Origin of the sequence: Arthrobacter sp. MYb227 (genome assembly GCF_002975435.1) — a bacterium.
Classification (GTDB): Bacteria; Actinomycetota; Actinomycetes; order Actinomycetales; family Micrococcaceae; genus Paeniglutamicibacter.
Genome location: NZ_PCPT01000003.1, coordinates 1 through 113814, shown reverse-complemented (window position 1 = coordinate 113814; position 113814 = coordinate 1). Strand labels below are relative to the sequence as shown.

Sequence of the window (113814 nt, the reverse complement as noted above, 5' to 3'; positions counted from 1 at the left end):
AAGCGGTACGTAGGTAGAAGGAGTGCTGGTGTTTCGTGTCGATTCTTCCGCCACCGGAAGTTCTTCATTTGTGGTGCTGGTGAAGGCCTTTCGTACGAGGAAAGCACTGAGCAATCCCCACAGCACGCCTGAGATGATCCCGATGATCAGCACCTGATTATTCATGCTGGTCCCCAGAGCCTGCGGCGCATCGAGCTGTCCTATGATTCCGGAAAGGAACAATCCGGTGGTTGCGACAAGTAGTCCATTGCCAATCCCGGCTAGCCAGGGCTGACCCGAGCCGGCCGATTTTTTCGGAGTGCTCAGTGAACTCAGCGGGACGATCAACCCCAGGAAGATCAATGTGCCCATGCTCAACAAGAGGAACCCGGTGAAGCTCCCTGTGCCATCGGCAATCCCGGAACCATTCCAGTGGGTGGCCAGTGGATCGGGTAGCCGATCCTTGAGCGACGCCATGGAAAAAACCTGTACCAGCAGGGCCACACCTAGCGTGCCAAGGCTCAACGGCCAGAATATCCGGTTAGTTTGCTTCTGATTAGTTCTTGGCATGGGCTGCCGAACGCTCCTTGGGCTTTGGAATTTTGCTTCTTATCCCTAAGCCTAGCCAAGACGGGACCCAAAGATGATTTGACTAGATAAAATGTGGTCCGACCCCGGCCAGACGCAGCAATCCAGAGGCCATTGACCTGGCGGTTAACACGCTCGTCGCGGGGTTGTGTGGATCTGGGATGTTCTGAATATCAAAATCATAGGATCCACCGCTGCCGCGCACCGCGATGGTGTGCCTAGTCAGTTCGGCGCTCGGGTCCGCGACGATTCTCACGCGCACCAGATCAAAGTTTCCTGCCGCCAACCCCAGGGCCGCTGCGACATTAATATTTGAGGGAAATAGCGTGACGGCATCGGCAACGGTTCCCTCAAACACGATGCGCGAGTCCCCCAGCTCCACCACCTCGGTGATTGAATCTCGCGTTGCTTCATCGAGCCCGGGGTGTAGGAGTCCGTAGGGGTGTTTGCTGGTACGCAGGGTAATGGCCTTGATGGTATCCCCCGCAGCACGAATCAGATCCAGCCCACCGATGGCCCCGGTGGATAGGTAGGCGCGCCCCGGCCCGGCATCCATAATGTTGGATCGCACTTGCTCATCGACCAAGGCGCCAAGCGAGGCTACCAGCAGGTCGGTTCCGGAGGTAATGATGCGTGGCCCCAGTTCGGTGACCGCTGCGGGGGAAGCGCATTCGGCAATAATGTCGGCGCCTTCGAGCGCTTGGTTCAGACCTAGTACCGACAGACCAGTTGAGGTTTGGCGTGTTTGCGCCAAAACATGGTCGTCACTAGCTGAATTCCGGCCCACCACGCCCAGGACGTTGATCCTCCCCGGATGAGCCTCAAGCATTTGATGCAGGGACTTTCCAATTGCGCCGTATCCAAGCAGCACCACATTTAATGACATGTTTCCTATCCAATCAGTGTTTTGCACTTGCGGCATCTTGTGGTGCGGGTGAGAGAATGGACACAATGTTCAAGGTTTGTTTCATACTCATGCAGGCATAGCAACATCTCACAGTTTTCTGCCCCACATCGAAAGGTCCCTTAGCGATCATGCCAGGACTAAATCTCACGCGCTCAGAAGCACAGGCTCGTGCCGAAATACTTGCTGTCGATTCCTACACGGTTGAGCTGAATCTGACCGGTTCGGACACGGTCTTTGGATCCAAGACCACCGTACGCTTCAATGCCACCGCCGGCTCCAGCACCTTCATCGATGCGGTGACCTCGGCCGTGCACTCGGTAAACCTCAACGGTGTGGAGCTTGACCCGGCCGAGGTATCAGATGGTGTGCGCATCGAACTGCCAAACCTGGCGGCCGAGAACATCCTGGTCATCGACGCCGATGCCCTCTACATGAACACCGGCGAGGGCCTGCACCGTTTTGTGGACCCGGTAGATCAAGAGGTCTACCTCTACTCACAATTTGAGGTGCCAGATTCCCGACGCATGTTCGCCGTCTTCGAGCAGCCCGATCTAAAGGCTGCCTTCACCTTTTCGGTGACCGCCCCGGCGCACTGGGACATCATCTCCAATTCCCCCACCCCCGAGCCGGTTGCCGCACATGAGGGTGCCAAGACTTGGAGCTTTGCCCCCACCGCACGGATGTCCTCGTACATCACCGCGCTGATCGCCGGCCCATACAAGAGTGTTCGCTCGGAACTAACCAGCAGCGACGGACGGATCATCCCGCTAGGCGTCTTTGCCCGCGCCTCGCTGATGGAACACCTCGATGCCGAAAATATCTTCACCCTCACCCGCCAGGGCTTCGAGTTCTTTGAAGCTCAATTTGGCACCCCGTACCCGTTTGAAAAGTACGACCAGCTCTTTGTTCCCGAATTCAACGCCGGGGCCATGGAAAACGCGGGAGCGGTCACCTTCCTAGAGTCCTATGTCTTCCGCTCGCGGCCCACCGAGGCCATGGTGGAGCGTCGTGCCATCACCATCCTGCACGAACTTGCTCACATGTGGTTCGGTGATCTTGTCACCATGCGTTGGTGGAATGATCTGTGGCTCAACGAGTCCTTCGCCGAGTTCATGTCAACGCTTGCCGCGGCACAGAACACCGAATTCACCTCCTCCTGGACCACATTCAATATCCTTGAGAAGACCTGGGCCTACCGCCAGGACCAGCTGCCCTCCACCCACCCCATCGTCGCGGAAATCAATGACCTTGAAGACGTTCAGGTGAACTTCGATGGCATCACCTACGCCAAGGGTGCCTCGGTGCTGCGTCAACTGGTGGCTTGGGTGGGTCAAAAAGAATTCATGGCCGGGGTGCGCAGCTACTTTGAGAAGCACGCCTGGGGTAACACCGAGCTGCCCGATCTGATGCGTGAACTTGAAACGGCCTCAGGTCGAGATTTGAGCGAATGGACAAGGCTCTGGTTGGAAACCGCCGGAGTCAATACGCTTCGCGCGCAGATCAGCACCGACGATGCCGGGCTCATCACAAGTTTTGAGATCACCCAGTCCGCGATCGATGCCTACCCAACCATCCGCCCGCACCGCCTTGCAGTGGGCTTCTACGATCTCGATGCCACCGGTGCCTTGGTTCGGGTGCATCGTGAAGAACTCGATATTGCTGGCGCTTCTACCTCGGTTCCCGCGCTACTGGGTCTCAAGCGCCCCGCTCTGGTGTTGGTCAATGACGATGACCTTGCCTACGCAAAAATTCGCCTCGATGAGGTTTCCTTGGCCACCGCCACCGAGCATCTCAAAGACTTCGATGGGTCGCTGCCGCGCACCCTGGTCTGGGGTGCTGCTTGGGACGCGGTGCGTGATGCCGAAACTCCGGCGCGCGCCTACGTCGATCTGGTGCTCAACAATATTGGTCATGAAAAAGATTCTTCGGTGATCATGGTGCTGCTGCGCCAGTTGAACACCACGCTAGATTTCTATGTTGATCCTGCAGCTGCCAGCGCCGCTGGAACTTCAGCAGCCAATAGCCTGTGGACCCTGGCCCAAGACGCTATGGCGGGAAGTGATGCACAGCTGCAATTTGTTAAGGCGTTTGCCGCGCGTGCCCACACGACCGAGCAGCTGGAGATTGTTTCAACGCTCTTGGATGGTTCGTTGGTCCTTGCTGGTCTGCAGGTTGATGCGGATCTGCGGTGGGATCTGCTCTCTTCGCTGGCCGCGGGAGGCAGCGCAAGCGTTGCGGATATTGACGACGAATTGGCACACGACAATACAGCCAATGGTTCGCTGGCCGCACACAGCGCCAAGGCAGCAATGCCCACCATCGAGGCCAAGGCCGCGGCGTGGGCGGCAATTCAGGCCGGAGAGCTTTCAAACCTTGAACAGCGCGCGGCAATCGCGGGCTTCAACCGGGTTCACGATGCTGCACTGATCGCCGACTACGTGCCAGCCTACTTTGAGGCTGCGCTTGCCGCGTGGGAAACCAAGAGCTATGAAATTGCCCAGCAAATCATCGTGGGTCTCTACCCTGCGGCACAGATCAGCCAGGAGACTTTGGATACCACCGATACGTTCCTTGCTGGTGTGGGCGAAGAGTCCCGGGCGTTGCGTCGGTTGATTGTCGAGGCACGCGATGGTGTTGTCCGTTCCCTCGCGGCCCAGGCCGCGGATCGCTAAATCTGCATAGTTCACTGACCCATGTAGGGGCGTGTGTATCGGTGTTTCACCGACGCACGCCCCTACGGCTTTCACGATCTTGAGGAATATACAACATGGGAGTCACAGCTTTGTGACTCCCAAAACTTGCCGAGCCGTGGTGGATGCGGCATCGAGCCAGAATTTGAAAGACAATGGTTAGCATGAACTTGGCATTGCATAACTACAGCATTTCCATCAACTGGACCGGTAACCGTGGTGAGGGCACCACAAGCTACCGTGGCTACGGCCGCGACCATGTCATCTCCGCCCAGGGTTTACCCGATCTGCCGGGCACCGCCGACCCAACTTTCCATGGAGATCGCGATCGGTGGAACCCAGAGCAGTTATTGCTTGCTGCGCTCAGCCAGTGCCATATGCTTTCATACCTACATATTGCCGTGAAGCATTCGGTTGTGGTGACCGGTTACACCGATCAGGCCAGCGGAACCCTGCGTTTGAATCGTGATGGCAGTGGAGAATTCTTGGAAGCTACATTGCATCCGCGGGTGAAACTTGCCGATGAATCGCAACGTGCGCTAGCCGATTCGCTTCATGGAGAGGCTAACTCTGTGTGCTTTATTGCTCGTAGTGTGAATTTCCCGGTCCATCATGCCCCCGTTGCACCATAGTTGTGTGGAGTTTTGCTGCCACAAGACCGGAGCGTAGTTCAAGACCATGACTAGCATCGTTGAGGCACTTACAGAAGCTCTCTTGCCGTATGTTGAGCCGGGCCGCGCCGAAGTCCAACAGGCCTACATGAAAACCACGCAGCCGTTCTTGGGGGTCCGCGCCCCACAGGTTCGCAAGGTGACCAAGGAATTGGCCACCGAACTTGAGCTCAATAGCGCACAGGCTCGTCTGGATGCTGCCACCGAGTTGTTCTCCGCTGCCACACACCGCGAGCATTGGTATGCGGCCGGAGAATTGTGCGCCCATCGGCTGGTCAAAGGACGCCTGGAATTTTTGCCACTCTATGAGCGGATGATTCTTGAGGGAGCGTGGTGGGACATTGTTGATGGATGCGCACGTCGTTTTGGTGAACTATTACTGGCCCACCCGGAAATCATGGAACCGCTATTGCGTGCGTGGGCTACCGACGAGTTCATGTGGAAACGTCGTATGTCAATGATTGCGCAGCTACATGCTGGGGCTAAAACTAATACAGAGCTTCTGAACTATGCACTGGAAGCCAACCTTGGTGACCAAGAGTTCTTTATTCGCAAGGCCCTTGGATGGTCGTTGCGCCAGTATGGCAAGACCGACCCACTCTGGGTGCTTGAATGGGTAAACAGATATAGGGAAAATATGAGCAATCTGTCCTACCGTGAAGCAATCAAACGGCTGCTCTAGGAAACCGTCACGGCACATAATCGGGAGATCATCATTTCCCCCAGTGTTCTTACAACCCGAGATATTTGGATTGAGTTTCTGGGCTTGACACCAATTCATCCGAGGTCATGTCGACAGCAATCTGTCCGTTGACCATCACCAAAATCCGGTCACAGAGCTCCGTAGCGAATCTTAGGTTTTGCTCCACCAAGAGCACTGCCTGCCCCTCGGAGACGAGCGTGCGAAAAACGTTGGCCAAATGATCAACAATCGCTGGCGCCAGCCCCTCAGAAGGTTCGTCCATGACAATCAGCCGTGGATTAGTCAATAACGCGCGTCCGATGGCCAGCATCTGTTGTTCGCCACCGGATAGGGCCCCACCACCATTCTTCTTACGTTCCGCCAGACGTGGGAATAGGTCATATATATCCTGTTTTTTCCAGCGCGCATCTCGTTTGGTTTTGATCATGGTGAAGTGCTCATCTACCGTCAGCGATGGGAAGATTCTCCGACCTTGCGGTACGTACCCAATCCCGGCACGGCACACCTGGTGCGGTTCCTTATTGGCAATGTTTCCTCCCTCAAATTCAATGGTTCCAGATTGCGCTGGAACCATTCCGGCGATCGCGTTCACTAGCGTCGTCTTACCCATGCCGTTGCGCCCGACAAGTCCCAAGGGTTCAATACCCATGGCGAGATTTACATCCTGTAATACGTGTACGCGCCCGTATGAAACGTTGAGGTCTTTGACCTCAAATAGTGGGTTAGGCGACATCGTCAAGGGATCCTCCCAAATAGATTTCACGTACGCGTGCCGAAGATCTTACTTCTTGTGGTGAGCCTTCTAAGATTTTTTCCCCGTCGTGCATGACGACCACCCTGTTGGCGGTGGCCAGGGCAATATCCATGTCATGTTCGATCAGCAACAACGTGATTTCTTGTGGGAGCTCGCGAAGTATTTTGACCAAGTGGGCGCGCTCGGCCGGGGAGAATCCCGCAGCTGGCTCATCGAGCATCAAGAGTTTTGGTTGTAGAGCTAGGGCCATGGCGAGCTCAAGTTGTCGTTGCTCACCGTGGGAAAGATTTGCCACCATGGTTGAGCCTTGATCACCCAGCGCAACCCGTTCAAGTAATCGTTCGACTCGACTCCAGCGGTTCTCAACCAAGATGTTTTTGGAACTGGGAAGAGCCAGCCGCAGTGACGCACCGTTGAATTCAACGCCGCCTAGGGCAATAAAGACATTTTCGGCGGCGGTGAGTTGTTCGAAAAGGCTCGATGTTTGGAAGGTGCGGGCAAGTCCTTTCTTCGCTCGTTTGGCAGTGGAGAGAGTTGTAACGTCTTCTCCAAAGAGTTCGATGCGTCCGGTTGTTGCCGGAAATACTCCTGCCAAAAGATTGAAGAATGTGGACTTGCCCGCGCCGTTGGTGCCGATCATGCTGATTCGCTCACCGTCCTGAATCTGTAGATCCATACTTTTCATGGCATGGAGCCCCCCGAAACTTTTGGATAGTCCCGTGACATTCAGAGCTAATGACGATTGACGCATGATCGTTAGTCCTTTCTCGTGCTTAGTTTGGGCAGCCGTCGAAGCGGTCGTACACCGTGGTGCCTTGGGTGACGTTGGAAGATTTGCTCAGGTTCTTCTGGGTGAGCTCACCGCTGCTGTCGTCTACGACCTCGATCAGGAAATTATCGACAATTGCTTGGCGATTCTTATCCATGGAAATCGGTCCGGTGGGGGTATCCCATTTCAGGTTGCTCAGTGAAGCGCGCAGGTCCGCATGCTTCTCACCGAGTTCGCCCTTGGTTTCTTCGATACCCAACAACAGGGATTCAAAGGCGTTGTAGTAGAGAATGCCGAAGATCGATGGGCTTGGGAACGCTTTGGGTTGCTTGGCGTAGGCCTCGGAGAACGTCTTCCATACTGGATTGTCGTAATCTGCGCCAGGGACTGGTCCTCCGGTGATGGTTCCAACTGCGGCGTCGGAAATATTCGCGTCTCCGGAAAGCGCCGTGGTATCAACGGTGATGGAACCGCCGATCAGCGGCTTTTCGACCCCGGCGGTGACTGCCTGTGACAAGAAGCTAGCGGCATCGGCACCACCCAGTCCGACGTAAACCGCATCGGTATCTGCCGGGATCTTGGAGATGATGGTTGCGTAATCCGTGGTTCCCACAGGTACCCACGAGTTACCAGTTACTTCTCCACCGGCCGCACAGAATTCACTGAAGAAACCACCCGCGTTGTCATAGGGGAAGGAGTAATCTTCGGCAATTGAATAAACTTTTTTGTAGCCCTTTTCCTTGAAGGCATGGTCTCCTAGGCCACCCATCCACATCGCCGAATCGCCCATAAAGCGGAAGAAATTTTCGGCGTTCTGCAAGGTCATGCCCACCGGGCTGGCCGCACCATTGACGAAGGTGACGTCGGGTTCGGTGAGTGCATATTGGACAACGGTTTCGCCTTCATCGCCGGAGGCCGGGCCAAAGACGATATCTACTCCTTCATTTTCGACGAGTTTCTTGGCCTTGGTCTGGGCCGAAGCGCTGGTGCCGTCGGTGCCTTCGTAGATTAGTTCCACTTTCTTACCAGCTATGGTGCCACCCTCAACTGTGCCACCGCGAGCTTCCATCGCGACTCCGATGGCTGCCTTGGCTTCATCCATGCCGAAGGCTAGGTTGCCTTCGGAGGTTGAAAGTACGCCGATCTTGATGGTGTCGCTTGAGGCAGCTCCTGCGGAGCTACTGCCGGGGGCTGCTTCCCCACTACCAGCAGGCGCACAACCCGTTGCAACAAGTGCCAGGCTGAAACCCATGGCAAGTGCGGCAATTCGATTCTTTCCCTTATTCAGCTTCATCGCTGACTTCCTTTCGAGAGTTCATCTTGTGTTTCCTGGGCATCCTCCGCAGTCGCTGCCGGTGATGTTTGTGGAGGATCCGCTTCCGCGGCGTCCTGAATCGTCGGACCTTTGAGTCTGGCGAATAATGCGCTGAGCTGTTTTCCGATTCCGGCTAGTCCTGCCGGGGCGAATAGCAGCACGGCGATGAATACCAATCCCGTGAGTGTCATATAGCGCTCGGTGAGATTTTGGGAGAAGTTATCGAGCAGGGTCAGCACCAGTGCTCCGAAGAAGACTCCGGAGAGCGACCCGATACCGCCGACTACCGCCACGATCAAGATGTCCAGAGTCGCCGGGAGCGCGACCACATCCGGATCGACTTGGGCCCGGTCGAAGACCATAATGATGCCGCCTACCGATGCGATGAATGAGCTAAAGGTCATCGCGGCTATACGGTAACGGTTTACGTTGTAGCCCAGTGCGCTCATACGCTCGGGAGAATCTTTGATTCCCTGCAGAGCCAACCCGAAGGACGTAGCTGCGATATAACGGCAGAGAACATAGCAGCCAATTGCGACAATCAGCGCCACATAATAGAAAATATGTAATTCGGTGAAGTGCATGAATCCTACGTCTTCGCGCTTGATCGGCGCTAGTCCGCGGCGGGCGTTTGTCACCTCGATGGATTGCGACGCGAAGGAGTAAACCACTTGACCGATGGCCAAGGTGATCATTAGGAAGTAGATTGCCTTGGTACGAACGGCAACTAACGCAATGAGGAATCCGGCGAGGGTTCCAACCAACAGGCCGATAGGGATCGCCATCATGATGGGCCCATCCATCTTGACGATTACGAATCCGGCCCCATAAGCGGAGATGCCCGCGATGGTCATCTGGGCTAGCGATAGCAGGCCAACGTATCGATTCAGGAACACCAGTGACATGGCAACGACGCCAAGCCAGATGCTCTTGATACCAATATTTGGGATCCAGAATTTTGGTCGATCCACGAGGTAGGGGAAGGCGAAGGCGAAGATGAGGAATGCCAGCCAGAGCACAGCGCCCAGGCGTGGCTTGCGCCGCATACTCGTGGTTTGGTCGGTACTCATACGGTTGCCTTCCCCATGAGGCCCTGCGGGCGAACCGCCAGCACGATCACCATGAGGGCGAAGGTGAAGACCAATGCGTAGGTTGGAAAATAGACAAGCGAAAATTGGGAGACGAGACCAACGAGCCCTGCACCTATTGCTGCACCAGCGATTGATCCCATGCCACCGGCGATCACCACCACGAGCGAGAAGAGCAGGTAGGTACCGTCTTGTCCCGGCATGAGTGGGAAGAGTGAGCCGCCGGCAACACCGGCAAAGCCGGCCAACGCCGAGCCGAACGCGAAGATCGCGGCGAAGACGACCTTGATGTTGATACCGGTGGCCGCGGTCATTTGGCTGTCATCGACGCCGGCTCTGACAACAGCGCCGTAGCGCGTTTTGTTCACGAAGAACCACAGCCCAAAACCGACGCCAATGGCGATGAGAAGTAGCAGGATTCTGATCAGTGGGTAGGTGCCAAGCAATGGTAGCTCCACGCCGATCTGTAGCGCCTTGGGGATTGCTACCTGGGTTGCGGTGCCACCGAACGCGGCGAGCATGAGGTCGGTACCGATCAGCGAGAGACCGAGGGTAATGAGAGCAACGCGCATGTCATCATCTTGGAATTTGCGGATCAGCAGCTGGTGAATAAGTAGCCCGAGCAACCCTACGCCCACCGATGCAGCCAGTGCGCCAAGGATCCAGTTCCCGGTTTCGCGGACCACCACGTATCCGATGTATCCGCCCAGCAGGTAGCTGGTTCCATGAGCCATCGTGATGACTCGCATCAGACCAAAGATCAAAGTTAGTCCGGATGCCACAAGAAAATAGACGGCGCCCAGTGTTAAACCGTTGAACGTGATCAAGAGGAACTGAGTCATTTCACCTGCCTTACATCGCTTCGAATATTGAAATTCATGCTTGGACACATGTTTGTATCCTTATGTGTATACAAGTATTGACACCATATGGTCACCAAACATGGGTGTCAATGGATTTCACCGCACCATCGAAGGGGATGATGTGGTGCAGAGTGAAACTAGGTGAGCAAGCGCACCCTGAGAATATTTAGCCGAGCAGCGCTTCTGCCGCGTCGATCATGTCCAGCATCCGACCACGCATGTGCCCGATATGGACCTTGACCGCCGGTTCAATGGCTGCGTAGTCCTTTTCGATCATGGCCCTGGCCAGCACCTGATGCTCGTTTGAGCATTCCTCCAGACGATGCTGGGCACTTGCCGCACGTAACCAAAAACGCTGGATGCGCCGGCGAGTTTCCTTCACGGTATCCGCCACCAGAACGTTGCCAGCAATCTCATTGATCAGCCGGTGGAATGCCGCGTCGGCCTCCGCCCAAGATGCCCGATCCTCAGAAATGGCTGCCTGAGTCATGGTGTCGACCGAAGCCGTCAACAGCGCCGCGCTTTGTTCGGTGAGCTTCTCACCGGCCTTGCGGCAGATGTAGGTATCGAGAACCTCAAGCAAGTCGCAGGAATCGTTGACCTCGGAGCGCGTGAGCTGGGAGACGGTGAAGCGCGCATTATCGCCGCGCTTCACCAGCCCCTCCTTCTCTAAACGCTGCAGGGCTTCTCGAACCGGTGTTCGAGAGATTCCGATTTGTGCAGCAATTCGGTTCTCGGAAAGCGGCGCACCGGAGCGGAGCCGAAAGCCGGTAATTTCAGCAAGTAGGAATGTGTACGCGTCATCAACGCGTGTTCCAGTCTCAGCCATGGCTAACTTCCTTCTCTCGAGCTTGTTTACTAATGTTACCGACTGCGATGGCTCACCGTTGGCGCCCCCCTTACGCCTTTTACATCACGCGGTCGATGAACTCACGAGTATGCACAGTCACCGGCACCTTTTCCAGTTCCATGACGCCGCGCGCCACGTGCTCGCTGAGCCGACGGAATGCCTCATGGCCCTTTTCCGCGGTGGCCCGCATCGGGTTGCCAATAATACCGTTGTCCACGAACTCATGATGATCCATGGGGAAGCTGAAGTACTGGTAACCCTCAAATTCGGTGTCCGGCATGCCGTCGTCCTTGCTAAAGGCACCGGGCAGGAACTCCGGGGTGTGAGCCCGGGTGTCAACGGCCCGTTCCATACGCACCAGATCTGGATTCCAGGCCAGATCCTGTGATGTTTCAAGTTCCGAGGAGTGCCAGCCGGGGGTTTCCTCCGGAGGATTCTCCATCAATCCGGCTAAAATTCCTTCGTAGCGTTCCATATAGGGCTTGACGAAGGAGATGAGCGCACCGGTTTCGTAGCGTAGCTTGCGCAATACCGGGTCTACTACCTTGATATTTGACCCATGACCATTGATGAAGATGATCCGGTTGAAGCCGTGGTGGATCAGTGAGCGTGCGATGTCATTCATGAGTGCCAGTAGGGTACTGGAACGCACCGTGATGGTACCGCGGCCCTCACCGGGGCCATACATGTGCTGAGGTGAGTATCCGGTCCAGATCGGCGGTGTGTGCAGCACCCCAATCGACTCGGAGATTCGTTCGGAAATTTCCACCGCGGTAATCGTATCTGTGTAGAGCGGTAGGTGCGGTCCGTGTTGTTCGGTGCTAGCGATGGGTACCAGCACCGTGTCCTTGGTCTTGAGGTACTCCCGAATATCCACATAGGACAAGTGCGCGAGGTTCCAGGAAACGAACTTTTCCCGGAACTCCTCATCACCCTCGGTGAGGCGGTTGATCACGCGCTCGGGACGGTCGGCTGCTGGTTTGCTGGTCATGTGCATATCTCCTGGGCTTGTGCGGTGGTCATTACTTGCAGGAATAGTTCGGCAACGTATCTGCCAAGTTCCGGATCGTTGATGTGTAGATCGATGGTTTCCAAGGGAATATCCGGGCGTAGCACGCGGCGCACCGCGGTGAGGAATGCCGCATCGGCTTCCGGATCCCAGAAGGGCCCATCGGGTGTTGAAGGAATTGAGAGCCCCCTGGTGGGGATGAGCACACGAATGGGGCCGGTTGATTCGTTGAGTCGCCGTGCAAAGATCTCGCCTAGTTGGTGCATTTCCTCCAGTGGGGTGCGCACCAGTGTGTACTCTGGATTGTGGTCATATACCGGCCGATTCCCTAGGAGTCGCGGGACGTTTCCTGCGGCAAAGACGGAAAAGTCCATGCAACCGGGTAGCACTATTTGTGGGATTCCATGCAGTCCCACGGTGCGTAGCCGGTGGGGGCCACCATCATGGATGCCACCGGTGAGTGGGTCGGCGATTTCATTGGTGGTGTAGTCGATGACCCCGACAAATTGACCGCTGGCGGCCAGTTCTTCCATGGCCGGACCACCGACTCCATTGGAATGGAAGACGACGGTTTCGTACCCCGCTTCCGACAGCCGGTCTTTCATGGCGCCCACCGCGGTGGTGGTGTTCCCCAGCATGGTGGTGGCGACGTAGCGGGCACCAGGTGCGGGGCGATCTAATGGATGCCCTTTGGCCAGTAATCCGTACATTGCCGCGGCAACGTTGTCGAAAATTGTCTTTGAAATCTCGTTGAGTCCCAGAATGTCGACCACGGAGTGCACTACCATCACATCTTTGGTTCCAACATAGGGTCCGAACTCGTGATGACCCGAGGCGGTTGGTGCGACAACGATCTTGGGGACCCCGAGCGGCAGCTGCTGAATGGCCGCCGCGCCCATGATGGAGCCAACTCCCCCGACGCTGATGCCACCGGATATCCGGCCCTCCGCGAAGAGATCCACAACCAGCTCGCTGACTAGGCGGCGCATGATCGCGACGGCTTTGCCTCGACTGCCAGCATTTTGAAGCTCGTGAAGCGTGATTCCGGACCGTTGACACAGCTGTTCATGGCTGAAGTCTGGAACGATACCGACCGGCTCCCCCAAAACCCCGGAGTCGACTACAAGGGTATCGATCCCTAGCCGCTGCAGCGCATCACGCAGATAGGCGATCTCGACACCCTTGGTATCGAGCGTTGCCACGATGACAACCGTCTTACTCATACACCTTGTCTCTTTCCCCTTGTTGCCGACCCCGAATGCTCCGGGGAGTGCCTTAGTTGCCGATCAGTGGAAGAAGTGTCTCCGCGTTTACCTTCACCAGCCAGTCGTAGTACTCCTCGGTGAGCACCGAGGAACCATGGTCGATGATGAACTTGAGCTGTTCCGGGTCGATATCCAGACCCTCGAAATTAGTTTCTAGTGCGTTGGGGTACTTATTTGCTGGAGTCCTGTCCACCGGAGCGACGAACTCGGCGGTCAGTGCGCCTTCATAACCGATCTCCTGCAGGGTTGAGACAACCTCGCTCCAGTTGTAGGTTCCATATCCGGCCGGCATCCGGTTGTTGTCGGCCACGTGGAAGTCGACAAGTTTGTCGCCCACCAGGCGGATGGCGTCCATCGGGTTTTCTTCCTCGATATTGATGTGGAAGGCGTCAAGTACCACGCCAAGGTTGGGTCCGACCTCCGCGCAGAGCGCTAATGCCTGCTCGGCGCGGGTGATCAGGTAGGACTCGAAGCGGTTTAGTGGTTCGATACCCACCCGCACGCCTTTGGCTTCGGCGACTTCGTAAATTTCGCTGACTCCCTCAACGAGCCATTTCCACTCATTTTCCGGAGTCGAATCCGGGGTAATCTTGCCAACAGTGCCTGGAACAAGCGTGAGAATTTTACCGTCAAGTTCGGCGACCATGTTGATGCAGTCCTTGACGTACTGCACGGATGAAGCACGCATTGCTTCGTTGTCTGATTGCATGTTGCGTTTGTCAACCATCAAGGTGACCGCGCCCCAGCAGTCTAGGCCGTAGTGGCCGAGCAGGCTCTTGACATGTTTGGTGTCATATTGTTCCGGTTCTCCGCTGATCTCGATGCTCTTATAGCCGTACTTGGCTAGGCGAGCAATCGTGGTTTCGATCGGCTCGGATCGCATCCAATTGTGCATCGACAGGTGCATTGCTTTCTCCTTTGAATTTCCTGCATCAGGTGAATCTCGGACTTCAAGCTAAAACAACGTGCGTGTAAAACTTTGCTGGTGTGCGCTACCACTGAGAATTGCTGGGTGGACCAAATCCAAGTTTGCCCGGGTTCATAATTCCGTCTGGATCCCAGGCCTCTTTCAACGACTTCATGAGGTCAAATCCGGTGCCGTGTTGTAGGCGCATGAAACGTCCCAATTTCATGCCAACACCGTGATGATCATTGAGAATGCCTCCGGCTTCGATGCCGGCGCGCACTCCTACATCCCAGAGACGGTCATGCAACGCCATTGCCTCTTCCGGATCCGCCGGCGGATTATCGACGTAGAAGCGGTCGTAAATCATCGCTCCCCAGTCGTACCAGTGCGAGAGGTGTGCGGTGTAACGTGCACCATATTCGGCGAATTCGGTTTCAATCGCGTGTTTCTTAGCGGAGTAAATCCTTGACAGAGCCTCGAATCGTCCAACAGTGTCGAAGGTTCCATAAAGTAATGGTGGCTGCGGCAATTTGCCCTTGGCGTAGGGCTCATATTTGCCTTCCCACCAGATCCGTCCAACGTCTGGGCCTAGGGAGGTGCCGCCGGCAGATTCCACAAGTTTGGTGATGGAACGCATTTCGTAGTCAATGAGTTCCTGGTTTCCATCGCACATCACGACCATGAGGGTGCCGGTGAAGGGTGTGCCGACCCAGTCCTTAAGCTTTTGTGAATCTGCCTCATCGTAGAGTCGGATTACCGAGGGGCGCAGTCGATTTGTCATGATCAGCCGGCCCGCCTCGATCCCGGCGAAGATGTCGGGGAAGCTAAAGGAAAGGAATCCGTAGTTTTCCGGGATGCGGTCTACTCGCATTGCTACCTGGGTGATGACACCGAGTGTGCCCTCGGAACCAACAAAGGTTTGGAGTAGATCTGAGCCTGCCGCGTGGCTGGGAACTGGCATGGTGGTCACCACCTCGCCCGATGGCATGACTACTTCTACCTGTAGGACCTGGTCTTCGGCTTTACCGTACTTGGTACTGACAACGCCGCTTCCACGTGCTGCGACGAAGCCGCCAATAGTTGCACCCAGATGATAGGAACCTGGGTAGTGAGACAAGGTGAGACCCTTGGCGTTCAGTGCGCTTTCCAAGGTTGGCCCGTCGATACCCGCTCCGACCGTCGCTACGAGGCTGGTCTCGTCAATGTCGATAATTTCATCGAGTCGGGTTAAATCCATGGCGATTCCACCGTAGGGGGCAAAGGTTCCACCTTGGGTACCGGTCCCACCGCCGCGTGGCACCACGGGAATCTTGTAGTCGGCAGCCAGTCGCATGATCGCTTGGACTTCGGACGTGTTGGCCGGTCGAACAATGAAGTCTGCCGCCGGGACTCCTAGGTTTTTGTACTGCAGATACTTCGACATCCATGACCAGTCAGACGCCTGCTCCTGTAATTCTCGTGGCTCCAGTGAGACGAATTTGGAACCGATTGCCATTTCCAGTTCGCGCTGGACATGGCCCTGCAGAAACGTTGAGCCGCTGACCCTGTTCCCGACGTCTAGATTTCCCATCGACACTCCTCGATTGGTCTTTCACCAACGCTTTGAGCTTATGTTCAAGCGTGTATCCATATCTGTATACAAGTATGAACACTAACCTGACCACAGCGGGTCGTCAAGGGTTTTTGTGAGATTCGACACAGCGTGTTTGATTTGATCGCACACCATACAGGGTAGCCCAGCGCGCCGACCATCAAGCCAGGCCAAGAAGACAGTCCCATCTCTGGCCGGGGGGGGTCGGCCCCGCTCGGCCAACGTGGCCAAACGGCTCGGTGCCGGTATGCGGCAAAGTTGCCTGCCATATGCAAGAATTTATGATTGCTCTTGATGACTTTCCGGCAGCACGGCGACGCCCTTCGCGAAAGGTTAGGCCGTCTGGTCCGGATTCGGGCATAATCGACGTAGTAATACCGGAAGATCCCGGTCATTGAAAGGACCTTGAGCAAGATCGTGAACGAGAACCAGCCGGAAGCAAGCCAGATGCCTAAGCCAGTATTGTTGCCCAGCAGCTCACGCTTTGGCGAACCAGTGGGAGAACTCAGACCGGTGGGTGCTTCGCTGAGCAGCACGCTTCCCGAAGGCAAGCTCTCCCCCAACGATGATCACAATCCAGCTGATTACGAAGGCACTTTTTATGCGCAGATCGGCGGGCGCGAAACCTTCGCCAAGCTGGCAAACAACTTCTACGAGTCGGTCGCCAAAGACCTAGAGTTCCGTGCCATGTACCCGGAACAGGATCTACGTCCGGCAGCCATGCGCTTGCAGCTTTTCCTGGAACAGTATTGGGGCGGTCCCAAAACCTATTCGGAGCGCCGTGGACACCCGCGCTTGCGCATGCGCCACCATCCATACGTCATCAATTCACATAACCGCGATGTGTGGCTCAAGCACATGCGCGTCGCTGTCGATTCACTTGAATTGGCACCCATGCTGGAAACCACGCTGTGGGATTATTTTGACCGCGCAGCACACTCGCTCATTAACGCTTCGGATACTCCACCAAGCGTGTAAGTACCCAAACAATAGAGCCATGCATTAAGCATTGAAGCCCGAAGCCGACCAGAGAACTGGGCGCTTCGGGCTTCAATCATCTGTGGGAACGTTAGCCCAGGATGCCACCCTGTCGGGCCAAAATGTGTCCACCGGTGCTGCTCAGGCGTAGCCACGGGCCAGAGCCAAAGAGCGTTGAGGTAGCGCCCGGGCGCAAGAAGCCTAGGGTTTGGGCACCAAAGGCGATGCCCAGCGGCATCTGAACGTTCAGCTGCGGTGCAATCCCGCTCATCGGGGTGGACCAAATGCGTGATCGTACGGTTGCAAGTACTGGTTTTCCGGCATTCTCCGGCAGGGCTTGAGCCACCGCGCTCATCCCATCGTTGGCCCGAGAGATCAAGGCGTCATCGTCAATTGTTGCAAGTAACTCCCAGCCGCCGCGGGGCACCGAGCGGCCCGCCCAAGAAGCGCTAACCTCCGCCGGAGGCATGATCAGCTCAAGCGCTGTGCCATCCATGCGCGCCAGACGATCCGTCAGCGCCGAGAGCGGGTAAATTCCGGCAACCTTGGCGGGAGTTTCTAACGCGATGGCACGCATACCCAAGATTGTGGGAACCGGGTCACCAAGATTTTCAGGGTAAAGCACCGGAACATAGAGTGCCAGCGCGCTGCCGGCACCCTGCACCATGATTGCGCCATCATCGATGGATCGGGCACGGGCAAAGAAGGTGCCAAGGTCGGCGAGGGTTTCCTGATCTGTCAAAACAACTGTTTCACTGGGCATGAGTCAATCATTTCATGTAGTGCCCTGCTATTGAATCTCACCGGTGGGTGTGAATGTTCACGTTTGAGTTATTACTGCTCATGACGCGCACTGGGTTTGGACCAGCACCGTTTTGGTTTTAACCAAGCGATCAGAGGACTTTTGCTTGGACCCTCTCCTGCATAAAACACGCCGTGGAAGCGCTTTTGTGGAGCAAACATGGTCAGGTTATTCACCTTTGAGCTGTGTTTAGCCCCAGGGATCACCATTCCCTGGCTCAAGGGCGATAGTGTCTAACCAGATCATTATTTGTACAAGGAGCCGCTCGTGAGCACCAATCACACAACCACCAAGATGCTGCTGGAGTTGTTATCCCTTGAGGGAGGCACCGAAGCACGTACCGACGAGGATATTTTCGTCGGCCACACCCCTCCGCAGGCCCGCGATCGGGTCTTTGGTGGACAGGTGTTGGGTCAGTCGGTCATCGCTGCCTACCGCACCCTTGAGGGCGAACGGCCCATCCACTCGATGCATGGCTACTTCCTGCGGGCCGGAGATGCTTCCTTACCCATTACCTTTGGTGTGCAGCGATTGCGTGATGGGCGTTCATTCTCCGCCCGCCGCGTGCATGCCTACCAAAATGGTGTGCCAATTCTGTCGATGATTGCATCTTTCCAGGAGCCCTCGGAGGGAGTTGACCACCAGGTATCAATGCCCGAAGGTATTCCAGATCCGGAGACGCTGCCGACCACGGCGGATGTCATTGGTGAGATCGACCATCCGGTGGCCCAGGAGTTCGCATTCAATCGTCCTTTTGATATTCGTTATGTCGGTGAGCCGTTGTACTTCCAACCTTCGGAAGACCGTCGCCCGGTCAATGCGGTGTGGATGAAAACCACCGCGCCGATGCCCGATGATGATGCCTTGCATCGTGCCGCGCTCGCCTACGCAAGTGACTACACATTGCTTGAACCGATTCTGCGCGCCCACGGGCTGACCTGGATCACCCGCGGCATGTCGGTGGCAAGCCTGGATCATGCCATGTGGTGGCATCGTCCGTTCCGGGTCGATGAGTGGCTGCTCTATGTCCAAGAATCTCCCAGCGCCTCCGGTGCTCGCGGCCTAGGCACCGGACAGATCTTTAACCGTGCCGGGCAGCTTGTTGCCTCGGTGGCACAAGAAGGCATGCTACGCATTCCCGACCAGGGCTAAGTAGTCCGCAGCCCCAACAAACCCAAAGAGCCCGTGATCAACGAGAAAATCTAGTTGACCACGGGCTCTTTGCTTTACTGCGGGACTAATTCAAGGATTAGTCGCGTGTCAGACGACGGTGGGTGACGCGGTGCGGCTTTGCAGCCTCCGGGCCCAGACGCTCAACCTTGTTGGCCTCGTAGGATTCGAAGTTACCCTCGAACCAGTACCAGTTGGCCGGATCCTCATTGGTGCCCTCGTAGGCAAGGATGTGGGTGGCCACGCGGTCAAGGAACCAACGGTCGTGAGATACGACCACGGCGCAGCCCGGGAATTCCAGAAGTGCGTTTTCCAGTGAGCCAAGGGTTTCGACGTCGAGGTCGTTAGTGGGCTCATCGAGGAGCAACAAGTTGCCGCCCAATTTGAGAGTCAACGCCAGATTCAGGCGGTTGCGCTCACCACCGGAGAGCACACCTGCCTTCTTCTGCTGATCCGGACCCTTGAAGCCGAACGCCGAAACGTAGGCACGCGAAGGAACTTCAACCTGGCCGACGTGCATGTAGTCGTTGCCTTCGGAGACAACCTCCCACAAGGACTTCTCCGGGTCGATGCCGCCACGGTTCTGGTCAACGTAGGCAATCTTGACGGTCTCGCCGACCTTCAGCTCGCCACCATCGATCGGCTCAAGACCAACGATGGTCTTGAACAGCGTCGACTTACCAACACCGTTGGGCCCGATGACGCCAACGATGCCGTTACGCGGCAGGGTGAAGGACAGGTTGTCGATCAGTACGCGATCGCCGTAGCCCTTCCTCAGGTCCTTGGCCTCGATGACCAAGGAGCCCAGACGCGGGCCCGCGGGGATCTGGATTTCTTCGAAGTCCAGCTTGCGGGTGCGCTCGGCCTCCGAGGCCATTTCCTCGTAGCGTGCCAGACGAGCCTTCGACTTGGTTTGACGGCCCTTGGCGTTGGAGCGAACCCATTCGAGTTCTTCGCTCAGGCGCTTGGCAAGCTTTTGGTCCTTCTTACCCTGAACTTCGAGGCGCTCGCGCTTCTTCTCAAGGTAGGTGGAGTAGTTACCTTCGTACGGGATCAAACGTCCGCGGTCGACTTCGGCAATCCACTGGGCCACGTGGTCCAGGAAGTACCTATCGTGAGTTACCGCAAGAACTGCACCGTGGTATGCCTGCAGGTGCTGCTCGAGCCAGAGTACCGACTCGGCGTCAAGGTGGTTAGTAGGCTCATCGAGGAGCAACAGGTCAGGCTTCTGCAGCAGAAGCTTGCACAATGCAACACGACGACGTTCACCACCGGAAAGGTTGGTGACAGAAGAGTCGCCCGGTGGGCACTGCAGCGCGTCCATTGCCTGCTCGAGCTGGGAGTCAATGTCCCAAGCGTCGGCAGCGTCAATGGCTTCCTGCAACTTGCCCATTTCTTCGAGCAAGGTGTCGAAGTCGGCACCGTCCTGTGCCATCTCCTCGGAGATTTCGTTGTAGCGAACGATCTTTGAGTAGATCTCGCCGACGCCTTCCTGGACGTTGCCCAGAACCGTCTTTTCTTCGTTAAGTGGTGGCTCCTGCAAGAGGATTCCCACGCTGTAACCTTCGGAGAGGCGTGCCTCACCGTTGGACGGGGTATCAAGCCCCGCCATAATCTTAAGGATCGTCGATTTACCAGCACCGTTCGGTCCTACCACGCCAATTTTGGCACCCGGGTAGAACGACATGCTGACATCGTCGAGAATGACTTTGTCGCCAACGGCCTTGCGAGCCTTGGTCATCGTGTAAATGAATTCCGCCATGTCCTCAAGGCTAGTGCCTAGGTCCAAGTTCCTCACAATTTCCGGCAGCGAGTTTCGTACCGTTCTTCCATGTTCTTGGGCACAATGCCAACATGCCGGTGCCCGGGAGCCGATTTGTGTCTCCGGGCACCGCGCAACAACCCTGGGTCTAAGCTGCGTTGCTCTCGGTTTCCGTACCGGATTCCTCGCGTTCTTCGGGCCAGCCGGTGACCGGGAAGTCTTCTGTGCCCTTGGTAGTTGCAGCCCGGGAATGGTGATGCTCGTTCTTGCGATGTATTTCCTCACTGTCCGCCCGGCGCATCCGTTCAAAGCTGCTGACCCCAAAGCGCAGGTCATGACCCATGGCAAGTGCCTCGATATCTGCGCTAAAGCCGCGGGTTCCATCGTTACGATCAAATTCGCGCAACTGCACCTTGCCATAGACCACCACATGGTCCCCCATACGGATGCTGTCCAACATATTGGAAGCCATGGCGCGGAAGCAGGAGACGGTGTACCAGTTTGAGTGCACATCGATCCACTGCCCGGAGTCTGGGTCCTGCCGTCGCTCATTACTGACCAGCCGGAATTTAGCGATGGTGGTGCCCGAATTTCCGTTGCTGGTGCGCGGCTCGGTGCCCACAACACCGCGGATCGTCACATGGTCGGTCATGATGCCCTCCAAAGGCTGTGCTGTTGCAGCAAGATTGCCTTGCTGCATCTGCCCAGTGTGAGCGCTGTGTGACTAGCTGGTCGGGTGCTGTGTTGGGGATGTGGATAACTGTTGTGCCCTAAATTTCTTGCTGACAACGATGACTACCACGAAGATCAGCGGGAGGATCCAGCCGGACCAGCCCAGAATTGTTGCGTTGATGGTGTCGATGTTTTTTCCACGCATCAAAAACACCAGCATGAGTCCTGCCGCTGCATTGAACGTGGCGTGGGCCAATGCGGCGGGCCAGACGGAGTCCGAACGCAGGCGTAGCCAACCAAAGATTGCACCAACGCTGATGCACATGCCGGTCATCATGATCATGCCAAGCCAGCCCGGGGCCAGCGGATAGTTGTAGCCCAGCAGGATCAGCGGAGCATGCCATAACCCCCACAGCACCCCGGAGATCAGGATTGCCGGAAGTGGACCATAAGCCATAAGTTTGGGCAGCAACCAGCCGCGCCAGCCTAGTTCTTCGCCCAGCGCCGGGATGAGATTGATCAGCGCGCCAATGAGCACATTGACAAATTGCAAGGCCACCAAGACCCCGATGGGGTAGGGAAGTTCGGTTTCACCGGCGAGCGCCAACTGGTATTCAAGGGCAAATTTGTACCCGGAGAATTCTGTGAAGTCTCCCGGGTAGAGCCCGAGCATCGTTCCAACGAGGAGTGCCTGCATGATCAGTGCGACGGGTATCAGGAGTCCTAGGACCATGAACAGGATGAAGCGTTTGGCTGGTTTCAGTGGCCAGAGACCGAGTCTGGTGAATTTTTGGGGGCCGCGTTCGATCGCTAGCACCATGATCAGTGCTGCAAGGCCCGGGGTGAACATCATGATGGCGGCGAGCAACCTGAAGTTTTCGTCAAATAGCCCATTACCAAGCCACAGCGGTAGGGCTACCGCCCAGGCTAGTGAATAGCTGATGAGCACGAAGTAGAGGATATGTCGAAGGTTGCGACTCATGGGAGGCTGGTTGTCTTTCGGCTTGCCTGGCGCTGGGGGGTCTTCAACCTTGTCATGTTGCCTTGCCCATGTCAGTCATTCTTTATGAGGATGTTTTGGTGAGCTTCACCCTCTACCGGTGTGTGAGCAAGTGCCATAGCATGGGCAAATGTCAGATAACCATGCTTCGGTCCCCTTACGTGAACTCAACAATGGTGCATTTATCCCTTCGATAGGCCTTGGCACCTGGCCGCTTGATGATATTCAGGCCGGTGCGGCGGTGTCTCACGGAATCGAGTGCGGGTACCGGCTCATCGATACCGCGGAGAATTACCAAAACGAGACGGGCATCGGTGAGGGCATTGGCTCGCTACCGCAGCCGGTCCCCCGCGAAGAGCTTTTCATCACCTCAAAGTTCAATGTGCAGTGGCATTCGGTCACCGGTGTGCGTGATGCTTGGGCCAATGCCTGTGCAAGGTTGGGAGTCGAGTATTTGGATATGTTCCTGATTCACTGGCCGAATCCGGCGCAGGGCCGTTACGTGCAGGCGTGGGAAGGATTGGTGAAGCTGCTCAAGGCTGGGCGTGTGCGTGCCATTGGCACTTCGAACTTCACCCCTGCTCAGCTGCAGGAACTAATTGATGCCACGGGTGTGGTGCCGGATGTGAATCAGATTCAGTTCTCCCCGTATTGGATCAATGAGCCAGCACTCGAATTTCATGCGCAGCACGGGATCGTTACTCAGGCATGGGGGCCGTTGGGCCGTGGGAAGCACAATCTCTTGGAAGCCGAGCCGGTACTCGCGGCGGCGAGTGCCCATAAGGTGTCCCCGGCGCAGGCGGTTTTGCGTTGGCATGTTGAACGCAACGTGGTGCCGATCCCTAAGAGTGCTGATCCCACCCGGATGGCGCAGAACCTTGATGTGTTCTCTTTCAATCTTTCGCCCGCGGAAATCACAGCCATCGACACGCTGGCCGGGACCGCTGGTGCGCCGGTCTCCCCCATGGAGTTTGGTCACTAATAGCGTATTAACCGTCAAAGGGGCAGCCGGGAATAAATCCTGGCTGTCCCTTTTCGGACCTTTAACGGATTTTTGTGGTGGAGGTTAAGCACCGATGTAGGCGGCTAGGTGCTCTGCTGTGAGGGTTTTGCGCTGGGCAACGAGTTGCGCGGGAGTTCCCTCAAAGACGATGTTGCCGCCATCGTGACCAGCACCCGGGCCAAGATCAATGATCCAGTCGGCGTGGGCCATCACTGCCTGGTGGTGTTCGATGATGATGACAGATTTGCCCGATTCGACAAGCTTGTCCAGCAGCCCAAGCAATTGCTGCACATCGGCGAGGTGAAGACCTGTGGTTGGCTCGTCGAGCACATAGATTCCGCCGTCTTGCCCCATGTGGCTTGCGAGCTTGAGGCGCTGGCGTTCGCCACCGGAAAGCGTTGTTAATGGTTGGCCGATGGTCAGATAACCCAATCCCACCTCGGCGAGCCTGACCAAGATCTTGTGTGCTGCGGGAATCTTTGACTCACCCGCCGCAAAGAATTTGACGGCTTCGGCGACAGAGAAGCCCAGCACCTCGGAGATGTCCTTACCGTTGAGCTTGTATTCAAGCACCAGAGAATCGAAGCGTTTGCCTTCGCATTCTTCACAGGGGTTGGCCACCCCAGCCATCATGCCAAGATCGGTGTAGATGACACCGGCACCATTGCAGGTGGGGCAGGCGCCTTCGGAGTTGGCACTAAAGAGCGCTGGTTTGACGCCGTTGGCCTTGGCGAAGGCCTTACGGATGGGTTCGAGCATTCCGGTATAGGTTGCCGGGTTTGAACGCCTGGATCCCTTGATAGCGCCCTGATCGATGCTCACCACGTCTTCGCGACCAGAGAGGGAGCCATGGATCAGCGAGCTTTTGCCCGATCCTGCAACGCCGGTGAGCACCGTGAGCACACCCAGAGGAACATCGACATCGACATTCTTCAGATTGTTCATGGTGGCCCCACGGATTTCTAGTGCACCGGTGTGGTGGCGGGTGCTCTGCTTGAGGGTTGCCCGGTCATCGAGGTGCTTACCGGTGAGCGTGTCGCTAGCGCGTAAGCCTTCTACGCTGCCCTCGAACATGATTTGGCCGCCCTGAGAACCTGCGCGCGGACCCAAATCAATGATGTGATCGGCAATCGCAATGGCTTCGGGCTTATGCTCAACGACAAGAACCGTGTTGCCCTTATCGCGCAGGGCAAGCAGTAGTTTGTTCATCCGGGCAATATCGTGTGGGTGTAGCCCGATGGTTGGCTCATCAAACACGTAGGTGACATCGGTCAGCGAGGAACCTAGGTGGCGGATCATCTTGGTGCGTTGAGCCTCACCACCGGACAGTGTGCCCGAGGGACGTTCCAGCGACAGATAACCAAGACCGATCTCCACGAATGAGTCTAGGGTGTCCCCCAATGCCTCAAGCAGTGGGGCAACCGAAGGCTCCTTGAGCCCGCGTACCCACAGCGCTAGGTCGCTGATTTGCATGGCACACGCATCGGCGATGCTCACCCCATCGATCGTTGAGTTCCGTGCGTGCTCGGCAAGACGCGTACCAGAACAGGCAGGGCAGTTAGTGAAGGTCACGGCACGTTCGACGAAGGCGCGCACATGTGGCTGCATGGCATCGACGTCCTTGGTGAGGAACGACTTTTGCATCTTTAAAATGACACCCTCATAGGTGACGTTAATGCCGTCCACCTTGATCTTTGTTGCTTCTCGACGCAACAGATCATCGAGTTCGGTATCGCTGAAGTCGCCGAGCTTCTTGTCCATATTGAAGAAGCCGGATCCGGCAAAGATGCGTCCGTACCAGCCGTCCATTGAGTAACCCGGAATCTTTAGCGCACCCTCGGACAGGGACTTGTCAGCATCGAAAAGAGCAGTCAGGTCAAAGTCGTTGACCTTGCCGCGGCCCTCACATTCGGGGCACATACCACCGGTGACCTGGAAGCTGCGGCGTTCCTTGATCTTCTTGCCGCTCTTCTCAATGGTGACGGCCCCGGCGCCGGAGACCGAGGGAACGTTGAAGGAGTAGGCCTGTGGCGATCCAATATGGGGTTGGGCCAAGCGGGAGAAGACGATGCGTAGCATGGCATTGGCATCGGTAACGGTTCCCACGGTTGAACGTGGGAGCCCCGAGCCGCTCCTGATCCACGAGGATTGCTGTGGTCAGGCCCTCAAGTACATCTACGTCGGGACGCGCGAGGGATGGCATGAAGCCCTGGACGAAGGCGGAGTAGGTTTCATTGATCATGCGCTGGGATTCGGCGGCAATGGTGCCAAAGACCAGTGAGCTCTTTCCCGAGCCGGAGACGCCTGTGAAGACGGTGAGTCGTCGTTTCGGGATCGATACGCTGATGTCTTTGAGGTTATTGACGCGCGCGCCCTTGACCCGGATTAGTTCGTGACTATCGGCTGCATGGGTGTTTCCTTGTGAGGAGTTTTCGCTGGTATTTATGCTCATGATTTCTCCATCGTGATGCTTGTTAGCGCGTTTGTTCATCGCCAAGTCTAGGACTGCCGGGTGGGGATGCGCTTCTTGAATACTGCTCGGGCGCATCCGCTCCCCCCTGGAAGGTTTTGTGCCCGCGAAGGGCTATTCGACGCGTTGGGCGTCGGTAAGTGTGTTGTGAATTCTGCGTGGGTTGGTGGCCCGCGGCGTGATCAGCAGCGTAGCGAAAAGGACCACGGCAACCAGGATGAATGCGTTCAGTACCCCAAAGTGTTCACCCAGGTAGCCAAGGACCGGAGGCCCAATCAGCATTGAAGAGTAGCCGAAGATAGCAACGATGCCCACTCGGCGCGGTCCGTCGGTGGGATGTGCCGCGGCAACCGACATACCCACTGGGAAACCGAGTGAACCACCAAGACCCCAGAGCAATGCACCGACAAAGACTGCCCACGTTGCCGTCGTCAAGATGAATAGCGCAATCCCGGCTAGCCCCAAAATACCCATGAAGACCAAGGCCCGTTGGTGACCGAACTTATCAATGACCGGGCCACCGAAGATGCGACCGGCGGTCATTGCGGTGACGAACGCGCCAAAGACTAGGGCACCCCCAGCCTCGGTGAAGTTGTGATCATCCACCGAGGCAATGGTGAGCCAGTCATTAGCAGATCCTTCGGCGAAAGCGAGCCCGGCGACCATGAGTCCAATGAGCATGAGGTGTCCGTCGCGGAACACGCTTGCCACGCGCCCGAACCATGACTGTGTCGGCTTGGTTTCCTGGTGCACCGATTCTGCTGGTGCTTCAAGTTCGCTGACATTTCGCACAAAATAGAGTCCGAGGACGATCACTAGGGCGCCTACCGCCATGAAGTTGAAGACAACTCCGAAATCTGCGCGTGCTGCAGCCGATCCGGTGATAGCCCCGACAATGGTCCCAAAACTAAAGAAGGCATGCATCAACGGCAGCAATGTCTTACCAATTCTGTGTTCCACCGCCGCACCATCGACGTTCATCATCACGTCTGTGGCGCTAAACACGAATCCGTAGAAGATCAGCACCGCGATGGCCCCCGGGACACTGCCCAGCCAGTCGGTTACCATGCCCAAGGCGCCAAGCCCCATGCCCATGGAGATCAGCCCAATCGTGATCCCCTTGCGAACTCCCAGTTTGGAAAGGATGTTTGGGGCGCAGGCAAGTCCACCAATAGAGCCTACCGCGAGGGACAAAAGGAGTGTTCCAACATCGGCCGTTGAAATATTGAGCTGTTCGCGCACGGCCGGAAGCCGTGCCACCCATGTGGCAAACGCGTATCCACACAGGAAGAAGATCCCAAAAATGGAGTTTCTCCAAGCAATATTGCTTTTACTGGTGGGGAACTTTTGTGCTGCGGATTGCGGCGTGGGCAAGGTGCTCCTTTGTGCCTGTGGGCGTAAACCAAACCTTCAATAGAAACGCTGATGCATCAATCCTTTTGGCCGGTAGCTTCCATCATACGAGAGGCTCCGGCATGGCACCCAGAGCTACCCGGCCGTGTCTAAGTGCAACTTTTCGCGATTGTCAAATATGAGCTCAGCGCCGCATTGAGCTATGATTCTTTTGCCCGCCTCCGTAGCTCAGTGGATAGAGCAACAGCCTTCTAATCTGTCGGTCGCGCGTTCGAATCGCGCCGGGGGCACCACGCAGTCCATTTTTGATGCCGCCACACGCACCAGCGTGTGGCGGCATCATCTTTTTATGGCTCAGGTTTCCCCAGGCTACCGAGCGGTCGCCGAGTCACTACTCCTCCCGCGAAGTATCCCCATTTGTCTGCCGGCCGAGCCACCTCTGTACGTGCCCAATCATCGTGTTGCTAGGTTTAGCTTCGTCAAGACCGAAGACTGTTCGCCATTGACTCGTTCTTGTGTGTGCACGAAGCTATACAGAACTACCTCAGTTCTCAATGGACACGTCCCATCGGAGTATCAATGAAATCGGCTCGTCGTCCAACTGTTGCCTTCGCCACCATGTTCATCTTGGTTGCGCTTCAAGCAGTAGCCGACCCCACGGGACTTCTCGCCCTGGTGGGCTTCTCCGGAGCCGTTCCGGCCCTTGCCACTGGCTTCTGGAGCTTCACCCCCTACATCGTGTTCTTGCCAGTCCTCTTGGGACTGACGTGGTGGATAGCTCGTCGCGCCGGAGACCGCTTTTGGACGTTGAGCGCGGGATTGACCCTTGCGGTACTGATTGCACAGGCCGCGATGGCACTGAGCATGACGGGAAACGTTCTGCAAGCGGGCTGGTCGGCCGGATTTGCCACAGCCAAGGCAATACCCGCGGCCCTGTTTGTCGCAGCCATCACGCGCTGGTTGGGCGGCAAATCCAAACCCACTCTCAATCCGGTAAAGCGCTCTTGGCTAGCTGCACTACTTTTTGCCTCCTTGGCACCAATCCTTTCCGGTCTCTGGTGGACCGGAGCGGTATATGCGCCCGTGATGCCAACACCGCGGCCCGACACCGGAATAGTTTCGGTGCTGGTCTCCATGCTGTTGATGTGGGCACTCGGAACTTGGTGCATCGGCTGGATGCGCGCAAGAGTTCCAGGAGTGCTTGGTGGATGGCTTGGGGTTCTGGTAGCCGGTGGAGCCTTTGGCGTAGTGCAAGCTATCGTGGGGTTCTTTGTCGATCGTGGTCCAGGTGGAGACATCTGGCCGCTGATGGTTTCCTATATAACGGTCGCCGATGGAATGGCCTTTGGTGCCTCTACTGGCTGGATCGTGGGAATATTCGTCCTCCTTGTTGACGCTGCACCGCGCTCACATGCTTCAATTTGGGCTCGGGCTCCGCAAGTTGCTGTGGCAAGTATCGCGGCGCTTGCCATAGGTGCATCATTGTTCGCCCCTGGGCTAAGCGTTGCTGCCCAAGGCAAAAAGAACATTCCTTCGGCAGGGATCCTTCGTGCCACCAATTCGCACATTTCCGACGGCGAAGGCAACCAGGTTCTCCTACGTGGTGCGAATGTGAATCAGCTTGTAGATTTCTACCAACCGAAGGCCGATGTGCCGGCCACTCGCCCACTCACGGAGACGGATTTTGCCGGGATGGCCGCTCAAGGCTTCAACGTCTCACGACTCAACATTTCATGGTCAGCACTCGAACCAACACGTGGCACCCTGAACCCTGAGTATCTGCAGAAAATCACTCAGGCAGTGGATTTGGCCAAAAAGTACGGAATCTACACGGTCTTAGACATGCACCAAGACGGTTGGTGGAATGGTCCCAGCGAACCAGGAACCAGTTGCCGGCCCGGCACCGAGCTCATGTGGGGATATGACGGCGCACCAACATGGGCCACACATACCGATCAGGCTCCGCGCTGCCAATTCACCGGACGCGATATTTCTCCCGCAGGAAATAGGGCCTTCCAAAACTTCTACTTTGACACCGATGGGGTGCAAAGCGCCTTGGCCTCAACATGGGGCAAGCTAGCCTCCCAATTCCGTGATGAACCAATGGTTGCCGGCTTTGATCTACTCAACGAGCCAGGGTTCGGTGAAACCGCTCCGGTGACCACCTCGCACCTCCTGGGAAAGTTTTACGCGAAGGCCATCGATGAAATCCGCGCCGTAGGTGCACAGCAGATCATCTTTATCGAACCAAGCATTTTTTGGTCTGGACTCGGCTTTGATTCCGGTCCAACCCCTGGCTTCACCAAAGATTCAAACATTGTCTACTCCCCGCACTTGTATGCCGAGTCCATCACCATGGACCGGGATCTGGGGATCCCCGCACTTGTGAGTCTTGAACGCCAGTTCATTCTTGCCCAACGAAATGCTGCCGAATACGCGGCTCCGCTGTGGTCTGGTGAATATGGGTATTGGGGAGCTGCAGATTCACAAGGCGGTGAGGATGAAGAGTCGCTTTCACGCCTGAGGCGCTACGCAAACGCTGAAGATGAGCATCGGCTTGGCAGCGCGTACTGGGTGTGGAAGCAAGCCTGTGGCGATCCGCAAAACGGCATTGGGCCATACGGCAACGCCTTGATGATGCAGGACTGCATTGACGGGGCCGATCTACCGCCAAAGGCTGGATTGCTCAAAATCCTTAGCCGTGCATACCCGCAAGCTACCCCGGGAATCATCACCTCGTTGAAGGCCGAGACCGCCTCACTAGAACTTGCCGGACACAGTCCAGCAAATTCCTGCGGGTTACGCGTCTGGTTCCCTGGTGAAAATCAGCCGAACCCACAAGTTACCGGGCTTACCGGCACAAAGCTGACAAAGACCCCAGGGGGATGGATCTTCACAGCGTGTGCACAGGGGAACTACTCGGTATCGAATAAACCTTAGAGATCAAGGAATAGCGCCCTTAGAGCGGTAACCGCAACCCTGATTTCAGATTCTTCATCACGATGGTGCTGGTGAGCTTTTCAACTCCTGGAAGGCCCACCAGCACATCGTCGTATAGAAGCTGGTACGCGGTCAGATCTGCTGCCATAACTCGGAGCAGGAAGTCAGGCTCACCAAAGAGCCGTTGAGCCTCAACGACCGCGGCGACTCCCTGTAGCTCTGCCTCAAAGGCCTTCATATTCTGACGATCCTTGAGGGTGACAAAAACTAAGGCTTCAAACCCGAGCCCAACCTTCGCCGGGTCAACGTCGGCACTGTAACCACGAATCACACCCTGAGTTTCGAGGTCTTTGAGTCTTCGGTGGCAGGGAGCCACCGTCAAGCCCACCTCACCGGCCAGAGCCGTTGCGGTAATCCGACCATCTTCTTGAATCCGGCGCAGCATGGCTCGGTCAATTGCATCAATCACGATTCACATCCTATGCAGAACTATCTTCGAGACGAGAGATTTCGATAGCAAAATTCATCATTGCACAAACATTTTGCGCAAAAGCTGGAGATATAGATATAAACTCGTGTAAACCATGCTGTTTATGCAAAAACACGCAAGCACATTTCGTGACTTTTTGTCTAGGCTTCTAGCTAAGTTCCAATCAGAAGGGGATCAGCATGGATCCGCAGGTATTCTTAGGCTTCCTATTCGTCTCGTTTTCACTCGCCATGACACCGGGTGCTGACTGGGCATATGCGATTGCCGCCGGCCTAGGCCGATACCGAGTAGTCTCCGCCGTGACTGGATTGTGCACCGGATACATCTTCCATACAATTCTTCTGGTTGCCGGCATGGCAGCACTGATTGCTAGCTCACCACAGCTCCTGTCATGGCTGACGTTGGCCGGAGCTGCTTACCTATTGTGGTTGGGAATTTCGACCGCCCGCAGCTGGAAAGGTGCCGGTTTCACCGTGGCAGCGGGTCAAGACGACGAGGTACCTGCAACGGCGGCTTCCAAAACATCTTTGATGGCCGCTTCGGGTGGTACAACCAAGGTGCGTGAGATTACGCTTCAGGCTGCCAGTGAACCCGCCCAACGATTCTTGGGCCCCGATTTTTTCCGTGGGCTTGGCACCAGCGGCACCAACCCTAAAGCCTTACTGCTTTACTTGGCTCTGATCCCCCAGTTTGTTCGCGACGATGCTGCATTCTCGGTCCCAATGCAGACAGCGGTCTTCGGCCTGTCTCATATGACACTTTCGATTTTCATCTACTCGGGGGTAGCAATTGGCGCCAGAGTGCTGTTGCGTTCACGACCCACCGCAGCACGCATTGTCACGCTCTTTAGCGGAGTAATCATGATCGGACTTGGAATCATCCTGGTCCTTGAGCAGGCACCGGCACTCTTGGAATCTGTGCAGAGCTTGTTGGCATTGGCCGGACGGTAACCTCCCCGTTCCGTTCGAACGATTCGGCTAGGGTACTAGTTAGAACCCCCTTTCTCGATCGAACGGATTATCAATGCGCAAGTTTTGGGCGGCCATCATGCTGGGAGTCGTTGCACTCTTCATGGGCATCACCCCGGCTCACGCTGCCGGTGCCACGGAAGTTGTCGTAGAAGACACCGCAGGGGTGTTGGACCAGAACACCCTACTTCCCGCCATCAAGGCGATCAGCTTCAATGAACCCACCAAGGTGGCAATCTACACTCGTGAAGGTAAATCCTCTGATAATTTCAACGAGGAAGTACTCAGGTTTGCCAAGGAAAACCACCCAGAATGGCTAAGCGACGATAAACAGAAATGGGCGGATTCACTCTTCATTCTTGCCCTGGATCCGGTGGGCCGCCAGATAGGCACCTATATGGGCGAAGACCGCAAGGTGTCATTAGCCCAGCGTGAAGACATTCAGGAAGCAACCAAAGACCTACTCAAGGATGCGCAGTGGACCGATGGAACCATCGAAGGGGTCAAACGTGCCTCCGAATTAATGAACCGCCCCTGGTATAAGTCACCACTCTTGTGGGGAGTTTCCTCAATCGTTGGGATTGGTGGGGCCGTAACCGTGGGCGCGAACCTTTATATCCGCCGCTATTATGCCAAGCGTTCGGCGGCTTCGCTGGCCGAGGGCAATGCTAGCTACTCTAATGTTTCGATGGATCTTGACGTTACAGAGCTTCATGCCCGCATCATTCCGGATTCGTCGAGCTACGGCCATTTGGTCCATGAAAAATATCGTGGATTCATGACTCGATACAATAAATTAGCCGAACTTGCGGATACCGCCAATGCACTGACTTCCAAGCAGATGCAACGTAAAGAAAATTCCAAATTGCTCAAGGAGTATGCCAAGGAAGCCGTTCAACTTGATGGCCTTGATGACGTCATTGCCGATACAAGCAGGTTGTTGAACATGGGTGAGGGATGGCCCAAAGCCTGGGATCGACAGTTGGCCCCGCTGAAGGAAGATATCAAGGGGATTTCTTCACTTATTGGCTCTAAGCATGGTGTTGCCGATTCTTCAACGGCGCTGACACTGAGTAGTTTCGCCTCCGCTGCCGAACCAGCAATGGAATCATGGGCCGCCCAGCTGGAAGAAGGATCATTGAGCCCCGAAGCAGCATTGGATAAGATTAGGGACACACGGGTGAATCTCACTAACCTGCTTGAAGCACATTCGGAAACTGTCATCGATCGATATTCGAAGTCCAAGCAGGAAGCCTCGATGATGCGTAAGGAAATGCGTACTACCAGATCTCGCGATGACTCTGCTATCTCTGGATCCAGCATTGTGGGAACCGTCTATCCTTCGAGCCAGTTCTGGAGTGTCGTTGGATTCAGCTCTGGTTTCAAGAGCGGTCGCTCGGTAGTACAGGAATCGCGCAATCCTAGTTCCTCGGGTAGTAGTACCGGCTATGGAAGCAGCGGCGGAAGCTTCTCCGGTTCGGGGTCTTCTTCCCGCTTCTAGTTTTACCGGTACGCAAAGAATCCGGGTGTTATGAATTCTTTTTCAAGATTCACGACACCCGGCTTCTTTATGCTTTTGCGCCTGTTATTGACGTTGCGCTAATAGTCTTGGGAGGGACTACTTGCTTGGGACGATCAAAGTCTTTGCACCGGCACGAGCAGCCTCAAAACGAGCCGAAACATCGGCCCAGTTCACAATGTTCCAAAAAGCCTTCACATAATCGGCCTTCACGTTCACATAATCCAAGTAGAACGCGTGCTCCCACATATCAAGCATCAACAACGGAGTCGTCGCCACCGGAACATTACCCTGCTGATCGTAAAGCTGCTCGATGACCAACTGGCCACCCAAGCCCTCAAAACCAAGCAAAGCCCAACCCGAACCCTGCAAACTCATCGCAGCAGCGGTGAAGTGCGCACGGAAAGCATCAAAAGAACCAAACGCGTCATCGATCGCCGCAGCCAACTCACCCTCCGGCTTATCCCCACCCTCGGGAGACAAGTTGTTCCAGAAAATCGAGTGGTTGGTGTGACCACCCAAGTGGAACGCCAAATCCTTGGACAGCTTCGGGATGTTCCCAAATTCGCCCTTCTCACGAGCCTCGGCCAACTGCTCCAACGCAGTATTCGCCCCAGCAACATACGCAGCATGGTGCTTAGAGTGATGCAACTCCATAATCCGCGCCGAAATATTCGGCTCCAACGCCGCGTAATCGTACTGCAGCTCAGGCAAAGTATAAATAGCCAAAATGACTCCTCAATTGTTGATTGACTGCGTCGCTTCCGTGTTCGGGAGCGGCTAAGCGGTGAGGCGTGAATGCTCACCGACGCTGTGGTAGCCGCGTTGGTGGTAGACCAATGGTGCGGCCGAAGACTGACTGCCGATAACTTCTAGTACCGAGGCTATGACCAATGTTGCAGGACCAGCAGGGGCTTTTGAATGAATTTCGCATCTCAGGACGGTGCCTAACCCATGAATCAGGGGCTCACCCGTCTCGAGGAATTCCCAGTTCTGCATTTGCGAGAAGCGCTCATTGCCTCGCATGGCAAAACGTGTAGCCAATTCCGAGTTCTCGGCCGTGAGCAAATGAATCAGCAACGTCTTGGCGCCAAGAATTGCGCTGGCTGAGCCGTGACTACCGGCAACGCTAAAAGCAACTAATGCCGGATCGGCTGCAACAGAGATGACCGAAGATGCGGTGATTCCAGCGGGCCCAAATTCACCGGTAGCTGTCACTATCGCGACACCCGCTGGGTGATTACCAAAGGCTGCGCGAAACTGGTCAGCCATTCTATGTTGGGCCAAATGCGTGTGCATTGTGGGTTTGTCCTCTCGAGATGCGCAGCTTCCTCACTGTGCTCATGCCTCCACGCTAGAACCTCAACCTTGGTTCAGGTCAAATCGTGCTTCTTTTCGCGAAACATCAAAGCTCCACCTTCCGAGTCGGCCAGCATGTCATTCGGGTTCACAAATCCGCATTCGGCAAGTGACAGGCAGCCACAACCAATGCAGCCGCTGAGCCCGTCACGCAACGATTGAAGCTGATGGATACGCTCCTGCAGATCATCACGCCAGGCAAGCGAGAGCGACCGCCAATCCTCTTGAGTAGGCGCACCGTCATCGGGCAGCGTAGAAAACAACTCACCAATGACGTTCAGTGGAACACCGGCTCGGTGGGCCGCACGAATCACGGCAACTCGACGCAGCACACTGCGATCAAACCTGCGCTGATTCCCCGAGGTCCTCCACGAGCTAATAAGCCCTTGGCGCTCATAAAAATGCAAGGCAGAAACCGCGACACCCGAACGAGCAGCTAGCTGGCCGACGGTTAGATCCTGGGAAATATTCTCTTCCATGACTCTAAGCCTATTCCCAAGTCAGATTTGCGTGCATGGCTACTTACACACAAACAAGAATGTGCCATAGAGTCACAAGAAGCGCACGAAACCACTCGGTGCTTGCACATCTGATCGACAGGTAACTTCACGCATGAAACTCACATTCCGCGGTGGCTTTGTCGCAACGCTGGGAGCACTGACGGCGCTGGCACTTGGTGCAGCAATCATGTCGCTCACATACGCCATCACGTTGGTGTTTGCCTCGTTTTTCATCGCACTCGGCCTTGACCCCCTAGTACGCAAACTTGAGCGCTGGGGACTAAGTCGAGTCAAGGCCGTGCTCTGCGTACTTGCCGGTTTCCTGATTTTTGCGGTCCTAGTCTTCAGTCTGGTTATTCCGCTACTGGTCACCGAGGGGCACAAGCTTCTCATCTCGCTGCCGGCAAGCCTTGATCGAGTCGAGGAACAAGCATGGTTCATCTCGCTTAATGCAACACTCGATGGCGCACTCATCCCGGGCCTTGAATGGGTTCAGAAAACCATTGCCGATCCCTCGACCTGGCTTTTCGTCGGAAACGGCGCACTTAAAGTTGGCCTCGGAGTAGCAAACACCGTTGTTGGAACGCTATTTGTCACGGTACTGACCATGTATTTTGTGATCTCACTGGATCAGATGAAACAGTCCTTTTACCTTCTAGTTCCGGCTTCAAAACGTGAGAAAGTAACGGAAATTTCCGAAGAGATCGCCTCTTCAGTCGGCAGTTATCTTAGCGGCATGTCGATTCTTGCAACAATGAATGCTCTATTTACTTTTATTCTGTTGACCATCATGAACGTACCTTTCGCAGCGGTCCTGGGGATTCTTGCACTACCGATCACCATGATTCCGCTTGTTGGTTCGGTCATCAGCACAGTCATCGTCACGACAATCGCGCTTATTGCCGCTCCTACCTCTGGGCTGATCGTCGGGATCGTCATGGTCGCCTACATGCAGATTGAAGCCTACGTACTAACCCCACGCATCGTCGGAAAGGCAATACAGATCCCGGGGTCGATGGTGCTCATTGGTGCTATGGTTGGCGGCACGCTCGCCGGGCTCCTAGGCGCGCTGGTCGCCTGCCCAGCCAGTGCCGCGATCTTGTTAATTCTCAAAAAAGTTGTGGTTCCAGCCCAGTCAAAACGCTGATTTCTCGCCATACTCTTACCGGTGATATGACAAGACTTGAACAGTGATCAAGACTTTTGAACGGTGTTCAAGTATTCTCGTTTCATACGCAATCACGCGTAGCCTTGAAACCAGACGATCATCACACAGGGAACCTCCAATGACTAAGACCATGCAAAACAGCCAAATTACCGGCGCCGTACGCAAGACCCAACGAGTTGGCGCCCGCGATTTAGCCCTTGTCGCGGTATTCGCGGCACTCATTGCAGTGCTCACTCTTATTCCCGCGGTACCTGTTGGTGCACTCGGCGTCCCCATTACCCTGCAGACTCTTGGCGTTGCTCTTACCGCACTGATCCTAGGTTCGGCACGTGGTGGTTCGGCAGCATTGCTCTACGTTGTCGTTGGACTTGCAGGCGTCCCCATCTTTGCGAAATTCTCTGGTGGTCTCGGTTCCTTGGCAGCCCCCAGCGCCGGCTACCTGCTTTCCTTCCCCATTGCCGCACTTGTCACCGGCGCACTAGCAACCCTGGTACTGCGCAAGGTCACCAAACACCGCTTGGTATGGCTCTGGCTGGCAGCCATGGGCGGCTCCATCCTAGTAGTACACCCCATGGGTATCTTGGGAATGTCTCTGAACGCAGGAATTCCGCTGGAGAAAGCATTCATCTTGGATATGGCCTACTGGCCAGGTGACCTAGTGAAGAACTTTATCGCTGCAAGCATTGCAGTGAGTGTCTTCAAGGCCTTCCCACATATGGCTCGTCGTAACTTCGGCGCCTAACCTCTCTCTTCATCTCAACGAGCAAGGACTACTACGACAGTGATTCACTTTGATAATGCTGGATTCTCGGTTCAGGCCGATGAGCCGCAGGCTCCCGCACACGTAGTCCTTGCTCCAACCAGCTTGGAACTTAGCGAATCACGTATAGCAGTCATCGGCGCCAACGGTTCGGGCAAATCAACATTGTTGCGCATGATCAACGGGCTGGTGGCACCCAGCAACGGCAGTGTACGCGTGCGCGGAGATGACACCAAGACCAAGATCAAGGCCGTACGACAAAATGTTGGATTCCTCTTCACCGATCCCCTCTCCCAGCTGGTCATGCCGATAGTTGTGGAAGACGTTGAACTTTCCCTTAAAGCAAGCATCAAAGATAGAACCCAGCGTCGCCTAGCCGCACTGAGCGCCTTGGCCAAGCTGAACCTTGAACACCTGGCAATGCGTAGCATCTATGATCTTTCCGGTGGCGAACGCCAACTAGTGGCTCTCTGCAGTGTGCTAGCGGCGGGACAGAATATTCTCGTTGCCGATGAACCAACGACACTCTTAGATCTTGCTAATAATCAGTTGCTGCAACACACCATCGCCGCACTGCCGCAGCAGGTCATCTACGCGACTCACGATCTGGAATTCGCCGCGCAGGCCGAACGTGGGCTCTTAGTAGCCAACGGGCAGGTTATTTTTGATGGACCGGCAGCACTAGCTGTTAATGAATACCGAGCACAAGTACGTAGTGGGGCGATCAGGGCATGAGCACCTCGCCGCTAATGATCCTGGGACATTATCAACCCGGAACCAGTGTGGTGCATCGAGCGCCCTTACTTGCAAAATATCTGCTGGTGCTTGTTGTTAGCACTTCGATTCTCATCTGGCGTACACCATTTGTTGGTGTTGGTGCGTTACTGCTCAGCCTTGCACTATTTGCCATTGCTGGCCCACGGGTCCTACGCGCCTGGGCGGCCCCCCTACGTCATCTGTGGTGGATCTTTGCCATCCTCGGGATCTACCAGGGCATCATCAACTCTCCTGCCTTTGCCATTGCCTTGGTGTGCGGCATGTTCGGTGCCATCCAATGCGGCAGACTGATCCTGCTCACCTCCACCCAGGCAGCGCTTCTTGAAGGCCTAGAAAAGGCTGCTACCCCGGTGCGTCTCTTGGGCGGCAAACCCGAAACGATCGCCCTAGCGGTTGCGCTGATGCTACGTAGCATCCCAGCCATCGCCACCTCGGTTCAAAGCCTTTCCGACGCCGCCCAGGCCCGCGGAGTTGCACGCAATCCCCTGGTGCTTGCGGCCCCGGTTGTCATCAATACAGTTGCCTACGCCCAACGCACCGCAGATGCCCTTGCCGCACGCGGAATCATGGAACGCGACAGCTGAACCAATATTTAGTGCAGCTTTGGGCATTGGGTAGCGATTCCCTCTTCCTGTTAAGCTTTCGGGCAGTATTGTAAGCATCATGAGTTTCAACGATGATGCCCGGCTAGATTCAAACCGCGTCAAGGATTCACGCGGCCGTTCCAAGGGTGGCAAGGTTGCGGCAGGTGGCGGCGGAATCTTGATCCTATTACTCGCTGCGGTTTTCGGGTTCAACCCCGATATGCTCTCCGGGCTTGGCATCGGTGGAGCACCTGCCACCAATCAGACCCAGGAACAGGCGGGTGGTCCGAGTATTGAAGAATGTAAAACAGGTGCGGATGCAAATAATCGCGCCGACTGCCGCATTCTTGCCACTACCCAGTCCCTTGATAGTTTCTGGCTCTCGTATCTACCGAAATACAACGTCAAGGTCGGCAAACCTGGGGTCGAGATTTTCTCTGGCCAGGTCAATACCGCCTGTGGTGCGGCAAGCAGCGCGATGGGGCCGTTCTACTGTCCTGGCGATCAAGTCGCGTACTTTGACACAGGCTTCTTCAATGATCTCCGCACCGATTTTGGTGCCGATGGTGGAGCACTGGCAGAAGAGTACGTAGTGGCCCACGAGTATGGTCACCACATTCAGAACACCATCGGTACACTCGCGGCCTCCCAGCAGGGTGGTAGCGGAGCAAATTCTGGATCGGTACGGGTGGAATTGCAGGCCGATTGTTTTGCTGGCATGTGGGCCGCTTATGCATCGCAGACCAAAGATTCGGCGGGCAATACATTTATGAAACCACTGACTGAGAAGGACCTGCGCTCAGCGCTTTCGGCCGCGGCGGCCGTGGGTGACGACCGAATTCAGAAGGCCGCAACCGGGCGGGTAAACCCCGAGGGCTGGACCCATGGGTCCTCTGCACAGCGTGAGGCATGGTTCCTGGAGGGCTACCGCACCGGGGACATCAATCAGTGCGACACACTCTCGGCAAAAAACCTCGACAAGCCAAATAGCTAGTCCCGGTGAACCGCATCTTCAGCGAAACCCGCTGAGGGCAGCACAACAACAGGCGAGGTACTTACTCCCCCGATCAGGGGTGTAAGTACCTCGCCTGTTATGTAAACTGCGTGATGCGGCTACTTAGATGTTGAACCCGAGGGCTCGCATCTGGTCGCGACCGTCATCGGTGATGCGCTCCGGCCCCCATGGTGGCATCCAGACCCAGCTGAGGCGGTAGTCATCGACAACCGATTCCAGCGCCGCACCAACCTGCTCCTCGATAACATCGGTGAGCGGGCAGGCAGCGGTGGTCAAGGTCATGTCAATGAGCAACGCACCGTCTTCGGCGTACTTCAGGCCGTAGAGCAGGCCAAGGTCAACAATGTTAACCCCGAGCTCCGGGTCGATGACGTCCTTGAGCGCCTCTTCGACATCTTCAAGATCCGTGTGAGCCGACCCGTTGGCCGTTTCGTTGGATACGCTCATGACTAGGCCGGAACGTTCAGGAAGCGGTCGTAGCCCTCTTCTTCAAGGCGGTCTGCAAGCTCTGCGCCACCCTGCTCTGCGATCTTGCCGTCGACGAAGACGTGCACGAAGTCCGGCTTGATGTAACGCAGGATGCGGGTGTAGTGGGTGATGAGCAAGGTGCCCATCTCGTTCTGCTCCTGAGCGCGGTTGACGCCCTCGGAAACAACCTTGAGCGCATCAACGTCAAGACCCGAGTCGGTCTCATCGAGAATAGCGAACTTCGGCTTGAAGAGTTCGAGCTGAAGGATCTCAACGCGCTTCTTCTCACCACCGGAGAAGCCCTCGTTCACGTTACGTGACGCGAACTCGGCGTCGATCTTGAGTGCTTCCATGGCCGTTTTGACGTCCTTGGTCCAGGTACGCAGCTTCGGGGCTTCGCCGTCGATTGCGGTCTTAGCGGTACGCAGGAAGTTGGTCATGGACACGCCGGGAACCTCAACCGGGTACTGCATGGCCAGGAACAGGCCAGCGCGTGCACGCTCGTCAACGCTCATCTCCAAGACATCTTCACCGTCAAGGGTGATGGTGCCGGAGGTGACGGTGTAGCGCGGGTGACCGGCAATGGTCGAGGCGAGAGTTGACTTGCCCGAACCGTTGGGGCCCATGATTGCGTGGGTTTCACCGGTCTTGATGGTCAGCGAAACGCCCTTGAGGATTTCCTTGTTGCCCTGCTCGGTCTCGATCGAGACGTGCAGGTCCTTGATTTCCAGAGTAGACATACTTAAGTCCGTTCTCTTTCTTTGATGCCGATTCTCACCGGCTAAAAATTTACTGTGGGTAAGGCGCGTGGACTAGTTGCCCGTGGCGGCGAGCTCGCGCTCGATGGTCTCGTTGAGACGCTCTTCGATTTCCGGAACGCGGATCTGCTGAACGATCTCGTTCAGGAAGCCACGTACCACCAAGCGGCGTGCGGTCTTCTCATCGATACCGCGGCTCATCAGGTAGAAGAGGTGCTCGTCATCGAAACGGCCGGTGGTTGATGCGTGCCCCGCACCGTCGATCAGACCGGTTTCGATTTCCAGGTTCGGCACCGAGTCGGCGCGGGCGCCTTCGGTGAGGACCAGGTTGCGGTTTGCCTCGTACGAGTTGGTGCCCGGAGCTTCCTTGCGGATCAGCACATCGCCAACCCACACGGTGTGTGCGTCCTTGCCCTGCAATGCACCCTTGTACAGCACGTTGGAGGTGCAGTGAGGGGTTGCGTGGTCAACGAAGAGGCGGTGCTCGAGGTGCTGGCCGGCATCGGCGAAGTACAGACCGAAGAGCTCAACCTCTCCACCCTCACCGGCAAAGTGTGCCGACGGGGTCAAGCGAACTAGGTCGCCACCGTAGGTCACGGCAATGTGCTTGAAGTGACCGTCCTTGCGGACCTTGGCCAGGTGGGATGCCGCGTGAATTGCGGTATCTTCCCAGGCCTGCAGCGAGATGACAGTCAACTTGGCGCCTTCACGAACATCAAATTCAATGTTCTGCGCAAGAACTGCGGTGCCGACGTGGTCGATGACCACTACGGACTCGGAGTTCTCCTCGGCGATGACTACCAGGTGTGCTGCAGCAGCCTCGGTTGAGTCACCGGTGTAGGTCAAGGTGACCTGTTCGCCGATGGATTCGGCCGGGATCGTGACGATCTTGGCCTCTGCCGCGCTATTCCAGGCGTTTGCCGAAATGCGATCTTCCGGGACACCTGCCGAGCCGACGCGAGCGTCACTCATGGCAACGGTTTCCAGGGCAACAGCCTTGGCACCGGTCATGACAAGCACCGGAGCCGCGCCGGTCAGAGCGTTCTTGTGCAGGCCACCCATGCGCTTGAGCGGGGTGAAGCGGAAATCCTCTTCACGGCCGGTCAGCGGTGCGAAGTCTTCGAGCTTGTAGCTGGTCAAGCGACCGGCACGCGAAGAATCCGGGACGCCTGCGCCGCCGCCATGGCTGTGCGCCTTGACGGCGTCACCGCCAATCGGAGATGCAGCTGCGTTCATGGGCGAAAGGTTTTCGCCCTCTTCGGTGAAACCAGCAATGCTTGGTGCACCGATACGGGCCTTTTCGCCCGATACGTGAGTTGCGGTATCAGTCATGATTAACCGACGGATCCTTCCATCTGCAGTTCAATGAGGCGGTTCAGTTCCATGGCGTATTCCATCGGAAGTTCGCGGGCGATCGGCTCGACGAAGCCGCGCACGATCATACCCATGGCTTCTTCCTCGGTCATGCCGCGGCTCATCAGGTAGAAGAGCTGCTCTTCGGAAACGCGTGAAACGGTTGCCTCGTGGCCCATGGTTACGTCATCCTCGCGGACGTCGATGTACGGGTAAGTATCCGAGCGTGAAATCTGGTCAACCAGCAATGCGTCACACTCGACCGAGTTCTTAGCACCCTTGGCGCCTTCGCGAACCTGAACCAGGCCACGGTAAGCGGCACGGCCACCGTTACGAGCCACCGACTTCGAAACGATCTTCGAGTTGGTGTTCGGTGCGATGTGAACCATCTTGGATCCGGTGTCCTGGTGCTGTCCCTCGCCGGCGAAGGCGATCGACAGGGTTTCACCCGTGGCGTGCTCGCCAACCAGATAGACGGCCGGGTACTTCATGGTGACCTTGGAACCGATGTTGCCATCGACCCATTCCATGGTGGCGCCTTCTTCACAGACGGCACGCTTGGTGACAAGGTTGTACACGTTGTTCGACCAGTTCTGGATGGTCGTGTAGCGGACGCGAGCGCCCTTCTTCACGATGATTTCCACAACTGCCGAGTGCAGCGAGTCCGAGCTGTAGATCGGGGCGGTGCAACCCTCGATGTAGTGCACGTAGGAATCCTCATCGGCGATGATGAGGGTGCGCTCAAACTGACCCATATTTTCCGTGTTAATACGGAAGTAGGCCTGCAGCGGGATCTCCACGTGGACGCCCTTGGGGACGTACACGAACGAGCCACCGGACCAGGTCGCCGTATTCAGCGAGGCGAACTTGTTATCGCCGACCGGGATGATGGTGCCGAAGTACTCCTTGAAGATATCTTCGTGTTCCTTCAGCGCGGTGTCCGTGTCAAGGAAGATGACACCCTGCTTTTCCAGATCCTCGCGGAGCTGGTGGTAGACAACCTCGGACTCATACTGAGCCGCAACACCCGAAACCAGGCGCTGCTTCTCCGCCTCGGGGATGCCGAGCTTGTCGTACGTGTTCTTGATGTCCTCTGGCAGGTCTTCCCAGCTGGTTGCCTGCTTTTCGGTGGAACGTACAAAGTACTTGATGTTATCGAAGTCGATGCCGGAGAGGTCTGCACCCCAGGTCGGCATGGGCTTGCGGTCGAAGTACTTCAGGCCCTTGAGGCGCATATCCAACATCCACTGGGGCTCAGATTTGAGCTCCGAGATGTTGCGAACGACTTCTTCGTTGACGCCGCGTCGTGCATTTGCACCCGCGTCGTTCTTGTCGCTCCACCCATATTCGTAATTACCAATGCCGTGGAGTTCGGGGTTCTTCTCCAGGATCTCGGTAATCACGCCGGGGTCAGTGGACTCCTGTGCAATCTGATCCGTCATCGCGGCCTCTCCTGCTTCGTGATCTTGATTCGAGTTCTCTTCTCAGCACGCTGAGGAGTTTGGTTCCGACCCACAGGGATGTGAGTCGTACATACATGCCCGCCGCTGGCAAGTGTCGAGAGCCTTCGCACATCGACACCCAGCAAGCGGGAAAAGGCCTGGGTTTCCATCTCGCAAAAGACTGGAAATTCTCTGGCCAAATCTTGAATGGGGCAGTGCCCCTGGCACAGCTGAACGCTGAGCATGGTCGCGGTCGGAGAGTTTGCACCGACCTTACGGGTTGAACCAACAAAGCCCTCAGCACTCAGTGCTTCACTGAGCACTTCGGCGCGGTCTTCGAGGCCTTCGACACCGGCAAGCATGGGTCGGTAGCGTTGTTCCATTGCCGCGAAGCGGCGGGCAGCAAACGCCTCGATGGCCGCCGGCCCGGCTGCACGACCAAGTTCGCTCAGTGCTTCGGTGGCGATATCCAGGTAGTCATTGCCCATCTCCGATTGGCCGTGATGCGAAAGCACGTAGCGGCGCGACGGTCGGCCGGCGCCGGTGCGCTGGTTAGCAATGAGTTTGACTTCAACGAGCCCCTCCTTGGAAAGGGCATCTAGGTGTCGGCGGACTGCGGCAGGCGTGAAACCCAAGCGCTCGCCTAGTTCGGCGGCACTGACCGGGCCGTCCTCGAGAACTGCATAGAGGACGCGGTCGCGGGTGCGTTCTTCAATCTCCCCTGTCGCGGGAACTGGGCGCGCCGAGTCGACGACCGGCGCGGGCTTATTTGATGAATACACAACATAAGCATGCCCTAATCAAGATGGTGCGTCCAGTAAGGCATCACTTACTTCGCGGCCAGCCAAACCCTTGGTGAGCCCGGAAGTATGCGTGGAATGCGAGCTGCACCACAACGGCGGCGCGTGTGACTTCTACGTGTCCTAGAATAACTGAGTGTCCAATGTGTCTCCAAGCCTCGTTATCGAGGGCTTGCTCAAAGATTTCGGCCCCGTGCCCGCCCTAGATGGCCGCATGGTGCGTGTACTTAACGGCATTAGCCTCACGGCAAATCCCGGTTCCGTGACCACGCTGCTCGGCTCTAATGGTGCGGGAAAGTCAACAACGCTCGCCTGCGCCCAAGGTCTGTTGCGCCCCGATGGCGGCAAAATATCGCTGCTTGGCGAAGACCCCTATGGGGCAAGCCCCGCGTTGCGCTCCCGGGTGGGGGTCATGCTCCAAGACGGTGGATTGCCCCCGTCGCTGCGCCCCATCCCCCTGCTGCGTCATGTCACCTCGCTCTACCAGCGCCCCGCCGACATTAACGCGCTGATCGAACGGCTGGGAATCAACGAATTTTCCAATACTTCGATCCGCCGGCTCTCCGGCGGACAAAAACAACGCGTCGCGCTGGCCGCGGCCCTGGCAGGAAATCCCGAGGTCATTTTCCTCGATGAGCCAAGCGCGGGACTAGACCCGCAATCCCGTCAGGTGGTCTTCGATCTAATCACCGAACTGCGTGATGCCGGATTATGCATCGTGCTAACAACTCACCTGATGGAAGATGCGCAGCGCCTCTCGGACTATGTGTACATCATCGATGATGGAATCAACGTGGCGCAGGGAACCGTTGCCGAACTTACCGCGCGCGCTACGCACGAATCGACGGCGCAGGCCGTAACTTTTTCCGCGGATCCGGCCTTGGAGTTACCGGAACTTGCCGGTCATTTACTTTTGCTTGAACACGCTCCGGGGCAATACCGGCTCGAGGGTGTGCGCGAGGCAAACGATCTAGCAAGCCTCACCGCCTGGTGGGCTCGCGAAAGCATCCTGCCGCAATCCCTGAGCATGCAGCCACGCAGCCTTGAAGACGTGTTCCTCGAAATTGCCGACAAGGGAAATGATGTCAACTAATACTCAAGCTGCCTCCGGCACATCGAACGCCGTGAGCACCTTCAAACGCATCATGCTGCAGGGACGCTACGAGACCCTCGCGATGATTCGCAATGGCGAGCAGCTAGTGATCGCCGTGGTGTTACCGCTCATGGCGCTCTTTGGCTTGGTCTTCACCGATCTGCTCAAGAATGTTGCGGCCCGCCCCATCGATGCCGCTGTCCCCGGAGTCTTAGCGCTCTGCGTGGTCTCCACCGCTTTCACCGGGCAGGGTATCGCCACGGGCTTTGACCGCCGTTACGGCGTCATGCGTTATCTTTCAACCACCCCGGTGGGTCGTACCGGGCTCATTTATGGCAAGGTCATGGCTGTACTTGTAGTACTTTCCATGCAAACTATTGTCATTGGTGGCGTCGGATTCATCATGGGCTGGCAGCCGGCTCTGGGCGGCATCGCCTGGGCGATACTGATCCTCATCTTGGGTGCCGCGGCATTCACCGCATTGGGCCTGCTGATCGCCGGAACGGTGCGACCCGAGGCAACGCTTGCCATTACAAACCTTGCTTGGGTATTACTTGCCGGCGTGGGCGGAATTCTCTTCCCTTCGACTAGCGTCCCGGCATTCATCCAACCCATCATCAATGTGTTGCCCTCGGCGGCACTCGGTGATTCGCTGCGCGCAGCACTCATCTCCGGAACCGCGTCGGGAACCGGAATTCTCATTCTTCTGGCATGGACACTCATTGCCGGTTTCGCCGCAACACGCTGGTTCAAGTGGAACTAGAAAACTGGAGCACACACTCATGAGCACCGACTCCCCCACGACCAACAGCTGGACCGATCGACTGCCTACAACGGTCAACAACACGGTCCATCGACTGGCCATCGCCTCGTTGGTCTCCCAGATCGGGATCATTGTCACCGGCGGCGCGGTCCGCCTGACCAAATCGGGCCTGGGCTGCTCCCAGTGGCCCAACTGCGTCCCGGGATCCATGACCCCGGTGCCGGAAATGGGCATTCACGGTCTGATTGAGTTCGGCAACCGACTGCTGACCTTTGTACTAATCATTATCGCCGTTGCCTTCTTGGCTTCCATCTGGAAGATGCGCGCCGAGCATAAGACCGTTTTTAGCCTTTCAATTGCGCTTCTTGCGGGCATCCCTGCACAGGCTGTCATTGGTGGAATCACCGTGTTGACGGATCTAAACCCGTGGGTTGTCTCACTGCACTTCATTGTTTCGGCTGCGATGGTTCTTGCCGCAACGTTAATGGTCAATCGCACCGGAGCTCTGCGCCGTGGCGAGACGTCCTTAGGCAAACCGGCGGGTGATACCCAGCGGTTCTTGGCTTGGACCATTCTGCTAACCTCGGCTCTGGCCATCGTGCTGGGCACCGTAGTTACCGGCACCGGTCCACACGCGGGTGATGCCTCGGCACCACGCCACATGTTTGATCCCTACATCGTGGCCCGCATCCACGTAGCCCCGGTATACCTTTTGGTTGCGGCAACGCTGATTGCTTTGTTCTTGGCCATGCGCAGCACAGCAGATATGAAGCTTCGCACCCCGCTACTGTTGCTTGCTGGCGTGGTGATTCTGCAGGGCGTCATTGGCTATGTTCAGCATTTCAACGGCCTCCCGGTGCTCTTGGTGTTGCTGCACATGCTGGGCGCCTCCATGCTGGCCGCAGCGGCGATCAACGTCTGGGACCGAGCAACTGCGAAGTTCCCGTTCTAATAAATCACTTATAACGTTGGGCTCCGGATCGTTCTGATCCGGGGCCAGCATTGTTTTCAGCCGCAAGTCATACCCGAGTACTCCCCCTTGAGCATTCCAAAAGCCTTTTCTTCTCTTGCCTGCAGTGCCCCGTTCAACTGACGGATCTGTGGCAAGCACCCCAGCTCTCGCTCATCATTTCCGGCTCAGCCTCATCGGATACGAAGCTAGCTGCCTCTGAAATTATGCGGCAAGAAATGGACGGTTGGGATAGGTGATCGCAGAAGTCTTTTTGAGCTTCAAATCCTGTCCCGTATAAGGTACCTTAACCGGGCATTTTTTCGGGCGGGGTATACGGGACACCAAAAATTCCGTGATTTCAAAGATGCAAGTCAACAATTGATTTGCCCGTTAGAGGACCGGCTTACGGGACATCTTTCACTACCATCAAGACAAGCCGTAAAAAGCTGAGATTCTAGCGAATCATCCGAATTTCGTCCCCTGCTGATTCAAAACCGGTCGGCTTCCTTGACCCGTCTGAATGAAATCCATTTCGGTTGTAGAACGATATGGCTCTGGGGTTGTCTTCGAGCACCCACAAGCTGGAAGGTGACGTTCCGAGAACGTTGTCAAGCAATTCCTGTCCAGCGCCCGTGCCTTGTTCGCTGGCGAGAAGGTAGATGAACCAGAGCTGGGTTGCTCTAGGTGCTGGGTCGTCCTGAGAAGCCCCAGCACCGGCTAGAGCAACCAGTTGTCCGTCTCGCTCAGCAACTGCAAACCTGTCTCCTGGCCGTGGTGCAGAACAAATAGCTTTCCACATACCGATTCGCGCTATCCGAGCATTCGGACCCCATTCCGTTTCGGGGAATTTTCCTGAATAGGTTTCTTGCCACGTGCTGAGGTGAAGGTCTGCGAGAGTTTCCCATTCATCTTCACGTGGTGCTCGAATCGAATATGTAGTCATGGAACCATTATGCTGCTAGGTCTTCTCAGATCCCGGTTTCCCTTCCCACGTGGGTCATCGGGCATCTGCCAGAGTGGTTGAATTGGACGATGCAGATCCGTCCTTACGCTGAATCCGATGCCCCGGCCACCCTGAGTGTTTTCATTTCGGCGATTACCGAAACGGCTGCTATTCACTACGCGCCGGACCAGATCGAGGCCTGGTCTCGGCCGCAAGAACGCGATGCCAATCAATGGAATTCCGCGCGTTTGTCGTTGAACACAGTCGTGGCCACCATCGGTGGCGAGATCGCAGGATTTTCGGACGTTAGCGAGTCTGGCTACATCGACATGATGTTCGTGGCCCCAAGGTTTGGCAGGCAAGGCGTGGCAAGTGCGCTCCTTTCGCACCTACAAGAAAAGGCTGTCGCTGACGGCGTTTCCGAGCTGTGGACCCACGCCAGCATCACCGCGCGTCCATTCTTCGAGCGACATGGTTTTGTTGTGACTGCCGAGCGACGTCCAATTACCCGCGGAGTACAAATGGTCAACTACCAAATGGCTCGACAGCTCGTCCTCTGAATCGAACGGGAGGCCGTTTTGAGTACATGGACACTTGAGCGCGGTCCCGCAGAAGGTTCGGCTTGCGGGCGCACTAGCTCAGTGCAGAGGTCGTTGGACACCCATCGTGGCCGTCTTCGGAAATGGCAGGGGTGCTTCGTGGTTCAGTGGGAATTGTTTTTCAGGGCGTCGTTGATTAGCTTCTCGGCTGCGAGCCGTTCCTCGGGCGTGGGGACGGCTCGCAGCCGGGCGTCAAAGATGCGGATCAGACCTTCCACGAACTCACTTTCGGGGCTTCCTTCTTCAAGTCCGTCAGACTCGGGGGCGTAGGTGATCGCGGTGCCGGATTCGTCGAGTTTGCAGTCAATGTCAACTGCCCGGAGGAAGGCATGGAGCTTGCCCATTGCCTCGCGGCCAGACACGTCACGCAGCCTGGGAACGATTATGGTGATTTCTTCGGAAACGGGATCTTCGATCTGCATCGGGGCTCCTCACAAGCAACTCAGGAATAGGGGCTTTCTGCCACGCCCTTTGGAACAGCATACTTCTGAAGGATATCGGGATGCCTGGAGCATTGGGTGGCACGAAGCGCCGCACGACACCAGCAAGGCCAAGCCACACCGAGGATCATCCGAACCGTCCCACTCAGCGTTCCACTTGCGGACACGCAATCGCGGCGCAGAAACCTCTGGTGTTCCGTACGGTCAATTCCTAGAAAGGGTGCCTACCGACTGAGTCTCATCACTGGCACTGGAGTTCCGGCCAAGTCCTTGATTTCTGTGGTTCCGTCGCGTTGGAAGCCATTTCGTTGATAGAAAGTAAGAGCACGAGGATTGTCGGCAGCCATCCACAGGTACGCCTGCTGATTGCCTATACTGGCGTTGAAAAGAGCCTGTCCAGTTCCGCTGCCATGATGACTCGCTAGGACATAGATACCTTCCAGCTCCAGCTGGCATGGCGCGTCGTTGTCTCGCCCGGTACTTGTGGATGCCCACCCGACGACAACCTCATCTTCGAGGGCAACCCACACTTTGGTCTCGCCACCGCCAACGATATCTCGCCAGCGGATGACTCGGTCCTGTTCCTGAAGTCCGGCCAACGTCTGGGCAGGAAGAAGGTGGGAGTATGCTTCGCGCCATGCTTGAACATGGACATGAGCAATTCCCTCCGCGTCGAGGACCTGAGCACGCCGTACATTGGTAAGCGGAATCATCAATCCAGACTACGTATGCAAACCCCAAATAGTTGGACGTACTGAGTTTGTGACAGGAATGCACGGGCCAGTTCAGTATGTGCTGATGGCGTTGCCCAACCGTCCACGATGGCATTTGGTTTCAAACGTTTGGATTTGAAGACCACACTCGAAAACTGATAGCTCACTACTAAGACGCGTCCCGTAGACTGTTCCGCTATCGGGGTTGCCTCGCCCGAAAAATCGGGTGCCTACTCAATGCCGGTCAGTACCTTACGCTAGGTCCTTGACGAGCAGTTGATCGCGTTCACTGGCCTGCTGGACAGTTCCATCGTCCGAGACCCATGAGTATTCACTGACATCAACAATCCCGGTCCTGCGGTACCCCAGACCCAGATACAGGCGTTCGGCACGGGGGTTGTCATCGGCCACGCCGACCGCTGCCTGGGCCATTCCCTCTCGCCCGATTAGTTGCTCCGCTGCGGCGATCAACGCGGTCCCGACCCCTTGGCTGCGATACTCGTCGCGGACCTGCAAATGGTTGATCTCCACGGCCCGGGGGAACGCCTCCCGCGCGTTGGGTCCTATGCATCCACCCCATTGCACGACTCCCGAACCCAGGGGCTCTCCGTCCCTCCAGGCGACCAGGTACGTCGTGTCACCGGCGAGCTGGCCGGAGTGGTGCGATTCGTGAACGCCTCCCAGGACCTTCCATCTTGAGGAAAGTATGGCGAGGTCATCGTCTGTGCACGGGCGTATCTCCATGTCCCCATTGAACACGACAGGGTATAAAAAGGGGTAGCAATAGCGGTCAAACACATCCGTTGTCTGGCGGTGCTGAACAGCAATGCCGCAAACAGCGTCCGATGAAGGTTCCTCCTGCGGACGCGTAATTGCAGCGCATTGGACTTTGGGCTGCGCAGTCGCCTTAGAGGAAAATGACACCGGTATCGAAATGCCCCTCGCCATATGTCGGCTCCATTTGGGTGGCAAAGCTATGCCGTGCAATCCAGGTACGGACGCGCCATTTCAGTGCACACGACTTGGGACAACCAGTGCAATCGCCCTTGAAAAATGAAGGAGATACCTTGCATGCATGGTGCTTCGAATCAGGCCGATCGCGGCGTTGATGTCACACATGGGGAAGACTCGACATTGTGTAGGTATGGAGGTGCTAAATGAATGAACTCGATGACGGCGAACTGCTTCAGGCGCTTGGTTCCGGAGACAGATTCGCATTCGACCAACTGATGCGAAGACACGGAAAAGCCGTCTACAAGTACGCCTGGGCAGTCGTTGACACTGCTGACCAAGTGGAGGATGCAGTGCAGGATACGTTCCTTACGCTTTGGCGGCGGCGCAAACACCTGACTCTCGTGGACGATTCGGTGTTGCCCTGGCTTCTGGCGACGTGCCGGTTCATGGCGCTGAACTCGAACCGTCGCCACAGGAAGTCCCAAACGGTTCCACTCGACGGGGTGGAACACACGCACTCGACGGTCGACGCACCATCGGGGCTCGATGAACTCCGCTGGGTGCACAAGGAACTGGCGTCACTGTCCGTTCGCGACCGGTGGCTCGTCGAAACGTGCATCGTGCAGGGCAAAACGTATGAGGTCGCGGCCCGCGAACTCGGAGTGAGCGCACCCACCGCGCGAAAACGCATGCAACGCGTGAGAGAACGACTACGAGAAGCAAAACTAAAGGAGGAATCATGAACATCGCACCACCGGACCTGATGGCGATCGAGCGCAGTGTTGACACCGCGCGCCGTGAACTGGGAAAGAAAATCAACCGACGCCGACACATGACGCGTCTGGGACTCGGAACCGCCTTGGTTGGCATGAGCGCCCTGGGCGGGGTGGGAGCCGCCACGGCTTTCTTCCCACCAGCAACCATTGACATGCAAGGCATTGTCAAAACGAAGTACGCAGACAAGTTCATCGCGTGCAGCGAAGCGGCCGGCGTTGAAACCGTCATCCTCACCGGACGCAGTGCAGCAGCGGTGTTGGAAGGCTGGGACGACAAGGACCCGGATCAATACACGGTGGTCGAGTCGCGCTTCGACGGTGGCAACCAGCCCGAGCAGGCCGGTGCGATCTCCGCGTGCCAGGAAAAAATCGCTGCCGAGGTCCACGAACCGATCTTCTAAAGCATGGGTTCGCCCGTCGATGGCAATCCACGCATGTGAAACGCAACGCGCAGCATCGCACACAGTTGATTCTTTAGGCCCTTGGGCTGATCCCTGTGAGCACAAAGAGCAACCCATGTGGGTCGGCCATGATCGGCCGGACCACATGGGTTGCTCGCTGTCTGTTTGGCACCCAGGCCGCGCCGTTTTCGCCAGTAGCACGACTATACGACCCCTGCTTCCTCGCGTAATTCGTAGCCGATCCGTCTGGCAGCTCATGAGCTGTCCGTAGGGGGTTCCCCTAACGGGCACGGAAGTGCCATGCAGGTGACCACCGATATTTATACGGACGCATTCTGAATGCATGGCAAACCTTATGGGAATGCGGTATGTTCGCTGCGGTACTCCGAATCAGCCGGACGCCAACTTGAAAAGAAAGGGCCCATCGTCACGATGGGCCCTTCAATACTTTCTATGCACCACGCTGCCTAATCGAATGGCGAACCATTGAACAGAGGACCGATCCCGTAGTGCACCTGTAGTCTACTACTTATGCCTGAAGGATTGCCACATGCCACCATTCCCACGCCAGATCAGGCCGTTGCATGGCTATCGCAACACCGGTACGACAAGTATCTGGCTATGGCCTCCGGTGACCACTTGCTGGCCTTGGAAATCTATGCATGGAACTCTGAACTATCGTCAGCGATCCTCCGCGACCTGGCCCATGTGGAGGTCGCGGTTCGCAACGCTCTTGACGCCGAGTTGGCACCTGCTTTTCCCGACTGGGCAACACAATCAGCACCTGGCTGGTTGAACCTGGAAAACGGCACACAGCGAGTACGCCTCCGACAGCAGAGGCTAAACAACGATGGGTTGAAGCTGCTTCGTAGCGCCCAACGCGATATCGGTACATCGGCTACCCACGGGATGGTCATAGCCAGACTTTCCTTCGGCTTTTGGCAGTTCCTCATCACACCCAGGGCACGAGAAAGCACACTATGGACTCCTTATCTACACAAGGCTTTTCCACGCGGTACAGCCCGGGCCGACGTCGCAAAGTATCTGGATTCCGCAGTCAGCCTACGAAATCGGCTGGCTCACCTCGAACCCGTTGCTAGCGCATCAACCAGCGTCACAAGACGCCTGGAGGACATGAATTTCCTCTTCAAACTCGTTTCACCGGAAGTCTATGAGTGGATCACGGACAACAGTGACGTTACAGAAATCATCGACCGCGCACCGGTCACTGGACTCATACCCACAAGCTCGACGCAAACCCCATAGAACGGGCGGGCAAATACTGGCCAGTGAAAAGTGCCATTCCGCCCTTGGAATCCGGCAGCATAATGGCAACCATGGATTGCTGCTCCGTAGAAGGTTCCCCTTAAGATACGCCACGTGTGTTTCATTGGAATAAATATTATGGTCCTAGGGTCTTTCGATTGTAGGGACTAATCCGGCTTAGCTTCGACGTCTCAAATCACGTGATCAATACGGAAATGATCAATGATGGGATCATGACTAATAATTGGAACATAGGAGACGCTGTGACATATGGGACCAACGTACTTTGCGGAGACAAAATACGCTTTCGCGCACTGGCGGAAAGCGATCTTCCGTTACTAGAAAAGTGGTGGGGGCTTCCCGAATGGTCTGTGTTGCAGCAAACGACTATCAGACCATGCCCTGCAGGTTCGACGGCAGAGATGTTCAAACAGTGGAGCATTAACTCGACTCCGGGAAGTATTGGGCTCAGTATTGAGACCCGAGAGTCGGGTAGCTTCATTGGGCACGTAACACTTTATGGGGCATCTATGCCGGAACGAGCCGCGACGTTGGCGATCATCCTTGCCCCTGAAGAAACTGGGAAAGGCTACGGAACCGATGCAGTGAAGACCGCAATCGATTACGGATTCCTCCAAATGGGACTCAACCGAATAGAGCTACGCGTTTGGGCCTTTAACCAACGAGCTCATAAAGCATACTCGAACGCCGGATTCACAGAAGAGGGCAGACTCCGTGAGGTGCTGTATTTTAATGGCACTCATCACGATGCGATTGTCATGAGCATTTTGCGAAGCGAATGGAAATCACCTCTTGGGCTGCCAAACTGACAGTTATCAACACCATTTAAAGGAGAAAATTCCAGACACAGAAGATTGTTCCGCAGAGCGTTCCCCTTACGGGCGGCTGTTCTAGCCCACTGTCCCGGCATCGCCGAAGATGACCTCCAAGTGTTTGAATCAGCGCAAGCGCGAGCCGTCTACGAATGCTCCGTATCCAGCGTGGCACCTGAGACAATAGGGCGTGGCCCTTTTTAGGGACGGACCTACGCGTAGGAGCTATCGTGCTGAAGAATTTTCTATACCTGAATGAGTCGGCTCTCACTGACTATCTGAGTGCGCTCGAAGGAGGTTCACGCACTTCAATTGAAGATCGTGACCAGCGCTCAGGCGTTGGGACCGGCAGCGCGACGCCGGGTTCCGACGTAGATGGACGATACTCGCGTGAGAATGAGAAGACCGTTCGAATGGCTGACACTCCACCTGCACAGTTCGAGCGATTGATAAAACTTGTCGCTGAAGATCCAGAGCTCTCTGGTTGGGCGGCTGTGCAGGATCCTGACACCGAGCTTTCTCCTCTTCCTGTGGGCGCTCTGATTCAGGTCGAATGCGACATACAGGTTCCCTCAATGATCAAAGCGCTGACGCCGAAAAGCGGGATGCTGACTGCTGTGAAGGCCTTGAGCGAGTTTGGTTCTACGATCGGCCAAAACCTGCCGATAGACGAGGGACAACTCGCGATGGTTGAGGCTCTTGGGAACCTGATGGGAGGGGATCTTGTTGTCATTGGGGAGACAGAATCCGACGAATGGAAGGTGGCAGGGAGGCTGCGCGACGATCACTTACGTGTATCGGCCGAGGAGCTTGACGGCAGTGTCCACGTGGTCGGTAAAGTCAGCCGTAGGCTCGGAGCCGGGGACCATAAGCCGCTGCTCGCGTTGCCGGGCCTCGACATCCTCCCTCGGGCGAAACGGCGCGAGATGGAGGCCAAAGGTCCCAGCGGACCGGCCGACGATAGCTGGCTAAAGGGGCCAGCTCTGATGATTGAGATTCTAGCTATCTACCGGTGATTGGAGCTCCCTTGCGTGAGACAGTCACCGTTGGCACAGCCGTATGTAGCTTTCTAAATCCTGCTTCGGGTCCGGTATCGCCATGAGTAGCAAGTGGACTTGGGTATTCGCCATTCTTACCGCAGCGTCATTTGCATTTGGGTTTGTATTTTTTGTAGCTACTCAGGAAGTGACCGGACGCGACTGGGTGGTGCTGGGAATCGGTGCTCTTCTCGGGGCTACAGCCACGGCCTTAATAGCGACCTTTGTTTTCCATTCGAGTGGACGCGCAAAGAAACTCGCAGCTGATACATCACGCGCGCAGCAAGCCGCCGACTCTGAGTCGAAACGGCTGGACGAGGAATCCAGGTCAAAGATCGAATCGGAACGACTGAGCGCCGTGGCTGAAAATGACCGTCTAGACAAGTTGGCAGCCGCAGAAACGGCTCTCATCGAGAAGCGCACTGCATTGTTGGAGGCGTTGCCGACGCGAAGCGAACGTCTAGATGAGCTAGAAGACAAGGTTGTCGGACTTCATATCAGCATCGAAGACGCTAACGGACACTTCAAGGCTGGGGTGGCCCAAGCGTTGGACGCAGCCAATCACGGATTTCGAGATATGGCATTTCAGAATCAATCTGCGGCGGATACATGGAAGCTTGCGAAAGAGCGCTTTGAGGCGCAATTGAGGGCAGCTGAAGCAGACCTCGAAAGTGTAAAGATGGTTAGCGACGAGGAATACCTTGAGGAACAAAAGCGCTTGCGAGGATTGGATTAGGTTCCTCGACGGCGGGTGCGACCGAGAGAGTTTCAAGAGCGTAAAGCAAATTGGCCAATCTCCACGAGAGCGCGTTAACGACGACGGACGGTAAAGAATCCTTCACCGTCCCACAGAGCGTTCCGCTTAAGGACGCTTCAGCATGCCCTGGGCCTGACACCGCCGACCTGCGTGAGAGCATGAACATTATGTATATAAGTAGATTCGGTCCCGAAGACGGTTCTCCAGTACTTCTTCTCCACGGCGGTGGAGTGGCCGGGTGGATGTGGAACTCTCTTCGAAGAAGCCTCGCGTCAAAGTACAACGTACTCGTGCCCGACCTTCCTGGACATGGCCAGAGCGCCGATCAGCCGTACCGGTCACACACCGAAACAGTGGACGCGCTCAACCGCATACTGGCGCATGGCGGCTCGACCCCTGTTGCAGTAATTGGGTTTTCCTTGGGCGCACAGCTCACCATTGAACTTGCTTCAAAGCACCCCGAACTCGTAGATCGGGCGATGGTTGTCAGTGCCCAAGCAAAAGCGATGCCCTTCACTGGACTTACCCTTGGCGCTCTCGGGGCTGCCGCACCCCTGGCGCGAAATCGCAGGTTCGCCCGAATGCAGGCTCGGGAGTTGTTTCTCCCCCCGGAGCTGATGGAAGACTACCTCGACACAAGTGCCAATATTACGAAAGCTACGCTGCTCGCCGCCGTCGGGGACAACATGCGGTTCGAGTTACCGGCAGCGTGGTCGGAGTTTCCCGGTCAAGCACTCGTGATGGTCGGACGACGGGAACGCGCCTTGATGCGCGACTCCGCTGCGGCCATTCACACAGCGCTGCCGGGCAGTGAGATTGAAATTGTCGATGGCTGTGGCCACGGAATCCCGCTACAGCGCTCAGACTGGTTCAACGGTCGCGTTGCCGATTGGCTCTTGCCCCAATAGCCATTACCAAACCTCGGGATAGTTAGTCCTGAAAGCCCTTTTCGAGGTGGAACACAATTGCAAAGCAGCCTTACCTGTGTCCGAACGAAAGACTGCGCTACCAGTCCATTAGCTTGTGCACCCGTATGACGTTCCTCTTCGGACGTCCCACCGCACTTCCGGCGTCGACGGATTATGCAGACAACAAGTGTTTCGAAAATTTCTGCAATAGTCTGGGCGTGCTGCGGTGAACGGTCTATTTCCTGGATTAAGATTCACTTGCTCGTAGGAAGTCGATAAACAATCTGACCTAGTCCAGGTAGCCTTCGCTGATGGTGCGAAGCGCGAGCAAGTGAATTTGAAATGCGCGATGTCCCTTCACTGTTGATTCGACCCAGGTTCTTGAGCGGTTGCCGACATTTCCCTTGGTGACCTGCACGTAGCCAACCTTCTCCAAGTAGCTGATGGCTTTGCTCAGTACGGAATCGTTGGCTTCAAGAACATCGCGTAAGGTAGCAAAATCGACTTCCGTACGATGACCCAGCGCGGCCATCAAAGAGAATCGAATCGGGGTTTGAAAGGCGTCGTCCAGCCCATGTCTTGGGTGAACCATCCTAAAGCTGCTTGTGTCCTGCCCGGAGGGGCAGAAGAGATGCGCTGAGCATGACAAGGAGTATGAAAACTCCTGTAGCCAGACTTATCGGGGTGGTAATCCACGCGGTCCGTGAGAGCAGGATAGTCATCAGGAATAACATACTGATCGTGATTCCGAATGCCACCCAATGGATCGGCGCCCATTCATAGCCTGTCGACGGAAACCCCCACCGCGTTTGCCAACCCATAAGCATCACGGCGAGCAACATCATGACCACAGCCGATAAAAGGGGAAACCATGTCTGGGTGCTGGTTGCCACAAGTAAGCCCATGACCAAACCGATCAGTGCTGTGGAGCACCGCGCTGATCGATTTAAGGGCTCTGCTTCCCAGCGATCAGAGTTTGAGGCCCGCTTATCGCGGAGCTGTCGAATGGACCTGGAGGCGATCGTGAAGAATATTGTAACCATCATGAGCAGGTTTAGTGCCCACGGGTAATCCACGCCAGAAAGGCTAAGCCAGGCAAGCACCACAAAACCGACGATGACTAATCCAATAACAATCCAGTGCCCAAGCGGCGGCTTCGTACGGATACCAAATCGTTCGCGCGCACCACTTGCCAATGAACTGAAAACGAGTATAGGGAAGACTAAGATCCCGTTCCAAGCATAGCCACCTGCGTCTACTGCTTCGCTGACCGTGCGATTGCCAAAGGAAAACAAAAACACCCCTACGTACATGGCCACGACGATCGCGCTCCACAAGGTGAACAGGGCAAACGCACGAGACGGCCCTTGTGTTTTGACCCTACTACGCACGGCTTCGTAGGTTTTTAGCTGCCTCTGGGCGCTACGCTTGGCTGGCTGATCCGATTCGCTTTCCATGTGGAAAGTATAGCCGTACCTGAGCTTCTGAAGCTACCTTTCGTGCAGACGACGATGGTCGGAATGGTTTCTTTCGTAAAAAAGGGTGCCAGGTACCTTACCGTCTCAGTAGAGGTTCCCCTACGGGCACTCAAACCGTAGTGCAATAGACTTTTGACACTCCATGCAGTCGCCTTGTGAAAATGACATCAACTACGCTCGATACATGACTAAATGGAGCCGTAACCTTTTCGGGGCATCGATGGTGTTTTGTATGGTCGGGATCGTATTTGCCGAGCGATTGCCAGAATGGTGGATTCCGGTGTCTCTTCTTCTAGTGGTTTTAGCTGCCGCTGGGTTCCTGATCCGCTCCATCGTCGACTACCGAAACAAGAGCGCAGCGATCTAAACCGCTGCCGTAACCGCTCATTCGAAGCGCCCTCAAGAAACAATAAGGCTAGTAGCGAGGCGCTATCGAAGCCTCAAAAGTGCCGTCACATCGTTTCGTGTCTCACAGAGGGTTCGGCCTACGGGAGTGCGTCGGTGCGCCATCGGGGCTCGCTACAGTTCGAGTCTTACTTGTTCGCGCGGCCGTGCCTTGATCGGCGCAGGCCCAACACAATGAGTATGATGCCGACGACAGCAATAACGGACCCGATGGAAAGCCACATGCGGCTACCTGTCATGAAACTTCCCGGGATCAGATTCATGCCCTGCCCGGCAAACACTCCACCAAGGATTAGAACGATCACGCCGACGGTGATTAGGGCGATGCGCCCGATACGGCTAGTCATGTATCCCAATTTACCCTCGACCGGCTCACGGCGCCGATCCAATGCGCCCAAGGTATCGGCCAGAAACAGGACGGCCACACATCGCGAGAGATAGCGCGACACATTGCCGCGTGGCAAGGGATCTTCCGCGACAGTCAGAGGGGCGATCGAAGATCCGATCAAGCTTCACAGGTAGCAAAGATGCGTCCCGCTGAAGGTTCCGCAAACGGAACGGCAAAACTGCCATTTCAAGCTGCGATTTACCGCCAAACGAAGTAGCAGTCACAAGCACCCACGGAATTCTGAGGCGCCCAACCGCTCAAAACTCGTTGCTTATGTCAAACCTGCCTATACGTGTCAGGACGGTTCAATGAGGGTAGATCTACTTCCAGTCAGTCGTCGAGGGTGCGGATGAAGGCCGCGAATCCGGGAATTGTGAACTCCAACTCGCCACGTTCCGCAGCTTGTATGAATCCTTTATCGATTAGTCGTGCTCGGGGCATCGAGAGGCTGGCAGTTGTGACGTTCATCTGATGTGCGGTACCGGATCGCTTAACGGGGGCGTCGCCGAGTGCAGCCATTGCCGACATCAGCTCGCGCTGCTGTGGAGCGGCATTCGCCCATCGCGCGCGGAATAGGGCCTCAAGGTCGACTTTCATGGCCTCGCCTCCGTGCCGAACGTGCTCGAGGGTGATCGTGGCGCCGGGATCCGGCCTGCCGGCGGCGGTCCAGGAAGCGTCAGCAATGAGTTGAACCGAATATGGGTATCCACGGGCAATCTCCAGTGCTGCTTGCAGTGCATCGGACTGCCAAGTCACACCGATTTTCCGTGCGGGTACACTGATGGCGATCTCTTCGGCGTCGGGGTGAGGATTGGCAGGGGTCGGTAGGCGATGCGCTCAGTGAAGGTGACCACGGAGGCGATTTTCTCGGGTGCGTCCGGCAGGCCAGCTGCAAACACCGCGGCCGGCACGTCGGCACCTTCGGCTTGAAGGTGCTACCAGGCGTAGGCGAGAGTGCGCAGGCCGGCTGGGTCGGCTGCTTGGATCTCGTCGATGAGGAGGATCAGCCCCGTGTTCTCATCGGATTCGGCTGCTGTCCGGATGACATTTTCGAAGTCGCGGACCCCGAGGGGTGTCGTCTCGACCGACTGGCGGCGGATCGTCGCGTCCAGCTTGGCGATTCCGGGGATCCCTACGCTAACGGTCAGTGCTTCGAGCATCTTGTGGAGTTTGGTGCGGGTTTCACCGCGCCAGGTCTGCGTGTCTTGGCGAATTGCTGAGGCAATCTGTGCAATGAGGCCGATATCCTCACCCGCTGTCACCCACACGGCGAGCACACCGCGTTCTTTGGCTCGAATTTGGTACTGGCGCAACAAGGAGGTCTTGCCGAGCCCTCGCGGAGCGTGGTCAACTCGGATTCAACCGATGAAACGGTGCAGGTCAACCAGCAAGGAGAGGCGTTCATCGAACTCGGCGATTTGGCGCGCCCGGCCCGGTACTATGTTGGCGATTTCGCCTGGCGTGTAGGGACTCGGCTGCATGTTCTCTCCACTTTATCGATTGTTATTTTTAAGCGGATTTATAACAAACGATAATGCCGGTTCGCGTATAGGGTTCCCCCTGCGGGCGCACCAGCTCAGTGCAGTCGACTCCTGAAAATGACAGCGTCCAGATGAAACTCCGTATGGGAGACGGACATATTCAAAGGTGTAACAGGGAGCCTCGATAGCGAACGGGCAACATGAGAGCCACTCGACGCAACACCGCAGGCGGCGGGAACGATTTCGATTACGAACCGGACAGAATTCGATCCACCATTTCCACGCCGGACTGCTCAAACGCTTCGTCTCCGATCTGGTGGGCCCAGACTACGGTTGATATCGCTTGATTCAGATTCTCAAGCCGAAAGACATCAGCGTCAGGTGGCTCAACTTTCTTCCCAAGACCAGAGTAAAAAGCCTCTTCTAGATCCGGGCGTTGAACGAACTGCTGATGGCTTAGCCGGATCAGGTCATGAACCCACGGACGGGCATCGGCCCTTCCAAAATCAATGATTTTGACTTGGCCATCCTCCTCCAACCAATTCCTCGGTTGATAGTCGCCATGCGTCGTGACCAGCTGAACAGGCCCCGGTTTGACGTTGGCTAGTACCCCCGCAAGGAGGTCAAGACTTCTCTCCTGCACTAGGCCGTCGGCTCGATCAATCTGTGAGCGTGTTCTTCTCAGAAGCGAGTCGGCGTATTCATAAGATGTCCCGGCCGGTCGATGGAGTTTGCCCAAGAGCATCCCAGCCTGACGGTACGTCTCTGCGTGGCATTCAGCTGCAGTCCCCTCAACCAGAGTTCCCGGTAGATACTCCGTTACCAAGAGTCCGGCCTCTATCGAGGCATACTTCAGAGTCGGGACACGACCGTTGAGCCCGATGAAGCCGGTCGTGTGGGCTGCAATTTCACGGCGAATGTGGTGACTTGTCGTGCTTGCTTTGATGATGAAATTTTTGTCAGCTGATGTTCTCACTCTGAGGACATGTGTGTCCTGCAGTGGCCATGAGTGATCCTTCACGACCGCATACGTTCCAAGCCAAGTTGTTAGTAAGCGGCTCTGTCCTTCGGTAATCTCTTCTCGCACTCCCTCATGATTCCATCATTCGCGATGTGATTCCGTTTGTGTTCAGGCTGCTCGAAAACGTGTCACAGTAGAAACATGGACCAACTGGGACCTCTGGAGGTATTGACCAACGGTCATTTGCAAATGATTCACGAAGGCGGCCTCGCTAAGACCGAACGTCCTAGGCGCCTACACACTATCGTCAGTCAGCCGAACGTGCTCAGCACCTGCCGATAGCTGTCGCTGTTATCACGCGTTGCGAAATCCATAAGAAGGACGCTCTCACCAAGTTTGTGTGTGAACGCACCGGAACAAGGAATAATGATGATCTTCCGGAGACCAGCACGCCAAGCATTGATAAGGTTAGGAAGATCACGCCACTCGGCACTCTCCTCGACTCTGGCTGGCAAAGTCGCCAGTTGAGCGTCCCATCTCCGTTGCGACCAAGTGCGGAAAGAGTCGTTATCGAATGCGTCGTCTCCGAATTTATCGCGCCAGCCAGGGCCGATTACCCGTCGAAAATGGTCGGCGTGCTCCTTGGGTCCGGCTGCGGTGCGCAGGCCTTCGTCGAGTTTCCCAGCGTTACCGTCCATACCTGTGTGTGCAATGGCAGTTTGCCAAATTTCTGGCCACCAATACTCCCACTCGGCCCGAGTGTTGCTACTGACCACAGCATCTCGGATGACCATGGGAGTATCTGACAATAGTGGAGGGAGAGACTTGCCCCGAGGTTTCAACTCGTACGCTTCCCGGATCCAAAGCAACTCCAGGAGCAAGCTAGGCCGATCTTCGACGGTGATCACCATGTCGTGCGGCCACAGATTTCCGGGTATCGGTTTGCTCGAACGCATGCTTCACCTCTGTTCTTGGTCTGTTTCATCCTCGCCGACCCGGGTTCTCGAAGCAACAGATACTCTGCAGAGCGATCTTTCTCATGGGCATGCCCAATATCCCCGTAAAGGTTATGCGACGCCCCATACGCTTCTCCCGCCCCAGCTTCGAGGTTCCCCCTACGAAGAAGTAGTGCAGCCGCAGCATTGAGGGCCGGTGAGAACAAGTCCACCGCTAGGCTAAAGCTATGCAGATTGAGGTAGTCATCAGCGGGTGGGAACACGGATGCTGTGGCACCCCGCTCAAGATCGGCGACCACATGACGTGGAAACTCCTTGCCATGTCTCCCGACGGACTGCCAGAAGCTGCACTCCCCCGATTCGAAGAAGAACACCACGATCTAACCCCAGAGGAAGTGCCCCATTGGGATATTTCAGGCGTGGTCATTGCCATCGCGGGCATTAGCTACCCCTTACTGCCGATCATCGGACAAACAAACTCCTTCGCGTGGGATACCGATAATCCGATAGCCTCTACACTTGGTTCCGTGAAGGAGCCTAGTGATCCCCGGTTCGATCAATACCGTGTGTTCTTCGACGTGGCCAACGATGTCGAACTGCCACCCTATGCACCCGAAGAGACTATCGAGTAGGAGTCACTTGATACTTTGACCGGGGACTCAGTCAGGAACGTATGCACAATGCGATTGACGTGTTGCTCGAAGCTCAAACTAACGACTGAGGGCCGCGCAGCTCCCGGGAAGAAGACCCCCCGAACTTGAACGAACGGTCAACGTCGCCTGTCGGTTGAGCAACAGCGACCATTGACCATCTGGTCTACAGAACTTATGGTGGCGGGGTGAAGATAGTACTTCGAGCCCTTGAAGATACTGAACTCGATCAACTCTTCGAGTGGGAACAAGACCAAGCCGCAATTCAGATGGCGGCTTTCACCCGCGCAGATCCAGCAGACCGAAATGCCTTCGATTCCCATTATGCGCGTATCCGAAGCGATCCAACGGTGCTGTTGCGTTCCATCGATGACGGCAACGGTTTAGTAGGAACCATCGGAAGTTTCACCATGGAGGGTGAACGAGAAATCACCTATTGGATCAATCCAGATCGCTGGGGTGAAGGCCTAGCTTCAGCGGCTCTTGCCGCGTTTCTCACCGTGGAGTTGGCTCGGCCATTGCATGCACGAGTAGCCGCGCACAATATCGGTTCGGCCAAGGTGCTAGCCCACTCAGGATTCGCCAAGGTCGGTTCCGAGACATCGTACGCGGCTGGCGTAGGGCACGACATCATCGAACATGTCTACCTTTTGGCCGGTGAATTGCAGCGGTAAATGGCGGCACTCTTTCGGCACTATCTGTCACCTCACTGCACGTTGGCGGATCCCACAGCGGGCGATACGACCCGGTTTGAATCCCTTAGCGGGCGGCATCACAAGACGAGACGATTTCATGCGGCGCCCTCGAGGAATCGTTGACTGCTTCCCGCACGGCCGGGGGCAGGCGAGACTTAGCGTAGGACGGGCAGCTGAGAGACGGAAGTGTCGCCAGCCGTGAAATTTATCGTGATGAACTTCGGCAGTTCCTCGATTGATGGCACGTTGAACTCGAACGTCGTTGGGGCGGAATCTGCAGTACAAGGGCCTTCGGTATCGACTGAAAACCCGAACGTCATCGTCGCCAAATCCGCGGACTCCGCGTGGGGCGGACAGCTTGAGCTGCCGAGCAGGACAATCGCCAGCCGCCCATCGACGACTCTTGCGTAGCCTCCCGAGGGGTCGATCAAGCCACTCGGTAGAGGTGTCGGCTCGCCAGAGTACGCGGTAGTTGCAGCGCCCGCTGACAGTGATGTAGACGGCGCAGTCGTACACCCGCACACACCGACTGTTACGGCAATGGCGATCGCAATCAATACCAGTCGTCGCTGACTCATGGTCACAATCTACCGGCGAAGAATGCCCTCGCCCCAAAACGATAGTCAAACGTTACGGGGGCTCAGCCACACGTCAATTCCTGTGTGTCCCCGCGTAAACGTCCGCTTTTATTCGAGAAGGTCGGGCGCTTGCCTTCGGCCAGTTAAACCGCCTTCTCCTTCAGGGGACTTTCACTTCCAAGCAAATACCCATGCCGGGCGTAGCCGCAAAAAGGCGGCCCCTCGGATTGAGTCCGAAGAGCCGCCTAGAAAGTTTTTGATGTATTTAGCCGAAGAGCGGGCCACCAACGAAGGGGTCAATCGCTAGGGCAACGAACACCAATGTCAGGTAGGTGATGGAAATGTGGAAGACCTTCATGGCCTTCTTGTTCATGTCCTTAGGTGCGTGATCGCGCTGTGCCTCGCGGTAAAGCACATGGCATTCGTAGACGAACCAGAGACCAGACACACCGGCAATCACCGTGTAAACGATGCCCGCGTAACCCATGGGAACCAGCAGGAGCGAGCACACCAGAGTGGCCCAAGCGTAGAGCACTACCTGTACAGAGACCGTGCGTGCGGTGGAGATGGCTCCAAGCATTGGTACGTGGGCGGCGTTGTAATCATCGGCGTACTTCATGGACAGCGGCCAGTAGTGCGGCGGGGTCCACAGGAAGATGATCAAGAACAAGATAATGGCTGGCCATTCAATCTTGTTGGTGACAGCGGCCCAGGCGATGAGCACCGGCATACAGCCGGCAATGCCGCCCCAGACGATATTCTGCGCGGTACGGCGCTTGAGGATCAGCGTGTAAAGCACCACGTAGAACAGGATCGCGGTCAGACCCAGCAACGTGGTCAGCGGGTTGGTACCAACCCAGAGGACAACCAGCGAGGCAATGGCCAGCACCCACGAGAAGATCAGTGCTTCACGTTCGGTGACTTCACCGGTGACCAGCGGGCGGCCCTTGGTCCGCTTCATGATCTTGTCCATGTCGCGGTCGATATAACAGTTGAAGGATCCCGACGCGCCAGCTGCCATTGCGCCACCAAAAAGTGTTGCAAGGACTAGGCCGATGGACGGGAAACCGCGTTCAGCGAACATCATCGTCGGCAACGTGGTAACCAGCAGGAGTTCGACAACACGCGGTTTGGTCAGCGCCACATACGCTTTAGCCTTGCGTGATACGAAGTCGCCCACCGATTCATTCGGCTGACGAGCTGCCCTGGCAGTCGTTGCGGATTCAACGGAAACGGTCTTCACAGACATGCACTCAGTTCTACGGGGAAATAAGACAGACAGGCCTATCATACCCTTTTACAGCACGTAGAAGTCAGCCCCGGTGCCACCCTTACGCATCACACGCGGGTGTTCTTTATCTCCATTAGCACTCGAAGACGATTCTTTATCGTCAACATCCGGTAGCAAACGGGCACTTTGTGAGCCATTCGCGATAAGGTTGAAGGGTTGCGACGCCGCCGAAACCACCTTGGAGAATCCATAGGTTGGTACGGCGGCATTGTGCTTCACGGCGGAAAATACCGCCGCAAGTTGATATAGATGCAAACCTTATAGGGAGGACCCACATCGTGGCGCCACTAGCAGACACCAGCGATTTCGCATGGACCGGCCTTGATCAGCGAGCCGTCGATACCGCCCGCGTGCTGGCCGCAGACGCGGTCGAAAAGGTAGGAAACGGACACCCCGGAACGGCCATCTCCTTGGCACCGGCCGCCTATTTGATCTTCCAGCAGCACCTGCGCCACGATCCGTCCGATCCGGCCTGGATCGGCCGTGACCGCTTTGTGCTCTCCCCCGGTCACACCTCGCTGACCCTTTACACCCAGCTCTTCCTCTCCGGTTACGGCTTGGAGCTCGAAGACCTCGAGGCGTTGCGCACCTGGGGTGCAAAGACCCCCGGACACCCGGAATACGGTCACACCGCCGGCGTAGAAATCACCACCGGCCCACTGGGTCAGGGTCTGGCCTCCGCAGTTGGCTTCGCCTACGCCCAGCGTCGCATGCGCGGCATGCTCGATGCCGAGGCCGCCGAGGGCGCTTCCCCGTTTGATCACACCGTCTGGGTTATTGCCTCCGATGGAGACCTGCAGGAGGGTGTCACCTCCGAGGCATCCTCACTTGCCGGTCACCAGGAACTTGGCAACCTTGTAGTTGTCTACGATGAGAACCACATTTCCATCGAAGATGACACAGATGTGGCCTTCACCGAAGACGTGCTGGCACGTTACAAGTCCTACGGCTGGCACACCCAGCGCGTTGACTGGACCAAGACCGGCAACTACGTCGAGGACCTCGCCGAGCTTGATGCCGCATTGCGCGCCGCCAAGGCCGAGACTTCCCGTCCCTCGATCATCTCCTTGCGCACCATCATTGGCTGGCCTTCACCAACCAAGGCCGACACCGGCGGAATCCACGGCTCCAAGCTTGGTGCCGAGGAAGTAGCCGGATTGAAGAAGGCACTTGACTTCAACCCGGAAGAATCCTTCGTCGTCGAGGCCGAGGTTCTTGAGCACGCCCGCTCGGTGCAGGAACGCGGCACCGAAGACCGTGCCACCTGGCAGGTAGGCTTCGATGCCTGGGCCGCGGCCAACCCGGAAAACGCTGCACTGCTTAAGCGTCTTGAAGCAGGCGAACTGCCCTCGGGCTGGGATGAGAACCTCCCGGTCTTCGAGGCGGGCAAGGACGTTGCCACCCGCTCGGCCTCCGGCAAGGTCATCAATGCAGTTGCTGGTGTACTGCCCGAGCTCTGGGGCGGCTCCGCCGACCTGGCAGGCTCAAACAACACCACCATCGAGGGTGCTGCATCCTTCATCCCGGCATCGCGTTCCACCTCCACCTGGACCGGTAACCCGTACGGCCGTGTGCTGCACTTCGGTATCCGCGAACACGCCGCAGCATCGATCGTCAACGGCATCACGCTCGCCTCACCGACCCGCGCCTACTCGGGCACCTTCCTGATCTTCTCCGACTACCAGCGCCCGGCCATCCGCCTCTCGGCGCTGATGGGCGTTCCGTCGATCTACGTATGGACCCACGATTCAATCGGCCTGGGCGAAGACGGCCCGACCCACCAGCCGGTCGAGCAGCTCGCTTCCCTGCGTGCCATCCCGAACCTTGACGTGGTCCGCCCGGCAGATGCCAACGAGGTCTCCTTCGCCTGGAAGAAGATCCTGGAAACCACCTCCAACCCGGCCGGCATTATCCTCTCCCGGCAGAACCTGCCGGTCTACGACCGCAGCGAACTGGGCTTCGGTGCCGCAGTTGGCACCGCAAAGGGTGCCTACGTGCTGGCCGATGCCACCGCCAATGGCGAGGTCATCACCCCGCAGGTGCTGCTGCTTGCAACCGGTTCGGAAGTTTCGCTGGCCATTGAGGCTCGCGAAGCATTGCAGGCACAGGGTGTTGGTGCCCGCGTTGTCTCCATCCCGTGCCTGGAATGGTTCAACAAGCAGGACGCCGCATACCGCGAATCGGTACTCCCATCCGCCATCAAGGCCCGCGTTTCTGTTGAGGCCGGCGTGGCTCAGGGCTGGCGCGAGCTGGTAGGAGATGCCGGACGCATCATTTCCCTTGACCACTACGGAGCATCGGCAGACTACAAGCGCCTGTACTCCGAATTTGGGATCACCGCGCAGGCAGTCACAGCTGCCGCCCTTGATTCCATCGAATCCGCCAAGTAATCCACAAGATCTAAGGACAAAGACTCATGAGCAACCCAAATACCGCCGCCCTGTCCGCAGCCGGCGTATCCATCTGGCTCGATGACCTCTCCCGCGAACGCCTAACCTCCGGTTCACTTGCCACCTTGATCGAAGAAAAGAACGTTGTTGGGGTCACCACCAACCCGTCGATCTTCCACGCAGCGCTTTCCAACGGCGAGTCCTACGCGGCCCAGATCGCCGAGCTTGCTGCGGCTGGCCTGAACGCCGAGGCTGCAGTCTTCAAGATCACCGGTGAAGATGTCACCAACGCGTGCGACCTGTTCGCACCGATCTACGCGTCGAGCAACGGCGTTGATGGCCGCGTCTCCATCGAGGTTGACCCACGCCTAGCACGCAATACCGCCGAAACCATTGCCGAAGCCAAGGAGCTTTACGCCTTGGTGGGCCGCGAAAACGTGCTGATCAAGATCCCAGCAACCGTCGAGGGCCTCGAAGCCATCGCCGAAACCCTGGCCGCCGGCATCTCGGTCAACGTGACCTTGATCTTCTCGCTTGAGCGTTACCGCGCGGTCATCAATGCGTTCATGACCGGGTTGGAGCAGGCCAAGGCCAACGGTCACGATATTTCCAAGCTGCACTCGGTAGCCTCGTTCTTCGTTTCCCGCGTGGACACCGAGGTCGATGCACGCCTGGTGTCCATTGGCACCGAGGAAGCCCTGGCCCTGCGGGGTCAGGCCGGCCTGGCCAACGCCCGCCTGGCCTACCAGGTCTACGAGGAATCCTTCGCCTCCGAGCGCTGGAACGTTCTGGCAGCCGCCGGTGCCAACGCCCAGCGTCCACTGTGGGCCTCCACGGGCGTAAAGGATCCGGCGCTGCCGGATACCTTGTACGTCACCGGGCTGTGCGCACCAAACACGGTTAATACAATGCCGGAGAAAACCCTGTTGGCCACCGCGGATCACGCAACCATCGTGGGCGATGAGGTGACCTCTGCTTTCGCTACCTCCAACGTGGTGCTTGATGCACTTGCAGCCTTGGGCGTTGATTACAACGATGTTGTGAACAAGCTTGAGGTTGAGGGTCTTGAAAAGTTTGAGATTGCCTGGAACGAGCTGCTCACCGATCTTGATGCCTCGCTGACCCAGGCGGTAAGAAAATGAGTGAACTTGGTTTCATAGCCACCGGTGCCGCGCAGGCGGCCATCGAGGCTCATGTACCGACTCTTGTTGCCGATGCCGTGGCAAGCCGCATTGCCGCCAAGGATGCCACCTTGTGGGGTGAGGCAGCACAGGCCGAGGCGAGCATTCGACTCGGTTGGGTCGATGCCGCACTGAACTCTGCAGCCTTGGTACCGCAAATCCTTGCACTGCGCGATGAACTACGTGCTGAGGGAGTGAATCGCATTGTGCTTGCCGGCATGGGCGGTTCCTCGCTGGCACCGGAGGTCATCTCCGCAACCAACGATGTTGAGCTGGTTGTCTGCGATTCAACCGAACCGGAAATGATTGCCGGGATCCTTGCCGATCGCTTGGCAACCACCGCGCTGGTGGTTTCCTCCAAGTCCGGTTCCACGGTTGAAACCGATTCGCAGCGCCGCGTCTTTGAACAAGCGTTCAATGATGCCGGTGTTGATGCCGCACGTCGCATCATCGTTGTCACAGATCCCGGCTCCCCCATGGATGCCGCATCCCGTGCCGCCGGATACCGCGCGGTGTTCAATGCCGATCCGAATGTTGGTGGACGTTATTCTGCGCTCACCGCATTCGGGCTTGTCCCCACCGGTCTTGCCGGTGTAGACATCGAGGCATTCTTGGAAGAAGCGGCTGCCGCCGCCGAATTCCTGGCCGAAGATGATGAGGACAATATTGCCCTCGCGCTGGGTGCCGCCATGGCAGGCACCGATCCGCTGCGCAATAAGCTGATCTTCTCCGATGAGGGGTCGGGGCTTGTTGGTTTCGCCGATTGGGCCGAACAGCTCATTGCCGAATCCACCGGCAAGCTTTCCACCGGTGTGCTGCCGGTGGTTGTTGAGGAACATGCTCCGGAAACCACGAACCCGGCGGCAGATCTGCTGCAGATTCGTTTGGTTGCCGATACCGGGCTGCTGTCCGATGATGACATCGACGCATCTGCCGCATCGGTCTGTGTCTCTGGTTCGCTCGGTGCACAGATGCTTTTGTGGGAATACGCAACAGTGATTGCCGGACGCCTACTGGGTATCGATCCGTTTGATCAGCCAGATGTTGAGGCGGCCAAGGTCGCGGCTCGCGCGTTGCTTGAGGCAACTCCGGAGCCGGTTCCGGCCGTGCTGATTGAGGATGCCATCGAGGTTCGTGCCTCGGCTGGCTTGCTTGATGGCGTCAGCGATCTGAGCGGTGCCGTTGCGGCATTATTGGCTGCGCTGCCCGAGGATGGGTACCTGAGTGTTCAGGCCTACCTTGACCGCTTTGGCGATGCAGCCATCGAGTCGGTCCGCCCGGCCCTTGCCGCAATCACCAATCGTCCGGTGACCTTCGGCTGGGGCCCGCGCTTCTTGCACTCAACCGGTCAATTCCATAAGGGTGGTCCGCGCGTCGGCGCCTACCTGCAGGTGACCGCGGAGTCGAGCATGGATCTAAGCATCCCGGAACGTCCCTTCACCTTTGGTGAATTGATCTCCGCACAGGCCTCGGGCGATGCAAATGTGCTGGCCGACCTCGGTCGACCGGTATTGCGCTTGCACTTCCGTGACAAGGAAGCAGGGATCGCACAATTGGATAAGATCATAGCGGGGCTGGCTTCGGCCTAACACCCCACACAAACCCACAAAATGGTGGGTACTTACGAAAACAGTTCGTTGGTACCCACCATTTGTGCAGTAACACCACCTACACTTCACCGGCTCACTCCACAGTTGAAGGCGCATTGAACCGCATGCTTGATACCTCTCCCGGCCCCCGGCCGCCGCACACCAACCCGCTTCGCGATCGCCGGGACAGGCGGCTTAACCGTATTGCTGGTCCCTCCGCGTTGATCTTTTTCGGCATTACCGGGGACTTGGCCCGCAAAAAGCTCATGCCAGCTGTCTATGACCTGGCAAACCGCGGGCTGCTTCCACCCAACTTTGCAGTTGTTGGATTCGGTCGACGCACCTGGAGTGCGCACGACTTCGCCGATCAGGCCCGCGCCTGGGTCATCGACCACGCCAGAACCCCCTTTAATGAGACGGTCTGGGAGCAGCTTTCCAGCGGATTCCGTTTCATCTCCGGTGGTTTTGACGACGATGATGCCTTCATTAATCTCAAGGCAACGCTCGATGAGCTTGCTACAACCCGCGGCACCGGGCACAACCACGCCTTCTACCTCTCCATCCCGCCAAACTCCTTTGAGGTGGTTTGTGAGCAGCTCTCCAAGCATGGGTTGGCCAACGACGATTCGGATGATTCGGGTTGGTCTCGCGTGGTCATTGAGAAGCCCTTCGGGCACGACTTGGCTTCCGCGCGCGAACTTAACGCGATCGTCGAATCGGTCTTCCCGCCCGATGCTGTCTTCCGCATCGACCACTACCTGGGCAAGGAAACCGTGCAGAACCTGTTGGCGTTGCGCTTTGCCAACCAGCTTTTCGAGCCGCTGTGGAACTCCAAATATGTTGATCACGTGCAGATCACCATGGCCGAAGACATTGGCATTGGTGGCCGTGCCGGCTACTACGATGGTGTGGGCGCGGCGCGCGATGTGATCCAAAACCACCTGCTGCAGCTACTCGCTTTGACCGCCATGGAAGAACCGATCAGCTTCGATGCCGATCACCTGCGCAGCGAAAAGGAAAAGGTGCTCACCGCGGTGCGGCTACCTGCGGATCTGGCCTCCGCCAGTGCCCGCGGTCAATACACCTCCGGGTGGCAGGGTGGCGAGAAGGTTACAGGCTTCCTCGATGAGGAAGGCTTCAACCCGGCCTCCAAGACCGAAACCTATGCGGCGATCAAGCTGGAGATCAACACCCGCCGCTGGGCGGGGGCACCGTTCTACCTGCGTGCGGGTAAGCGTTTGGGCCGCCGCGTCACCGAGATTGCAGTGGTCTTCAAACGCGCACCAAATATGCTCTTCCAGGACCACTCGGATGATGAGTTCGGCCAAAATGCCATTGTGATCCGTGTGCAGCCCGATGAGGGTGCCACCATCCGCTTTGGTTCAAAGGTTCCGGGCACCCAGATGGAGGTGCGCGATGTGACAATGGACTTTGGTTACGGTCATGCGTTCACCGAATCCTCCCCCGAGGCCTACGAACGATTGATCCTCGATGTGTTACTCGGCGAGCCACCACTGTTCCCCAGACATGAGGAAGTCGAGCAGTCCTGGCGCATCCTTGACCCGTTTGAGGAGCACTGGGCCGCGTTGCCCGAACAGCCAGAACCCTATGCACCTGGCTCCTGGGGACCTGCATCCGCCGATGAATTATTGGCCCGCGACGGAAGGACGTGGCGTCGGCCATGATCGTCAATCTCGAAAATACCACCACCTCCAAGATTTCCAAGGAGCTGGTAATGATGCGTCAGGCCCAGGGTGTTGTTGCGCTTTCCCGCGTGCTCACCTTGCTGGTCATCACCCGTGACGGGTTTGAGGAAGACGCAATTCACGCAGCCAACTTGGCAAGCCGCGAACACCCCTGTCGCATCGTCGTAGTGGTTAAGGGAAAGCCCACCGGGGATACCCGGTTGGATGCCGAAATTCGTGTGGGTGGCGATGCAGGTGCCGCGGAGGTCATCGTCTTGCGCACCTTTGGTGCCGAGGCCCATGTCGATGAGGCACTAGTCTCCGGGCTCTTGCTGCCCGATGCTCCGATCGTTGCTTGGTGGCCACACGGTGTGCCCAAGGACGCTTCGCAAACCCCGCTGGGGAAGATTGCGCACCGCCGCATCACCGATTCCGGTGCCGAGGCGGATCCGCGCAAGGCGCTGTTTACGCTCGCCGAATCCTATAAGGCAGGTGACACGGACCTGGCCTGGACCCGGCTGACCTTGTGGCGTGCCCAGCTTGCTGCGGTCTTTGACCAGCTAGACCCGGCCGAGGTCACTGCGGTCACCGTCAAGGGGGCCGTTGATTCACCCTCCACGGTACTGCTTGCCGCATGGCTGACGTTATGTCTTGATGTTCCTGTCACCATTGCCTCGTCCCCCGAGGGCACCGGGGTCCGCTCGGTGCGTTTTACCCGTGAGCGCGGCGATGTTGAGCTGCACCGTCCGCTGGGCGATGTTGCAGAGTTGTATCAACCTGGCCAAAAGCCACAGCTGATTTCCCTTCCGCAACGTCCCGTTGCCGATTGCTTGGCCGAAGAAATGCGTCGCCTCGACCCCGATGAAGTATTTGGGGAAGTGGTGCGCGTTGGCCTGAAACGAACCAATCTAAGGAGCATCCGTCCAAGTGAACGCTGAGACCCTTGCAACTAAACGCCATGTGGTGATCCACCCGGATCTCTCCGCCACGGCACAGGGCCTTGCCGCCCGGCTGATCACCGCAATCCTTGATGCGCAGGCATCCCGGGGGGAGGCAAGCATTGTGCTCACCGGCGGCACGCTGGGCATCGCCTCGCTGAAGGCGGTTGCCGAATCCCCGGCGCTTTCTTCGGTTGATTGGTCACGCGTGAACTTCTACTGGGGCGATGAACGCTTCGTCGCGAATGATTCGACCGATCGCAATGCCGTGCAGGCCGAGGTGCTACTTTCGACACTCGATGCCCATGGTCTTGATCGTGGGCGGGTGCATGCCATGGGTTCAACCGATGACTTCGCAACACCCGAGGAGGCAGCAACGGCGTACGCGCAGGTGCTAGCCGAGGAGGCCGGCAACGAGGGTGGAGCCACGCTGCCGATCTTCGATGTGTTGATGTTGGGCATGGGTCCGGACTCGCATATTGCTTCGCTCTTCCCGGATCATGTGGGCGCCACCATGACCGGCACCCCTGTCATTGGCGTACACAACTCCCCCAAGCCGCCACCGCTGCGCGTCTCGCTGACCTTTGAGGCGATCAATACAGCCCGGGCGGTATGGCTTGTGGTTGCCGGTGCCGATAAGGCTCCGGCCGCCGGTGTAGCGCTGGGTGCTGCGGCATCGCGTGAGCGCGTGCCGGCCTCCGGTGTGCAAGGTACCGAGGGTACCTGGTGGCTCATGGACAGGGCAGCCGCAGCACTGATCTAAACGAACGCTTTTTCCGTTCAACCAAGTGGTCGGCGTGCTGAGCCGAAGATTCTTCTTCTGCTCCTGGTGTGCCGGCCACTCTGGCTTAACTTACCGGTTTGATGAAAGCGAAACTTGATGGATCACATAGTTCTCGGCCTGCTCGGTGGCCTGCTCGGCGCCGTATATCTCACCTTCTTTTTCGGCGTGCTACACAGCAAATCCTGGTTCGGGCTATTCCTCTTTCTAGGTATGTCACTTATCACGGCACTGCCCAGCAAGTTTGAGCTCTCATGGCTTCCGGATCCCACAAGAATCTTGGACTCCTGGGGGCTCAACGCCAGCGCCGACTTATCCGGACCGGGCGTTTTGAGCCTCTTGCTGAGTATGGTTGGTGGTGTTGTTCTTGCGTACTTTAGCGGTTTGATCAAGCTTGTCAGCCGGTTCATCGATCGGTTCTCGGCAGCAATCGCCGCGCGCTTTAGACGCCCAGAGAATCCCATGAATTCTGCCCGGAACTAATTGGAAATAGAAAAGCGAAGGACGAGTTCTCCTCTACTCAAGGAAAATCGTCCTTCGCTCGTTTCTAGTCGATCAAGGATCGGTTAGAAACTCAAAACTAGGATTCGATGCTGAAGCGCATGACTAGGCCGAGTCCGATAATGACTATGCCCCAGCTAACACCAAGAATGATGGTAATGCGGTTCAGGTTACGTTCGGCAACACCGGAGGAGCCCAACGAGCTGGTCATACCGCCACCGAACATATCTGACATGCCGCCGCCGCGTCCCTTATGCAAGAGGATCAGCAACGTAAGCAGCAGGCTGGTGATTCCCAGAAGTACCTGCAAAACAATCTTGATGGCGTCCATCATTGCCCTTCAATCAGCTGGCGTCGATTAATCGGTCACCAGGTGGTGCTCGAACCTAACAATATTAGCAAACTCTGCGGCGTCCAGGCTTGCCCCTCCGACCAACACGCCGTCAACGTCCTTTTCGGCAAGGATTTGCGCAACATTTGAGGCCTTAACTGAACCGCCATAAAGCACACGAACCTTTGAAGCTACTTCGTCACCAAAGAGGCTTGCAAGTTCCACACGAATCGCCGCACACAACTCCTGAGCGTCTTTCGGACCTGCAACTTCACCGGTACCGATGGCCCATACCGGTTCGTAGGCAACCACCAGGGTCGCCGCCTGTTCGGCGCTAACTCCGGCCAAGGAACCACGCAGTTGCTCCAGGGTGTATTGCACGTGGGTTCCGGCCTGGCGAATCTCCAGCCCCTCACCGACGCACAGCACCGGGGTCAGCCCGTGACGGTAGGCCGCGGCGATCTTGGTAGCCAGCAGCTCGTCTGGCTCGTTGTGTAGGGCACGACGCTCGCTGTGGCCCACCAGCACGTAGCTGCAGCCCAAGCGAGAGAGGAACTGCCCGGAAATCTCTCCGGTGTAGGCTCCAGAGTCGTGCGCGGAAAGATCTTGAGCACCGTAGAGCACCGGAAGATCGTCGCCCATTTTCAGTGTCTGCACGCCACGCAGGTCGGTGAATGGCGGGAAGACGGCAACCTCAACGCGGTCAAAATCGTGTTCGGCATCGGCAAGCGTCCAGGCGAGCTTCTGGAAGAGTGTGATGCCCTGGACATGGTCCATGTTCATCTTCCAGTTGCCGGCGATCAGCGGCTTACGGTCAAATGCACCGTTGGTTTTGCTGGTCATGCGTTTCCTTCCAGGGCCGTGAGGCCCGGCAGCTCCTTGCCCTCGAGGTATTCAAGGGAAGCACCGCCACCTGTTGAGATATGTCCAAAGTCATCGTCGTGGAATCCTAGGGTGCGCACCGCGGCAGCCGAGTCGCCGCCGCCAACCACGCTGAATGCCTCGGATTCGGCCAAAGCGCCAGCAACGGCACGGGTGCCTCCAGCGAAGGCGGGGATCTCAAAGACGCCCATCGGGCCATTCCAGAACACCGTGTTGGCGCTCTTGATGTAGCTGGCGAAGTTTTCGCCGGAGACCGGGCCGATGTCCAGGCCCAGACCGGTGGCGCCAAAGGCACCGCCTTCGATGTTATCTGCGGCCAGTACCTCGTACTCGGCATCCGCGCCAAACTTGGAGGCAACCACCACGTCGGTGGGCAGCACGATGTCGCAGCCTAGTTCCTTGGCGCGCGAAAGGTATCCGCGGCAGGTTTCCAGCTGGTCTTCTTCAAGCAGCGAACCGCCAACCTCGTGGCCCTGGGCCTTGAGGAAGGTGAAGGCCATGCCGCCACCGATCAGCAGGTGATCTGCCCGGCCCAACAGGTTGTCGATGACCGCAAGCTTGTCGGAGACCTTTGAGCCGCCCAAAACCACCACGTAGGGGCGCTTGGGTGCCTCGGTGAGGGTCTTGAGGACCTTGACCTCGGTGGCAACCAGGTCGCCCTGGTAGGCAGGGAGCAGTGCAGCAATGTCAAAGACTGATGCGTGCTTGCGGTGAACGGCGCCAAAGGCATCGTTCACGTAGGCACCGTTGGTACCGGCCAGGGCAGCAAATTCCGCTGCAAGCGCGGCGCGTTCGGTGGCGTCCTTGGAGGTTTCGCGGGCGTCGAAGCGCACGTTTTCCAGCACGAGCACTGCACCGTCGGTTAGTTCCTCGGCAAGTCTCTTGGCCGATTCACCCACTACATCGGTGGCAACACACACGTCGAGGCCGGAGATTGCGGCAAGCTTGGTCGCTGCCGGAGCGATTGAGTATTTGGGGTCTGGTTCGCCCTTGGGGCGGCCCAGGTGTGCCATCACGATGACGCGGGCGCCGGCTTCTGCCAGTTTCTGCACCACGGGGATGGAGGCGCGTACACGCCCATCGTCGGTGACGGTAACGCCATCGAGCGGTACGTTCAGGTCACTACGGACCAGAACGTACCGCCCGGCGACACCGTCGGCGAGTAATTCGTCGAGAGTGTGGGAAGTCATGAGACTAGGTTATCCGACTCGCGGAGACTAACCGAGTCGCGCGCCGACGTATTCGGTGAGGTCAACAAGGCGTGAAGAGTATCCCCACTCGTTGTCGTACCAGGCAACCACCTTGACGGTGGAGCCAATCACGGTGGTCAAACCCGAATCGAAGATCGCCGAGTGCGGGTCGGTGACGATGTCGGTGGAGACCAGCGGATCTTCCGAGTAGAGCAGGTAGTCCTTGAGCGGACCTTCCTCGGATGCCTTCTTGAAGGCGGCATTGATCTCTTCGACGCTAGCTTCGCGGGCCAGGGTAACGGTGAGGTCGGTTGCCGATCCCGTGGGTACCGGTACGCGCATTGCGTAACCGTTAAGCTTGCCCTTGAGTTCCGGGAGCACCAGGCCAATGGCCTTGGCGGCACCGGTGGAAGTGGGGATCATGTTCAGCGCTGCGGCGCGAGCACGGCGTGGATCCTTCTTGTGGGGGGAATCCTGCAGGTGCTGATCCGCCGTGTAGGCATGGATAGTAGTCATCAGCCCATCAACGATGCCAAACTGGTCGTTGAGGACCTTGGCAACGGGGCCCAAGCAGTTGGTAGTGCATGAGGCGTTGGAGATGATGTGGTGCTTATCGGCCTGGTACTTCTCGTGGTTGACACCCATGACGATGGTGATGTCTTCCTTGGAAGCCGGTGCGGAAATGATGACCTTCTTGGCACCCGCCTGCAGGTGCTTTTCGGCGTCCGCTGCCTTGGTGAATAGGCCGGTGGATTCGATGACAACATCTACGCCTAGCTCGCCCCAACCCAGCAGCGCCGGATCTTTCTGCGAGAGAACCTTAATGCGGTGCTTTCCTACAACGATGAATGCGCCATCGACGCTGACATCTTCGTTGAGACGGCCGAGAATCGAATCGTATTTGACCAGCATGGCCAGATCGTTGATCGAACCGAGATCGTTGACTGCGACAATTTCAATGTCTGCGCCCTGGGCTAGGCTGGCGCGCAGGAAATTGCGTCCAATGCGTCCGAAACCATTAATGCCAACACGGGTAGTCACGTGATTTTCTCCTTGACAGAGTGGTGTTGCCACTGCCGCTGGAGGTGTCCTGCAAATGATTGCGGACATACATGACGGAGTGGCTTGGAAAAAATGACACTCCGTTGTGTCGCCGACCTTGTGATCGGCCGAGTTTTTTCGGGTCTCATGACATAGGCCGTGAGACCCGAAAAACACGTTATTTCTATCTTACGCTATTTCAGCGTTTGATGTGATGGGAATAACCTCCCATCGAAGCAATTATTACTTACCGGGGACGATCAAAGTCTTTGCACCGGCACGAGCAGCCTCAAAACGAGCCGAAACATCGGCCCAGTTCACAATGTTCCAAAAAGCCTTCACATAATCGGCCTTCACGTTCACATAATCCAAGTAGAACGCGTGCTCCCACATATCAAGCATCAACAACGGAGTCGTCGCCACCGGAACATTACCCTGCTGATCGTAAAGCTGCTCGATGACCAACTGGCCACCCAAGCCCTCAAAACCAAGCAAAGCCCAACCCGAACCCTGCAAACTCATCGCAGCAGCGGTGAAGTGCGCACGGAAAGCATCAAAAGAACCAAACGCGTCATCGATCGCCGCAGCCAACTCACCCTCCGGCTTATCCCCACCCTCGGGAGACAAGTTGTTCCAGAAAATCGAGTGGTTGGTGTGACCACCCAAGTGGAACGCCAAATCCTTGGACAGCTTCGGGATGTTCCCAAATTCGCCCTTCTCACGAGCCTCGGCCAACTGCTCCAACGCAGTATTCGCCCCAGCAACATACGCAGCATGGTGCTTAGAGTGATGCAACTCCATAATCCGCGCCGAAATATTCGGCTCCAACGCCGCGTAATCGTACTGCAGCTCAGGCAAAGTATAAATAGCCAAAATGACTCCTCATTCTCGTATGCACCCAAAACTTAGATGCATTAATCGTGGGTACTGCATCTCCGCATTCAAGCGGAAAATCTGTGGCTGACTAGTTCTCCAGCACATCTAGGGGAACGCTGGCCTCGGTGCCAGGTATTCCCAATTCGACTGCCCGCTTATCTGCCATGGCCAAAAGCCGGCGAATGCGCCCGGCAATTGCATCCTTGGTCATGACCGGATCCGCCATGCGTCCCAGCTCGTCAAGGCTTGCTTGCTTGTGAGCCACGCGGAGAGCACCGGCGTATTTCAGGTGCTCGGGAACCTCGTCGCCAAGGATTTCTAGGGCACGCTCAACGCGGGCACCTGCGGCTACCGCTGCTTGGGCGGAGCGGCGCAGGTTTGCGTCATCGAAGTTTGCCAGGCGGTTTGCCGTGGCACGTACTTCCTTGCGCATGCGCCGTTCTTCCCAGACCATCAGTGCATCGTGTGCTCCCATGCGGGTGAGCAGTTGGGCGATGGCTTCGCCGTCACGGATGACAACGCGGTCAACGCCACGTACCTCGCGCGCCTTGGCAACTAGGCCTAAACGCCTGGCGGCACCCACCAGTGCGAGCGCCGATTCCGGTCCCGGGCAGGTGATTTCCAGGGCGGAGGATCGTCCGGGTTCGGTCAGTGAACCGTGCGAGAGGAAGGCTCCGCGCCAGACGGCCTCGGCGTCTGCCGTTGAGCCGTTGACGATCACGGAGGGTAGGCCGCGTACGGGTCGGCCGCGGCCGTCGAGTAGTCCGGTCTGGCGGGCCAAGGCCTCGCCGTCGCGCACCACACGCACCACGTAGCGGTTGCCGCGTCGTAGTCCCCCGCCGGAAACCACAAGGATTTCCGAGGAGTGACCGTAAACTTCGGCGATGGCGGCGCGCAAGCGGCGCGCCGTGGAGGCGAGGTCTACCTCGGCCTCGATGACAATGCGTCCAGAGATGATGTGAAGTCCGCCGCAGAAACGCAGCATGGTGGATACTTCTGCCTTGCGCTCGGATGATTTCCGAATTTCAAGGCGGGACAGCTCATCCTTGACGGAAGCCGTCAGTGCCATGGATTGTTTCCTAACTGCTGGGCTCGTCTGTATCAAACGTAGTAAAAACGTCGTGGTATGCGGCGGCTAGTCGCAGTGGATCGTGGACCGCGCGCCCTGAACCAACCCCTACTTTACCGAAAAACGTGCGGGCGCCTAGTTTCGCCGCCGCACGGGTAAAACTCTCATGATCCGAAACCATTGAAGGATCCGCTAAAACCGCGTCAATGCGCAGGTCAGGAGCGTAACGTGAAATGACATCCAAATGTGCCGCGGCATCCATACCCACCGTCTCACCGGTGTCTGTGGCCAGATTCATGGTCAGCAGGGTGCGTGCGGTTGTTGATTCCAATGCTTGGAGCATTTCTGGCAAGAGCAAATGCGGCAGTACCGAGGTGTACCAGGAACCTGGACCTAGTACCACCCAATCGGCAAGTTCAATGGCTTCGAGGGCTTCGATGCAGGCAGGTGCATCGGCAGGTTCGAGGCGCACATTTGAGACAAGTCCACGCTCCCCCGCCGTTGCGAGTTTCGCCTGCCCGCTGATGTGCCGTCGGCGCAACCCTTCGGCTCCGGTGTCCTCGAGCACGTCTCCGGTAATTGTCAGCGGGACCGTGCTCATAGGCAGTACCTGGCCGCGCGCCCCCAGCAGTGCCCCGGCCCAGCGCAAACCCGCGACCGGATCCTTGAGCAGTTCCCAGAGCGCCACAATAAGCAGGTTTCCCACGGCGTGCTGGTCAAGGCTTTGCGCCGAGTCCGGGTCCGAGGTAAAACGGTGCTGCATGACATCGCGCCAGGTCCGCCCCCAGTCGGTATCATCACACAAGGCGGCAAGCGCCATACGTAAATCTCCGGGTGGGATAACTCCGAGCTCTTCGCGTAGCCGCCCGGAAGACCCCCCATCGTCGGCAACCGTAACAATTGCCGTCAAGTCGGTGGTCAGTCGGCGCAGCGCCGAAAGTGACGCGGAAAGCCCGTGACCTCCGCCGAGCGCAACAACACGTACCAGCTTGTTATCCTCGGTCGATCGGGAGGGTGGCTGGATGGGAATGGGACCGGTGAAAAAAGCCATGAGCCGATACTACTCGCGGCCCAGATCGCGGTGGGTGACGTTTACCGTCACGCTTGGCAGCTGGGCCAGCCGGCGCCCAATTTCCTCGGCGGTGGCCACCGAACGGTGTTTGCCGCCGGTGCACCCGATGGCGATTGTTGCATAATGCTTGTTTTCGCGGCGGTAGCCCTCGAACACTGGTTCCAGCGAGGAGATGTAGCGTTCAATGAATTCGCCGGCGCCCTTGGCTTCAAGCACGTAGTCGGAGACCTGTTTGTCCTTGCCAGTGTGCGGGCGCAGTTCCGGGACCCAGTGCGGGTTGGGGATGAAACGCACATCGGCTACGTAGTTGGCATCCGTGGGTACCCCGTATTTGAAGCCGAAGCTCATCACGTTCAGGCGTAGCACGATGGGGCCGGACTCGGAGAAGAGTTCGGTGATGGAGCGGGCAAGATCGTGGACCGAGAATTCGGTGGTGTCAAGGACGATTTCAGCGCTTTCCTTCAGTTCGGTAAGCACCTCGCGCTCCTTGTTAATGCCGTCGACGATGCGACCGTCTTCCTGCAGCGGGTGCGGACGACGGCCCTGTTCAAAGCGACGGACCAAGAGGTCATCTGCGGCATCGAGGAAGAGGATGCGGTATCCAACTCCCGCGGCGCTCAAAGACTGCAGGGCATCGCGTAGTTGCGGGAAGAGCGATTTGGAACGTACATCCATGACCACTGCAAGCTTGGGGATGGACCCGCCTGAGTGCGCGACGATCTCGGTGAGCATGCCAAGCAAGGCAGGTGGCAGGTTCTCCACCACGTACCATCCCTGATCTTCAAGTGCGTGAGCGGCTGTGGTACGACCGGCACCGGACATGCCGGTAACAATCAGGAGTTCGGACTCTGGGGGTTTCACTGGAGAAAGCTCGGTGGTCATACCCCCTAGCCTAGTCGCCTCGGGCCCTCAAGACGCTAGTCAAGCACCTCTCCGGTGGTCATATTCACAGCTGGCTTAGTATCTGCCAACTTCGCAAGGGACTCGTGGATGTTCTGCGCAAGCACCGGGCCCACGCCGGGAACCTCGGTGAGCTCCTCGATGGTTGCGGCGCGCATCTTTTTCATTGAGGAGAAATGTTTACGTAGCGCCTCGCGCTTGGCCGGACCCAGTCCGGGGATTTCATCGAGTACCGAGGTCATCATGGACGCCGAGCGCTTCTTGCGGTGGAAGGTAATGGCAAAGCGGTGCGCCTCGTCTCGCAATCGCTGCACCAAGTAGAGCGCATGCGAGGCGCGTGGCAGGATCACCGGGAATTCATCATCCGGTAACCAGAGCTCCTCGAGTCGCTTGGCCAGGCCCACCACGTAAATATCGTCGATCCCCAAATCGCTCAGTGCGCGGGTTGCTGCATCAACCTGCGGTGGGCCACCATCGACGATGACCAGCGAGGGCGGGTAGGCAAACCGTCGGCTCGGGGCCTTTTCCGCCGCATCGGAAATGTCAATTTCCCCGGAGACCATCGGCACCATGTTTTCGGATTCTTCAAGGTAGTTCTTGAAGCGGCGGGAGATCACGTCATACATTGAAGCTGTGTCATCGCGCGCAGCCTCACCGGTGATTGAAAATTTGCGGTAGTCGGCCTTTTTTGGCAGTCCGTCCTCGAAGACCACCATGGAGGCCACCACGTTGGTGCCCTGAGTATGCGAGGCGTCGTAGCATTCGATGCGCAGCAGCGGGGAGGGCAGTCCCAGAGCGTCCTGCAATTCCTGCAGCGAGGCCGAGCGGGTGGTCAGGTCCCCGGCGCGTCGGGACTTGTGCAGGCGCAGGGATTGTTCGGCATTTTCACGCACGGTTTCGGCCAACGTTGCCTTATCCCCGCGCTGTGCCACGCGCAGCGAGACGGCCGAACCGCGGCGCTCGTGCAGCCACGTTGAGAGCTCGTCGACATTTTCCGGGAGCACCGGGACCAGCACCTCGCGTGGGATCCGATCGTCTCCGGCGGATTCACCATAGACCTGAGTGAGCAGGTGTTCGATGAATTCTTCGGGGGTTGAGTCCTCGACCTTTTCCACGACCCAACCGCGCTGACCGCGGATCCGTCCGTTGCGCACATGGAAGACCTGCACCGCTGCCTCGAGTTCGTCCTCATGCACCGCGAAGATATCTGCCTCGGTGTCATCGGCCAACACCACTGCATTGCGTTCAAAGACCCTGCGTAGTGCGGCAATGTCGTCGCGGTAGCGGGCCGCTTGCTCATATTCGAGTTCCGCAACGGCACCGGCCATCTTGGTTTCGAGTTCTTTAATAAACCGGGTGCCTTCTCCACCCATGAATTGGCACAGGTCGGCCGCGAGTTGTTTATGATCCTCCGGGCTGATGCGGCCCACACAGGGGGCTGCGCACTTGTCGATATAGCCCAGCAGACAGGGCCGCCCGGAAGACTGGGCCCGGTTGAACACTCCTGCGGAGCAGCTGCGCACCGGGAAAACGCGTAGCAGTGTGTCGAGGGTTTCGCGGATGGCTTTGGCCGGGTAGAACGGGCCAAAGTACTTGGTGTCCTTGCGCTTATCTCCGCGCATGACCAACGCGCGCGGGTATTTCTCCCCCATGGTGACAGCAAGGTATGGGTAGGTCTTATCGTCACGGAAGACGATGTTGAAGCGCGGGTTGTATTCCTTGATCCAGGTGTACTCGAGTTGCAGCGCCTCGAGCTCCGAGCCGACAACCGTCCATTCCACGGAGACCGCGGTGTGCACCATGGTGTGAGTCTTGGGGGTGAGCGTTGCGGGGTTGGCAAAGTAGGAATTTAGTCGGGAGCGCAGCACCTTGGCCTTGCCGACGTAGATGACCCGCCCCGTTTCATCACGGAAGCGGTACACACCAGGGTTTAGTGGGATATCCCCGGTCTGCGGCCTGTAGCTTTTTGGATCTGCCACAAAAACTCCCTCCCTACGGATTGCTGCCGGTGGCTATTCGATGACGGGCGCCTGGTTGTAGGCGTCTACGCGTTCCTGACCACTGAGTTCGGCAATGGCATCGACAATTTGGTCGGTTGCGGCACGGCGCTGCGGAAGCGGATGTTTGCGGCCTAGGTGCTCAAATTGCAGTGGCTTACCAAAGGCCAGCGTGAAATGGTGTGGCTTGATAGTGTTCTTGCCTGCAGGCTGCAGATTTTCGGTGCCAATCAGGCCTACCGGTACCACCGGTGCGCCAGTGGTCAGTGCCAACCAGCCCACGCCGGTGCGGCCGCGGTAGAGCTTACCATCACGCGAGCGGGTGCCCTCCGGGTAGATGCCGATGCCACCGCCGGCCTCAAGAATGTCAACGAGCGATTCAAGTGCGGCAACCGAGGCGGCCTGCTCTCCGCGTTGCACCGGGATAGAACCCACGGATTCGAAGAAGGTCTTCATGACCTTTCCTTTGACTCCTGGGGTTGTGAAGTACTCGGCCTTGGCGAAGAATGCCACATCACGTGGGGTCAGTGCCTGGATGATGATGGAGTCAAGGAATGAGAGGTGGTTTGAGGCGATAATGACCGGCCCGGTGCGTGGAACATTTTCCAGCCCGGTGACGGTCGGGCGGCAAAGACCCTTAAGCATGCCGCGAATTGAGGAGCGGGTCATTGTATAAAGGCTCACTTGGCGCGCGCTCCTTCCGTGAGTGTTTCTAAGATTTGTTGACGAATTGCTTCGGCCGTGTGGCTGCCAAGCAGTAACCCGGCCAACTCTGCCGGGTCTTGGGCGTGGGCACCGACTCCGGCGGCGTCCAGCTCACCGTCCAGGGCAAAACCCCAGTCGGCTCCAATGGAGGCCATATTATTCTGGTGTGCCGCCTCGATGTCATAGAGCCGGTCCCCGACCATGACGCATTCATCGGCGGCTAACCCGTGGGTTTCTAGCACTGCCGCAACGATGTGTGCCTTGGACGATGAGGTTCCATTGCCTTCATCGGCATTGCCAAACACGCCGTCCACGGCATCGCTGAGTCCCTGAACCTCAAGTAGTTCGCGGGCAAGATGCGTGGGTTTTGCGGTTGCTACATAGAGCTTCATGCCTGCGGCGCGGAGCGCGGCCAGAACTTCGGGGATCCCGGGGTAGGGACAAGAATCGGCCATGCCGGTGGCCGAATATACCGCACGGTAGTCGGCAATCAGCTTTTCGATATGGTGTGGCTGCACGCCATCGATCTCGGCAAGTCCGAGGGTCAGCGGCGGGCCAATGAGGGAACGAAGCTTGTCTTCACCCGGGTCCGGTATGTTCGCGAGGCTAAGCGCGTGGCGGATTCCCGAGGTGATGGCCCCGGCCGGATCCACAAGGGTTCCATCGAGGTCAAGCAATACGGCGGAGGGAGCAATCATCACTGTCGTATTCTCGCATGAACTGGGAGTATTCGTCGTACAAGTATGCGCTAAACGGCATACTTGCACGACGAAATCGGCTATCCCAGCAGTGGAGCGAGGAACTTTCCGGTGTAGCTACCCTCGACCTTGGCAACCTGTTCCGGGGTACCTGTGGCAATGATTTCCCCACCGCCACTTCCGCCCTCGGGGCCCAGGTCGATCACCCAGTCGGCCGACTTGATCACATCGAGGTTGTGTTCGATGGTGATCACCGTATTGCCCTTATCGACAAGTCCCTGCAGGACCAGCAGCAGCTTGCGAATGTCTTCGAAGTGCAGGCCAGTGGTGGGCTCGTCGAGCACGTAGATGGAGCGGCCGTTTGAGCGCTTCTGCAGCTCGGCGGCAAGCTTGACACGTTGCGCTTCACCGCCCGAGAGCGTGGTTGAAGCCTGTCCTAGGCGCACGTAACCCAGTCCGACATCCACCAGTGTGCGCAGGTGGCGGGCGATCGGGGTGAAGGCAGCGAAGAATTCGGCACCTTCTTCGATAGGCATATTCAGCACGTCGGCAATGGATTTGCCCTTGTAGTGAACCTCAAGTGTTTCGCGGTTGTAGCGTGCCCCGTGGCAGACCTCGCAGGGTACATAGACATCGGGCAGGAAGTTCATTTCGATCTTCAACGTGCCATCGCCCGAGCAGGATTCGCAGCGCCCGCCCTTGACGTTGAAGGAGAAACGACCCGGCAAATAGCCACGCACCTTTGCTTCATTGGTCTCCGCAAAGAGCTTGCGAATGTGGTCAAAAACACCGGTGTAGGTTGCCGGGTTTGAGCGTGGGGTACGCCCAATGGGTGACTGGTCAACGTGAATAACCTTGTCAAGGTGCTCAAGGCCCTCAACACGGGTATGCCGTCCCGGGACCTGCTTGGCGCCATTGAGCTTATTGGCAAGCACCTTGTAGAGCACGTCGTTGACGAGCGTTGACTTACCGGAGCCGGAAACACCCGTCACTGCCGTCAAGACACCCAGTGGGAAGCGTGCAGTGACGTCCTCAAGGTTATTTTCGCGTGCCCCTACGACCTTGACCTCACGCTTTTTGTCGATCTTGCGGCGCTTGGCAGGAATCTCAATCTTCCTACGACCCGAAAGGTAATCACCGGTAATGGAGCGAGTGTTCTTTTTTAGATCTTCTAAGGATCCCGAGTGGACGACCTCTCCGCCGTGTTCGCCGGCTCCGGGCCCAATGTCGACGATCCAGTCGGCTTCGGCAATGGTGTCTTCATCGTGTTCAACGACGATCAGTGTGTTGCCCAGCGAGCGGAGTCGCGTGAGGGTTTCAATGAGGCGCCGGTTATCGCGTTGGTGCAAACCAATCGAGGGCTCATCGAGCACATAGAGCACACCTACGAGGCCGGAGCCGATCTGGGTTGCCAAACGGATACGCTGAGCCTCGCCACCGGAAAGCGTTCCCGCGGCGCGTTCGAGGTTCAGGTATTCCAGTCCAACATCTAGTAGGAAGCGCAGGCGTGCCTGGATTTCCTTCAGCACCTGATTGGCGATCTGGGCTTCACGACCCGTGAGCACCAAGTTTTCGAGGAATTCGGAGCATTCACGCATCGGCATCGCAGAGACGGCCGCGATGGATTTGCCATTGATCAGCACCGAGAGCGATGCCGAGTTCAGTCGAGCACCATTGCACTCGGGGCATGGGATTTGGCGCATATATTCCTCGTACCTATCACGTGCGTGATCGGATTCGGTTTCCATGTGCTTGCGGTGAATGTATTGGACTACGCCCTCAAACCCTGTTGAGTATTTGCGTTCGCGTCCAAACCGGTTCTTGTACTGGACAACAACCTTGTGGTCCTTGCCGTGCAGGATTGCGGTGCGGGCAACAGCCGGGAGCTTTTCCCAGGGGGTTTCGAGGGTGAAGTCCATTTCATTGCCCAGACCTTCGAGCAAACGGTTCCAGTATTCGCTGGTGGCAACGCCAAGCGACCATGGCGCGATGGCGCCCTGTCCCAGCGGCATCTGCACATCGGGAATGATCAGATCTTCATCGACCTCGAGACGTGTACCAATACCGCTACAGGCGGGGCAGGCACCGAAGGGATTATTGAAGGAGAAGGAACGCGGTTCAATCTCGTCAATGGCCAACGGATGCTCGTTGGGGCATGCGAGGTGTTCGGAAAAGGCGCGGACGCGTCCGTCATCTTCCGGATCTAGATCAACAAAGTCGATCAGCACGCGGCCCTCGGCCAGCCCGAGTGCTGTTTCGATCGAGTCGGTCAGGCGCTGGCGCACCGTGTCATTGATGACCAAGCGGTCAACCACGACCTCGATGGTGTGCTTGAACTGTTTGCCCAGCTTGGGCGGATCCGAGAGCTGGATGGTTTCGCCATCGACCCGGGCACGGGAGTAGCCCTTGGCGCTCAGTTCCTTGAACAAGTCAACGAATTCGCCCTTACGTCCTCGTACTACGGGGGCCAGAACCTGGAAGCGGGTCTTGGTCTCAAGTTCGAGTAGTTGGTCAACGATCTGTTGCGGGGTCTGCTTGGTAACCGCCTCGCCACAAACCGGACAGTACGGACGTCCAACGCGGGCCCAAAGCAAGCGCATGTAATCGTAAATCTCGGTGATGGTACCCACCGTTGAGCGCGGGTTTTTCGAGGTTGACTTCTGGTCAATGGAGACCGCCGGGGAAAGCCCCTCAATGAAGTCAACATCGGGCTTGTCTACCTGACCCAGGAACTGACGCGCATAGGCGGAGAGGGATTCGACGTAACGTCGCTGCCCTTCGGCAAAGATCGTGTCAAACGCCAACGATGATTTACCGGATCCCGAAAGACCGGTAAAGACGATCATTGCGTCGCGGGGTAGGTCAAGGTCGACATTGCGTAGATTATGCTCACGCGCTCCCTTGACCACCAGCCGGGTCAGGTCGTGCGGACGGTCGATTTCAAGAGAGCGAGAAGTAGCCACTCGATTATGCTAATCGAAAACTACTTCGAATGGCGTGTAGGTGTGAGCAAAAAGACCGAACTTTTCTAAAGCTGTGAGCTGAAGGCCGCTTTTACATAGGCAAGTGCGGCCCGTTCGCCAATCCCCCAGCGTGTTGCAACCGCAGCGAGTTCGGAAGCTGCATCAGCAACTGCTATTGAACCTTCGTCATCGGTTGCTTGCACGATGGTTCCATGACGGCCACGCGTGACGACCGCGCCACCGGCTTCGAGCTCTTTGTAGACCTTCGCTGCAGTATTTACCGCAAGGCCAAGTTGTTCGGCGAGCGCTCTGACCGATGGAAGCTTGGTTCCGGCCTTGAGCTTTCCTTTGGAAATTGCGGTGAGGATTTGCTGGCGCACCTGTTGGTAGGGAGCCGTTTTGTCCGTTGAATCCACGCTAATGAATGCCAGCGGGTTGCTATCCATGAAGTTGGTCCTTAGGTGAAGGGAATGGAACGTGTCTCCACCCTATCCGTTGGGGTCGTTGTTGGGTCATAGGATGGTTCCCATGAGCAATATTTTCTATAACTTGGATGACGTGACCGTTCGTGGGATCAGCGTTTCTGAAATGAGCAACAATATTTATCTGGTGACCTCGAAATCCGATGGTGCGCAGTTATTGATTGATGCTGCAGATGATGCGTCGGCCATCCATGAGCTTATTGCAAGCTCCGCGTCTGACGCGTTGGTTCCGACGACCCTCACGGGCATCGCTACGACACACCAGCATTGGGATCATATCCGGGCGCTGCAGGAAATGACTGTTGCAACTGGTGTGAGGACCTTGGCCGGAGCCGAAGATGCGCAAGGCATTTTGGAAGGTTCAACGGTAACTACCGATGTTGCGTTGGGTCACGGAGACACGGTTGACGTGGGAGCGGTAAGCCTTCAGTGTGTTCACCTGCGTGGTCACACACCGGGATCCATTGCTTTTGTACTACGTGACAGCGGGGGCACCGTGCTGATCTTCAGTGGTGATTCGCTCTTCCCCGGTGGCGTGGGTAATACCGGTGAGGACCCTCAGCGTTTTGCCTCGCTGGTTGATGATGTCACCGAACGAATCTTTGGTGTGTATGCGGATGAAGCGATAGTACTGCCCGGACACGGGCGTTCTACAACTCTGGGTGCAGAACGCCCGCATCTAGATGAATGGCGCATTAGAGGTTGGTAGTTTCAGCCAGTTAGGTGGTGTCGAGTGGTCTTTTATCTGGATCATCCGACCCTGGTAGCGGGGGTGCCGTTGACCGGTAGATTTGACCGCTTGGGGTTTTGATTTCGATGGTGTGGCGGGGGCCTTCTAAAACTCGTTCCTCCCACCCATCGATTTCTTTGGTGTTATTACACCTTTGACATCGTCCATCACAATTTTCAAGGCTGGATTCTCCGCCCCGCGCAGCTTGATAAACGTGATCAAAGTGCTTAATGGGCGCCGTGCAATAGGGTGTCCTACAATATTGGTCACGCATGGCAACCAATTGCTTGAGCTTGTCTGGGAATCGCCGTGCTTTGGAATCCAAGGCAATAAGTTCGCCGGTCGTTGGTGCGGTAAACAGGCGGCGAATCCAGATCTGAACCTGCGATTCTTTCCTGTCTCCTCCGGAAATCAAGTATCTTGCATATTCCGCAGAAATCACGCCGTAACCGCTAAGGTAAGCCGGCTCGCTATCCCCTTGGAACAGCGTTCGGTCGGTCATGATCAGAGTTACGTTTACGGGAGATTTTTCGCAGGGTTGTAGCCCAGCAGCTCGGTCAACGAGAGTATCGGCGGCAACTTGCATATTCGTCCGTCGATCATCCTTATCGCGCTTCTTATCGGTTTCTCGTTGGAGCGCCTGCTTCAGGATTACGCCCTTTTCAATTGGGAGTTCGCCAGAGAATCGCATTGCTGCCCGGTCGGGAGTTTGCCAAAACCTGATATGCCTGTCATGCAAGGCTTTTGCGTGACGGTCCATCTGATCGGTGTTGTCGACCGCGAGGACTACTCGCTTGACCCGGTCCGTGAGGTCGTTGAGGCCTACGCCTTGGAAACTTTCGGGGTCATCCATGAATTCAGCGTCAAGAAGTTCCCTATCGAATGGATCAAGATTCTTGGTTTCGGAGACAATGATTTTTGCCATCTTTTCGTTGATGGTGCCCAGTTGAAGGGCGGCAAAGGTGCAGGGCATGAAGCTGAGCATGTCGCGTGAAAATCCGAGGAATTCTGACCCCTTGGTTGGAGCTTCCATCTTTGCTAAAGCAACTTCGGAACCAACACCATAGTTTGGATTAGCCGCGTATTTGCTTTCTTCGTGATGGCGCGTGATGACTTGTTGCTCCAGAGCCCAGGTTTCTCTGGTCTGTGCCGCGGCGAGTGCGGATTTCGTTCGCTCAAGTTCGGCAATTCGGGAAATCCTGTCACCCTCGGTGAGATTTTCTTGCGGTAAAGCCGCTGTAACGGCTCTGACCGCTTCTAAGAATTCGGGTACTCTATCGTTTGATCTTTCGATGTTGCGTGCCGAAGGGTTTCGACGAAGTGGTCGCTGAGGGAGCATTGTATGCCCCGCGAGAATGTCACCGGCCTCCTCGACTGTGAGGTAGGTAGGCATCGATTCTTCGTCTTCGAAACCTTCGAACATACATACTATTCTACTCTTGAAAATCGCAGATGTGAAGCGTTTGTGTTTTAAATATTCTTACAAAACAACAGGTCAACTCAGAGTGTGAAAACTATTTGATCGAATTTATCTCTTGCCCCTCAGCGCTTCGAAGTCGCGTCAATTACTTGAACGACATCCCTTGTTGTTCACAGGCTTTCTTGAACGCTGCCTGATCTGCAATGACGGGTTTACCATCGCCATCCGTACTCACGGCATTGCGAATACTTTCTGTGGAGGAAGCCAAGCCGTGTTCGGCGGCCTTACTTATATTCGTCAGTCCCACACTGCCGTGATCCGTATAACCGCTACCGAAGTGAATGCAGGCAGTATTCCCTTGTACATCGCGCTTGCGAAAATCATCGGCGCTCGGTCCTGCGCATGCGGTCATGGCCAAACCAAGCACAGCCAGGATGGGAAATAGCTTTTTCATACTCTCTAGCCTACGAGAAGCACCCGACAGCTGCGGAATCTAAAGCTTGCGCCCGACCATGAAGATCCGCCTAAACGGAAACATCGTCAAGCACTGCCCGGCCGGGCCGCTAAAGGGCGGATAAGCGCGGGAAACCAATTGGGCATACTCGTGTTCGTAGTCCGCGGATTTTTCAGGACTTAGCTTTGCAAAAATTGGGCGCAGGGCCGTACCACGAACCCATTCGAGAACCGGGTCTCTGCCTTCTAATACCTGCCCGTAGGTGGTCTCCCAGACATCGGTCTCGAACCCGGCGGACAGAAGAATCTTCAAATAGTCCTCGGGCTCACCCACCGCATCATCATGACGAAGCACACCGGACAACTGCGCGGCCCAGCGCGGACTATCCGCAAGCTCCCTCATCAAGGCATGTGACGGGGAAGAAAAGTTTCCGGGAACCTGCACGGCGAACCACGCCCCGGGACGTAATGCCGTTAGCCACTTGACCATCAGCTCCCGATGCCCGGGAATCCACTGCAACATCGCATTTGACACCAAAACATCGGTGTCCGGCTCCGGCATCCAGCTCTGTGCATCGGCAAGATCAAAGGAAAGATTTGGCGCATGCTGGTGCGCGCGGGCCTTTTCAATCATCTCCGCAGAGGAATCCAAACCAATGACACGGGCTTCGTGCCAGCGCTCGGCAAGTGAACGAGTCAACGGACCCGGGCCACATCCCAGATCAACCACCAAGCCTGGCGCATCGGAAACGATTCTGGAGGTCAGATCGAAGAATGGCCGGTCCCGGTGATCGGCAAACTGCACGTATTTTTCTGGATCCCACTTCATGCCCACAGCGTAGTTCGCTTTTGGCCCACACCACCAGTGGCTTCGACGAATAACGCAACATAGACGATAGGCTTGAAACATCATGAAACTTACCGAGTTGTTGCCTAATACTCCCCCGCGTGGAGCCACCGCCGAATCCGTCTATGAAGCGTTCATCAAATGGGTGGAGGACCGCGGAATCGGGCTCTACCCGGCACAGGATGAAGCAGTCATGGAGTTCGTGGCCGGCAACAACGTCATCTTGGCGACACCCACGGGCTCGGGCAAGTCGCTGGTGGCCGTTGCGGCGCACTTCTATGCACTCGCCCGCGGGGAACGCAGCTACTACACGGCGCCCATCAAGGCACTTGTCTCGGAGAAGTTCTTTGATCTATGCAAAATCTTCGGCGCCGAAAACGTCGGAATGGTCACCGGCGATTCCTCGGTCAACCAGGACGCACCGATCATCTGCTGCACAGCAGAAATCCTTGCAAACATTGCATTGCGCGAAGGCAAGTACGCGGACCTTGGTCCGGTAGTCATGGACGAATTCCATTTCTACGCCGACCCGCAGCGCGGCTGGGCCTGGCAGGTTCCACTCTTGGAACTGCCTCAGGCACAATTCCTACTCATGAGCGCAACCCTTGGTGATGTCAGCCGCTTCGAAGACGAGCTCACGCTGCGCACCGGACGCGAGACAACCACGGTAGCGCACGCCGAACGCCCCATCCCGCTGCACTACTACTATTCCGAGGATCCAATCCAGGAAGCCATCGAGGAACTGCTCAAGACTCGGCAGGTTCCCATCTATGTGGTGCATTTCAGCCAGCTCGAGGCCATCGACCGGGCCAGCAGCCTCATGAGCATCAATGTCTGTACCCGCGAAGAAAAAGACAGGATCGCCGAGCTGATTGCCGGCTTCCGTTTCGCGGCCGGCTTCGGCAAGACGCTGAACCGGCTGGTCCGCCACGGCATTGGCGTGCACCATGCCGGCATGCTGCCCAAATACCGCCGGCTTGTAGAGCAGCTGGCTCAGGCCGGTTTGCTCAAGGTCATCTGCGGCACCGACACCTTGGGCGTTGGAATCAACGTGCCCATCCGTACCGTGCTGATCACCGCACTTTCCAAGTACGACGGTATCCGCACTCGTCTGCTCAACGCCCGCGAATTCCACCAAATCGCCGGACGTGCGGGACGTGCAGGCTTTGACACTGCAGGAACCGTTGTCATTCAGGCACCCGAACACGCAATCGAAAACAAGAAGAACCTCGAAAAGGCCGTTGCCAAGTTCGGTGATGATTCAAAGAAGATCCGTCAGGTGGTCAAGAAGAAACCACCACAGGGCTTTGTTACCTGGGGCGAGAAGACCTACGACCGGATCATCGTTTCAACTCCCGAGCCGCTGAGCTCCTCCTTTGTTGTCACTCACTCGATGCTGCTGAATCTGCTGGATCGTTCAGGTAACTCGTTTGCCGCGGCCCGTCGTCTGCTCTCCGAAAACCATGAAACTCCAGCCAAGCAGCGCGCTCTGCAGCGCAAGGCCTTGGGCATCTTGCGCGAGCTGCTTGCCACCGGCGTTGTTGAACGCCTCGATGTGCCCGATGAATACGGCAACAAAATTGCCTTGACGGTCCATCTGCAGCAGAACTTTGCGCTCAACCAGCCGCTGTCCCCGTTTGCTCTTGCCGCCCTCGAACTCTTCGATGAGGAGTCCCCAAGTTACGCCCTTGATGTTGTCTCGGTGATTGAGGCAACTCTTGAAAAGCCACGCCAAGTGCTCGGTGCCCAGGAAAAGAAGGCCCGCGGTGAGGCGATCGCCGCGATGAAGGCCGAGGGTATGGAATACGATGCCCGCATGGAAGCCCTCGAAGAGGTCACCTACCCGATGCCGCTGGCGCAAGTGCTTGGCGATGCCTTTGAGCAGTACCGTGCCGGTGCCCCGTGGCTTGGCGACTTTGAGGTAGCCCCCAAGTCCGTGGTGCGTGACATGTACGAACGCGCCATGAGCTTTAGCGAATACGTTCAGTTCTACTCGCTGGCCCGCTCCGAGGGCGTACTGCTGCGCTACCTGACCGATGCCTACAAGGCGCTGCGCCAGACCGTCCCACAGGATGCGCTGCGCGAAGACCTCGAGGACCTGATCGAATGGCTCGGGGAAATGATTCGCCAGATCGACTCCTCGCTGCTCGATGAATGGGAAGAGCTTGCCAACGGCGTGCTACACGAACCCGATGCAGATATCTTGCCACCGGCTCCGGAACGTCTGACCTCCAACGAACGTGCCTTCCGCGTCATGGTCCGCAACGACATGTTCAAGCGCGTCAAGCTGTTCGCCGACGAACAGGACGAGGCCCTAGGCAACCTCGACGGGCACAACGGCTTTGGTGCAGACACCTGGGCCGATGCCATGGATGATTACTTTGATGAGCACGAGGACATCGACGATGGTCCCGGCGGTCGCGGCCCCAATCTGCTGATCATCACGCCGGACACCACGACGTGGAAGGTTCGACAGATCTTTGCCGACCCGGCAAACCACCATGACTGGGGCATCGATGCAACAATCAACCTTGCCGATTCCGATGAGGCGGGTTACCCGGTGATCACTGTGACCCGGGTGGGTCGCCTAGACTCCTAGTTCGCTCTGCTACCAATCAATGGTGCGAGTCTATGATCAAGAAGTGAACATCGGATTGGCCATCGGTCACACACGGATTGCTTGCCCGATGTCGAACTGATTCCCATCAGGGCACCTCCATTTCTGAACGAGAAGGCAACAGTGACTCGTTCAGAAACGGAGATGAAAAACATGAACAACGCACTTTTAGAATTGCAGCACGGGCAACTCATCGATGTCATCATCGGCAAGACATTGCCCTTCGGCACGCTGGTCAGTGAGCCCTCGGGGATTGCTGGACTCCTGAGTGGAGAAAAGAAATTTGACGAAGGTTCCCGGTTCCAGGTCCGGGTGGCTGACGTGGATGCGACAAATCAGCGTTTCAGCGCCATATTGCCCTAGAACAAATATGGCGGGTACACCGACCGAGGTTTATCCCGGTCGGTGTACCCGCCATATCTGTGTGCTTAGAATCCTAAGAATTTGCTCAGGGGTTGCGCCTGATCTTTAAGCAACAACACGATGGGCACTACCAACCCGAGGAACGCGTAGATAGACACGGGAACGCAGAGCAACCATTCACGTGCAGATCCCGCCTTACCCAATACCGGGATGGCAATACGCCCGCTTGGCTTCCACACGTCCTTGAGCAGCGGAACCTTGCGTAGTGCCTTCGGGGAACGAATCTTAATGGGCCACAAAAGATTACAGCCGCCCACGGTAAGCATGTCGCCCAAAATATGGATGGCACAGCCCACGGCAACAGCCAGTACCAACCAGTTTTGTTCATCGGGCGAAAACACCGCAACAAAGATTCCCGCAGGAATCGATAGCAGCCAGGGTAAGCGTGCCATGGTGTCCGGAATAAATTTCAATGCCTTCAGAGCGAAGGATACAAGCAGTACAGCCAACAGCCCGGCCCCTGGATAGATCAGCCCAAAGCGTTCGGTTTCAACACTCCAAAGCCCAATGACCCAGGCCAATGCGGTGAAGACCGCTATACCTAGGAACGAGTGAGTTCCATTGCGGTGTCCGCCGGAGACCTCACCAATCCCCGCGCAGATGGCGTTTGATACCGGAGGCAGCGAGTGCGCAATGGTCGCGCGGCGATGATCCGCATCCGGGAGCAAGGCAGCCCCGGCACAGACCATGGCCCCGGCAACCCCGGCAAGCGGGGATTGTTCAAGGAGCCCAAAACCCAAGGGGATGGCTTCGGGAACCCACGAAAGTTTTTCGGATAGGGATCCGGTCGGGAGCTTAAAGCTCGTGGTTAACGCGATCCAGGCTGCTGCGCCGGTGGCCGCGTGGTGGCCGCCCATCATATGGGGGTCCCCCCTTTAATTTGTTCTAGCAATCGATCGCCACCAACCTTATGACGAGCCACCGACACGTTGGCTTCACCGCGCGCAATGTGCGCCGGTAGGCTTGATCACATGCCAGAATTACGTCCCGCAGAACCCGCAGATGTTCCAGCAATCCTCCAACTCATCCACGAGTTAGCCATCTATGAGCGCGAACCCGATGCAGTAAAAAATACTGCCGAAGAACTTGCCACTCATCTCTTTGGCGACAATCCGCAGGTTTATGCCCACGTGGTTGCCGACGGTGAGCGGGTCCTCGGCTTTGCTCTGTGGTATCTGACCTATTCAACGTGGGAAGGTACCCACGGCATCCACCTCGAAGACCTCTACGTGCGCCCGGGCGAACGCGGCGGAGGGCACGGAAAGGCACTGCTGCGTGAACTTGCCTCAATTGCCGTGGACCGCGGGTTCAAGCGTGTGGAATGGAGCGTGCTTGATTGGAATGCTCCGGCCATTGGTTTCTATGATTCACTCGGTGCCGGTTCCATGGACGGCTGGACGGTACGCCGGCTCGAGGGCGATGCCCTAGCCTCGCTTGGAGCGCGACTATGAGCGTCTTTCGCGGTATGAACACCACAGAACATTATTTTCTGGTCCCGCTGGATCACCACAAGCCGCAGGGTGAGAGCATCACAGTCTTCGCCCGCGAAGTGGCCTCTACCGAACATGAGGACCCGACCACCCTTCCGTGGTTGCTGTTCTTACAAGGTGGCCCGGGCGGTAAGTCTCCGCGTCCGGGGTCGCTCTCCGGCTGGTTGGCCGAGGCCACCAAGACTTTCCGCGTCCTGCTGCTGGATCAGCGCGGCACCGGGTTGAGCACCCCGGCCAACCGCCAAACGCTTCCGCTGCGTGGAGATGCCGCGGCGCAGGCCTCCTACCTGATACATTTCCGCGCCGATTCGATTGTGCGTGATGCCGAAGTGATCCGTGAGGCTCTGGGTATCGAAACGTGGAGCACCTTTGGCCAAAGCTACGGCGGTTTTTGCACGCTGAGCTACCTTTCAATGGCCCCGCAGTCCCTTGACCGTTGTCTGATTACCGGTGGGCTCGCCTCGCTGAGTGCCGATGCACGCACCGTGTACCGCGCAACCTATGCACGCATGGCAGCACGCAACGAAGAGTACTTCGCCTGGTACCCGCTGGACCGTGAGGTGCTGGCCAAGATCATCACCCACCTGCGCCACACGGTTGAGCATCTGCCCAATGGGCGTGTGCTGACGGTTCCCATGGTGCAGATGCTGGGCCAGTACCTGGGCGGAAACACCCGGGTGCATCTGCTGCATACCGTGTTTGAGGGAGTCTTTGTGCCAACCCCCGGTGGACAACGACTCTCCGATACCTTCCTGGCCGAGGTGCAGGAACAGGCAGATCGAGTGAGCAACCCACTCTATGCCCTGATGCACGAATCAATCTACGGGCAGGGCGAGGCAACCAATTGGGCGGCCGAGGCGGTGCTGGAAGAATTTCCGGCCTTCTCTCCCACAGCCGAGGTCCCGTTGCTCACCGGGGAAATGGTGTACCGCTGGTACTTCGAAGAAGATCCGGTGTTGCGCCCCTTGGAGGAAACAGCACGGATCGTGGCCGAACATTGGGGCTGGGCCCCGCTCTATGACCGCGAGGTTCTAGCGGAAAATACGGTTCCGGTGGCAGCGGCCGTATATACGGACGATGTCTATGTTGATCGGGATCTCTCACTCGAAACCGCTGCAGCCGTAGCGGGCCTGCGGGTCTGGGAAACCGACGAGTTCCATCACGACGGAATCGGTGATGATGGCCCGATGATCTTTAACAAACTACTAGAAATGACCAACAACGCGGAGTAGTTTCAGGCATGTGAGTAACGAACTAGTTTTGGTCACCGGAGGATCCGGTGTCCTTGGTGCGCACTGCATCAACGCGTTATTGGCCCAGGGCTATAGGGTTCGCACAACCGTGCGCGACCCCGACAAGGGCACTGCTACCCCTGCCGGGGTTCAGGTTTTCGCCGCTGAGCTTACCAACGATGCCGGGTGGGATGAGGCTGTTGCCGGATGTGACTTTGTCCTGCACACCGCATCGCTCTTCCCCCTCGTGGTTCCAGAGCACGAGGATGACCTCATGATCCCGGCTAGGGAGGGCGCCCTGCGTGTGCTTCGGGTAGCCCTTGCCGCGGGGGTCAAACGCGTGGTGTTGACCTCTTCATTTGCCGCCATCGGGTACGGCAATGACCCGCATCCGGGAATTTTCACCGAGGCCGACTGGTCTAACCCGGAGGCGGAGATTGGGGCTTACCCAAAATCTAAGACGCTTGCCGAGCGGGCGGCCTGGGATTTTGTTGCCGGTGCTGGCGCCGGGATGGAACTAGCTACCATCAATCCCGTGGCAATCATCGGACCGGTACTCGGTCCACGGCTTTCCACATCGATCCGGCTTGTACAACGCATGGTTTCCGGTGGGATGCCGGGGCTTCCTAAGATTTCCTTGCCACTAGTTGATGTGCGAGATGTTGCAGATTTGCATGTGCTCGCCATGAGTTCTGTGCAGGGTGCTAGGCAACGTTTTCTTGCAACATCGGGTGATGCCATCTCGATGCAAGAAATGGGGCAGATCCTGCGGGGCCGGCTGGGTTCTAAGATCCCCACCCGGAGCTTGCCCGATATCTTGATCCGGGTAGCTGCGCGGTGGATGCCGGAGCTTACCGACTTGGTGCCACGTCTTGGCGTCGTCAAACATGTGAGCAGTGCGAAGGCCGAACGAATATTAGGTTGGAATCCACGGCCTGTGGGCGACTCACTGGTAGAAACCGTGCTGTCGCTCAAGAAGTTTGACCTGCTCTAGGCCGCGCTGCGGGAGCGTTGCGTTCCTAATTCGCGGATACAGAAAATTGTGACAATCACAATGAAGATCAAGCAGAGGTAACCAAGCCCGGCAAATCCCAACCAGGCTAGCAATAGTCCGGAACCGGCGGCGCCCAACGCACCGGCAACGCCCATCAGAGTGTCCGATACTCCCTGCACCAGCACTCGACGCTCACGAGCAACTCGTCCGGCCAGGAACGCCGAGCCGGACACAGTTGCCATCGACCAACCCAACCCCAGCAAGACCAGCCCGGTGGTCACCGCTGCCTGCGAGTTCGCGCCAATGCCGGAGACCAACACCGCGGCCACCAGAACCAGCTGGGAGCCGAGCATCATGCGGATCAGCCCGATTTTATCTCCCAATGATCCTATAACTGGCGACAGCGCATACATGCCAGCAATATGCAGTGAAATGGTAAAACCAATGACAATCAAGATGTCGCTGGTACCGCCGTGCATTGCATGCCCCGGGGTTGCCGCAAGATCCTTGAGGTGCACCGGGGTCATCGACATGACTCCCACCATCACCAGGTGCGCCACGACGATGGTGGCGATACCTAGCGTGGCACCCGGTGACTGACGCGCGGCGGAAATCCCTTCAATCAGTGATCCGCGATTACGACCAACCCTCGGTTTGGTGGGAACATGCCCCGCAGTTTCATCGAAGGAACGTGCCAGCACAATGGGATCCGGACGCAAACCAATATTCAAGACAAGTATTGCCAGCAACATGCCGGCCAGCGAAAACAGGAACGGCCCACTCATTGGTGGTAAGCCAATCTTTTCGCCCAGCACGGATCCCGGTCCAATGAGGTTTGGCCCGGCAACCGCGCCAATGGTGATGGCCCAGACCACAAGACCCAGATCGCGCCCACGTGTTGCATCGTCGGCCAGGTCAGTGGCGGCAAAGCGCGCCTGCAAGTTAGCCGCAGAACCCACACCCAGCAGCGCAGCGCCCAGCATGAGCACCGCAAAACTTTGACTCACCGGGGCAAGCATCATCAGCACGGCACCGATGGCTGCCAAAAAATAACCAGTGGACAACGCGATGCGCCGACCCTTGCGCACGGCAAGCGAGGCGAGCGGTAGCGCACTGACCGCTCCCGCCACCGAGATGGCCGTGGTTGCTGCCCCGGCAAACGCGTTGGAACCGGTAAGTTCAACAGCCATCAGGGACCCGATAGCAAGACCTGCACCATTGCCAATGCCTGAAAGCAATTGGGACGCGGATAGCGTTGCAACAACTCGCCGTTGTGCCGCGGCACGGGTTGCAGTAGGTTTGAGCGCCGGCTTGTCAGATGTAGTCACCGCGCAAGTTTAGCAACGTGGGACGTCTTATATCTTCATCTCGCTTTAAACGGCGCGGAGGCCCGCACCCCCAATGCTGGATGTGAGCCTCCGAAAAATAGCTAAAGATACCGGTGGTTACTCGGAATCCTTCTTTGCTGCGGCAGTGGCCTTCTGCTCTGCTGCGGCGCGGCGGCCTGCCGGAGACAACAGGGAAGCAACGGTGGCGATGACCACGGTGCCCAGGATGACGACCAGCGAGACGGTGATGGAGAAGTCCGGAACCCAGAGGATCGGCTCGCCACCGTTGATGAACGGAAGCTCGTTGACATGCATCGCGTGGAAGACCAGCTTGATACCGATGAAGGCCAGGATGATCGACAGTGCGTGCTTGAGGTAGATCAGGCGATCCATCAGGCCACCGAGCAGGAAGTACAGCTGGCGCAGACCCATCAGGGCGAACAAGTTCGCGGTGAACACGATGAACGGGGACTGGGTCAGGCCGAAGATGGCTGGGATGGAGTCGACCGCGAAGAGCAGGTCGGTCATGCCAATGGTAATGAAGACCATGACCATCGGGGTGAACATCTTCTTGCCATTGATGGTGGTACGCAGCTTGTTGCCGTCGTATTCCTTGGAGATCGGCAGGTTCTTGGTCAGCTTGTAAACGATGCCGCTATTGGCGCCATCAGACTCGTCTTCACCCTTATCGGTGGCCTGCTTCCAGGCGGTGAACAGCAGGAACGCACCGAAGATGTAGAACACCCACGAGTAGTTCTCAATGACTGCGGCACCGAGGATGATGAAGATGCCGCGCAGGATCAGCGCGATGATGATACCGAACATCAGCACTTCTTGCTGGTACTTACGTGGTACCGAGAAGCGGGCCATGATGATGATGAAGACGAACAGGTTATCGATACTCAGGGAGTATTCGGTGACCCAGCCGGCGATGAATTGCTGACCGATCTCCGGTCCCGCCTGCCACCAAACAACGCCGCCAAAGATCAGGGCGAGGGTGACGTAGAAACCGACCCAGAGGCCCGATTCCTTCATCGATGGTTCGTGTGGTTTCTTGACAACATACAGCAGGTCAAGAAGAAGAATGATGCAAAGTGCCGACAGTGAGATAATCTCAAACTGCAGCGACAAGCCGTGGTTTCCCAATGTGGGGCCTTTCAAACGGGGTACGTGAAATTACCGCAAGTCTCTCCGCCGCCCGCTCAGATTGGGACGACCGCTGCGCCCGGCGAGGCATCGATGCCTCGCGTGTTGACGATCACAGCACAAGTGGGATACTCCCCTACGCTTGAAATAGTCTAACCCATGCATGTTTCAGTCTCATGAACAGCCGTGGGGTTTATGCGTGGCCCGCGTTCTTCATCTGCCGCAACTCCTTCTTCAGCTCCGAGACCTCGTCGCGCAAACGTGCGGCAACTTCAAAGTGAAGTTCGGCGGCCGCGGCATGCATCTGCTCGGTCATCTGGCTGATCATGTCCACTAGATTTTCGGCAGGCGCGGCCGCCAAGCCGTCGGCACGCACGGCATCGTGTGCCTTCTTCGTTCCCGCGGAGGAGCGCTTGGCGTTCTTGGCCAGCCGCTGGTTATTCAGTAGCTCTTGGGTGTCGGCATCCTCACGGGCCAGCGAATCGGTGATGTCGGCGATCTTTTTGCGCAGCGGCTGCGGGTCCACGCCGTGGTCCTTGTTGTACTTCTGCTGCACCTCGCGGCGGCGGTTTGTCTCGTCGATGGCTTTGGCCATGGCATCGGTGATCTTATCCCCATACATATGCACCTGCCCGTCGACGTTTCGTGCGGCACGGCCAATGGTCTGAATCAGCGAGGTTGCCGAACGCAGGAAGCCCTGCTTATCCGCGTCAAGGATGGCAACGAGCGAGACTTCGGGCAGATCGAGGCCCTCGCGGAGCAGGTTAATGCCCACCAGCACATCGAACAGGCCCATGCGTAACTCGCGCAGCAGCTCAACACGGCGCAGCGTGTCAACATCCGAGTGCAGGTACTGCACCCGCACCCCGTGCTCGGTGAAGTAGTCGGTGAGGTCCTCGGCCATGCGCTTGGTCAACGTTGTGACAAGGATTCGCTCGTTGCGCTCCACGCGCACACGGATCTCGTCGAGCAAATCGTCGATCTGTCCCTTGGTGGGTTTGACGATGATTTCCGGGTCGATCAGGCCGGTGGGACGAATGATCTGCTGCACCACGCCGTCGGCCTTGCCCAGCTCGTACTTGCCCGGAGTTGCCGAAAGATACACCGTCTGGCCGATGCGTTCGAGGAATTCGTCCCACTTCAGCGGGCGGTTGTCCATCGCACTGGGCAGCCGGAAGCCGTGTTCTACAAGGGTGCGCTTGCGCGACATGTCCCCCTCATACATCGCACCGATCTGTGGGACGGTGACGTGGGATTCGTCGATGACCAGCAGGAAGTCATCCGGGAAGTAATCGATCAAACAGTGCGGGGCGGTGCCGGATTCGCGATCATCGATGTGCCGTGAATAGTTTTCGATGCCGTTGCAGAACCCCATCTGCTCCATCATTTCCAGATCATAAGTCGTGCGCATGCGCAGGCGCTGAGCCTCGACCAACTTGTTCTGGTTTTCCAGTACGGCCAGGCGATCACGCAACTCGTCCTCGATGTCGGTGATGGCGCGGTTCATGCGCTCCGGGCCCGCAACATAGTGGCTGGCGGGGAACACGTACATCTCGTTTTCCTCGCGGATCACCTCTCCGGTGACCGGGTGCAGCGTGTGGATCGATTCAATTTCGTCGCCGAAGAACTCGACGCGCAGCGCCTGCTCCTCGTACATCGGGATGATTTCCACGGTGTCCCCGCGCACCCGGAAGGTGCCGCGGTGGAAGTCCATGTCATTGCGGGCGTACTGCATGGAGACGAACTTGCGCAGCAAATCGTCGCGGTTCAGCTCCATCCCCTTCTTCAGGGTGACCATGCCCGCCACGTATTCCTCGGGGGTGCCCAGACCGTAGATGCAGGAGACGGTGGCGACAACTATGACATCGCGGCGGGTCAGCAGCGCATTGGTGGCCGAGTGGCGCAGGCGTTCGACCTCCTCGTTGATCGAGGAGTCCTTTTCGATGAAGGTATCGGTCTGCGGCACGTAGGCCTCGGGCTGGTAGTAGTCGTAGTAGGAGACGAAGTACTCGACGGCGTTGTTGGGCAGCAGTTCACGGAACTCATTGGCCAGCTGCGCGGCAAGCGTCTTGTTCTGCACCATCACCAGCGTGGGGCGCTGAACTTGTTCGATGAGCCAGGCGGTGGTCGCGGACTTGCCGGTACCGGTGGCACCGAGCAGCACCACGTCCTTCTCACCGGCATTAATGCGTTCGGTGAGTTCCTTGATGGCCGCTGGCTGATCACCGGCGGGGGTGAACTCGCTAATGACCTCGAACGGGGCTACAACGCGGTTAATCTGCTGCGCAAGACTCATACACCCTAGGCTACGCCCTGGGGTGTGACTCTTTGGTGACTGCTCGCGTTGGGCTGAATGAATTCAGCGAAACGGTCATTGTCTGGATACGTTCGATTATTTCGGGATAACTACGGCCCACCATGTTTTCAATCCAGCTGAAATATCGTTGGGCACCGTCAAGCACAGCGGGAATCAATTCGAGTGGGTCGACTTGATGTGAAACTCCATGGGCCGAAAAACTTGCAGCATGGATGCTGCCCACCAGCGAGAACTCCGGGGAGAAATTGCCGCGACCTACGCCTGTGGCTAGGAAACCTTCCATCGCGTCAAGTAGGGCATCCCAGATCCCCACCGTGTCATCCCATAGCTCGAGCGGGATGAGTTGCTCTTCGAAATACCGTATGTGGACGCACCCGGCGCCCCCGAACGGGTTTCTTGCCGCCCGATCGAACCAAATTTTCGCTGCACCTTTGGGCTCCGCGTCGACCGATACCAGGTACTGATCGGGCCCCGCGGCGAGCTCCGCAAGAGCCGTCACGGTATGCGGGATGAGCAGAAACGTCTCGGTTTCACAGGCTTGGTCTTGTCCCTTCACGGCAAAAGTTCACCCGCGCAAAGCTGCAATACGCGCCAGATCCGCACCGTAATCTTCTCGGGCGAAGCTAAAGTACTCCGTAGCGCCGCTGAGAATGCCATCGATCAGCAGGTCCAACTCAACGATGTGGCGGACCTTTCCGGCAGTGAACTTGGTCAATGAACCGCCGCCAGTCATCAAAATGGTGGCCTCCAGGGTTGGGTAGGAAACCTCGGCTTCTCCCGTGGCGAGGAAGGCCTCGAGTGCATCGAGCAGGGCCCGCCAAATCCCTGGCACGTCGTCAATCAAATCAACGGGGATCAGCTGCAACGAGTGATAACGAAGCTGAACGCTTCCCCGTGTCCCCCGCAGCAGGGCCGCTCGATCGGGATCGCGTTGGATGGACACCAAGTGCGCGGAGGCACCGTTGCCGGCCTGGTTGAGGATGAATGATTCGGCGATCAGAGAGGTGTTCACTTACGTCTTCCGGTACGGCGTTGATGTGCTCGAACATCGCGTTCGACAATATTTCCTAGCGAGGCACGCATGGCGCGCATCATGAAAAGTACCGCAGCAATGGTTGCGGCAATGATCCCGATCAATGCAAGCCAGGCGGGGATCAGCACCGTTGCATCGTAACCCGAGTCTCGTGAGACGAATTGTTCGCGCCCACCAAAGAAGAGCCAGAGCACGGTTGCCAACAGTATTGATGCCCCGGCGATCAGCCAAGCAAGCTTGATGCGGTGTATCTCCTTGGCGGCGCGAATCTCTTCGCCCTCCAACATGATGCGCAGCTCATCCTTTGTATATTTAGGTTCAGCTGCCATCGTGGGCCGCCCCAGCAAGCTTTTCCCAGATCTCATCGACGCGGTCGCGAAGCTGCTCGAGAGTTCCAGAATTGTCGATGATTTCATCGGCCACCGCGGCACGCTGTCCATCGGTGGCCTGGGCATCAATGCGTGCCTGGGCATCGGCCACGGACATGCCGCGATCTTCGGTCATCCGGCGTAGTCGCTCGGTCAAGGGTGCGGCAACCACCAAGACCACATCAAAGTCGCTGGCCTGCCCTGTTTCTACCAGCAAGGGAATGTCTTGAACCACGACGGCGTCCGGGGCGGCGGCCTCACGCAGTGCCAGAGCTTGGGCGCGCACCAGCGGGTGGACGATCGAGTTCAGTTTCGCTCGCGACAGCTCATCGGCAAAAACCAGCGCACCGAGGGAGGGACGGTCAAGGGAACCATCCGGACCAAGAATCTGTGGGCCGAAGGCTTCAACCACGGCATCTAGCCCGGGCGTTCCGGGTTCTACAACGGCCCGGGCAATGGCATCGGCGTCGATGAGTACCGCACCTAGTTCTTTGAGCCGGGTGGCAACAGCGGATTTACCTGCGGCGATTCCGCCGGTCAGACCAACATTGAGCATGTGTCCAAGCATACCGAGGACCAACGGGCACTCACCGAAGCAAAACACTAGACTGGGTCGGTGATGCTAAATGATTCGGTGGCCACGGCCTATACAACGCTGGATGGCGATTACGTCCACGAGCTGGAGATCAAGCGCTCGCGATTTATTACCTATCTGCGTCGGGTCGAAACCGAGGATGCTGCCCGCGGGCTCATCACCGAACTACGCAAAACACACTTCGATGCCCGTCACCATTGCAGTGCCTTCATCCTGGGTGCCGACCGCATGGCAATGCGCAGCAACGACGATGGTGAGCCCTCGGGTACCGCGGGAATCCCTATGCTTGATGCCCTGGCCAAACGGGAAACAGCTCCCGGGGTCACCGATCTTTCAGACATTGTTGCGGTAGTTGTACGTTACTTTGGCGGGATTCTGTTAGGTGCCGGTGGACTGGTGCGTGCCTACTCCGAATCGGTGTCCAGCACCCTAGACACTGCCCCACTCATTCAACGCCAACGCATGCGAATCTTGGGCGTCGATGCCGATTACGCGGCGGCCGGACGACTCGAAAATGACTTGCGTGCCACCGGCATTCAGGTACTTGGCACCGATTATGGACCGCGTGTGGCCACACTGCGCATTGCCTTGAATGATGATGCAACAATTCTTGCTAGCTTCGATGACCGGTTGGCAACCTTGACCGCAGGGGCCTCGAACGCCACCAACCTTGGAACCGAATGGGTGGATCTTCGTTGAGCCTAGATTTTTCAGCATTACGACGTTGGCCCGATGTTGAGGCAGAAAACCTCCACGCCGTCGATGCAGCAGACAGACTATTACTCGATCTAGCAGCAGAGGCCGGCTGGCCAGCCGAACCTGGCCGGGTCGTGGTGCTCGGGGATCACTACGGGGCACTAACCCTTGGCACGCTAGATGCAGGCGTTCGCGGGCTGCGCGTTCATCAAGATGCGCTCTCCGGGGTTCGGGCTACCGAGTCGAATGCGAAGAATCTTCTGCCCAGCTTTGTCGATGAGTATGTGTCGCTTCCTTTAGGTGTTGAGCTACTCGGCGGTGCAACAATGATACTGCTCGCGTTGCCGCGTTCACTCGATGCACTGGAGGAGATCACCGCGGCGATTGCCCGGTATGCAGATCCCACAGTAACCGTCATGGCTTCCGGGCGTATCAAACATATGAACCTTTCGATGAACGAGGTGCTGGGTCGCTACTTTGGTACTGTTTCGGTCTCGCTGGCGCGGCAGAAGTCTCGGGTGCTCACGGCCAGTGGGCTACTACCGGCCACGCAGTATCCGGCAGATCGTTTTCCGTTGGCCCAGTCCGTGCCGGCGGGGTTGGAGAAGCCACTGGAATTACGTGCGTTCGCGCAAACCTTTGGCGGTGCCAAACTGGATCCGGGAACCCGATTCCTGCTTGAACACCTCGAGCTTCCGGACACCGCAACACGCGCCGTCGATCTTGGCTGCGGCAATGGAACCATCGCCACATTCATGACACTGAAATATACGCAGCTCACCGTGCATGCAAGTGATCAGTCGGCCTCCGCTGTGGCATCCACTACGGCAACTGCTCTGGCAAACGGTGTTTCTGAGCAGATCACGGCAGTGCAGGATGATGCATTGGGTTCGCTTGCAGATAGTTCGGAAGAGCTGGTGGTGTTGAACCCTCCGTTCCATATGGGAAACACGGTGCATGCGGGTATCGCGCTGAAACTCATCAAAGATGCGGGCCGAGTTTTGACTCCGGGTGGTGAACTTTGGTGTGTTTGGAACTCTCATCTTGGATATCGTGGGCAACTAGAAAAGTTGGTTGGTCCCACTCGCCAGATTGCGCGCAATCCCAAGTTTACGATTACGGTTTCGACCAAACCATAAGTGATTCATCAAGTTCGGGTGGTTTTAACAACGTTTTACTCCGAAAGGTGGCAGGTGAACACCGAAGTGAGCTCCCGCCACCACCCAATTACGGGTTCGGATGCACGAAGCAGCGCAGTATCTCGAGCAATAATCTGCCCAGATTAACCACGAAGTTCAATGCACCCCCATGGTGGTTGATGCTTTAGCTCGCGCCGAGGCTTACCCGCCATGGGGTTTCACCTCCTCCACAGAAGAGGTTCAGCCCCTCATGAACTTTTGGCTCAATTTCTTGAGCTACCAAGCCCAATTTGGGTTATCCTAAAGATGCAGTATCTCCAAGGATTACCCCTTGGGAACGCACCTTATGGGTGTTAGTTTCAGCAATCAGACCCGTGGCCACGGGTCTTTTTGCGTTAACAAACACATCCAGAATTCTCTGGAATTCCCCAAGGGTAATTCTCACTGGCCATCGGTAGACGGAGAACGTGGTTCATAGTGGATAACACAGGCTTTACGCTCAGGCGCAGACACCTGTGGAAGATGGATGTTCCTTCGCGAAATCTGCATTTTCCCTAGTTGCGTGCGTTCAATAAAGCCAAGGAAGTTGGATGGGTTTCAGATTGAGGATGTTTCCCCTCAGTGCGTACCGCATAGCCGGGCAACCCGACGGAGTCGAGTCGAATGTGATCGATGATGGGGCTATCTTTTTCCTTATCCGAGAGCCAATTCGGGTCACTATCAATCACATCCCGCCATCGAATGCTACGCGCTTCACGTTTGTTCATTTCGCGGGCTCGCCAGGGGTAATGGCCCGTATGCGTTGGACGATTTGGGTCTTTCTCGTGAATTGCGGTCCCCAGCAGTCGGGGGCTGCTCCCCCATCCATGTAAACCAATGATTTCGATTCGATCACCAAGTCTCACCGGTAGTGCATTCGCGTTTTCACCCCATACCCATGTGCTGGGCAACGCGTTGGAATTCAATCGCTGAGAGTGCGTTGATAGCTTCAATGCCATGCACCGGACATTCATCATCAATTGAATCCTCCCCACGGTTGAAGCCGGGGGGTTCCTAACTCAAGCTGCTCGCTGTGGCACGGCGGCCAAGGCAAGTCTGAGACTCTTAGTGTTAGCAGAGCTGAAACCGGCCCTGTCCACCATCACGGCGGCGGAGTTTTTATCTCTAGATCGAGAAACACCACAGCCGGTGCAGCTATAGGTTCTTTCCCCCAGGGGTAAGCGGTGTTTGGCTCTCGCACCGCAGTGTGCACAGTCCATGGTGGTATACCGTGGACTGACAAGTTTGAGCGTTCTTCCTGCCTTGAGGGCCTGAAAAATAAGGATGGCCTTGGTGGTGGCAATGGTCGCCTCAGCAGCCTTCCTGGCCATGGTGCTCTTGGCTATGAACTTGGGCTTGAAATCTTCTACCGCAAGATACTGATGATCGCTCACCAGTTTCTTCGCCCACTTGTGGGCATCGTCCTTGCGCTGGCGAGCAACCTTCTTGTGTGCCCTGGCTGCCTTGAATCGTGCTAGCCGGTACCCGTGAGTTTGTTCCTGACCCTTGGGCTTGCGCCGCCTGGCTATCTGACGCTGAGCAGTGGCATGCTCCTGGGCCGTCCTCTTCCCATGTTCCTGGTGGGGCAAATCCCACGCGGTGGCTTCATCGATGACCCCGGTCGCGCGATCAACTCGTGCGGTGGTCGCTGTTTCACTCACACCCCCAGTCCAACCCGAGCGCATAATCACCCTGGGTCGCGGGATACACGGCTTCGGGTGCTTCGATGACGAAGGAAGCGTACAAGTGCCCCCGTGAGTCCTGGCTGACGCGTACCGAAGATGGGGCAGCCAGCAAGGTTCTGGACCACACCACGGGAATGCTGATCTTCCCGGTCGTATCGGGTTTGAGCGAGAATCCACGGGTGGTGTAGTTCAACGAAATCAAAGAGGTTTTGCGGCTCTTGAACCCGGGCAGGCCGGCACGCTGGGTGATGGGCTTGGAATTAATGATGTCTTTGAGTGCCCGGGTGCGTGAGGTAGAGAAGTCTCGCACCATCTGTTGTTGAGCGACCGAGGATCCTTGCGCCAATCATTTCACGCCGTCCTCGGAAACGGTGGTAGCGCGCAGTTTGGTTAAGAATTTATCTGCACCAGCGGGTCCAAAGGTTTCGGCCTCGGCACCCGAAAGCAAGATTGAGAACTTGAGTTCATGAAGGTCACTGGACATCGAAACCATGTGGTTTCATACGTACCGGCACATACCAAATTCACGAACCAGATAGCGCCGAGCGCTTGTGCCGGGCCGTAGTCGGTAGTTGTACCGAACCTTCATACCCACCAGTATGCAAGCAACTGCCATATACGCTCAAGCATGAGCCTCGAAACACTCCGTCGAAACAAAAACACCACCTACAGATGCTGGTACCACGTGGTCTGGTGCCCCAAATACCGCCGCCCAGTCATCACCTCCAACGATCCCGCAGCAAACAACCCACCCATAGCAGGAGACCCCGGGCCAGTCGATGAGCGTCTGGTGGAAATCATTCAGGAAGTTGCCTCGGAAGCTGGTGCAATGATCGAAGAAAGCGAAACCATGCCCGACCACATTCACATGCTCGTGTCGGTTGACCCCCAATATGGGATCGCAAAATTCATCAGAAACTGCAAAGGCAGGTCATCTCGAACACTGCGCCAAGAGTTTCCTTCACTCAAACGGCGCCTCCCAACCCTATGGACCAACTCCTACTTCGTCTCCACAATCGGCGGAGCACCCCAAAGCATTATCAAGCAGTACATCGCGGACCAGCGCCAAGTCTAATCCACACACTGGGACCTATCCCTCCCACGGCTAAAGCCGGGGCATCACGACCCCAGACCCCACCCCCGGTGACAGCACGGCATAGGCGTGGTCTTTTTGTTCACGTTCTTTCGCGCCGCAAATACACCCCGGAAGCTGAGTCTAAGCATATTCAACGACGTTCATCGCGCGACCGAAAAGCAGTGGTCCGATAGTGTGGTCTACCGGAATATCCAGTACAACGTCTCCAGCGATCTGTTCTTGGAGTACTTGTGTCAGCCATACAACGATCTAATAGAGTGAGTGCAATGATGGGGATGGCAAGCATGTCCAGATCTTTAGCTGTCGCGCTCGAAAGGGGCGTACCTAGTACTTTTTGTCAGGCGATGAGAGCTTAGAGCCCTTCAAAGAGATCACTCAGTACGGCCGTACCGGGTTGCCGCGGTGGCCAGATCAGCACGGAGGGTTCCCTACTGACCGTACGAACCCAAGCAGCATCGTCTCTGCCCGGGTCCACAAGTACATCCCGTTGACTCCGATGTTCGCGCAGGCCAGCAACGATCCTGTGTGCCACGGCGCTTGTGTCAACCTCGATGCCAATCATGTCATCCGGTACTGGCCTTAAGTGATATTCAAGCAACGGGTTCCACGCTGTGAGCCCATCCCGCACCCGAGCCGCATTCCAACGTTGAAAGACCGAAGTTCTAATGGCGCCGTGGATCAGCCGGCGTAAACCCGGCCCGGGGACGGCTCGTGCGCTTTCGAAAGCCGTGTCGGTTGCCTGTCCAATAGCAATATGATCTCGGTGCCCGGTAATCCCATCGGGGCCGAAAGTTGCCACGATTTGAGGTCGTTCTTGAACCAAGATCTCATGTATTTTGCTGGCTAACTCGGCCGGATCAACCTCGTGCACATGTCCGTCTTGGTAACCGAGCCATTCGTGGCGAGCAGGAATGGTCCCGTGCGCACGCCAGGCATTTGCGCTTTCAGTTCGGCGCCATGCACCTAAGGTTTCGCGTGTTGCCGGAACCCCACGGGAGATTTGCCCTGCGGCGCCGTCGGTGGCAAGAACCAAGATGAAGCGGAACCCCGGGTCGTGCTCGTGCAGTGCTATGGATCCTGCACATCCATAGGCATCATCATCCGGGTGAGCAACAATTACCGCGATGGTATGCGGCTCTTTCATGGATGGAATTCTAGTCCTGCATTGGTCTCTAGAACAGTGCGTACTACGGCAGGATTCCCTTGCTTCAAAGTCATGAAAGGTGTAAATTTTCACCGGTTGTAAAACCTCAAACAGCAAGTGCATTCCCAATAAAGTTTACGCCAGAATTTGACTCGAAATTCACCACCCCCACAAAAGCAATACCGCGTTGGTTGCCTCGAGGGAACGCCAAGACATGCATCTTCGTGAAAGGCAGCTCCCATGAAAGATCATTCGTTTTCACCATCACCATTCATTTCTGCCACGGCCTCCGATCGGGCATTGGTCCTGCACGGCGGCGGAGCAGCCGGTAACGCGTGGGAAATTGGAATCATTACCGGTCTCTACGAGGCCGGGCTTGATCTTAGGCAAGCCGATCTCATTATCGGCACATCTGCCGGCGCCACTGCGGCAGCGCAGATCACCGGGGCAAATCCTGCCACGCTGTTTACCCAGATCCTTGAGGCGGCTCCCCCACAGGCGAATAGTGCGGTTGGAGGTATTGTGCGCAGCCCTCGCGGTGGAACCGTCAACGATCATTTGGCAAGGACAAATAAGATCATCGCGGATTCCTTGAATGCAGCCGATATGCGACGCCGGATAGGAGCTGCCGCCCTCGAGTTCGATGACGATGTGGAAAATACGTGGCAATCACGCTGGCATGACATTGTGGCTGCTCGGCTCCCGAGCCAGCAATGGCCCGAACAAGAGGTGCTGATTACCGCAGTTGACGCGCACACCGGCGAACCAATGGTGTTCGACAAGTTCAGTGGTGTGTCGTTGGTGGATGCTGTTGCCGCGAGCACGTCAAGTGGTTTTGGTTCTCCGCCCTACCGGATCGGCAAGAACAAATATATTGACGGTGGTTACCGCAGAAACGAAAATGCCGATTTAGCCGAGGGTTTCTTGCGAGTACTCGTCCTCTCCCCCTTAGGTGGACGCACTCGGCACCCGCTGGAATGGGGAACGCAGCTTGCGGCACAGATTGCCGAACTACGCGCGGCCGGAAGCCAAGTGGAAACACTCTTTCCAGATGCCGACTCACGTACCGCTTTTGGCGGCAATCTGATGGATCTTTCGACGCGTTTACCCGCCGCGCGAGCGGGATACACTCAGGGCCAAGCGTTGGCTGGGGTTCTCACCAATTTCTGGCACTGAGGCGCGCATCGGCGGTGCCTGCCGGTATTCCGGGTGTGCCAGTGCAATACTGCACATATGGATGAAGAACAGTCAGGCACAAACACAGCATTGGTCATTGTCAACATGCAGCAGGGCGTGATTGATAACTGTGTGCACCCCAAAAAGATTGTTGCCCGCATCCAGGAGCTTGTTGCTCAGGCTCGTGATACCGGAACACCGATCTTTTGGATCCAGGACGAACGCGACTTTGAACGTCATTCGGCATCTTGGCGACTGGCAGCAGGCCTCGATCCGCTCGATGGGGAACATCGGATCTTCAAGTCCTACCGTGATGCCTTTACCGGCACCGGGTTCCATGCGGCACTGAATACCGCAGTGATCAATCACCTTGTGGTGTGTGGTGCGCAGTCAGATTACAGCGTGCGGACGGTTGCCGGACGTGCCGCGGCGATGGGCTTTGATGTGACTGTGGTGCGCGATGCTCACACCACCGGTGCGGAAACCTTCGAGGGCCAAACGTTAACCGGGGATCAGATCATTTCCCATACCAACAAATACTTTGCCACGCTTGACTACCCGAACCAGGATTTTCTGCTCAAGCACGCCAAGGAGATCGTTTTTCTGCCCGTGGCCACCAATGATTAGTCACATCGGTAGGGACAAATATGGGATGGGCGTGCCTGTAGCATCGGATACTGCCGAATATGCCTAAACCATGTAAATCCAGTTCATCAATCATTCCGATGAGTGGTGCTGGATTAGACCGTGGAATTCGTGCACTATTTCTCTTCCACAGTGTTTCTTCAAGCTTCATCAGGGCATAGTTTTCTAGCGGTTGAACTGGTGAGCCCGGAATTTGTGTAAAGCCCTCATCATCAAGGATCCCAACGCGGCCCAATAGTCCGGTTCCGGCGAAGCCAAGAACCGCGGTGGTGTTTTCAACGGCATTCAAGGGATGGGTCGATGACCGGTTCCAGATCCATGCCTGATTCAGTGTCTGTGCAGCAAATTCCGTAGCGGTCATCGCATTCACCGCATCGATTCCATGTATTGGGCAGTGCTTGTCGATGGAAATGCCCAAGTATCTTTCCTCATCCATGACCGAGCCCACTGGGCTATGATCAACAGCTTCTTCATGCGCCGCACACGAATAGCCGGCATGTGAGTGGTCTTCCCGCGGCAATCCTCGGCTAGTTCACCACGCCTTCCCCCCCC

The 113814-nt window shown here is 57.0% G+C and carries 117 protein-coding genes, 1 tRNA gene and 1 pseudogene (1 of these 119 only partly in view); 48 read left to right on the top strand and 71 right to left on the bottom strand.

The features are described 5' to 3' along the window. Together CQ018_RS07940 and CQ018_RS07935 are read right to left on the bottom strand one after the other, a co-directional pair. Positions 1-549, bottom strand: partial view of a DUF1648 domain-containing protein gene (locus CQ018_RS07940; RefSeq protein WP_105549465.1) — the 5' portion only. It extends 489 nt beyond the left edge of the window; the window shows 549 of its 1038 coding nt (coding positions 1-549); its start codon is at positions 547-549; the stop codon falls past the left edge of the window. Between the two features lie 82 nt (positions 550-631). Beyond that, positions 632-1453 carry an aspartate dehydrogenase domain-containing protein gene (locus CQ018_RS07935; RefSeq protein WP_181149789.1) on the bottom strand — a complete coding sequence of 274 codons (822 nt, stop codon included), beginning with the start codon at positions 1451-1453 and terminating at the stop codon, positions 632-634. Positions 1454-1602: 149 nt separating this feature from the next. Between CQ018_RS07935 and pepN the strand changes: the two genes are divergently transcribed. The 3 genes from pepN to CQ018_RS07920 all read left to right on the top strand — a co-directional run bounded on the left by pepN (position 1603) and on the right by CQ018_RS07920 (position 5517). Continuing rightward, complete coding sequence (gene pepN / locus CQ018_RS07930) at positions 1603-4146, top strand: aminopeptidase N (protein ID WP_105549463.1); 2544 nt, start codon at positions 1603-1605, stop codon at positions 4144-4146. A gap of 182 nt (positions 4147-4328) precedes the next feature. After that, positions 4329-4796 (top strand): OsmC family protein, encoded by a 468-nt coding sequence (locus CQ018_RS07925; RefSeq protein ID WP_105549813.1) that lies wholly within the window; start codon positions 4329-4331, stop codon positions 4794-4796. Between the two features lie 46 nt (positions 4797-4842). Further along, the gene (locus CQ018_RS07920; RefSeq protein WP_105549462.1) at positions 4843-5517 is read left to right on the top strand and encodes a DNA alkylation repair protein; all 675 of its coding nucleotides are present in this window, start codon (positions 4843-4845) and stop codon (positions 5515-5517) included. Positions 5518-5566: 49 nt separating this feature from the next. On the opposite strand, the gene CQ018_RS07915 is transcribed toward CQ018_RS07920, so the two are convergent. From CQ018_RS07915 to CQ018_RS07870, 10 genes are all read right to left on the bottom strand, one after another. Next, on the bottom strand, positions 5567-6271 hold the full coding sequence (locus CQ018_RS07915) for an ABC transporter ATP-binding protein (protein ID WP_105549461.1): 705 nt from the start codon (positions 6269-6271) through the stop codon (positions 5567-5569). After that, complete coding sequence (locus tag CQ018_RS07910) at positions 6261-7043, bottom strand: ABC transporter ATP-binding protein (RefSeq protein WP_105549460.1); 783 nt, start codon at positions 7041-7043, stop codon at positions 6261-6263. Before CQ018_RS07910 ends, CQ018_RS07915 begins: the two co-directional genes overlap by 11 nt. 22 nt (positions 7044-7065) lie before the next feature. Further along, on the bottom strand, positions 7066-8355 hold the full coding sequence (locus CQ018_RS07905) for an ABC transporter substrate-binding protein (RefSeq protein WP_105549459.1): 1290 nt from the start codon (positions 8353-8355) through the stop codon (positions 7066-7068). Then, on the bottom strand, positions 8352-9446 hold the full coding sequence (locus tag CQ018_RS07900; protein WP_105549458.1) for a branched-chain amino acid ABC transporter permease: 1095 nt from the start codon (positions 9444-9446) through the stop codon (positions 8352-8354). Before CQ018_RS07900 ends, CQ018_RS07905 begins: the two co-directional genes overlap by 4 nt. Next, positions 9443-10306: a branched-chain amino acid ABC transporter permease gene (locus CQ018_RS07895; protein WP_105549812.1), complete on the bottom strand. Its 864-nt coding sequence runs from the start codon at positions 10304-10306 to the stop codon at positions 9443-9445. Before CQ018_RS07895 ends, CQ018_RS07900 begins: the two co-directional genes overlap by 4 nt. Positions 10307-10493: 187 nt before the next feature. Beyond that, positions 10494-11156 (bottom strand): GntR family transcriptional regulator, encoded by a 663-nt coding sequence (locus tag CQ018_RS07890; protein WP_105549457.1) that lies wholly within the window; start codon positions 11154-11156, stop codon positions 10494-10496. Positions 11157-11235: 79 nt separating this feature from the next. Further along, positions 11236-12168 (bottom strand): creatininase family protein, encoded by a 933-nt coding sequence (locus tag CQ018_RS07885; RefSeq protein ID WP_105549456.1) that lies wholly within the window; start codon positions 12166-12168, stop codon positions 11236-11238. Next, a complete protein-coding gene (locus CQ018_RS07880) occupies positions 12165-13409 on the bottom strand; it encodes a Tm-1-like ATP-binding domain-containing protein (RefSeq protein ID WP_105549455.1) in 1245 nt (414 codons plus the stop codon). The genes CQ018_RS07885 and CQ018_RS07880 overlap by 4 nt, the downstream gene beginning before the upstream one ends. A 52-nt stretch (positions 13410-13461) precedes the next feature. Continuing rightward, positions 13462-14358: a sugar phosphate isomerase/epimerase gene (locus tag CQ018_RS07875; RefSeq protein ID WP_105549454.1), complete on the bottom strand. Its 897-nt coding sequence runs from the start codon at positions 14356-14358 to the stop codon at positions 13462-13464. Between the two features lie 85 nt (positions 14359-14443). Further along, positions 14444-15928, bottom strand: a complete 1485-nt coding sequence (locus tag CQ018_RS07870) for an FAD-binding oxidoreductase (protein WP_105549453.1) — start codon at positions 15926-15928, stop codon at positions 14444-14446. A 468-nt stretch (positions 15929-16396) separates the two neighbouring features. Between CQ018_RS07870 and CQ018_RS07865 the strand changes: the two genes are divergently transcribed. After that, on the top strand, positions 16397-16927 hold the full coding sequence (locus CQ018_RS07865) for a globin (RefSeq protein WP_105549811.1): 531 nt from the start codon (positions 16397-16399) through the stop codon (positions 16925-16927). Between the two features lie 91 nt (positions 16928-17018). Here CQ018_RS07865 and CQ018_RS07860 read toward each other — a convergent pair whose 3' ends face one another. Beyond that, entirely contained in the window at positions 17019-17690 is a 672-nt protein-coding gene (locus CQ018_RS07860; protein ID WP_105549452.1) for a hypothetical protein, read from the bottom strand. A 333-nt stretch (positions 17691-18023) separates the two neighbouring features. On the opposite strand from CQ018_RS07860, the gene CQ018_RS07855 reads away from it, so the two are divergent. Continuing rightward, the gene (locus CQ018_RS07855; protein ID WP_105549810.1) at positions 18024-18881 is read left to right on the top strand and encodes an acyl-CoA thioesterase II; all 858 of its coding nucleotides are present in this window, start codon (positions 18024-18026) and stop codon (positions 18879-18881) included. A 97-nt stretch (positions 18882-18978) separates the two neighbouring features. On the opposite strand, the gene ettA is transcribed toward CQ018_RS07855, so the two are convergent. From ettA to CQ018_RS07840, 3 genes are all read right to left on the bottom strand, one after another. Further along, positions 18979-20661 (bottom strand): energy-dependent translational throttle protein EttA, encoded by a 1683-nt coding sequence (gene ettA / locus CQ018_RS07850; protein ID WP_105549451.1) that lies wholly within the window; start codon positions 20659-20661, stop codon positions 18979-18981. A 148-nt stretch (positions 20662-20809) separates the two neighbouring features. Further along, positions 20810-21361: a single-stranded DNA-binding protein gene (locus CQ018_RS07845; RefSeq protein WP_105549450.1), complete on the bottom strand. Its 552-nt coding sequence runs from the start codon at positions 21359-21361 to the stop codon at positions 20810-20812. Positions 21362-21385: 24 nt separating this feature from the next. Beyond that, complete coding sequence (locus CQ018_RS07840; protein WP_105549449.1) at positions 21386-22315, bottom strand: CPBP family intramembrane glutamic endopeptidase; 930 nt, start codon at positions 22313-22315, stop codon at positions 21386-21388. 148 nt (positions 22316-22463) lie between these two features. Here CQ018_RS07840 and CQ018_RS07835 point away from each other — a divergent pair, with 148 nt between their 5' ends. Next, positions 22464-23315: an aldo/keto reductase gene (locus CQ018_RS07835; protein ID WP_105549448.1), complete on the top strand. Its 852-nt coding sequence runs from the start codon at positions 22464-22466 to the stop codon at positions 23313-23315. 84 nt (positions 23316-23399) lie between these two features. On the opposite strand, the pseudogene CQ018_RS07830 reads toward CQ018_RS07835, so the two are convergent. Both CQ018_RS07830 and CQ018_RS07825 read right to left on the bottom strand, forming a co-directional pair. Continuing rightward, positions 23400-25788, bottom strand: a pseudogene (locus tag CQ018_RS07830) (ATP-binding cassette domain-containing protein). A gap of 132 nt (positions 25789-25920) precedes the next feature. After that, positions 25921-27180, bottom strand: a complete 1260-nt coding sequence (locus tag CQ018_RS07825; protein ID WP_105549447.1) for an MFS transporter — start codon at positions 27178-27180, stop codon at positions 25921-25923. A 196-nt stretch (positions 27181-27376) separates the two neighbouring features. Between CQ018_RS07825 and CQ018_RS07820 the strand changes: the two genes are divergently transcribed. Further along, positions 27377-27452: transfer RNA gene (locus CQ018_RS07820), tRNA-Arg, on the top strand. Positions 27453-27738: 286 nt separating this feature from the next. Further along, complete coding sequence (locus CQ018_RS07815; RefSeq protein WP_105549446.1) at positions 27739-30099, top strand: cellulase family glycosylhydrolase; 2361 nt, start codon at positions 27739-27741, stop codon at positions 30097-30099. Positions 30100-30118: 19 nt separating this feature from the next. On the opposite strand, the gene CQ018_RS07810 is transcribed toward CQ018_RS07815, so the two are convergent. Continuing rightward, positions 30119-30568: an Lrp/AsnC family transcriptional regulator gene (locus CQ018_RS07810; protein ID WP_105549445.1), complete on the bottom strand. Its 450-nt coding sequence runs from the start codon at positions 30566-30568 to the stop codon at positions 30119-30121. A gap of 200 nt (positions 30569-30768) precedes the next feature. Here CQ018_RS07810 and CQ018_RS07805 point away from each other — a divergent pair, with 200 nt between their 5' ends. Together CQ018_RS07805 and CQ018_RS07800 are read left to right on the top strand one after the other, a co-directional pair. Beyond that, entirely contained in the window at positions 30769-31539 is a 771-nt protein-coding gene (locus CQ018_RS07805; protein ID WP_105549444.1) for a LysE family translocator, read from the top strand. Between the two features lie 73 nt (positions 31540-31612). Then, positions 31613-33058 carry a DUF5129 domain-containing protein gene (locus CQ018_RS07800; protein WP_105549443.1) on the top strand — a complete coding sequence of 482 codons (1446 nt, stop codon included), beginning with the start codon at positions 31613-31615 and terminating at the stop codon, positions 33056-33058. A gap of 117 nt (positions 33059-33175) precedes the next feature. Here CQ018_RS07800 and CQ018_RS07795 read toward each other — a convergent pair whose 3' ends face one another. The 3 genes from CQ018_RS07795 to soxR form a co-directional block, all read right to left on the bottom strand. After that, complete coding sequence (locus CQ018_RS07795; RefSeq protein WP_105549442.1) at positions 33176-33805, bottom strand: superoxide dismutase; 630 nt, start codon at positions 33803-33805, stop codon at positions 33176-33178. A gap of 51 nt (positions 33806-33856) precedes the next feature. Then, positions 33857-34348 (bottom strand): flavin reductase family protein, encoded by a 492-nt coding sequence (locus CQ018_RS07790; RefSeq protein WP_258142450.1) that lies wholly within the window; start codon positions 34346-34348, stop codon positions 33857-33859. A gap of 101 nt (positions 34349-34449) precedes the next feature. Then, positions 34450-34914: a redox-sensitive transcriptional activator SoxR gene (gene soxR, locus CQ018_RS07785; protein WP_105549440.1), complete on the bottom strand. Its 465-nt coding sequence runs from the start codon at positions 34912-34914 to the stop codon at positions 34450-34452. A 133-nt stretch (positions 34915-35047) separates the two neighbouring features. Here soxR and CQ018_RS07780 point away from each other — a divergent pair, with 133 nt between their 5' ends. From CQ018_RS07780 to CQ018_RS07760, 5 genes are all read left to right on the top strand, one after another. Then, entirely contained in the window at positions 35048-36082 is a 1035-nt protein-coding gene (locus tag CQ018_RS07780; protein WP_105549439.1) for an AI-2E family transporter, read from the top strand. Positions 36083-36221: 139 nt separating this feature from the next. Beyond that, positions 36222-36845, top strand: coding sequence for a biotin transporter BioY (locus tag CQ018_RS07775; RefSeq protein WP_105549438.1), 624 nt, complete (start codon positions 36222-36224; stop codon positions 36843-36845). Between the two features lie 39 nt (positions 36846-36884). Then, the gene (locus tag CQ018_RS07770) at positions 36885-37598 is read left to right on the top strand and encodes an energy-coupling factor ABC transporter ATP-binding protein (protein WP_105549437.1); all 714 of its coding nucleotides are present in this window, start codon (positions 36885-36887) and stop codon (positions 37596-37598) included. Continuing rightward, positions 37595-38224 carry an energy-coupling factor transporter transmembrane protein EcfT gene (locus CQ018_RS07765; RefSeq protein ID WP_105549436.1) on the top strand — a complete coding sequence of 210 codons (630 nt, stop codon included), beginning with the start codon at positions 37595-37597 and terminating at the stop codon, positions 38222-38224. Before CQ018_RS07770 ends, CQ018_RS07765 begins: the two co-directional genes overlap by 4 nt. Positions 38225-38303: 79 nt before the next feature. Beyond that, complete coding sequence (locus CQ018_RS07760) at positions 38304-39218, top strand: neutral zinc metallopeptidase (RefSeq protein WP_105549435.1); 915 nt, start codon at positions 38304-38306, stop codon at positions 39216-39218. Positions 39219-39341: 123 nt separating this feature from the next. Here CQ018_RS07760 and CQ018_RS07755 read toward each other — a convergent pair whose 3' ends face one another. The 5 genes from CQ018_RS07755 to CQ018_RS07735 form a co-directional block, all read right to left on the bottom strand. Then, complete coding sequence (locus CQ018_RS07755; protein ID WP_105549434.1) at positions 39342-39686, bottom strand: metal-sulfur cluster assembly factor; 345 nt, start codon at positions 39684-39686, stop codon at positions 39342-39344. 2 nt (positions 39687-39688) lie between these two features. Then, the gene (gene sufC, locus CQ018_RS07750; RefSeq protein WP_105549433.1) at positions 39689-40447 is read right to left on the bottom strand and encodes a Fe-S cluster assembly ATPase SufC; all 759 of its coding nucleotides are present in this window, start codon (positions 40445-40447) and stop codon (positions 39689-39691) included. Between the two features lie 72 nt (positions 40448-40519). Then, positions 40520-41797 (bottom strand): Fe-S cluster assembly protein SufD, encoded by a 1278-nt coding sequence (gene sufD / locus CQ018_RS07745; RefSeq protein WP_105549432.1) that lies wholly within the window; start codon positions 41795-41797, stop codon positions 40520-40522. A 2-nt stretch (positions 41798-41799) separates the two neighbouring features. Further along, on the bottom strand, positions 41800-43260 hold the full coding sequence (gene sufB, locus CQ018_RS07740) for a Fe-S cluster assembly protein SufB (RefSeq protein WP_105549431.1): 1461 nt from the start codon (positions 43258-43260) through the stop codon (positions 41800-41802). After that, complete coding sequence (locus CQ018_RS07735; protein ID WP_105549430.1) at positions 43257-44042, bottom strand: metalloregulator ArsR/SmtB family transcription factor; 786 nt, start codon at positions 44040-44042, stop codon at positions 43257-43259. The genes sufB and CQ018_RS07735 overlap by 4 nt, the downstream gene beginning before the upstream one ends. Before the next feature lie 154 nt (positions 44043-44196). On the opposite strand from CQ018_RS07735, the gene CQ018_RS07730 reads away from it, so the two are divergent. Genes CQ018_RS07730 through CQ018_RS07720 form a run of 3 tightly spaced genes read left to right on the top strand, consistent with a single transcriptional unit; the run spans position 44197 to position 46868 of the window. Beyond that, positions 44197-45153, top strand: a complete 957-nt coding sequence (locus CQ018_RS07730; protein WP_181149788.1) for an ABC transporter ATP-binding protein — start codon at positions 44197-44199, stop codon at positions 45151-45153. Next, entirely contained in the window at positions 45143-45916 is a 774-nt protein-coding gene (locus CQ018_RS07725; RefSeq protein WP_105549429.1) for an ABC transporter permease, read from the top strand. The genes CQ018_RS07730 and CQ018_RS07725 overlap by 11 nt, the downstream gene beginning before the upstream one ends. Before the next feature lie 19 nt (positions 45917-45935). After that, positions 45936-46868, top strand: a complete 933-nt coding sequence (locus CQ018_RS07720) for a heme A synthase (protein ID WP_105549428.1) — start codon at positions 45936-45938, stop codon at positions 46866-46868. Between the two features lie 454 nt (positions 46869-47322). Here the strand turns inward: CQ018_RS07720 and CQ018_RS20785 are convergent, their stop codons facing one another. Beyond that, positions 47323-47667, bottom strand: a complete 345-nt coding sequence (locus tag CQ018_RS20785; protein WP_181149787.1) for a GNAT family N-acetyltransferase — start codon at positions 47665-47667, stop codon at positions 47323-47325. Positions 47668-47900: 233 nt separating this feature from the next. On the opposite strand from CQ018_RS20785, the gene CQ018_RS07710 reads away from it, so the two are divergent. Beyond that, positions 47901-48371, top strand: a complete 471-nt coding sequence (locus CQ018_RS07710) for a GNAT family N-acetyltransferase (protein WP_105549426.1) — start codon at positions 47901-47903, stop codon at positions 48369-48371. A 143-nt stretch (positions 48372-48514) separates the two neighbouring features. Here the strand turns inward: CQ018_RS07710 and CQ018_RS07705 are convergent, their stop codons facing one another. From CQ018_RS07705 to CQ018_RS07695, 3 genes are all read right to left on the bottom strand, one after another. Beyond that, a complete protein-coding gene (locus CQ018_RS07705) occupies positions 48515-48832 on the bottom strand; it encodes a hypothetical protein (protein WP_105549425.1) in 318 nt (105 codons plus the stop codon). Between the two features lie 242 nt (positions 48833-49074). Further along, complete coding sequence (locus CQ018_RS07700; protein ID WP_105549424.1) at positions 49075-49563, bottom strand: GNAT family N-acetyltransferase; 489 nt, start codon at positions 49561-49563, stop codon at positions 49075-49077. 252 nt (positions 49564-49815) lie between these two features. After that, on the bottom strand, positions 49816-50307 hold the full coding sequence (locus CQ018_RS07695) for a GNAT family N-acetyltransferase (RefSeq protein ID WP_181149786.1): 492 nt from the start codon (positions 50305-50307) through the stop codon (positions 49816-49818). Between the two features lie 413 nt (positions 50308-50720). On the opposite strand from CQ018_RS07695, the gene CQ018_RS07690 reads away from it, so the two are divergent. The 7 genes from CQ018_RS07690 (at position 50721) to CQ018_RS07660 (ending at position 56495) form a co-directional block, all read left to right on the top strand. Beyond that, positions 50721-51260, top strand: coding sequence for an RNA polymerase sigma factor (locus CQ018_RS07690; RefSeq protein WP_105549422.1), 540 nt, complete (start codon positions 50721-50723; stop codon positions 51258-51260). After that, positions 51257-51694: a hypothetical protein gene (locus tag CQ018_RS07685; protein ID WP_105549421.1), complete on the top strand. Its 438-nt coding sequence runs from the start codon at positions 51257-51259 to the stop codon at positions 51692-51694. Before CQ018_RS07690 ends, CQ018_RS07685 begins: the two co-directional genes overlap by 4 nt. A gap of 531 nt (positions 51695-52225) precedes the next feature. Then, complete coding sequence (locus CQ018_RS07680) at positions 52226-52960, top strand: hypothetical protein (protein WP_105549420.1); 735 nt, start codon at positions 52226-52228, stop codon at positions 52958-52960. 233 nt (positions 52961-53193) lie between these two features. Continuing rightward, positions 53194-53790 (top strand): GNAT family N-acetyltransferase, encoded by a 597-nt coding sequence (locus tag CQ018_RS07675; RefSeq protein WP_181149785.1) that lies wholly within the window; start codon positions 53194-53196, stop codon positions 53788-53790. 233 nt (positions 53791-54023) lie between these two features. Then, a complete protein-coding gene (locus CQ018_RS07670; RefSeq protein ID WP_105549418.1) occupies positions 54024-54809 on the top strand; it encodes a hypothetical protein in 786 nt (261 codons plus the stop codon). An 82-nt stretch (positions 54810-54891) separates the two neighbouring features. After that, the gene (locus tag CQ018_RS07665) at positions 54892-55566 is read left to right on the top strand and encodes a hypothetical protein (protein ID WP_105549417.1); all 675 of its coding nucleotides are present in this window, start codon (positions 54892-54894) and stop codon (positions 55564-55566) included. 179 nt (positions 55567-55745) lie between these two features. Continuing rightward, positions 55746-56495 (top strand): alpha/beta hydrolase, encoded by a 750-nt coding sequence (locus tag CQ018_RS07660; RefSeq protein WP_308729054.1) that lies wholly within the window; start codon positions 55746-55748, stop codon positions 56493-56495. A gap of 289 nt (positions 56496-56784) precedes the next feature. On the opposite strand, the gene CQ018_RS07655 is transcribed toward CQ018_RS07660, so the two are convergent. Together CQ018_RS07655 and CQ018_RS07650 are read right to left on the bottom strand one after the other, a co-directional pair. After that, positions 56785-57087 carry a transcriptional regulator gene (locus CQ018_RS07655; RefSeq protein ID WP_105549416.1) on the bottom strand — a complete coding sequence of 101 codons (303 nt, stop codon included), beginning with the start codon at positions 57085-57087 and terminating at the stop codon, positions 56785-56787. 1 nt (position 57088) lies between these two features. Further along, on the bottom strand, positions 57089-57952 hold the full coding sequence (locus CQ018_RS07650; RefSeq protein ID WP_105549415.1) for a hypothetical protein: 864 nt from the start codon (positions 57950-57952) through the stop codon (positions 57089-57091). Positions 57953-58157: 205 nt separating this feature from the next. On the opposite strand from CQ018_RS07650, the gene CQ018_RS19815 reads away from it, so the two are divergent. Beyond that, positions 58158-58340: a hypothetical protein gene (locus CQ018_RS19815; RefSeq protein WP_146111843.1), complete on the top strand. Its 183-nt coding sequence runs from the start codon at positions 58158-58160 to the stop codon at positions 58338-58340. A gap of 166 nt (positions 58341-58506) precedes the next feature. Here the strand turns inward: CQ018_RS19815 and CQ018_RS07645 are convergent, their stop codons facing one another. From CQ018_RS07645 to CQ018_RS19810, 6 genes are all read right to left on the bottom strand, one after another. After that, positions 58507-58803, bottom strand: a complete 297-nt coding sequence (locus tag CQ018_RS07645; protein ID WP_219844029.1) for a hypothetical protein — start codon at positions 58801-58803, stop codon at positions 58507-58509. Between the two features lie 293 nt (positions 58804-59096). Next, entirely contained in the window at positions 59097-59522 is a 426-nt protein-coding gene (locus CQ018_RS20265) for a hypothetical protein (protein ID WP_219844028.1), read from the bottom strand. A gap of 179 nt (positions 59523-59701) precedes the next feature. Beyond that, positions 59702-60124 (bottom strand): AAA family ATPase, encoded by a 423-nt coding sequence (locus CQ018_RS20260; protein WP_374954186.1) that lies wholly within the window; start codon positions 60122-60124, stop codon positions 59702-59704. Then, on the bottom strand, positions 60125-60247 hold the full coding sequence (locus CQ018_RS20445) for a hypothetical protein (RefSeq protein WP_258142448.1): 123 nt from the start codon (positions 60245-60247) through the stop codon (positions 60125-60127). 247 nt (positions 60248-60494) lie between these two features. After that, the gene (locus tag CQ018_RS07635; protein WP_219844026.1) at positions 60495-61334 is read right to left on the bottom strand and encodes an aminoglycoside phosphotransferase family protein; all 840 of its coding nucleotides are present in this window, start codon (positions 61332-61334) and stop codon (positions 60495-60497) included. 185 nt (positions 61335-61519) lie between these two features. Beyond that, positions 61520-61906 (bottom strand): hypothetical protein, encoded by a 387-nt coding sequence (locus tag CQ018_RS19810; RefSeq protein ID WP_146111842.1) that lies wholly within the window; start codon positions 61904-61906, stop codon positions 61520-61522. Between the two features lie 485 nt (positions 61907-62391). Between CQ018_RS19810 and CQ018_RS07620 the strand changes: the two genes are divergently transcribed. The 3 genes from CQ018_RS07620 (at position 62392) to CQ018_RS19805 (ending at position 63920) form a co-directional block, all read left to right on the top strand. Then, positions 62392-62796: a DUF6578 domain-containing protein gene (locus CQ018_RS07620; RefSeq protein WP_146111841.1), complete on the top strand. Its 405-nt coding sequence runs from the start codon at positions 62392-62394 to the stop codon at positions 62794-62796. A gap of 206 nt (positions 62797-63002) precedes the next feature. Next, positions 63003-63488, top strand: a complete 486-nt coding sequence (locus tag CQ018_RS07615; protein WP_105549411.1) for a GNAT family N-acetyltransferase — start codon at positions 63003-63005, stop codon at positions 63486-63488. A gap of 219 nt (positions 63489-63707) precedes the next feature. Continuing rightward, positions 63708-63920, top strand: coding sequence for a hypothetical protein (locus tag CQ018_RS19805; protein WP_146111840.1), 213 nt, complete (start codon positions 63708-63710; stop codon positions 63918-63920). A 432-nt stretch (positions 63921-64352) separates the two neighbouring features. Here CQ018_RS19805 and CQ018_RS07605 read toward each other — a convergent pair whose 3' ends face one another. Further along, positions 64353-65336: a heme o synthase gene (locus CQ018_RS07605; protein ID WP_258142447.1), complete on the bottom strand. Its 984-nt coding sequence runs from the start codon at positions 65334-65336 to the stop codon at positions 64353-64355. Between the two features lie 48 nt (positions 65337-65384). Further along, positions 65385-65597: a hypothetical protein gene (locus CQ018_RS20255; protein ID WP_219844025.1), complete on the bottom strand. Its 213-nt coding sequence runs from the start codon at positions 65595-65597 to the stop codon at positions 65385-65387. Positions 65598-65656: 59 nt separating this feature from the next. Between CQ018_RS20255 and tkt the strand changes: the two genes are divergently transcribed. The 7 genes from tkt to CQ018_RS07565 all read left to right on the top strand — a co-directional run bounded on the left by tkt (position 65657) and on the right by CQ018_RS07565 (position 74425). Further along, on the top strand, positions 65657-67768 hold the full coding sequence (gene tkt / locus CQ018_RS07595) for a transketolase (RefSeq protein ID WP_105549408.1): 2112 nt from the start codon (positions 65657-65659) through the stop codon (positions 67766-67768). 26 nt (positions 67769-67794) lie between these two features. Then, on the top strand, positions 67795-68910 hold the full coding sequence (gene tal, locus CQ018_RS07590; RefSeq protein WP_105549407.1) for a transaldolase: 1116 nt from the start codon (positions 67795-67797) through the stop codon (positions 68908-68910). Beyond that, a complete protein-coding gene (locus tag CQ018_RS07585; RefSeq protein ID WP_105549406.1) occupies positions 68907-70538 on the top strand; it encodes a glucose-6-phosphate isomerase in 1632 nt (543 codons plus the stop codon). Before tal ends, CQ018_RS07585 begins: the two co-directional genes overlap by 4 nt. Before the next feature lie 125 nt (positions 70539-70663). Next, a complete protein-coding gene (gene zwf / locus CQ018_RS07580; RefSeq protein ID WP_105549405.1) occupies positions 70664-72223 on the top strand; it encodes a glucose-6-phosphate dehydrogenase in 1560 nt (519 codons plus the stop codon). After that, complete coding sequence (locus CQ018_RS07575) at positions 72220-73161, top strand: glucose-6-phosphate dehydrogenase assembly protein OpcA (protein WP_105549404.1); 942 nt, start codon at positions 72220-72222, stop codon at positions 73159-73161. The genes zwf and CQ018_RS07575 overlap by 4 nt, the downstream gene beginning before the upstream one ends. Further along, positions 73151-73924: a 6-phosphogluconolactonase gene (pgl, locus tag CQ018_RS07570; RefSeq protein WP_181149783.1), complete on the top strand. Its 774-nt coding sequence runs from the start codon at positions 73151-73153 to the stop codon at positions 73922-73924. The genes CQ018_RS07575 and pgl overlap by 11 nt, the downstream gene beginning before the upstream one ends. A 117-nt stretch (positions 73925-74041) precedes the next feature. Further along, entirely contained in the window at positions 74042-74425 is a 384-nt protein-coding gene (locus CQ018_RS07565; protein ID WP_105549403.1) for a hypothetical protein, read from the top strand. A gap of 97 nt (positions 74426-74522) precedes the next feature. Here the strand turns inward: CQ018_RS07565 and secG are convergent, their stop codons facing one another. The 13 genes from secG to CQ018_RS07500 all read right to left on the bottom strand — a co-directional run bounded on the left by secG (position 74523) and on the right by CQ018_RS07500 (position 88613). Further along, positions 74523-74774 (bottom strand): preprotein translocase subunit SecG, encoded by a 252-nt coding sequence (gene secG, locus CQ018_RS07560; RefSeq protein ID WP_105549803.1) that lies wholly within the window; start codon positions 74772-74774, stop codon positions 74523-74525. Positions 74775-74801: 27 nt separating this feature from the next. Next, positions 74802-75617: a triose-phosphate isomerase gene (gene tpiA, locus CQ018_RS07555; RefSeq protein WP_105549402.1), complete on the bottom strand. Its 816-nt coding sequence runs from the start codon at positions 75615-75617 to the stop codon at positions 74802-74804. After that, on the bottom strand, positions 75614-76846 hold the full coding sequence (locus CQ018_RS07550; protein WP_105549401.1) for a phosphoglycerate kinase: 1233 nt from the start codon (positions 76844-76846) through the stop codon (positions 75614-75616). The genes tpiA and CQ018_RS07550 overlap by 4 nt, the downstream gene beginning before the upstream one ends. 27 nt (positions 76847-76873) lie before the next feature. Further along, the gene (gene gap / locus CQ018_RS07545; protein ID WP_105549400.1) at positions 76874-77887 is read right to left on the bottom strand and encodes a type I glyceraldehyde-3-phosphate dehydrogenase; all 1014 of its coding nucleotides are present in this window, start codon (positions 77885-77887) and stop codon (positions 76874-76876) included. 243 nt (positions 77888-78130) lie between these two features. Beyond that, positions 78131-78760: a superoxide dismutase gene (locus CQ018_RS07540; protein WP_105549399.1), complete on the bottom strand. Its 630-nt coding sequence runs from the start codon at positions 78758-78760 to the stop codon at positions 78131-78133. A 91-nt stretch (positions 78761-78851) separates the two neighbouring features. Next, on the bottom strand, positions 78852-79832 hold the full coding sequence (whiA, locus tag CQ018_RS07535) for a DNA-binding protein WhiA (RefSeq protein WP_105549398.1): 981 nt from the start codon (positions 79830-79832) through the stop codon (positions 78852-78854). A 10-nt stretch (positions 79833-79842) separates the two neighbouring features. Next, positions 79843-80883: a uridine diphosphate-N-acetylglucosamine-binding protein YvcK gene (yvcK, locus tag CQ018_RS07530; protein ID WP_105549397.1), complete on the bottom strand. Its 1041-nt coding sequence runs from the start codon at positions 80881-80883 to the stop codon at positions 79843-79845. Between the two features lie 9 nt (positions 80884-80892). Next, positions 80893-81786, bottom strand: coding sequence for an RNase adapter RapZ (gene rapZ, locus CQ018_RS07525; RefSeq protein ID WP_105549396.1), 894 nt, complete (start codon positions 81784-81786; stop codon positions 80893-80895). A gap of 35 nt (positions 81787-81821) precedes the next feature. Beyond that, positions 81822-83783 (bottom strand): excinuclease ABC subunit UvrC, encoded by a 1962-nt coding sequence (gene uvrC / locus CQ018_RS07520; RefSeq protein ID WP_105549395.1) that lies wholly within the window; start codon positions 83781-83783, stop codon positions 81822-81824. 33 nt (positions 83784-83816) lie between these two features. Beyond that, positions 83817-84470 (bottom strand): 1-acyl-sn-glycerol-3-phosphate acyltransferase, encoded by a 654-nt coding sequence (locus CQ018_RS07515; protein ID WP_105549394.1) that lies wholly within the window; start codon positions 84468-84470, stop codon positions 83817-83819. Between the two features lie 11 nt (positions 84471-84481). Then, complete coding sequence (locus tag CQ018_RS07510; protein WP_105549393.1) at positions 84482-85204, bottom strand: HAD hydrolase-like protein; 723 nt, start codon at positions 85202-85204, stop codon at positions 84482-84484. A gap of 80 nt (positions 85205-85284) precedes the next feature. Further along, positions 85285-88167 carry an excinuclease ABC subunit UvrA gene (gene uvrA / locus CQ018_RS07505; protein ID WP_105549392.1) on the bottom strand — a complete coding sequence of 961 codons (2883 nt, stop codon included), beginning with the start codon at positions 88165-88167 and terminating at the stop codon, positions 85285-85287. Between the two features lie 65 nt (positions 88168-88232). Next, positions 88233-88613, bottom strand: coding sequence for a GntR family transcriptional regulator (locus CQ018_RS07500; RefSeq protein WP_105549391.1), 381 nt, complete (start codon positions 88611-88613; stop codon positions 88233-88235). A gap of 82 nt (positions 88614-88695) precedes the next feature. On the opposite strand from CQ018_RS07500, the gene CQ018_RS07495 reads away from it, so the two are divergent. Then, entirely contained in the window at positions 88696-89358 is a 663-nt protein-coding gene (locus CQ018_RS07495) for an MBL fold metallo-hydrolase (RefSeq protein ID WP_105549390.1), read from the top strand. A 10-nt stretch (positions 89359-89368) separates the two neighbouring features. Here the strand turns inward: CQ018_RS07495 and CQ018_RS07490 are convergent, their stop codons facing one another. The 3 genes from CQ018_RS07490 to CQ018_RS07480 form a co-directional block, all read right to left on the bottom strand. Further along, the gene (locus tag CQ018_RS07490) at positions 89369-90802 is read right to left on the bottom strand and encodes a DUF222 domain-containing protein (protein WP_105549389.1); all 1434 of its coding nucleotides are present in this window, start codon (positions 90800-90802) and stop codon (positions 89369-89371) included. Positions 90803-90944: 142 nt separating this feature from the next. Next, the gene (locus tag CQ018_RS07485; protein WP_105549388.1) at positions 90945-91253 is read right to left on the bottom strand and encodes a hypothetical protein; all 309 of its coding nucleotides are present in this window, start codon (positions 91251-91253) and stop codon (positions 90945-90947) included. 39 nt (positions 91254-91292) lie between these two features. Then, positions 91293-92081: a trans-aconitate 2-methyltransferase gene (locus tag CQ018_RS07480; protein ID WP_105549802.1), complete on the bottom strand. Its 789-nt coding sequence runs from the start codon at positions 92079-92081 to the stop codon at positions 91293-91295. An 82-nt stretch (positions 92082-92163) separates the two neighbouring features. Between CQ018_RS07480 and CQ018_RS07475 the strand changes: the two genes are divergently transcribed. Then, complete coding sequence (locus tag CQ018_RS07475) at positions 92164-94698, top strand: RNA helicase (protein ID WP_105549387.1); 2535 nt, start codon at positions 92164-92166, stop codon at positions 94696-94698. A gap of 81 nt (positions 94699-94779) precedes the next feature. After that, entirely contained in the window at positions 94780-95079 is a 300-nt protein-coding gene (locus CQ018_RS07470; protein WP_105549386.1) for a hypothetical protein, read from the top strand. A gap of 65 nt (positions 95080-95144) precedes the next feature. Here the strand turns inward: CQ018_RS07470 and CQ018_RS07465 are convergent, their stop codons facing one another. Beyond that, positions 95145-95999 (bottom strand): metal-dependent hydrolase, encoded by an 855-nt coding sequence (locus tag CQ018_RS07465; RefSeq protein WP_105549385.1) that lies wholly within the window; start codon positions 95997-95999, stop codon positions 95145-95147. Between the two features lie 111 nt (positions 96000-96110). On the opposite strand from CQ018_RS07465, the gene CQ018_RS07460 reads away from it, so the two are divergent. From CQ018_RS07460 to CQ018_RS07450, 3 genes are read left to right on the top strand one after another with little or no spacing between them, the layout of a single operon-like run. Next, positions 96111-96590 (top strand): GNAT family N-acetyltransferase, encoded by a 480-nt coding sequence (locus CQ018_RS07460; RefSeq protein ID WP_105549384.1) that lies wholly within the window; start codon positions 96111-96113, stop codon positions 96588-96590. Continuing rightward, positions 96587-97861: an alpha/beta fold hydrolase gene (locus CQ018_RS07455; protein WP_105549383.1), complete on the top strand. Its 1275-nt coding sequence runs from the start codon at positions 96587-96589 to the stop codon at positions 97859-97861. The genes CQ018_RS07460 and CQ018_RS07455 overlap by 4 nt, the downstream gene beginning before the upstream one ends. 10 nt (positions 97862-97871) lie before the next feature. Further along, positions 97872-98855, top strand: a complete 984-nt coding sequence (locus CQ018_RS07450) for an aldehyde reductase (RefSeq protein ID WP_105549382.1) — start codon at positions 97872-97874, stop codon at positions 98853-98855. On the opposite strand, the gene CQ018_RS07445 is transcribed toward CQ018_RS07450, so the two are convergent. The 7 genes from CQ018_RS07445 to coaE form a co-directional block, all read right to left on the bottom strand. Then, positions 98852-100183: an MFS transporter gene (locus CQ018_RS07445; protein ID WP_105549381.1), complete on the bottom strand. Its 1332-nt coding sequence runs from the start codon at positions 100181-100183 to the stop codon at positions 98852-98854. The genes CQ018_RS07450 and CQ018_RS07445 overlap by 4 nt on opposite strands. Positions 100184-100300: 117 nt before the next feature. Continuing rightward, positions 100301-101314, bottom strand: a complete 1014-nt coding sequence (locus CQ018_RS07440) for a TerC family protein (RefSeq protein ID WP_374954181.1) — start codon at positions 101312-101314, stop codon at positions 100301-100303. A 208-nt stretch (positions 101315-101522) separates the two neighbouring features. Continuing rightward, positions 101523-103625 (bottom strand): excinuclease ABC subunit UvrB, encoded by a 2103-nt coding sequence (uvrB, locus tag CQ018_RS07435; protein WP_105549380.1) that lies wholly within the window; start codon positions 103623-103625, stop codon positions 101523-101525. A 10-nt stretch (positions 103626-103635) separates the two neighbouring features. Further along, complete coding sequence (locus tag CQ018_RS07430; protein ID WP_105549379.1) at positions 103636-104202, bottom strand: hypothetical protein; 567 nt, start codon at positions 104200-104202, stop codon at positions 103636-103638. Between the two features lie 9 nt (positions 104203-104211). After that, positions 104212-104658 (bottom strand): hypothetical protein, encoded by a 447-nt coding sequence (locus CQ018_RS07425; RefSeq protein ID WP_105549378.1) that lies wholly within the window; start codon positions 104656-104658, stop codon positions 104212-104214. Continuing rightward, positions 104655-105008 carry a hypothetical protein gene (locus CQ018_RS07420; RefSeq protein ID WP_105549377.1) on the bottom strand — a complete coding sequence of 118 codons (354 nt, stop codon included), beginning with the start codon at positions 105006-105008 and terminating at the stop codon, positions 104655-104657. Before CQ018_RS07420 ends, CQ018_RS07425 begins: the two co-directional genes overlap by 4 nt. Further along, on the bottom strand, positions 104998-105603 hold the full coding sequence (coaE, locus tag CQ018_RS07415; protein WP_105549376.1) for a dephospho-CoA kinase: 606 nt from the start codon (positions 105601-105603) through the stop codon (positions 104998-105000). Before coaE ends, CQ018_RS07420 begins: the two co-directional genes overlap by 11 nt. Before the next feature lie 63 nt (positions 105604-105666). On the opposite strand from coaE, the gene CQ018_RS07410 reads away from it, so the two are divergent. Next, complete coding sequence (locus CQ018_RS07410) at positions 105667-106341, top strand: YigZ family protein (RefSeq protein WP_105549375.1); 675 nt, start codon at positions 105667-105669, stop codon at positions 106339-106341. Beyond that, positions 106323-107477, top strand: coding sequence for a methyltransferase (locus tag CQ018_RS07405; protein ID WP_105549374.1), 1155 nt, complete (start codon positions 106323-106325; stop codon positions 107475-107477). The genes CQ018_RS07410 and CQ018_RS07405 overlap by 19 nt, the downstream gene beginning before the upstream one ends. A gap of 1058 nt (positions 107478-108535) precedes the next feature. Here CQ018_RS07405 and CQ018_RS20250 read toward each other — a convergent pair. From CQ018_RS20250 to CQ018_RS20780, 4 genes are read right to left on the bottom strand one after another with little or no spacing between them, the layout of a single operon-like run. Beyond that, positions 108536-109177 carry an RNA-guided endonuclease TnpB family protein gene (locus CQ018_RS20250; protein ID WP_219844024.1) on the bottom strand — a complete coding sequence of 214 codons (642 nt, stop codon included), beginning with the start codon at positions 109175-109177 and terminating at the stop codon, positions 108536-108538. Then, positions 109170-109547, bottom strand: coding sequence for a hypothetical protein (locus CQ018_RS20245; RefSeq protein ID WP_219844023.1), 378 nt, complete (start codon positions 109545-109547; stop codon positions 109170-109172). The genes CQ018_RS20250 and CQ018_RS20245 overlap by 8 nt, the downstream gene beginning before the upstream one ends. Then, positions 109548-109685 carry a hypothetical protein gene (locus tag CQ018_RS20240; protein WP_219844022.1) on the bottom strand — a complete coding sequence of 46 codons (138 nt, stop codon included), beginning with the start codon at positions 109683-109685 and terminating at the stop codon, positions 109548-109550. Between the two features lie 15 nt (positions 109686-109700). Next, a complete protein-coding gene (locus CQ018_RS20780) occupies positions 109701-109790 on the bottom strand; it encodes a helix-turn-helix domain-containing protein (RefSeq protein WP_219844021.1) in 90 nt (29 codons plus the stop codon). Positions 109791-109829: 39 nt separating this feature from the next. On the opposite strand from CQ018_RS20780, the gene tnpA reads away from it, so the two are divergent. Then, the gene (gene tnpA, locus CQ018_RS07390) at positions 109830-110276 is read left to right on the top strand and encodes an IS200/IS605 family transposase (RefSeq protein ID WP_105549372.1); all 447 of its coding nucleotides are present in this window, start codon (positions 109830-109832) and stop codon (positions 110274-110276) included. Positions 110277-110649: 373 nt separating this feature from the next. Here the strand turns inward: tnpA and CQ018_RS07380 are convergent, their stop codons facing one another. Next, on the bottom strand, positions 110650-111441 hold the full coding sequence (locus CQ018_RS07380) for a PIG-L deacetylase family protein (protein WP_105549370.1): 792 nt from the start codon (positions 111439-111441) through the stop codon (positions 110650-110652). A 240-nt stretch (positions 111442-111681) separates the two neighbouring features. On the opposite strand from CQ018_RS07380, the gene CQ018_RS07375 reads away from it, so the two are divergent. Further along, positions 111682-112617 (top strand): patatin-like phospholipase family protein, encoded by a 936-nt coding sequence (locus CQ018_RS07375; protein ID WP_105549369.1) that lies wholly within the window; start codon positions 111682-111684, stop codon positions 112615-112617. 57 nt (positions 112618-112674) lie between these two features. Continuing rightward, entirely contained in the window at positions 112675-113244 is a 570-nt protein-coding gene (locus tag CQ018_RS07370) for an isochorismatase family protein (protein WP_105549368.1), read from the top strand. On the opposite strand, the gene CQ018_RS07365 is transcribed toward CQ018_RS07370, so the two are convergent. Next, positions 113195-113698, bottom strand: a complete 504-nt coding sequence (locus tag CQ018_RS07365) for a hypothetical protein (protein ID WP_146111839.1) — start codon at positions 113696-113698, stop codon at positions 113195-113197. The two genes, CQ018_RS07370 and CQ018_RS07365, sit on opposite strands and share 50 nt — an antisense overlap. Positions 113699-113814: the final 116 nt, after the last annotated feature.

Coding starts and splice junctions, on each gene's coding strand:
- CQ018_RS07935 (WP_181149789.1), bottom strand. CDS start 1,453: ATGTCATTAAATGTGGTGCTGCTTGGATACGGCGCAATTGGAAAGTCC.
- pepN (WP_105549463.1), top strand. CDS start 1,603: ATGCCAGGACTAAATCTCACGCGCTCAGAAGCACAGGCTCGTGCCGAA.
- CQ018_RS07925 (WP_105549813.1), top strand. CDS start 4,329: ATGAACTTGGCATTGCATAACTACAGCATTTCCATCAACTGGACCGGT.
- CQ018_RS07920 (WP_105549462.1), top strand. CDS start 4,843: ATGACTAGCATCGTTGAGGCACTTACAGAAGCTCTCTTGCCGTATGTT.
- CQ018_RS07915 (WP_105549461.1), bottom strand. CDS start 6,271: ATGTCGCCTAACCCACTATTTGAGGTCAAAGACCTCAACGTTTCATAC.
- CQ018_RS07910 (WP_105549460.1), bottom strand. CDS start 7,043: ATGCGTCAATCGTCATTAGCTCTGAATGTCACGGGACTATCCAAAAGT.
- CQ018_RS07905 (WP_105549459.1), bottom strand. CDS start 8,355: ATGAAGCTGAATAAGGGAAAGAATCGAATTGCCGCACTTGCCATGGGT.
- CQ018_RS07900 (WP_105549458.1), bottom strand. CDS start 9,446: ATGAGTACCGACCAAACCACGAGTATGCGGCGCAAGCCACGCCTGGGC.
- CQ018_RS07895 (WP_105549812.1), bottom strand. CDS start 10,306: ATGACTCAGTTCCTCTTGATCACGTTCAACGGTTTAACACTGGGCGCC.
- CQ018_RS07890 (WP_105549457.1), bottom strand. CDS start 11,156: ATGGCTGAGACTGGAACACGCGTTGATGACGCGTACACATTCCTACTT.
- CQ018_RS07885 (WP_105549456.1), bottom strand. CDS start 12,168: ATGACCAGCAAACCAGCAGCCGACCGTCCCGAGCGCGTGATCAACCGC.
- CQ018_RS07880 (WP_105549455.1), bottom strand. CDS start 13,409: ATGAGTAAGACGGTTGTCATCGTGGCAACGCTCGATACCAAGGGTGTC.
- CQ018_RS07875 (WP_105549454.1), bottom strand. CDS start 14,358: ATGCACCTGTCGATGCACAATTGGATGCGATCCGAGCCGATCGAAACC.
- CQ018_RS07870 (WP_105549453.1), bottom strand. CDS start 15,928: ATGGGAAATCTAGACGTCGGGAACAGGGTCAGCGGCTCAACGTTTCTG.
- CQ018_RS07865 (WP_105549811.1), top strand. CDS start 16,397: ATGCCTAAGCCAGTATTGTTGCCCAGCAGCTCACGCTTTGGCGAACCA.
- CQ018_RS07860 (WP_105549452.1), bottom strand. CDS start 17,690: ATGCCCAGTGAAACAGTTGTTTTGACAGATCAGGAAACCCTCGCCGAC.
- CQ018_RS07855 (WP_105549810.1), top strand. CDS start 18,024: ATGCTGCTGGAGTTGTTATCCCTTGAGGGAGGCACCGAAGCACGTACC.
- ettA (WP_105549451.1), bottom strand. CDS start 20,661: ATGGCGGAATTCATTTACACGATGACCAAGGCTCGCAAGGCCGTTGGC.
- CQ018_RS07845 (WP_105549450.1), bottom strand. CDS start 21,361: ATGCAGCAAGGCAATCTTGCTGCAACAGCACAGCCTTTGGAGGGCATC.
- CQ018_RS07840 (WP_105549449.1), bottom strand. CDS start 22,315: ATGAGTCGCAACCTTCGACATATCCTCTACTTCGTGCTCATCAGCTAT.
- CQ018_RS07835 (WP_105549448.1), top strand. CDS start 22,464: ATGTCAGATAACCATGCTTCGGTCCCCTTACGTGAACTCAACAATGGT.
- CQ018_RS07815 (WP_105549446.1), top strand. CDS start 27,739: ATGAAATCGGCTCGTCGTCCAACTGTTGCCTTCGCCACCATGTTCATC.
- CQ018_RS07805 (WP_105549444.1), top strand. CDS start 30,769: ATGGATCCGCAGGTATTCTTAGGCTTCCTATTCGTCTCGTTTTCACTC.
- CQ018_RS07800 (WP_105549443.1), top strand. CDS start 31,613: ATGCGCAAGTTTTGGGCGGCCATCATGCTGGGAGTCGTTGCACTCTTC.
- CQ018_RS07790 (WP_258142450.1), bottom strand. CDS start 34,348: ATGGCTGACCAGTTTCGCGCAGCCTTTGGTAATCACCCAGCGGGTGTC.
- soxR (WP_105549440.1), bottom strand. CDS start 34,914: ATGGAAGAGAATATTTCCCAGGATCTAACCGTCGGCCAGCTAGCTGCT.
- CQ018_RS07780 (WP_105549439.1), top strand. CDS start 35,048: ATGAAACTCACATTCCGCGGTGGCTTTGTCGCAACGCTGGGAGCACTG.
- CQ018_RS07775 (WP_105549438.1), top strand. CDS start 36,222: ATGACTAAGACCATGCAAAACAGCCAAATTACCGGCGCCGTACGCAAG.
- CQ018_RS07765 (WP_105549436.1), top strand. CDS start 37,595: ATGAGCACCTCGCCGCTAATGATCCTGGGACATTATCAACCCGGAACC.
- CQ018_RS07760 (WP_105549435.1), top strand. CDS start 38,304: ATGAGTTTCAACGATGATGCCCGGCTAGATTCAAACCGCGTCAAGGAT.
- CQ018_RS07755 (WP_105549434.1), bottom strand. CDS start 39,686: ATGAGCGTATCCAACGAAACGGCCAACGGGTCGGCTCACACGGATCTT.
- sufC (WP_105549433.1), bottom strand. CDS start 40,447: ATGTCTACTCTGGAAATCAAGGACCTGCACGTCTCGATCGAGACCGAG.
- sufD (WP_105549432.1), bottom strand. CDS start 41,797: ATGACTGATACCGCAACTCACGTATCGGGCGAAAAGGCCCGTATCGGT.
- sufB (WP_105549431.1), bottom strand. CDS start 43,260: ATGACGGATCAGATTGCACAGGAGTCCACTGACCCCGGCGTGATTACC.
- CQ018_RS07725 (WP_105549429.1), top strand. CDS start 45,143: ATGTCAACTAATACTCAAGCTGCCTCCGGCACATCGAACGCCGTGAGC.
- CQ018_RS07720 (WP_105549428.1), top strand. CDS start 45,936: ATGAGCACCGACTCCCCCACGACCAACAGCTGGACCGATCGACTGCCT.
- CQ018_RS20785 (WP_181149787.1), bottom strand. CDS start 47,667: ATGTGGAAAGCTATTTGTTCTGCACCACGGCCAGGAGACAGGTTTGCA.
- CQ018_RS07710 (WP_105549426.1), top strand. CDS start 47,901: ATGCAGATCCGTCCTTACGCTGAATCCGATGCCCCGGCCACCCTGAGT.
- CQ018_RS07705 (WP_105549425.1), bottom strand. CDS start 48,832: ATGCAGATCGAAGATCCCGTTTCCGAAGAAATCACCATAATCGTTCCC.
- CQ018_RS07700 (WP_105549424.1), bottom strand. CDS start 49,563: ATGATTCCGCTTACCAATGTACGGCGTGCTCAGGTCCTCGACGCGGAG.
- CQ018_RS07695 (WP_181149786.1), bottom strand. CDS start 50,307: ATGGAGATACGCCCGTGCACAGACGATGACCTCGCCATACTTTCCTCA.
- CQ018_RS07690 (WP_105549422.1), top strand. CDS start 50,721: ATGAATGAACTCGATGACGGCGAACTGCTTCAGGCGCTTGGTTCCGGA.
- CQ018_RS07685 (WP_105549421.1), top strand. CDS start 51,257: ATGAACATCGCACCACCGGACCTGATGGCGATCGAGCGCAGTGTTGAC.
- CQ018_RS07680 (WP_105549420.1), top strand. CDS start 52,226: ATGCCTGAAGGATTGCCACATGCCACCATTCCCACGCCAGATCAGGCC.
- CQ018_RS07675 (WP_181149785.1), top strand. CDS start 53,194: ATGACTAATAATTGGAACATAGGAGACGCTGTGACATATGGGACCAAC.
- CQ018_RS07665 (WP_105549417.1), top strand. CDS start 54,892: ATGAGTAGCAAGTGGACTTGGGTATTCGCCATTCTTACCGCAGCGTCA.
- CQ018_RS07660 (WP_308729054.1), top strand. CDS start 55,746: ATGAACATTATGTATATAAGTAGATTCGGTCCCGAAGACGGTTCTCCA.
- CQ018_RS07655 (WP_105549416.1), bottom strand. CDS start 57,087: ATGGTTCACCCAAGACATGGGCTGGACGACGCCTTTCAAACCCCGATT.
- CQ018_RS07650 (WP_105549415.1), bottom strand. CDS start 57,952: ATGGAAAGCGAATCGGATCAGCCAGCCAAGCGTAGCGCCCAGAGGCAG.
- CQ018_RS19815 (WP_146111843.1), top strand. CDS start 58,158: ATGACTAAATGGAGCCGTAACCTTTTCGGGGCATCGATGGTGTTTTGT.
- CQ018_RS20445 (WP_258142448.1), bottom strand. CDS start 60,247: ATGCAGCCGAGTCCCTACACGCCAGGCGAAATCGCCAACATAGTACCG.
- CQ018_RS19810 (WP_146111842.1), bottom strand. CDS start 61,906: ATGGACGGTAACGCTGGGAAACTCGACGAAGGCCTGCGCACCGCAGCC.
- CQ018_RS07620 (WP_146111841.1), top strand. CDS start 62,392: ATGCAGATTGAGGTAGTCATCAGCGGGTGGGAACACGGATGCTGTGGC.
- CQ018_RS07605 (WP_258142447.1), bottom strand. CDS start 65,336: ATGTCTGTGAAGACCGTTTCCGTTGAATCCGCAACGACTGCCAGGGCA.
- tal (WP_105549407.1), top strand. CDS start 67,795: ATGAGCAACCCAAATACCGCCGCCCTGTCCGCAGCCGGCGTATCCATC.
- CQ018_RS07585 (WP_105549406.1), top strand. CDS start 68,907: ATGAGTGAACTTGGTTTCATAGCCACCGGTGCCGCGCAGGCGGCCATC.
- zwf (WP_105549405.1), top strand. CDS start 70,664: ATGCTTGATACCTCTCCCGGCCCCCGGCCGCCGCACACCAACCCGCTT.
- CQ018_RS07575 (WP_105549404.1), top strand. CDS start 72,220: ATGATCGTCAATCTCGAAAATACCACCACCTCCAAGATTTCCAAGGAG.
- CQ018_RS07565 (WP_105549403.1), top strand. CDS start 74,042: ATGGATCACATAGTTCTCGGCCTGCTCGGTGGCCTGCTCGGCGCCGTA.
- secG (WP_105549803.1), bottom strand. CDS start 74,774: ATGGACGCCATCAAGATTGTTTTGCAGGTACTTCTGGGAATCACCAGC.
- tpiA (WP_105549402.1), bottom strand. CDS start 75,617: ATGACCAGCAAAACCAACGGTGCATTTGACCGTAAGCCGCTGATCGCC.
- CQ018_RS07550 (WP_105549401.1), bottom strand. CDS start 76,846: ATGACTTCCCACACTCTCGACGAATTACTCGCCGACGGTGTCGCCGGG.
- whiA (WP_105549398.1), bottom strand. CDS start 79,832: ATGGCACTGACGGCTTCCGTCAAGGATGAGCTGTCCCGCCTTGAAATT.
- yvcK (WP_105549397.1), bottom strand. CDS start 80,883: ATGGCTTTTTTCACCGGTCCCATTCCCATCCAGCCACCCTCCCGATCG.
- rapZ (WP_105549396.1), bottom strand. CDS start 81,786: ATGACCACCGAGCTTTCTCCAGTGAAACCCCCAGAGTCCGAACTCCTG.
- CQ018_RS07515 (WP_105549394.1), bottom strand. CDS start 84,470: ATGACCCGCTCCTCAATTCGCGGCATGCTTAAGGGTCTTTGCCGCCCG.
- CQ018_RS07510 (WP_105549393.1), bottom strand. CDS start 85,204: ATGATTGCTCCCTCCGCCGTATTGCTTGACCTCGATGGAACCCTTGTG.
- CQ018_RS07500 (WP_105549391.1), bottom strand. CDS start 88,613: ATGGATAGCAACCCGCTGGCATTCATTAGCGTGGATTCAACGGACAAA.
- CQ018_RS07495 (WP_105549390.1), top strand. CDS start 88,696: ATGAGCAATATTTTCTATAACTTGGATGACGTGACCGTTCGTGGGATC.
- CQ018_RS07490 (WP_105549389.1), bottom strand. CDS start 90,802: ATGTTCGAAGGTTTCGAAGACGAAGAATCGATGCCTACCTACCTCACA.
- CQ018_RS07485 (WP_105549388.1), bottom strand. CDS start 91,253: ATGAAAAAGCTATTTCCCATCCTGGCTGTGCTTGGTTTGGCCATGACC.
- CQ018_RS07480 (WP_105549802.1), bottom strand. CDS start 92,081: ATGAAGTGGGATCCAGAAAAATACGTGCAGTTTGCCGATCACCGGGAC.
- CQ018_RS07475 (WP_105549387.1), top strand. CDS start 92,164: ATGAAACTTACCGAGTTGTTGCCTAATACTCCCCCGCGTGGAGCCACC.
- CQ018_RS07465 (WP_105549385.1), bottom strand. CDS start 95,999: ATGATGGGCGGCCACCACGCGGCCACCGGCGCAGCAGCCTGGATCGCG.
- CQ018_RS07460 (WP_105549384.1), top strand. CDS start 96,111: ATGCCAGAATTACGTCCCGCAGAACCCGCAGATGTTCCAGCAATCCTC.
- CQ018_RS07455 (WP_105549383.1), top strand. CDS start 96,587: ATGAGCGTCTTTCGCGGTATGAACACCACAGAACATTATTTTCTGGTC.
- uvrB (WP_105549380.1), bottom strand. CDS start 103,625: ATGAGTCTTGCGCAGCAGATTAACCGCGTTGTAGCCCCGTTCGAGGTC.
- CQ018_RS07420 (WP_105549377.1), bottom strand. CDS start 105,008: ATGGCAGCTGAACCTAAATATACAAAGGATGAGCTGCGCATCATGTTG.
- coaE (WP_105549376.1), bottom strand. CDS start 105,603: ATGCTCAATGTTGGTCTGACCGGCGGAATCGCCGCAGGTAAATCCGCT.
- CQ018_RS07410 (WP_105549375.1), top strand. CDS start 105,667: ATGCTAAATGATTCGGTGGCCACGGCCTATACAACGCTGGATGGCGAT.
- CQ018_RS07405 (WP_105549374.1), top strand. CDS start 106,323: ATGGGTGGATCTTCGTTGAGCCTAGATTTTTCAGCATTACGACGTTGG.
- CQ018_RS20240 (WP_219844022.1), bottom strand. CDS start 109,685: ATGTCCAGTGACCTTCATGAACTCAAGTTCTCAATCTTGCTTTCGGGT.
- CQ018_RS20780 (WP_219844021.1), bottom strand. CDS start 109,790: ATGAAGGTTCGGTACAACTACCGACTACGGCCCGGCACAAGCGCTCGG.
- tnpA (WP_105549372.1), top strand. CDS start 109,830: ATGAGCCTCGAAACACTCCGTCGAAACAAAAACACCACCTACAGATGC.
- CQ018_RS07380 (WP_105549370.1), bottom strand. CDS start 111,441: ATGAAAGAGCCGCATACCATCGCGGTAATTGTTGCTCACCCGGATGAT.
- CQ018_RS07375 (WP_105549369.1), top strand. CDS start 111,682: ATGAAAGATCATTCGTTTTCACCATCACCATTCATTTCTGCCACGGCC.
- CQ018_RS07370 (WP_105549368.1), top strand. CDS start 112,675: ATGGATGAAGAACAGTCAGGCACAAACACAGCATTGGTCATTGTCAAC.
- CQ018_RS07365 (WP_146111839.1), bottom strand. CDS start 113,698: ATGGATGAGGAAAGATACTTGGGCATTTCCATCGACAAGCACTGCCCA.